Genomic DNA, 115,343 nt, shown 5'->3' on the forward strand with positions numbered 1-115,343 from the left:
TGGTAAGCGCGCGAAACCTCCTACTATTCCGGAACTCATTAACCGTCAGAAAATGGCAGTTGCAAATGCTTTTCTAAAACCTATTCTACCATTCATTAAGCTAGGCTTTTTCTTCGCTGTTGAAGGTACAACCAAACATCAACACAACGAAGCGCTCTCCTATAATAAGCTGCATGCTTTGCAGGGCGAATACCCTAATATAGAAATGGACTACAGCAAGGCGCTGGTAAGTAAAGGTTCACTACAACCTGCGATAAATCCGGCAGTTTCACTATTGCCAAATGGCATTGAATTTACCTGGGAAGTTGCAGCGGATATGGAATGGGGTATTAAAAACGACCGTACCATGCTGCTCGCCTATTTCCCGAACCAGCAGCAAGCGATTTATATATTCAGCGGAGCTCAGAGAAAAGAAGGCCGGGATTTTCTTGAACTTCCCCCTAACCTGCTCGATCAACCAATGCATGCTTATATCTCGTTTATGGCAGATGACAAAATGAGTGTAAGTGATAGTGTGTGGGTGGAACTTTAAAGGAACCAAACTCATTTAGTCATCCAAATCCTGATTGACATTCATTGTTGCGTCTGTCAAATGAGCTGGAGATTCTTTCCCCTCCCATAACCCGCCGTTCACCAGATAAAGTTCATAATAGATGATCCATTCTGTAATCCAGGGAACAGTATATTGATAAACCCTGGTGTGTTCAGTCCATTTCATATCCGGAGGATAGTGAAGGCATAAGCTGTGATCCCCATACATATGTATTTTCACACCGGGTTTAACATTCGGATATAGAATGGTGGTTTTAGGCTCTTTGCCCACGACATATTCAATTAATACCTTGTAAGCATTGCTACAGAACTCAGGCTGAATCCAGCCAACGCATTTTAATACATTTTTTTCGATTCTGCATTTTAGAAAATCGTAATGCTTTTCTATCAACTGCTTTTGTGAATTCAGGTAGAAATACTTATAGCCTTTTTTTCTGGGGATCTTTATTCTTTCTTTCATCAAAGTGAAATCTATGTGGTTCATTTTTTACGCCGAGGTTACTTGTGTTTACATTTCCCCTTCTGTCTGTATAAGCCGCATCTCCGGCAATGGCCGCAGCAGCTTTCTTCAGACCTTCTATACGTTCATTTTCGCTGGTATATCCGGTAATGTTAAGTGCAGCATTGGCAGCCCGTATCCCAAAATGTTTCCTTAGGTGATCTCCCAATACAACCGGTTTGTCTATCAAACGTTCATTTTCCAGTGAGTTTAAAAAAGCAGTATGCCAGCGAAAGAAACTCTCAGCCAGTTCCTGATCTTCCTGCCATTTGTCAGCAAAATTTTCATTCGGGTTTACTGGGTTTACAATCCATGCGATACCATTCCTATACTCAATAAAACGTGGCATCAAACGAACCATAGCAACTATAATATCATAGAATAAATTACTGCTTTGAGATTGCATAACCAATTCGTAGGCTTTTGCCGCTAGCGTTGTAATGATAATGGAGATCGGTCTGAGCTCGTCATCACCAAACATGATGTCCCGATGCCTTTTCATCAGCTGAATTCCTCTTTGTAATGGGGTTCGTACTTTATATTCCGGGATGCGATCAACACTCATTCTCAGTTCAGCAGCCAGTTTCATTCTGATCTGGTCAGCCTGAATTCGCATAATGTCGGTAAACCACAAGGCATATCCTTCAGTATTGCTACGTGGAAGTTCGTATGAATTGTCGTAATAATTATGCAGTGTATTATCTGTAATGAGGATGGCATGCTGGGCATATTTATAAGGAACCCCCAGCGCCAGCAGCCAGTTAAAATCATCCGAAATAGCAGGTACAATATCCATATGAAACCTGCTTGCCTCATGGTATTTAAGCCTCCAGCAACGTTTCTTTTCTTTCAGCATATATCTGTATGTTCCATCAGATTTAAACCTGTCTCCTATAAGCCCTTTTACAAATGCCTGTACCACTGGAAGAGAAATATCAAGCCAGCAGGTTACATCTACATCAAACTCACATTCTTCGTCTACGGGATTTACTGCGGTACCTATCCTGATAGAGCCCTGTGATCTGCAACCTGGCCTGTAAGGAGCAAGACTACCCGCTGGATCTGCGAGAAAAGCACTTACCGCTTCGTATCTTGAAATCGCATCTTTATATTGTGTTTCTGTTAGGTCGATAGAAGTGGCTAATCTTTCTAAAAGACCTCCTAACTCTTGTTTCTGACTGTATGAAAGATTAATCATGGTGTTTAATGGTTAAGGTTGGTATAAAATTGTTTAGTTTGTTGTTTTGATCATAAATGCACATGGCCATGTCTGCCTTAGGCATCCACACTCTTCCTAATTCCACAGCAGCAGATACGGGAACCGCGGGAAACACATGCAACACCTGATCATGGCCATGAATGGATTTGATGTGATCTAAGGCATGCCGCAAAGTGGTTCTGAAATTTGCGAGATGCGCCTTGCTCTTTAAAAAATCATTATCAGGTACGGGTATAGTAATATGGTATATACTGGCTCCGCCACCCATTACCTTGGCTATCCGGTCGTCTGTAATGGTTCCGCTTAATGAAATTTTTAACGCAGGTACACCACTTGTGTCTGATGGTTTGCTAAAATTAATCGGATGATCCGTTGTTATGGTTTGCCATTTCCATGTATTGGGCTCTCTATGTTTTTGATAAACATCAGCGCTGTAAATATCGCTAAGTAATGTGCCCAGTCTAATTAGAAGAGGTATGGGTGCAAGAGCAAAAATGGAAAAATGCTGTACATCATGGCTACCCTTTAAAGGCAATACATGACGGTTGAACATTTCGACCAGTTGCTTTTCCTGAAAAGTCCAATACTCTGATGTATGATCTTCAAAAACCGCATTTTTTAATCCAAGTTCAATGGCAGAGGTACCAGCCGGGTATTTATGAGGCAACATGGCTTCAGCAGCAACCCGATAAGATAAAGGCACTTCATGAGTTCCGATTTTTGCGCCAAACAGTAAAACATGGCTTTGGTGTTCACTGCCTATTTCTGTAATCAGTTCTATCCGCTGCTCATGTGCAGCTTTCATCTGCAAAAGAAACGGAGCTGTATAATAGCCTTCATTTGCTTTATCATCAATGTCACGGTGGTGTTTATCGCACATCAGCATCAAATTTGAAATGTCTTTAACAAGCTTGGGTGATAGCTCAGGATCATACCTGTTTCCACCAGGACTTACTGCATAGATATGCGCCAGATATGCAGTATTGAACTCTGCTTTCGTTAAGCGATCATAATACATTGGTTCATTGCAGCCCGTAAATTGGCATCGACCGGCAGCCTTGCCCCATAGCCGGAATTTTACCGACTCAGGAATTTTCTCTCTAGTATTCATAACAAGTTAATTATCCCGTAATTGTTATTGAGGCACAAGCTTTGTACTAAACAAATTACAGATCAAATGTAACCAATCTACCGGACATTATAGAAATAATATTTAAATTTGTCCGATAAGTTGGTCGGTTTACTTTATTTAGTATAGATTTACCAAGGAATACATATGAAACAATTCCCAGAAAGATTAAAAAACGCTCGCAAGATGAACGGACTGTCCCTGCAGGAACTATCTGATGTAATGGGCAATTCCATATCCAAGCAGGCACTAAATCGCCTGGAGGCTGGAGAACAAAGTCCGGACAGCGAAATATTATCACAACTTTGCAAAGCGCTTCACGTTACATTAGATTATTTCTTTAAGGATAATTCTGTTGTATTAGAGCATGTCGAGTTTAGGAAGCTTAAAAAATTACTTGTAAAGGAACAGGAAAAAGTAAAAAGCGCAACCATAGAATACCTGGAAAGATATCTTGAACTGGAAAACTTACTGGGAATGGAGAGAAAACTTCCATTTAAAATAAAGTCTTACCAGGTAAAGAATACCGAAGAGGCTGATATGGCTGCTAAGGAAATGAGAAAAATTCTTAAAATAGGTACTGACCCTATTTATAATATCATAGAATTACTGGAAGAAAACAACATAAAGGTCTATAGAACAGTGGCAGATCCTTCTTTTTCGGGCTTATCAACTGTAATAGGTAATGATCTGGGTGTAATTGTATATAACGATCATCAGGAAATTCCTTTGGTACGTAAACGATTTACTGTGCTACATGAGTTGGGGCACCTGTATATGAACCTGGATCAGGTGGAAGAAAAACTTGCCGAACGCTTGTGCGACTGTTTTGCAGGAGCAATGTTGCTCCCCGATGAAAAACTGTTGTCATATTTCGGTGGCAAACGTAAGTCGGTATACACCAATGAACTCATCTCTATAAAAAAGTATTACGGCATCTCGCTGACCGCAATTATGTACAGGGCAAAAGTGCTTGGTTTAGTCTCTGAGTCTTATCTGAAGTATTTTATGATCAAATACAATCAGAACCTGAAAAAGCAGGAGAAAGATAATTATAATGGAAGAGAGGAATCAAACCGTTTTATACAATTGCTAATGCGGGCAGTTGCACAAGAGGTAATCTCTTCTACTAAAGCTGCTGCGTTGAATAACCAGACATTAGGCGATTTTAGAGAACAATATTTAGACAATAGCATATAAACAGTCCAGAATGAAGATAGCCGTTACAGATGCAAATATTTTTATTGACCTTATAAAGCTTGATTTAATATCTTATCTGTTTAAGCTAAACCTGGAAATTCATACAACAAGAGAGGTCTATGACCAGTTACATGCCGGACAGCAAGAAAAACTTTCTGCATTTTTGCTGAGCGGCGACTTGTTAGTTTATAATTTTAACGTCGATGAAATTGCCGAGATATACCGTCTGGAAATGCCCAAAGGGCTGGAACCTGCTGATCGTTCAGTATATTATTACGCTGCAAAACTGAAATTGACGGTGCTTTCGGGAGACAATAAGCTGAGAAAATTCTGTACATCTAAACGTCTTGAGGTGAAGGGTATACTTTGGTTAATTCGTTCTATTGTAGAATCCGATCTTATTACCAGGGAAAATGGGAAAAGCAAAATAGAACATTTGATATCATATAATGACAGACTACCTATGGAGGAATGTACGAATATGATAAAAGAATGGGGATAGTCATAAATCCCCCCTTAAATTGTCATTACTCTACATCTTATTTCTAAAACCCATCTCTTAATTTTACATCAGAAAAAGATCTAAAAAACTGAAAGATATGGAACCAACAGTAATTACAGTAGAGAACACAGTTAATGCCCCTGTGGCAAAAGTATGGGAAGCATGGACAAACCCTGAACACATCACCAAATGGAGTTTTGCTTCTGATGACTGGCATACGCCTTATGCAGACAATGACATTCGTACCGGAGGAAAATTCAAATCTACAATGGCAGCCAAAGACGGAAGCATGAGCTTTGATTTTGAAGGCGTGTATTCCAATGTAGAAGAACACAAGCTGATTGAGTATGCAATGGCTGATGGCAGAAAAGTAAAAATCACCTTCACAGATGAGGGTGACACCACTAAAGTTGTTGAATCTTTTGATGCAGAAAATACGAACCCTATTGAAATGCAGCAGGGTGGCTGGCAGGCAATCTTAGACAACTTTAAAAAATATACCGAAACCTCACTTTAGTATAGCCATAGAAACAAAAAAGGCTTCCGGAATTCCGGAAGCCTTTTTTTATGAAACGATCTGGCAATTAAGCGTCGATCTTCGCATATTTCGCATTTCTTTCGATAAAATCTCTCCGTGGAGCAACATCATCACCCATTAGCATAGAGAAAGTATGATCGCATTCTGCTGCATTTTCTATAGTAGCCTGCATCAAAGTACGCGTAGCCGGGTTCAATGTAGTATCCCAAAGCTGCTCAGCGTTCATCTCTCCAAGACCTTTATAACGCTGAATGTGTACACTTTCTTCTTTACCGGCACCTTTCAGACGTTGTACCGCAGCATCGCGCTGTACATCATTCCAGCAATATTCAAACTCTTTACCTTTTTTTACCTGATACAATGGTGGTGCTGCGATGTAAACATAACCAGCCTCTATCAATGCTTTCATGTATCTGAAGAAGAACGTAAGGATCAATGTCGTAATGTGAGATCCATCGATATCAGCATCCGTCATGATTACAATCTTATGGTAACGCAACTTAACTAAGTTCAATGCCTTATCATCCTCAGGAGTTCCTATGCTTACACCCAATGCGGTAAACATATTTTTGATCTCATCATTCTCATAGATCTTATGCTCCATCGCTTTCTCAACGTTCAGAATTTTACCTTTCAATGGTAAGATCGCCTGGAAGTTACGGTCACGGCCCTGCTTTGCAGTTCCACCCGCGGAGTCTCCCTCCACCAGGTAAAGCTCACATTTTTCCGGATCGCTGTCTGAACAATCGGCAAGTTTGCCCGGAAGGCCTGAGCCACCCATCACACTCTTACGTTGTACCATTTCACGTGCCTTACGTGCCGCCGCACGTGCTGTAGCAGCAAGGATTACTTTATTGATGATCAGTTTGGCCTCTCTTGGATTTTCTTCAAGGTAGTTGTTCAGTGCCTCACCTACAGCGATATCTACCGCTCCCATTACCTCTGTATTACCCAGTTTGGTTTTGGTCTGGCCTTCGAACTGAGGTTCCTGTACCTTCACAGATACAACTGCAGTCAAACCTTCTCTAAAGTCATCACCGGTAATTTCAAACTTCACGTTCTTCAACAAGCCCGATTTATCAGCGTAAGCCTTAAGCGTTCTCGTCAAACCTCTTCTGAAACCTGCAATGTGAGTTCCACCCTCGTGGGTATTGATGTTATTTACGTACGAGTGTACGTTTTCTGCATAGCTGTCATTGTATTGCAATGCCAACTCCACAGGAACGCCATTCTTAATCCCTTCCACATAGATAGGTTCTTCGATCAACGAAGGACGGTTACCATCCAGGAATTGTACAAATTCTTTTAATCCACCTTGTGAATGGAATACCTCACTAAAGAAAGAACCATCTTCCAGCTCTTCACGCTCATCAGTAAGTGTAAGTTTAATGCCCTTGTTCAGGAACGAAAGCTCTCTAAGTCTGCCTGCTAGGGTGTCGTAACGATACTCCGTAGTTTGCGTAAAAATAGTTGCATCAGGCGTGAACGTTACTATCGTTCCACGCTTGTCGGTATCGCCTATAGATTTAACCTCATATAGCGGTTTACCAATATTATATTCCTGTACCCAGATCTTTCCTTCGCGGTGCACTTCCGCTTTCAGGTGTGTAGATAATGCGTTAACACAACTTACCCCCACACCATGCAAACCTCCGGAAACTTTATAGGTATCCTTATCAAATTTACCCCCGGCGTGTAAAACCGTCATTACGATTTCAAGTGCTGATTTTTGTTCTTTTGTATTGATACCGGTTGGAATACCACGACCGTTATCTTCAACCCTGATTGAGTTGTCTTTAAGTATATTTACATATATGGTATCAGCATGTCCTGCCAATGCCTCATCAATTGAGTTATCTACAACCTCGTAAACCAAGTGGTGCAAACCTTTAATTCCGGTGTCGCCTATATACATCGAAGGGCGCTTACGCACCGCTTCCAAACCTTCTAATACCTGTATATTATCTGCCGAATAATTTGACTTTGGATCTTTTTCTTCGCTCATATTTTTAAATAAAACATTTAGATTCAAATTTAACCATTTATGGCCAATTAACCGCAAATGTGGATAACTATTAAGCTTGATAAATTACATTTTTTATCTAAGTTTGCTGAAATTACCCCTCATTGGAGATAGACAATAATTATTAAAATTAAATAAGAATGAAATTAACAACAAAATTTACGGGTATTGCTTCTGCAGTAGCGATAGTGTCATTAATGGCAGCTTGCCAAAACAAGGAAACAACTACTAAAACAGGTGATAAAGCAGCGGTTACAGTAGCTGACAGCGAGAAAATTGTATACGTAAACTCTGACTCTTTACTTACTAAATATCAGTACTTTAAAGACCTGAAAGTTAAATTGGAAGCTAAAGCTAAAGCTGCCCAGCAAGATATGGCTGCTAAAGGTCAGGCTTTCCAGCGTGAAGCTGCTCAATATCAACAACAGCAAAGTACAATGGCTGCTGATCAAAGGGCTGCTACTGAAGAAAGACTGGGACGTAAGCAACAGGAATTACAAGCTTATCAGCAAAATGCAGGCGCAGCTCTTCAAAATGAGCAGGCTGCTGAAAATGAAAAACTTTATGATAAAGTAGCTGATTACCTAAAAGAATATGCAAAAAAGAAAGGCTACAAAATGGTACTTAGTTATTCAAAAGGAAACGGAACAATTCTGTTTGCTGATGAAAGCCTGGATGTAACCAGCGAAGTGATTGTTGGTCTGAACGATGCTTACAAACCAGAGAAAAAATAATCTGATAAATGATAATTAAAATGCCCCGCTTTAAACCGGGGCATTTTTTTTGTACTGAATTTATGATGAAGCAAAAACAGGTACATGAAGACTTTATGAGAATGGCTATTCAGCTGTCCGAGGCCAACGTTCTGGAAAGTCTCGGCGGACCGTTCGGAGCTGTGATCGTGAAAGACAATCAAGTCATTGCCAAAAGTGCAAATCTGGTAACCACAACCAATGACCCGACTGCTCATGCTGAGGTATCCGCCATCAGGCTTGCCTGTCAGGCATTAAATACATTCGACCTTAGCGGATGCATCATCTACACCAGCTGCGAGCCCTGCCCTATGTGCCTAAGCGCAATTTACTGGGCTAAAATACAGACCATATACTATGCCAATACTAAAGTTGATGCTGCAAATATTGGCTTTGACGACAACTTCATCTACGATGAGATCGGCAAACCGATGTCTGAACGCCAGCTTCCAATTACGCAATTACTGAGAGACGAAGCCCAGCAGGCATTTAAACTATGGGACCAATCGGCCATGCGGAATGACTACTAGTAGCAGTGTTAGCTTCGTGTAACCTCAAGAGAATAACAGCGTCTAAAAAGCATGTACAACTATACTGATCAGATAAAAATTGAACTGGAATTCTGGAAGCGGGAAATGATGAAAAAACCTTCTTTACTGAACAACATGACTGATAAAGTTCAGAAAAAGATCAATAGTTATATTCCTGATAAAGTTCACGATGCCATTACCACAGCAATAAAAGCCATGATCCGTGCGGTACTGTTCGGCTCTGAATACACCACATCTGCTTTGCCTGCTGTGGAGATGAGCATGATTCATCGTGAAGCACTGGTAAAAGACAAAATTGAAAGCTACAGTAAAACAGGGGCTGCTGAAGGTGGTATCACTGGTGCAGGAGGATTCTTGATGAGTATGGCCGACTTTCCCCTGCTCATCGGCATCAAAATGAAAATGCTTTTTGAAATCGCGGCACTTTATGGGTTCGATGTAAAAGACTTCCGCGAACGGCTCTACATTCTTTACATCTTCCAGCTCTCGTTTTCCAGTCAGCGCGGCGCCACTAAAATATACTTGCACCTGGAAGACTGGGATGAAAAATTACATATCCTGCCTGAGAACTCCGACAATTTCGACTGGAAGACTTTTCAGCAGGAATACCGCGACTACATCGACATTGCCAAGCTTGCTCAAATGTTACCAGTAGTTGGTGCGGCTGTAGGCGCTGTGGCCAATTATCAGCTACTAAAAAAACTCGGAAAAACAGCCATGATGGCATACAGAATGAGACTCCTGGAAAAGCCCTGATTACTCCTCTTCAAACAATCCCTCTATCAGATCGTCTGTCTCTCTTCTGTCTTTCTTAGTTGGCCTTCCCGCACCCCTGTCTCTTTTTAGGGCAGGCGCATGGAACATCGATTTAAAAGCATGAGTTTCCTCCACCGGAGTAATGTCTTTATATTTTGTCACTGCGATCTTAGACTCTACCCTATTGTAAAGCAATTCGACCACCTCTATTACTTTTTTCTCTATCCCTTTGGAAACCTGATAAACATCTCCTGCCTTTACGATTGCCGAAGGCTTGAGGTTTTGTCCCTTCAACTTAACACGACCTGCTTTACAGGCTTCTGTAGCCAAACTTCTGGTCTTAAATAAGCGTATTGCCCACAAGTATTTATCAATTCTTAATTTTTCCTGTTCACTCATAGCTCTTCAAAAATAGATAATATTGAAGGATTATGATAAAATTCATTTATTTTGGTCAAAAATTTAAAAAAATCATGATAGCAGAATTAAAAAAGTTGGTAGAAGCCGCTTGGGAAGATAGAACTTTATTAGAATACAGCCAGTATTGCGAGGCAATTGAAACTGTAATTATGCAGTTAGACAAGGGCGAACTGCGTGTTGCTGAGCCTGTGCTAAATTCATGGGGAATCAATGAATGGGTGAAAAAAGCAGTAATTCTTTATTTCCCAATCAGAGAAATGAAAGTTACAGAAGTAGGTCCTTTTGTGTTTCATGATAAAATGAAACTTAAAACCAATTATAAAGAATTAGGTGTAAGGGTTGTCCCTGGTGCAAGTGCACGCTATGGCGCTTACTTGTCTAAAGGAGTTATCATGATGCCTTCTTATGTAAACATAGGCGCTTATGTAGATGAAGGTACAATGGTAGACACCTGGGCAACTGTAGGGTCTTGCGCACAGATTGGCAAAAACGTTCACTTAAGTGGCGGTGTTGGTATCGGTGGTGTATTGGAACCTGTTCAGGCTGCTCCTGTGATCATCGAAGACAACTGTTTCTTAGGTTCAAGAGCTATTGTTGTAGAGGGTGTTCGCGTAGAAACTGAAGCTGTATTGGGTGCCAACGTGGTACTTACTGCATCAACTAAAATCATCGATGTGACCGGACCGACTCCTGTTGAATATAAAGGTATCGTGCCTGCACGTTCTGTAGTAATTCCAGGTAGTTATGCAAAACAATTCCCTGCCGGAGAATACCATGTACCTTGCGCACTGATCATCGGTCAGCGTAAAGAATCTACAGATAAAAAGACTTCTCTTAATAATGCTTTGAGAGAAAACAACGTAGCTGTATAAACATAATGAAGATTGGTTTTGACGGAAAAAGAGCAGCAAACAACTTTACGGGACTTGGAAATTACAGCCGCTCGTTAATTGCACAGCTTGCATCTTTCTTCCCTCAAAACCAATACTTAGTTTATACGCCGAAAATAAAAGACCGTCCTCAGGTCACCAATTTCCTAAAAGACAAACAGATCAAGGTTTGCATGCCACAAAACCCGGGTTTGCTTTGGCGGACTTCAGGAATAAAAAAACAGCTCATCAGCGACAAAGTAGATCTTTTTCATGGTCTTAGTCATGAGATCCCTTTGGGAATAGATAAGACCGGGATAGCCAGCATCGTCACCATTCACGATCTGATCTTTTTAAAATTCCCTCAGTATTTTAAAATCATAGACCGCTTCATTTATAAGCTGAAGGCTAAATATGCCTGCAGGCATGCAGACAGGATCGTCGCCATTAGCGAATGTACCAAAAGGGACATCATCAGTTTTTTCAACATCAGTCCCGACAAGATTGATGTCGTCTACCAGAGTTGTGATGATAGTTTCAAAGCTGATGCAGACGCCAAATTTAATGAAACAGTTCGTGCTAAATTTTCTCTTCCCGCAAACTACATTTTAAATGTAGGAACTATCGAAACCCGGAAAAACCTGGTCACGCTCATCAAAGCATTAAAGAATGTAGACCCGATTTACAAGTTGGTAGTTGTAGGCAGAAAAACCGGGTATATGGAACTGGTGAATCAGGAAATCGATAAACTGGAATTAAGAGAACGTGTCATATTCCTTCAGAATGTTCCATTTAACGAACTTCCTGCCATCTACCAAATGGCTAAAGTTCTTGCATACCCTTCTCTATATGAAGGATTTGGCATACCAATTATTGAGGCCATGTATAGTAAAGTACCTGTAGTTGCGGCAACAGGTTCTTGTCTGGAAGAAGCTGGCGGAAATAAGAGCCTCTATGTTTCTCCTTTGGATCATGCTGCATTGGCGTCAGCAATCAATCAAATCATCGCTAACCCCCAATTACAGCAACAAATGATAACTGAAGGTTTGACCTACGTTAAGAAATTCGACAATGAAGTGATCGCCAATGATATGATCAACGTGTACAACACGACATTATCTGCTAAAAACAATTAATGATGTTAAAACAAGAAATAGAAAAAGCATTGACTGTTCTTAAAAATGGAGGTGTCATCCTGTATCCGACAGATACCGTTTGGGGACTGGGCTGCGACGCAACCAATGAAGAAGCCGTAGCTAAAATAGCCAAAATTAAAGGCCGCGCGGAAGACAAAAGCTTCATCATTCTTCTCGACACTGACAATAAACTACAGAGCTATGTAAGCGACGTACCTGATGTCGCCTACGATCTGATAGAATACGCAGAAAACCCATTGACCATTATCTTTTCTAATGCGAAGAACCTGGCTAAAAATGTAATTAATGCAGATGGAAGCGTAGGTATCCGTATTGTAAAACACGACTTCTGCCAGCAATTGATACAACGCTTCAGGAAGCCGATCACCTCTACCTCCGCAAATATATCAGGCCAACCTACACCAGCTATTTTCGATGAAATAAGTGATGAAATCAAAGATGCAGTGGATTTGGTGGTAGACCTGGAACAAGATCTCCGTGAACGCAAAAAACCATCTACTATAATGAAATTAGCCCCCGGCGGCCAATTTTCCTTTATTAGAAGGTAAGTTTTAGTACTTTTGCAGTTCAGCAATGGAGAAACATCTACAACATCCTGTTTTCAAGGTTCTTGCCGATACTGCCGCTAAGCATGACATCGAAGCATACGTCATAGGTGGATATGTACGCGATATTTTTCTTCAAAGACCTTCAAAGGATATTGACATTGTCGTATTGGGCAATGGAATTGAATTTGCTGAACTGGTTGCCGCACAGCTCAAAGTAAAAGTTGCAGTTTTTAAGAATTTCGGTACTGCAATGCTAAAATTTCAGGATCTTGAAATCGAGTTTGTAGGCGCCAGAAAAGAATCCTACCGGTCAGATTCCAGAAAACCAATCGTAGAAAACGGCACTATCAAAGATGATCAGCTCAGGAGGGATTTTACCATCAATGCCCTGGCAATATCGTTAAACAAGGATTCCTACGGAGTACTCGTTGATCCTTTTAACGGCACTGAGGATCTGCAAAACAAATTGATGAGAACGCCATTGGATCCTGAGGTTACATTTTCAGATGATCCGCTGCGCATGATGCGGGCCATCAGATTTGCGTCACAACTTGGATTTTCTATAGACGAGCAAGCACTAGAAGCCATCAGTCAGCAAAAAGCCAGAATCAGCATTGTCTCCAAAGAGCGCATTACTGATGAACTTAATAAAATCATCCTGTCGCCTCTTCCATCGGTTGGTTTCAAATACTTGTTTGATACAGGTCTCTTACACCTTATATTCCCTCAAATGGCCAATTTATACGGTGTGGAAATCATCAACGGCAAAGGGCACAAAGATAATTTCTATCATACCCTGCAGGTGCTGGACAATATATGCGAAGCTACCAGCGATCTTTGGTTGAGGTGGGCAGCAATTCTTCATGATATCGCAAAACCTGCTACAAAGCGTTTTGAAGAAGGCCATGGCTGGACATTCCACGGTCATGAGGACAAAGGTGCGCGTATGGTTCCTCAGATTTTTGCACAGCTGAAATTACCGCTGAACGAGAAAATGAAATACGTACAAAAACTGGTACAATTGCACCTGCGTCCCATTGTGCTCGCCCAGGAAGTAGTTACGGATTCTGCAGTAAGAAGACTGTTGTTTGATGCCGGTGAAGATATTGAAAGCCTCATGATCCTCTGCAACGCTGATGTCACCACAAAAAATGAATATAAGGTAAAGAAATACCGCAATAACTTTGAACTGGTAAAACAGAAGTTAAAGGATGTGGAAGAAAGGGATAAGATCAGAAACTGGCAGCCACCCATCAGTGGAAATGACATCATGACTACCTTTGGCCTGGGTGCAGGAAAGGAAGTCGGACTGATCAAAAACGCAATCCGCGAAGCAATTCTGGAAGGCGAAATCACCAACTCTTACGAAGAAGCCATGGAGTTCATGCTTCGTAAGGCAAACGAATTAGGCCTCTCTCCTGTAAACAATTAGCAGATTTGCAGGTTACACATGAATACAAATTATAGAAAGTATATTTTATTTTTTAATTTTATAGCTAGAAAATAAGCTCAAATGGCAATTTACAGATTTAGAATAAGTTTTGAAGATTTCGATGAAGTAGTAAGGGAAATCGATATAAAATCAACCCAGACATTTGAAGATTTGCATAAAGCAGTACACCGCTCAACTGGGTATTCGGCAGAAAAATCTTCATCTTTTTTTGTGAGCACAGACAATTGGATTAAAGGTGACGAAATCGCTTATTTACCAAATCAGCGCAAAATCGACAGGGGTGTGGCTTTAATGGAGAAATCTAAATTGAGTAGCTTTATTGAAGACCCGCATCAGAAATTTTATTACATCTACAACTTCGACAGGCCCTTTGATTTCCACGTAGAGCTTATTAAAATCATCCTTGAAACAGATCCTAATATCGAATACCCATATTTGGTTAAAAGTACGGGAGAGGCCCCTAAAATCATCGACAAGAATAACTTCGGAGCGGTAGCCGTATCATCAAACCCTGTGTCTACAGAATTTGATTTTCTCAATGAGATGGACTTTGTTCCTGAAGATACAGAAGAACTGGAAGCAATGGGCGGTAGAGGAATCAATACTGAAGAAAAAGCTGACGATGCAGAAGACGAATCAGAAGAAGCTGATGAATTTTCGGATAATGACAACTACGAAGACGAAGAATATAAAGAAGAAGATTATTAATGCCTGATTATGGCATCAAATAAAACACTAATCGTGGTTGTAGGACCTACAGCCATCGGGAAAACTGCTCTAGCTATTGAAATAGCAAAGCAGTTTTCTACTGAAATCATCTCCGCAGACTCCCGCCAGTTTTTCAGGGAAATGGAGATAGGCACCGCCAAGCCCTCGCCAGAAGAACTTGCAGAAGCACCTCATCATTTCATCAATTCCCATAGTATAGAAACACTTTTTAGCACAGGTGATTTTGAATTACAGGCACTTGCCCTGATGGATGAACTGTATAAAAAACATGATCTTTTAGTGATAGTAGGTGGCTCTGGCCTATATATAAATGCGCTATGCGATGGTCTGGATGAATTGCCCCAGACAGACCTCAACATCAGAAACTCACTTAATGAATTGTTGGCACAGGAAGGTATTGAGCCCATAAAAAAACAATTGAGTGAATATGATCCCGAATACTATACAAAAGTAGATCAGGCCAATCCCCAGAGAATGATAAGGGGCCTGGAGTTTTATCTTTCAACTGGACAAAAACTCTCTTCATTTCTTACCAACAGTAAGAAAATCAGACCGTTTGACATCATTAAAATCGGATTAAATACTGACCGGAGCAAGCTATACGAACGTATCAATCTCAGGGTAGACCACATGATGGACAAGGGGTTATTGGATGAAGTAAGAGGCTTATCTCCTTTCAGAAGTTACAATGCATTAAACACCGTTGGTTATTCCGAATTATTCGCTTATCTCGACGGAGAAAGCTCTCTTCAGGAAGCTATCGATAAAATCAAGCAAAATACAAGGAGATTTGCCAAAAGGCAATTAACCTGGTTTAGAAAAGATGACAGCATCACCTGGTTTGAACCAAACCAAACTGATGCTGTCATCAATCATATCCATAAAATTATAGATTAGGCCTGGGCCGCCGGCCCACCAAAGTTCATCGGAAAACCCGGAGGCTCATCCTGGGTTTTTATACGCCCGTTGATCGCCTCATATTTTTCTATATTATCCTGCATCGCTCCAAGCAATCTTTTTGCATGTTCTGGAGTCAGGATAATCCTGGACTTCACACGCGCTTTTGGTACGCCCGGCATCACCCTGATAAAGTCCAGTACAAACTCTGTATTAGAGTGAGTGATGATCGCCAGATTTGAAAATATACCTTCTGCTACTTCCTCAGAAAGCTCAATATTTAATTGATTGTCTTGATTTTGTTCTTCCATATAACAAACTTAAAAAAACTGAACAAGCATTTATCATAGATTTAAAAAAATACCTGTCTATAAATATAATGCATAAAAAAAGTCCCCCGACGATTAAGAAGGGGGACTCTAAAAAAATTAACTAAAATTATGCTTCTACTTCTTCTTGTTTCGAAGCTAATAACTTATCGTATTCTTCCTGAGAACCAACAATGATACGCTCATATCCACGTACACCTGTACCTGAAGGGATTAAGTGTCCAACGATTACGTTTTCTTTTAATCCAAGCATATTGTCACGTTTACCAGCAATTGCTGCTTCGTTCAATACTTTCGTTGTCTCCTGGAATGAAGCCGCAGAGATAAATGATTTCGTACCTAATGAAGCACGTGTAATACCTTGCAGAATTGAACTCGCTGTTGCAGGTCTTGCATCACGAACTTCAATTTGTTTCAGATCTTTACGTTTCAATTGAGAATTCTCATCTCTTAATTTACGTAATGAAAGAATCTGACCTGGTTTTACAGCGTTTGAATCACCGGCCTCAACTACAACTTTTTTGTCATAGATCTCATCATTCTCTATCATGAAGTCCCAACGGTCTACAGAGTTGTTCTCTAAGAAACTGGTATCTCCCGGATCTTCGATATGTACTTTCTGCATCATCTGGTGTACAATAACCTCGAAATGTTTATCGTTGATTTTCACACCTTGTAAACGGTAAACCTCTTGGATACCATTTACTAAGTATTCTTGTACAGCAGCAGGGCCTTTAATTGCTAATATATCAGCAGGTGAAATAGAACCATCAGATAATGGCATACCTGCTTTTACAAAGTCATTATCCTGTACCAGGATGTGTTTAGACAATGGAACCAGGTATTTTTTAACTTCACCATCTTTAGATTCGATAGTGATCTCGCGGTTACCACGTTTCACACCACCTAAAGTTACCACACCATCAATCTCTGTTACTACAGCAGGGTTAGATGGGTTACGTGCTTCAAACAATTCGGTTACACGTGGCAAACCACCCGTAATATCCCTTGTTTTACCAGTTGCACGAGGTATCTTAACTAAGATCTGACCAGTCTGAACCATATCTCCTTCGTCGATTGCGATGTGTGCGCCAACAGGGATGTTATATCCTCTGATCAGTTCACCTTTCTTATCTACAACGCGTACTGAAGGGTTTTTGGTTTTATCACGTGTATCAATAATTACTTTCTCACGGTGACCAGTTTGCTCATCTGACTCTTCACGGAAGGTAACACCCTCAACGATTGCATCAAATTCGATCTTACCGGCAAATTCGGAGATAATAACAGCATTATATGGATCCCACGAACAAATTCTATCTCCTTTAGTGATTTTAGTACCATCCTCAACATATAAGAATGAACCGTAAGGAATGTTATTTGTCATGATCACCTTACCAGTACCTGGCTCAACGATCTTGAACTCTCCTGAACGGCCCAGTACAATTTGAGTCTCGCCTTCTTCAGTTTTAGTAGAAACAGTACGAACATTCTCAAATTCGATGATACCATCAAATTTAGCAATGATCTGAGATTCTGCTGCAATGTTTGAGGCGGTACCACCCACGTGGAATGTACGAAGTGTCAACTGTGTACCCGGCTCACCGATCGACTGTGCAGCAATTACACCGACAGCTTCTCCTTTTTGAACGCGTTTACCAGTAGCTAAGTTACGTCCGTAGCACAATGCACAAACTCCTCTTTGATTTTCGCAGGTCAATACCGAACGAATTTCTACGCCTTCTACAGGTGATTCCTCAATTGCTTTTGCAATCTCTTCTGTGATATCCTCTCCAGCACCAACAAGTTGTTTTCCATCCAATGGATTGAATACATCATGCAGTGAAATACGGCCTAAGATTCTGTCATATAATGGTTCAACGATATCCTCATTGTCTTTAAGAGCAGTAGTATACATACCTCTCAAAGTACCACAATCTTCAGAATTCACGATCATATCCTGAGCCACATCATGCAAACGACGTGTCAGGTAACCAGCATCTGCAGTTTTTAACGCCGTATCCGCCAAACCTTTACGCGCACCGTGGGTAGAGATAAAGTATTCCAATACTGACAATCCTTCTTTAAAGTTAGATAAGATCGGGTTTTCAATAATCTCACCACCTGAACCAGATTTCTGAGGCTTAGCCATCAATCCCCTCATTCCGCAAAGCTGACGAATCTGCTCTTTAGAACCACGGGCACCTGAATCAAGCATCATATACACAGAGTTGAAACCTTGGTTGTCACTCGATAACTGGTTCATCACGAATGATGTTAAACGGTTATTGATACGAGTCCAGATATCGATGATCTGATTGTAACGCTCGTTGTTGGTAATGAATCCCATGTTATAGTTATTCCTTACCTCTTCAACCTCAGCAGAAGCTTGTTGCAATAATGTATGTTTCTCAACAGGAATGTTTACATCTTGTAAATTAAATGATAAACCTCCTCTGAATGCCATTTGGAATCCTAATTCTTTGATATCATCAAGGAACTTGGAAGCACGTGCCATACCAGTGATTTTTACTACTTCACCAATGATATCTCTAAGAGATTTTTTGGTCAACAGCTCATTGATATAACCAACTTCCTCAGGAACCATCTGGTTAAATAAAACACGTCCGACAGTAGTTTCTGTCAGCCTGTTTACAATATTTCCATTCTCGTCTTTTACATTTACTTTTACTTTGATAAATGCATGAAGATCAATTTGTTTCTCATTGTAAGCAATGATTACTTCCTCAGGAGAATAGAATATAGAATCCTGTCCTTTAACTACACGGGTATCATCAGTTCTACGGCCTTTAGTAATGTAATAAAGACCCAAAACCATATCCTGTGAAGGTACAGTAATAGGAGTTCCGTTTGCAGGGTTCAAAATGTTGTGTGCAGCAAGCATCAATACTTGCGCTTCTAATATTGCGGCATGACCCAATGGTAAGTGAACCGCCATCTGGTCACCGTCAAAATCCGCGTTGAATGCCGTACAAACTAATGGGTGCAACTGGATCGCTTTACCTTCTACCAATTTAGGTTGGAAAGACTGGATACCCAATCTGTGCAACGTAGGCGCACGGTTTAGCAATACAGGGTGTCCTTTTAAAACATTTTCAAGAATATCCCAAACTAACGGGTCTTTCCTGTCTACAATTTTCTTTGCAGATTTTACTGTTTTAACAATACCCCTTTCAATCATCTTACGAATGATGAATGGTTTGAACAACTCTGCTGCCATATCTTTTGGCAAACCACACTCATGTAATTTTAGGTTTGGACCTACAACAATTACTGAACGAGCTGAATAATCCACACGTTTACCCAATAAGTTCTGACGGAAACGACCTTGTTTACCTTTCAAAATATCTGAAAGAGATTTCAAAGCACGGTTACCTTCAGTTTTTACCGCATTAACTTTACGTGAGTTATCAAATAACGAATCTACAGCTTCCTGTAACATACGTTTCTCATTACGCAAAATTACCTCCGGAGCCTTGATCTCGATCAAACGCTTCAAACGGTTGTTACGGATGATCACACGACGGTAAAGATCATTTAAGTCAGAAGTCGCGAAACGACCACCTTCCAATGGAACCAATGGACGTAATTCTGGTGGAATAACCGGAACGATCTTAATAATCATCCACTCAGGGTTATTCTCAATACGTGTTCTTGAACCACGGAAAGCCTCTACAACCTGAAGACGTTTTAAAGCCTCGTTTTTACGTTGCTGAGAAGTTTCGTTTGCAGCCTGGTGACGCAGGTTATATGATAAAGTATCTAAATCAATACGTTTCAATAAATCCTCTAAAGCCTCTGCACCCATTTTGGCTACAAATTTATTAGGGTCTTTATCGTCTAAATATTGATTCTCTTTAGGTAACTTATCTAAAATATCCAGATATTCTTCTTCAGTTAAGAAGTCCATATACTGAATACCTTCTTCAGCCATTAGTCCCGGTTGGATTACTACATAACGCTCGTAGTAAATGATCAGGTCTAAGCGCTTAGTAGGTAAACCTAATAAGTAACCGATTTTGTTAGGCAATGAACGGAAATACCAGATGTGCGCAACAGGAACCACCAAATTGATGTGTCCCATACGCTCTCTGCGTACTTTTTTCTCAGTTACCTCAACACCACAACGGTCACAAACAATACCTTTATAACGGATACGCTTGTATTTACCGCAATGACATTCGTAATCTTTTACGGGACCAAAAATACGCTCGCAAAACAAACCATCACGCTCAGGTTTGTAAGTACGGTAATTGATAGTCTCAGGTTTCAACACCTCACCACTTGAGCGCTCTAAAATAGCCTCCGGCGATGCCAAACTAATGGTGATCGAGGTGAAATTGCTTTTTAATTTATTATCCTTTTTGTAAGACATAGCTCTTTTGTTTGAAAGTTGAAAAATTTAAAAAGTTGGAGTGTCCTTCAGACAAGCTTCTAAACACTCCAACGAAATAACTTTCAACATTAGTCTAACGTAATATCTAAACCTAATCCACGTAACTCATGTACCAATACATTGAATGATTCTGGTACACCAGGTGTAGGAAGATTCTCACCTTTTACAATGGCTTCGTAAGTTTTAGCTCTACCGATAACATCATCCGACTTCACAGTCAGGATCTCCTGTAGAATATTGGCAGCACCAAATGCCTCCAATGCCCAAACCTCCATCTCACCAAAACGCTGACCACCGAACTGGGCTTTACCACCCAATGGTTGTTGTGTAATTAATGAGTATGGTCCGATTGAACGGGCGTGCATCTTATCATCAACCATGTGTCCAAGTTTCAGCATGTAAATAATACCCACTGTTGTTGGCTGGTCAAATTTCTCACCCGTTAAACCATTGTTCAAATAAGTACGGCCTGAAGCTGGTAATCCTGCTTTGGCGATCCAATCCTCAACCTCATTGTGCTTAGCACCATCAAAGATCGGAGTAGCGAATTTCACACCCAGTTCTTTACCGGCCCATGCCAATACAGTTTCGTAGATCTGTCCAAGGTTCATACGTGAAGGTACACCCAGTGGGTTCAACACGATATCAACCGGAGTTCCATCTTCTAAGAATGGCATATCTTCATCACGTACAATACGGGCAACAATACCCTTGTTACCGTGACGTCCGGCCATCTTATCACCTACTTTTAATTTACGTTTTTTCGCTACATAAACTTTAGCCATTTGTACAATACCAGATGGCAGTTCATCACCGACACTAATCGCAAATTTATCGCGTTTATACGCACCCAGCTCTTCGTTCACACGAATACCATAGTTGTGTATCAACAGCTTAATCTGATCATTTTTGTCATCATCAGTTGTCCATTTGTATGGGTTGATGTGTGCATATTCTAAATCAGCTAAACTTTTCTGAGTAAACTTCGCTCCTTTAGGGAACAACAATTCCTTATAAACGTTGTAAACACCTTGTGATGTTTTACCATTTACAATCTGGAACAATTTATCTACCAGTTCGTTTTTAAGATTTGTAGTAGCGATCTCATACCTCTTGTCCAACTTCTCTATAGCTGATTTTTCTTCGGCTTTAGTAGTTTTCTTAGCTCTTGAGAACAATTTGGTATCAATTACAACACCTTTAATAGATGGAGGAGTTTTCAATGATGCATCTTTCACATCACCTGCTTTATCTCCAAATATCGCACGTAGTAATTTCTCTTCCGGTGAAGGATCAGATTCTCCTTTAGGCGTAATTTTACCAATCAGGATATCGCCTTCCTTAACCTCAGCACCAATACGGATGATACCATTTTCATCTAAATCTTTAGTAGCTTCCTCAGAAACGTTAGGGATATCTGGTGTCAATTCCTCTTCCCCGCGTTTTGTATCACGTACTTCCAATTCAAACTCTTCAATGTGTAAAGAGGTAAAGATATCTTCTCTGACAATACGCTCGTTAATTACGATCGCATCCTCAAAGTTGTATCCCTGCCAAGGCATGAAAGCAACTTTTAAGTTTCTTCCCAGTGCCAGTTCACCATTCTCAGTAGCATATCCTTCGCAAAGCACTTGTCCTTTAACAACTTTCTGACCTTTCTTAACGATAGGTTTCAAGTTGATACAAGTATTTTGGTTGGTTTTCTTGAATTTGATTAATTTATAAGTTTTGCTATCACCTTCAAATGATACCAAACGATCTCCATCGTTTCTTACATATTTAATGGTAATCTCGTTAGCATCAACATATTCAACAACACCATCACCTTCTGCATTGATCAGTGTTCTTGAGTCACGTGCAACGCGACCTTCCAAACCTGTACCAACGATAGGAGCCTCAGGACGCAACAATGGTACGGCCTGACGTTGCATGTTCGATCCCATCAATGCCCTATTCGCATCATCATGCTCAAGGAAAGGAATCAATGAAGCTGCAATTGAAGTAATCTGATTCGGTGCCACGTCCATTAGATCCAGTTTCTCTGGCTCAATGATCGGGAAGTCACCCTCATAACGTGCTTTAACACGAGGAGTAGTGAAATTACCTTTATCATCATACTCGGCATTTGCCTGTGCAATTGTCTTACCATCTTCATCCTCAGCAGAAAGATAAATAACAGGCTCGTCTACAGACACAACACCATTATCTACTTTTTTATAAGGAGTTTCAATGAAACCTAAGTTATTGATCTTAGCATGAACACATAGAGAAGAAATCAAACCAATGTTCGGTCCCTCTGGTGTTTCAATTGTACATAAACGACCATAGTGAGTGTAGTGAACGTCACGCACCTCGAAACCGGCACGTTCACGTGAAAGACCACCTGGACCTAAAGCTGACAAACGACGTTTGTGTGTAATCTCAGCCAAAGGGTTAGTCTGGTCCATGAACTGCGACAGCTGGTTGGTACCAAAGAATGAATTAATAACCGACGATAAAGTACGGGCATTGATCAAATCAGTTGGAGTAAATACCTCGTTGTCACGAATGTTCATACGCTCACGAATGGTACGGGCCATACGCGCTAAACCAACACCAAATTGAGCGTACAATTGCTCACCTACTGTACGAACACGACGATTCGACAAGTGATCAATATCATCCACCTCTTCTTTAGAGTTGATCAGTTTGATCAGGTATTTAACAATCGCAATGATATCTGCTTTCGTTAAAACTTTTACGTGATCAGGGGTATCCATTTTCAACTTACGGTTGATACGGTATCTACCCACATCACCTAAGTCATAACGTTTATCCGAGAAGAACAAACGCTCGATGATACCTCTTGCAGTTTCTTCATCAGGTGGTTCTGCATTACGCAAAGCACGATAGATGTTTTCAACAGCCTCTTTCTCAGAGTTAGAAGTATCTTTTTGTAAAGTATTATATATAATGGTATAATCAGCCTGGCTTGCACCATCATCTTTTGATAAGATGATCGTTTTAACACCAGCGTCAATGATCATATCAATATGGTCATCTTCTAAAACAGTATCCCTGTCTAAGATTACTTCGTTACGATCTATAGAAACTACCTCACCGGTATCTTCATCAACAAAATCTTCAACCCATTTTCTTAATACCCTTGCGGCAAGCTTACGACCGATATATTTCTTCAATCCTGACTTGCTAACCTTAACCTCATCGGCTAGATCAAACAATTCAAGGATGTCTTTATCAGAATCATAACCGATAGCACGCAATAATGTGGTAACCGGGAATTTTTTCTTACGATCGATATAAGCATACATGACGTTATTTACGTCAGTTGCAAACTCAATCCAAGATCCTTTGAAAGGAATTACACGGGCAGAATAAAGCTTGGTTCCGTTAGTGTGACGGCTTTGACCGAAGAACACACCAGGAGACCTATGCAATTGAGATACAATCACACGCTCTGCACCGTTAATCACAAACGTACCCTTAGGAGTCATATATGGTATGGTTCCCAGGTATACATCTTGTATGATGGTTTCAAAATCTTCGTGTTCTGCATCGTTACAAGAAAGCTTAAGCTTTGCCTTCAACGGAACACTATAAGTTAACCCACGGTCAATACACTCAGGTATATCATAACGTGGTGGGTCAATAAAATAATCAAGGAACTCCAAAACAAAAATGTTTCTGGAATCAGTGATTGGGAAGTTTTCAGCGAACACCTTAAATAATCCCTCAGTGTGACGGTTATCCGAAGTTGTTTCTATCTGAAAGAATTCTCTGAATGATTGCAACTGCACATCTAGAAAATCTGGGTAATCTATGATATGCTTACTACGTGCAAAATTTACTCTTTGGTCGACTTTATTTGCCAATGGACTAAAGTTAATTTACTTTAAGAATAAACTATTTGTTTGGTTAGCCGTTAAACAATCTCACCAACCAAACAAGATGAAATGTTTATAAACAGGTATAGACTCCGACTATTCAGTCGGAGTCTACGGTTAAAGTTATATTAAAATTAAGCGATTACTTAATTTCAACTACAGCTCCAGCTTCTTCTAATTGTTTTTTCAAAGCTTCAGCTTCGTCTTTAGCAACACCAGCTTTTAATTCTTTAGGTGCACCGTCAACTAGATCTTTAGCTTCTTTCAAACCTAAACCAGTTAAGTCTTTTACCAATTTAACAACTGCTAATTTCTGACCACCAGCTTCTTTTAAGATTACATCAAAAGTTGATTTCTCTTCAGCCGCAGGAGCAGCATCACCAGCAGGACCTGCAACAGCAACTGCAGCAGCAGCTGGTTCAATACCATACTCGTCTTTTAAGATTTGAGCTAATTCGTTAACTTCTTTAACTGTTAAGTTTACCAATTGCTCAGCAAACGCTTTTAAATCTGCCATTTTTATAGATTTTTAAAAATTTACGTAAAATAATTTATTTAATTTGAACTTATAAGGTGTTCCTTAACCTTCTCTCTCTTGTAGAGTTTTAACAATTCCTGCAATTTTGCCACCGCTTGACTTAAGTGCCGAAATAACATTTTTAGCTGGTGATTGTAATAATCCAACGATATCTCCAATAAGCTCTTCTCTTGATTTCAAGCTCACTAAAGTATCTAACTGGTTGTCACCGATAAATACTGTTGAATCGATATAAGCTGCTTTAAGCACTGGTTTATCAGATCCTTTTCTCAAAGCTTTGATCAGCTTAGCTGGACCATTACCTACTGTTGAAAACAATAATGCTGACTGACCCTTAAGCGCAACAAAGATCTCTGATGCATCACCTTCTAATCCTTCGATCGCTTTTCTGATCAAAGTATTTTTAGCTACCTGCATTTCAATCCCGCTTTCAAAACATTTACGACGGATACTGTTTACTTTCTCAACAGATAAGCTTGATGTGTCGGCAATGTAAAAATTACCGAATTCCTGCATCTTCACTTGAAGAGCCGAAACGACTTCGTGTTTTTCTTCTCTGTTCATAATTAGATCCCCGCTACTGATTTAGTTTCGATTGCAATTCCAGGACTCATTGTAGAAGAAACATGAATGCTCTTAAAATAAGTTCCTTTTGCAGCAGATGGTTTTAGCTTAGAGATTACCTGAAGTACTTCTAATGCATTTTCATATATTTTTTCTGCTGGGAATGATACTTTTCCTACTGAAGCATGAATGATACCTGTTTTGTCAACTTTAAAATCAATTTTACCGCCTTTTACGTCAGTAACTGCTTTACCAACTTCGTTAGTAACAGTTCCTGATTTAGGGTTTGGCATAAGGTTACGTGGACCCAAAACGCGGCCCAGTTTACCTACTTTTGCCATACAAGCAGGAGTAGTGATAATAATGTCAACATCAGTCCATCCACCTTCAATCTTAGCTACATATTCGTCTAAACCTACGAAATCTGCTCCTGCAGCTTTAGCCTCTTCTTCCTTATCAGGAGTACAAAGAACTAAAACACGTACAGTTTTACCTGTACCATGTGGTAAAGTTGCGATACCACGAACCATTTGATTCGCTTTACGCGGATCTACACCTAAAGCAACATCGATATCAACCGATGCATCAAATTTAGTTGTAGTAATCTCTTTAACCAAAGCAGCCGCATCCTTTAAAGAATACGTTTTACCAGATTCTAGTTTAGCATGTGCCTTTTTTTGATTTTTTGTTAATTTAGCCACTGTTGTAAACTGTTTTTTGTTAATTAATTTGTCCAAGGTGCGTCACCGCTAACGGTGATTCCCATACTGCGTGCTGTACCGGCAACCATACTCATTGCCGATTCGATAGTGAAAGCATTTAAATCAGTCATTTTATCTTCAGCAATTGACTTAACCTGATCCCAAGTCACCGAACCAACTTTCTTACGGTTGGGCTCAGCAGAACCACTCGTTAATTTAGTAGCATCCTTTAACTGGATAGCAACCGGAGGGGTTTTGATGATAAATTCGAAAGACTTGTCAGCATAAACAGTAATTACAACTGGTAATACTTTACCGGGCTTATCTTGGGTACGAGCATTGAATTGCTTGCAAAACTCCATAATGTTCACCCCTTTAGCACCCAAAGCAGGTCCTACCGGTGGCGATGGATTTGCAGCTCCACCCTTGATCTGTAACTTAACAAGTGCACTGACTTCTTTTGCCATTTTCTGTTTTTGTTAATTTGTAATACTCAATGTTAAAATGTGGAAGCATGTAACATTTAAGATCTTTATCTACTCTTTTTCTACTTGCATATAGTTAAGCTCCAATGGAGTTTTTCTTCCGAAAATCTTAACCATAACCTTTAATTTTTTCTTCTCTTCGTTAACCTCTTCAATAACGCCGGTGAAACCATTAAATGGCCCATCCATAACTTTTACGTTCTCGCCTACATAATAAGCTACGTTCATGGTTTCGCTCTGCTGGCTCATCTCATCAACTTTACCTAAAATGCGGTTAACCTCCGCCTGACGCATAGGAACCGGGTTTCCACCCTTATCCCCTAAAAAGCCAATCACACTATTAATATTCTTAATAATGTGCTCTAATTCTCCATCTAAAATAGCTTCAATCAAAACATATCCAGGATAAAAATTGCGCTCTTTAGCAATCTTCTTCCCATCTTTCATCTGATAGTATTTCTCCATAGGGATCAATACCTGAGGAACCAGATGAGAAAATCCTAAACGGCTAATTTCAGAATCGATATACTGTTTTACTTTCTTTTCTTTACCGCTAACAGCTCTAACTACATACCATTTCAACTGATCGTTCATTTAAGCTATATTAATTAGAAAGTGATTTATAAAAAGTATCTAAAACAAAAGTAGATCCCTTATCCATTGCAAATATTACACAAGCAATAATAAGTGAAGCTACCAAAACCAGCACCGCAGAATTTTGCAATTCTCCCCATGTAGGCCAGGTAACCTTCTGGGTCATTTCTTCATACGATTCTTTAACAAATTGAACTACTTTAGCCATAATTAATTTTTTGCACGGGAACAAGGATTCGAACCCTGATCAAAGGTTTTGGAGACCTCTATTCTACCATTGAACTATTCCCGTGTGTATTGATTACTCTCTGCTAAGAGAACTACAATTAGGTGTTAGAGAACAAAGTACTTAAGCTATCAAAGCCTAAGTACTTTGCTTCTTTTATTTCAAACTGTCCGGTAACCCTTGCGGGAAACCTAAGAACTTATTTTAAAATTTCAGTTACCTGACCAGCACCTACTGTTCTACCACCTTCACGGATAGCGAAACGTAGACCTTTTTCCATTGCGATTGCGTTGATCAATTTAACAGTGATCGTAACGTTATCACCTGGCATAACCATTTCAGTTCCTTCAGCTAGTGAAATCTCACCAGTTACGTCTGTGGTACGGAAATAGAATTGAGGACGGTATTTGTTAAAGAATGGAGTGTGACGTCCACCTTCTGCTTTTGACAATACATAGATCTCAGCTTTGAAATCAGTGTGAGGGTTTACAGAACCTGGTTTGCAAATAACCATACCACGACGGATATCAGTTTTCTCAATACCACGTAACAATAGACCTACGTTATCTCCTGCTTCACCATAATCAAGGATCTTACGGAACATCTCAACACCTGTTACAGTAGATTTCAAGTTCTCAGCACCCATACCTAAGATCTCAACTGGATCTCCAGAGTTGATTACACCACGCTCAATACGACCAGTTGCCACAGTACCACGACCAGTGATCGAGAATACGTCCTCAACAGGCATCAAGAATGGAAGCTCAGTCAAACGTGGAGGAATTGGAATGTAGTTATCTACAGCATCCATTAACTCCATGATTTTTCCAACCCATTTTGGATCTCCGTTCAAACCACCAAGAGCTGAACCTTGAATAACAGGAATATCATCACCAGGGAATTCATAGAATGATAACAATTCACGAACTTCCATCTCTACTAATTCAAGCAATTCCGGATCATCAACCATATCCACTTTATTCATGAATACAACCAATGAAGGAACACCTACCTGACGAGCCAATAGAATGTGCTCACGAGTTTGTGGCATCGGACCATCTGTAGCAGCTACAACGATGATAGCTCCATCCATTTGTGCAGCACCAGTAACCATGTTTTTCACGTAATCCGCGTGACCTGGACAGTCAACGTGTGCATAGTGACGGTTAGCAGTTGAATACTCAACGTGTGCTGTGTTAATAGTGATACCTCTTTCTTTTTCCTCTGGAGCAGAGTCAATTGAATCAAATGAACGCGCCTCAGATAAACCAGCATCAGATAACACTTTAGTGATAGCTGCTGTTAAGGTTGTTTTACCGTGGTCAACGTGACCGATTGTGCCGATGTTTAAGTGCGGCTTGCTGCGGTCAAACTTTTCTTTTGCCATGTTTTTATACTTATTAGTAGGTTAACTTTTTATTTATTTATTGTTTTGATACAATTTTCAATACAAAAAACCTTGTTCTCTCTGATATACTGCAGATTTAACAAAGCATCTTATTTTTTGAGCCAAAGATGGGACTTGAACCCACGACCTCTTCCTTACCAAGGAAGTGCTCTACCGCTGAGCTACTTCGGCTTTTAATCTCAGCTTGCAATCCGGTTTAACCTTATCAGTTAAACTCTCTTTTTCAGTGCCGATTGCCCACCTTTTTCCATTTTGAGCGGAAGACGAGGTTCGAACTCGCGACCTATAGCTTGGAAGGCTATCGCTCTACCAACTGAGCTACTTCCGCTTCTTTATTGTGGGGAGAGAAGGATTCGAACCTTCGAAGTCTTGCGACAACAGAGTTACAGTCTGTCCCATTTGGCCACTCTGGTATCTCCCCAAAAAAGAGCCTCCTATCGGAATCGAACCAATGACCTACTGATTACAAGTCAGTTGCTCTACCAGCTGAGCTAAGGAGGCTTATATCGTCCGTTACCAAATAAAGTAACGAATTTTTATAATATTAATCTTTCATAGAACTTTCCGTTTTTAGTGTTGGGCTAACGCCCTCTCTGAAACGGAATGCAAATGTACACGAATTTAAATACGATGCAAAATTATTTTAAAAAAAAATTGACGGGATTCTGTCCCGTCAATCTTAATATTTGAAACTCAAAAAATAGTCCCCTAGTAATCAGACACTTCATCAGCATTCAAAAGTGCTTTGTGCTCACTAAGTTTTATTCTCGTCTTATCTTTATGTTTAGTAATTTGCTTTCTTAAGGATTCTATCGCCAAATCTGTAGCCTCTTCAAACGATTTGCATTGCTCTTTCGCAAACATTGTTCCTCCGGGTACAATCAACTTGATCTCACTAATTTTGTTGGCCTCATCATCTACATTCTCCAGCTTCAAATAAACTTCCCCGCTTATAATCTGGTCAAAAAACTGATCTAACTTATCTACTTTCTTCTGAATGAAGTCTAACAATTTTTGGTCTGCATTGAAATGGATCGACTGAACTGTAATTTTCATATTTACCTCCTCTTTTTTATGCCTTTGGATGGGCTTGTTTATATATTGTTTTTAGTCTTTCTACTGAATTATGCGTATAAACCTGGGTTGCAGCCAGACTGGCATGCCCCAAAAGCTCTTTTATCGCATTTAAATCCGCCCCCCTGTTCAACAAACTTGTAGCGTACGAATGACGCAACACATGCGGACTCTTCTTGTCCTGTGTTGAAATATATGTCAAATAACGCCCTACAATTCTGTAAATTAATTTTGGATACGCATCCGCTCCTTTATCTGTAACGAACAACACATCGCTTTTGTTATTAAAATTTTGTAATGATTTTAGCTCAATATAGTTTTTCAACTGAGCCACAAGCGGTTTGCTAACAGGAACAATTCTTTCTTTATTTCTTTTTCCCAGAATCCTGATACTTGATTCATAAAAATTAACATCACCCTCACGCATACTGAGTAACTCGGCCAACCTGATCCCTGTCCCAAACAACGTTTCTATGATCAACTTATCCCGGACCGATGAAAAACTGTCATTGAAAATCTCCTCCGAATCCAAAAGCTGGTCAAGTTTCTGATCGTCAACAAATACAGGCAACCGTTTTGGAAGTTTAGGCGCTTTAATCATCACCATTGGATTTACATGAACAACACCTGCCCTTACCTGATGTTTGTAAAAACTTCGCAATGAAGACAATTTTCGTCCTACTGTATGAGCTGAACTCCCTTTCTCCATCAATGACACCATAAAATCCCGGACATGAACATACAACACATCAGAAAGAGGCAACTCAAATGTCTGAGACATAAAATCTCTAAACTCAAGAAGGTCGGTTCTGTAAGACTGTACGGTATGCGGAGAATAGCGCTTCTCGTGTTGGAGATATGTTAAAAATTGGTCAACAGCCATAGAAACTATTTGTATTGCTCGATAAAGTGAATATACGAAACATTACTTTAACAATTTCTTTTTATTGCATAAAAAAAAGCGCCACCGATATGATCGATGGCGCTTCAAAATCTATAATGTAGACTATCAGAACTATATAGTTCCTTCTAGTTGCATATTTTGCTTATAAATTGCGTGTTTAACCTGAGTACGACGAGCTACGGATTTCTTTTCGTATGCCTGACGACTGCGTAATTCTCTTAACACACCTGTTTTTTCAAATTTCTTTTTGAAACGTTTAAGGGCTTTATCTAGTGATTCGCCGTCTTTAATATTGATAATGATCATAACGTAAAAATACCTCCTCTCGTTGTTTTTAGGACTGCAAAGATAGAGCTTTCATTTGATAATCAAAACAATAAGTTTAAATTAGTTAACAATTAATCCAAATGAAATACATGGCACACTATTTATACTTATTTTTAGGTAATTAAATAAATCATATGAGATCTAAAAAACCGCTCTATATCGTCCTGGGAATCTTAAGCGTGCTGCTTTGTGGATTTATATATTACCGTTATTTCTTTGTATTTGGTGATGGCGTCAAAGCAGGGGAACTAAACTATGTTGTAAGGAAAGGGTATGTATTCAAAACTTATGAGGGTAAGCTCATTCAGAGTGGCATCCGCTCAAAACAGACAGGGAACATACAGTCCAATGAATTTGAATTTTCTGTAGAAGATAAGGCAATAGCTGAAAAAATGATGATGAATAGTGGGAAAACATTTGAACTTCACTACAAAGAATATATAAGCACGCTCCCATGGAGAGGTTATAGTCCTTTCATCGTCGACAAAATCATATCCATAAAATAAAAGATCCGATGCCCATAACGGGTATCGGATCTATAGTTTTATATTTGGTTAGAATATTCGTTTAGTTTGCAGCTCTAATTTAATCTTTTAGAACTTCTCTTGCAATAACAATTTTTTGTATTTCAGATGTACCTTCTCCAATCGTACACAATTTACTGTCCCTATAGAACTTTTCTACCGGAAAATCTTTAGTGTAACCATAACCGCCAAAAATTTGCACGGCATCTGTTGATACCCTCACGGCCACCTCTGAAGCAAAATACTTCGCCATTGCCGATTCCTTGGTCATCGCCTTACCTCTGTTCTTTAGATCCGCAGCCTGTCTGATCAGCAATTCTGCAGCTTCAATTTCAGTTGCCATATCTGCCAGTTTAAAACTGATCCCCTGGAAACTGGCAATCGGTTGTCCAAACTGATGGCGTTCTTTAGCATAGGCCAAAGCTGCCTCATAGGCACCCTTTGCAATTCCCAGCGACAAAGCCGCAATAGAAATCCGCCCCCCATCCAATACTTTCATCGCCTGTTTGAAGCCGTCTCCCTCATTTCCCAAAAGGTTTTCCTTAGGTACTCTGCAATTGTCAAAAATCATCTCGGTGGTTTCTGAAGCCCTCATCCCAAGTTTATTCTCTTTCTTCCCCGCAGAAAAACCAGGTGTCCCACGCTCTACCACAATGGCAGAAATTCCTTTTGAATCTCCCTTATCACCTGTTCTTACCATTACCACAGCAACATCTCCTGATTTACCATGGGTAATCCAGTTCTTAGCGCCATTGATCACATATTCGTCACCATCCAAAACCGCCGTAGTCATCATCCTCAATGCATCTGATCCGGTATTTGCTTCTGTAAGACCCCATGCACCTATCCACTCTGCTGTAGCCAGCTTCGGAAGCCATTTCTGCTTTTGTGCTTCATTTGCGAAGGTCAGAATATGCCCTGTACACAATGAATTGTGCGCCGCAACAGACAGTCCTATCGAACCGCATACCTTAGCCACCTCCACAATTACATCTACATATTCCTGATAACCAAAACCAGATCCTCCATAACTTTCCGGTACCAATACCCCCATTAGCCCAAGTTCACCTAATTTTTTAAAAACAGCTACGGGAAAATGCTGGGCCTCATCCCATTCCATCACATTCGGTCTTATATTTTTTTCGGCGAAATCCTTCACCATCTTTCTGATCATTTCCTGATTTTCTGAGGTACTAAAATTGTATCCTACAGAATTATCCATTGTTTCGAACATAGTTTTATTGTTTGAATTGAGGCAATTATAAACAATAAAAACAATAGGAACCACAGTTAAAAATTCGCCTTTTAATAGAACGAAATGGTATTTAGTTCATTAACCTTATCCTCTTATTTTAGACCTGTCAAATACCTCCAAAAAGTTTTTTTATTTTTTTTAGCTTTAACGACCAAAAACTAAACAAAGACGCACTTTAATGAAAACCATTACCAGGAGTGAAATTATACAACAATTAAAAAAGGATTTAATCGGGAAAGATTCTTATCGCGGTGTCACGCTGACTTATTCATGGCTAGCCAATCAGTTTGGACATTTCTCTCTTGGTTTTATTCCAACCATTGTCGTCTACCATTTTATCAAAGAGAGACCAGGATTACAATACCCGGAACTCTGGGCCTCGTTAGGCGTATGGCTTGCCTGGATACTCTTCGAGGTTTATAATTTCCTGGGACCGCTACTGCTCAAAGTGCCTACCAAACTCAAAGCCCTCAACAAAGGTGAATATACTTTTACTCCTTCATGGCTTAACCTGGCCTTTGATACCGCCACCGACATCACTTATTTTGGAATAGGCGCCATGGCTGCAAGTCTCATTTGCAGTTATCATCCCGAAGCTTTACTCGTCCTGATTTTGCTTGTGGTACTCGTTGCCTATCCTGCATATTACTGGTATACCACAAAAATGTATTTACAAAATGCAGAATATCCGTTTCAGCTCCGGCTGAGCCAATGGGATCAAAATATAAGAGATGAACATAAAGCTGCCGTACTCAATTTCCTGGACAATAAGGAACAGGGTAAACACATGCTGATATTCGGATCAAGGGGCAGTGGAAAAACTAGCCTGTCTGTAAGTATCGCTACTGAAGCTTCTATCAGAAATAATTGTTGCAGCTACATTACAGCAGTAAAACTATTGAGCTTGTTTTTCGAAACATCCAACCCTCCGCAGCAATGGAATAAACTTTGGTCATGGCGCAACTGTAATTTACTGGTGATAGACGACATCAATCCGGGAAGACCGGTGAAAAGTGACATCATCACGACTGAACTGTTCTATGAGATCTTAAACAATGTAGACTGCGGACAGGATAACATCAGACACCTAAAGGAAAAAAACATCATTTGGGTAATGGGAAGCGACGATCCTACAAATCTGCTGGAAGAGAAATGGGAGAACCTGCTTCAACAGATTGGTGTATCCAAATCCAACATCACCACAATCGATCTCGATTAACCGAATGTTGGTGCTACGGTAGTATATTATTATCGTAAGCGAAACTTACCAGGTGTGTAAGGCTTTTTACGTTAAAGCGCTTATACAGTGGAATGATCCTCTTTTCAATTGCCGAATGGGAAACATTCAGTTCGTGTGCAATCTCTTTAAACGAATATCCTCTGGCCACGAGCGATAACGCTTCCTTTTCTTTATTAGATATGGCCAAATGATAAAACAGGATCTTATTCAGTTCTTCCTCAAACTTTTCCTTTTCAGGCCCATAAGCTGCATAGCGCATTACTTTACCGAAAATCAGGCTGCGATTGATTTGAAACCGTCCAATGATCGATTCGATCCTGCCATTGTCTGAACTAAAAACACCAACCCTTACAATCATTGGTACGTGTGCACCATTTTTATGGATCTTCTTCAGTTCGATGGTAAAGCTATAAGACTCCAGGCTCTTTGTTTTACCGTGTATGAACTGAAGCGCCTTGTCGTTTAGATCATGGGAGAATGGAGCAAATTCAGGTGCCGACATATTTACAATAGCCAGCATATTGATTTCATCATCTTTATAACCAACTACCTCCTCCCATCCATGGGCAAAGATCATCCTGTTTTCCTTAAAAGAATAGATATAAATGGCTTCATCAGGAAACTTAGGAATAGTTTGTCTGAAGTACTTAGCCTGCTCACTTTCTAGATCTGCAGGGATATTAGTGATGAAATTCCTGGAATAATCTCCAAAATTCTTCTTCTCGGTCATAAGTATAGGTCAATTTAAGCTGAGTATTTTCGCAGTTGATATCACTCAAAAACACAGGTAGCTTTGCAGCAAATTTAAATAATTAAGAATATTATTTACCATGACCAGCCGTTTTTCTATACTTGTCCTCAAACTCATTGCAATTGCATTATTTGCATTATTTATTTATCAGGCCTTTAAAATTAATGCCCTGGTAAGCTAATAGGCTGCAAGAGAAAACACCTGATCTCCGTAAGGCACCAATCGCTGTCTGCCATTCAAAAAATCAAGAGAAATAATAAAAGAGTAAGCAGCTACATTTGCACCCAGCTGCATGACCAGTTTAGAAGCCGCAACCACAGTTCCCCCCGTAGCCAGTAAATCGTCATGAATCAATACTTTTTGTCCTGCAAGTAAAGCATCTTCATGGCATTCTATAGTTGCAGTGCCATATTCAAGATCGTATGACTGGCTAATGGTTTTATAAGGTAATTTACCCGCTTTACGTATGGGTACGAAGGGAATGTTCAAAAGCTGCGCCAATGAGGGGCCAAATAAAAAGCCCCGGCTCTCAATCCCCGCCACCACATCAATCTCTACCCCGGCAAGCTGTTCTGCCAAAGCAATGGTAATTTCTTTGCATAAACCAGGATCCTTTAATATAGGGGTGATGTCCTTAAATATTATCCCCTGTTTTGGAAAATCATGTACATCCCGTACCGCCGCTTTTATTTTTGATGCTATCATAGTCCTGATTAAAAAGTAAAATAAGGAGCCAGCCTTGCTATTGTCCCGGGATCCAAAATGGCCACCTTGTTTAAGTCTGCAATATTACTATAATTTCCATGTTGTTTTCTATATTGTATCAACGCATTTATTTGTTTATACCTTATGTAGGGATGACTCTTAAAATCTTCAAATACGGCAGTATTTACATTGATCATTTTCAATTTTAAATCATCTACCGTTATTTGTGCTCTGATCTCCTCAAACTTTAAAGAATCCAGCCCAAAGACCTCCATCAACTGTTCCTTTTTATAAAATCCGCCCAATCTTTCTCTGTATTTAATAATTCTTTTGGCAAAAGCCGGACCTATACCCCTGATTTCTTCCAGCTTCAGGCTATCTGCTTCATTTATCTCAATTATTTTCAACGTTGGCTTTACTTGCTCACCTGTTCTATGTATTCTTTTTTGTGAATATGCTTTTGCACCCGAAGGTGCTATGCGGACATAAGGTAAAATAAGATCACAAACCTGATCATTAATCGTATACATTTTACGAAGGTCTTCGGGTTTTCTAAACTGTCCGCCCTTACTCAGATACTTTAAAATGGCTCCAGCCTGTCTTTCTGAAAGTCCCAATTGTTGCCATTCTTTAATCCCTATGGTATTGGGATCGAAATAAAACGGAATAATCTTTTTAAGGCCGGCAATATTTGCTGGCCTGTTTTCTCTAGAAGGCCGATTGTTCTCCGGACTTCCATCGTTTATTACCAATCGCCGGATCGCCTGCCGCATAGTTACATCGTCAGTAAGAGCAGGTGTTAAATGATTATAGATATAAGATACAAAACCAACGGCTACAATTAAAACAATAAGCACGAGCATCCCGTTAAACTCTCCCTTGCTCAAACCAAAATAAGTATTCATCCATTTCTTCATGGTCGTGAAGTTCATTCAGATTTTTCAAAATAACCAACTCAATAACCTATGCTTATCTTTTTTAACATTTACAATCTATGTTATAAAAATATAAACCTTACTTTTGAGATTGGATAATTTTTAAAAACCGACATCTAAATGAAGATCATAACCACCCAGGAGTTCGCAAAAGCTACCAAGATTGATAAACTTGGCGTACCCGGCCTTGCGGCTTTACTCATGGAGATGATGAAACTCAATGACATCAACAAAGTATTCTCTCAAAATCAGCATTTCAGTGGTTTAGAATTTGTTGATAAAATACTGGAAACCATTGGTGTAAGTATTGATTTTGATGAAGATGACCTCAAAAACATACCAAAAACAGGCGGTTTTATAGCCATAGCCAATCACCCATACGGTGGTGTTGAAGGACTTGCATTAGTGAAGCTGCTTTGTACAGTACGTCCTGAGGCCAAGGTAATGGTCAACTTTATCCTTAAAAAAATCCCAAACCTAAGTGAATTCTTCGTTGCGGTAAATCCTTTTGAAAATGTACAGCACTCTTCCAGTATCAGCGGACTCAAGTCTACATTCGACCTGCTGCAAAGTGGCATTCCTATAGGAATTTTCCCTGCAGGCGAGGTATCAACTTTCAGTCTCGATAAGCAAGAGATCACCGACAGGCTTTGGCATCCGGTGGTAGGTAAACTTGTTGCGCGCTCAAAACTCCCGGTAGTGCCTATATACTTTCATGGCAACAATGGGGTACTGTTCAATATACTCAGCTTCATCCACCCTACTTTAAGAACGGCAAAGCTTCCTTCTGAATTCCTGAATAAGCAAGGCCTCAAAATCAAAGTAAGAATAGGAAAACCTATCAATATTGAAGACATTTCTTACCGCAACAACACCAATAAGCTACTTGATTTTCTAAGGGCACGTACTTATGCACTGGGGACCGGACTGGATGAGGAAAAGAAACTGTTCAACCCAATCAACCTCTTCAAAATAAAGAAAAAACCTGAGGCCATTATAGAAGAAACTGACCGCAACAGGATCGTTGAGGAAGTAACACAACTGGAGAGCTTTAGGGTCTGGCAGGAGAAAAACTACGAAGTCTATATCACCCCGACCGCCAATATCCCAAATATTTTAAGAGAAATTGGCAGGCTAAGGGAAATTACATTCAGAGAGGTTGGTGAAGGCACCAATAAAAAAATAGACCTCGACAACTACGATATATATTACAACCACCTTTTCATCTGGGACAAAGACCTGCAGAATATCGTTGGTGCTTATAGAATAGGTAAAGGCGATGAGATCCTGAATACCATGGGTCGCCGTGGTTTTTACTTATCGGAACTGTTCAAAATCAAAGAACCTTTTTATCCGGTATTAAGAAAAGGAATTGAACTCGGCAGATCCTGGATCCGCAAGGAATATCAGCAAAAGCCATTGCCACTTTTCTTATTATGGAAAGGAATCTTAAAATATCTGCTTGATAATCCACAATACCGCTACATGTTCGGCCCGGTGAGTATCAGTAATAATTTCTCAAAGTTCTCGAAATCACTGATCGTGGATTACATCACCAAGAATCACTTTGACTATGAGCTTGCACACTATGTAAAGCCAAAAAACAAGTTCAAAGCAGATCTTTCAGCGATCGATAAAGACCTGCTCATTGAAAGCAGTGAATCTTTAAAAGATCTGGATAGCCTGATCTCTGATATAGAAAACTCGCACATCAAAATTCCGGTCTTATTAAGACAGTATATGAACCTGAATGCAAAAATCATATGCTTCAATATCGATCCTAAGTTTTCAGATTGTCTGGATGGTTTTTTAGTGGTTGATATGCAAAATATTCCGGCTGAAATGCTGGAAAAAATAGGTAAGAATTTCTAAAACAAAAGCCCCGACATCCACCGGGGCTTTTATTATCAACTAAACCTAAACGTATAAATACTAACCAAATATTTATGCGACAAAAGTAATGCGACCATGTTAAGGCGTTGTTAATTGTTGATTATTATAAAAAAAACCAGGCTGAAAGCTTAATATACACCATGTGTTAATTATGTGTATATTTAATGTTAACAAAATGTTAACCAGCCATGAACCGTTTGCTCAAAATATTCGGTATGTTCTTCCTGCTGTTGACCATGCATCAAGCTTATGGCCAGCGCAGCAGCTATAATATTAGTTTTGAGTTTTACAACGACACATTCAACCTGCAGATCGATTCCTCTGTCATTGTGGATACTGACACCACTTTATCGGAGATGTATATCAAATCCTGCTACAACAGGGTAAATCAAGGCAAGTACCTGGCGATACTGGATACCTTACTGACTTATAAAAAGAATCATCAGCTAAACGACTGGCTCTATTACCAGCTCATCAGAAAAACGGCCCAGGCCATCAGTCCCAAAAAGGAAAACTATGAACGTTATACTTTTTACAAATGGTTCTTGCTCGGAAAATCAGGATATGATGCACGGTTGACGATTTCGGACAACAGGATCATCTTCTACGTTTACAATGATGAAGACATTTCCGATATACCCTTCGCCATGTACCAGCATAAAAAGTACATGTGCCTGAACCGACATGATTATGCGTATGCTGACTTAAATAAAGTACCTCCCTACCGAATGATCAGTATCCCGGAAGGGAAAGAGGCATTTTCTTATAAGGTGACCCGCATGCCCGAATTTAAACCTGAAGACTATTATGAAAAACCAGTACAGTTTAGTTATAAGCATAAGGTCTACCACTTCAACATCAAGCTCAATTCAGAAGTCGAAAAGATTTTTGCCAATTACCCTGTAGTCGATTTTGAATCTTATTTCAACATCCCATTAAGCAAAGAAACGTATGGCTCTTTGATCCCGCTGCTCAAAAAAAATGTAAGCGGCATGAAACAGAAAAAGGGTATAGATTATCTGATGCGGTTTACAAGATATGCTTTTTTATATGAGGATGATGATGAAAACTTCGGCAAAGAAAAACGACTGTCACCGGAAGAAACACTCTTCTCCAAATACAGTGATTGCGACGACAGGGCTGCCCTATTCTTTTATCTCGTAAAAGAGATCTACGACCTTCCAATGATCGCCTTGCTTTATCCTACCCACATCACCATGGCCGTACAGTTTGATAAGCCTGTTGGCGATCCTATTGTATACAATGGCAAAACTTATTCAATTTGTGAGCCTACTCCCCAAAAGGAAAATTTAAATATAGGCCAGGCTCCTTCCAATCTTAGAAATGTTCCCTTTAAGGTGGTGTATGCCTACCAGCCAGGACTAAAATAAAAAAAGGTTGTCTCAATCAAGAGACAACCTTTTCTATCTTAAAGTATTAATAAATACTATTTGTTAGCTAACAAGTTTACACCATCAACTGTACACCATTTACCAGCAGTAAGGTTTGCACCTGTTGCAGTAGTAGTAGGCCCCCAGTTAGTTCCAGGGAAACTAGCAGCATTAACTGTAATTGTACCAACTCCTGCAATGAAAAGATTGTCAGTATTGGTTATTGTAACGTTAGTCAATTTGATTTTTCCTGCAACAACCTGATCATTATAGGTAACAGCATCTTTGATCTGGATAGCTCCACCCATAAATGCTGTAGGAGTAGTTTGGCTTTTATAACCGTCTATAACAATATTGCTATAGTCACCATTTCCCTGACTTTTAAATTGGATAGCATCTAACTGGATTTCGCCTTGCGCTTCTGTTGTAGTACCAGCAGCTCTTTTCAAAGTGATATTGGTAACTTTTGGCCAGAAGGCATTGTTTACACTTTTAGATTCAACTTCCATACCGTAGTTAGCAACTCCAGTCTGATAAGCAAACCAGTTTGTATTGTCCTGGCCTCTCCAGCCATCTTGCCAGTCAAAAGAATCGTCACTGTTTCCATAAGAGATTAAGTTTTTACCGCTTACAGTACCACCGTAAAACTCAAAACCATCATCATTACCTTTATAAGAAACAAGGTTTTCCAATGTTGTACCTGAACCTACAGAGTAGAAAGAGAAACCATTGTGCTCTTTACTGTTTGTAGTAATTACCTGACCAGCATATTCTACCCTAACGTATTTTAATGAACCACCATTATGAGTTGCATTAGAACCACCATAAGGCAAGCCTAAGCCATCTTCTGAAGTAGCAGTCTGAGGTGCAGGTGCAGAAGCAGAGTTTACGATTGGAGCATCACCATACATGATGATTCCAGCCCATGATCCGGCTACTTTTGATTTTTCAGTGAACACGATTGGCTCATCTGCAGTACCTTCAGCTATTAATTTACCTCCGTTTAAAACTATTAATCCAGTTTCACCATTCGTTTTATCTGCTGTAATAGTAGATCCTTTTTCGAATGTGATAGTAACTCCAGACTGGATTTTAACCATTCCTTTTAGTGTGTAATTTCCATATGCAAAAGTTTTATTTGCCGTAAGGTTTCCACTGATTTCACCTACAACAGGTGTCTTTACTATTGGTGCATCATCATCACTTGAGCAACCGGTGAAAATTGACGTTGCAATCGCTATTGCAAAAAATACTTTTCTCATTTTTAAAAGATTTGTTTTCATTTATTCAAATTTACTGCTGTGATATTTTCTATACGTTAATTCTATTTTACCTTTGCATCACCAATAGGTTAGCAAATTGTTAACTGCCAGAGGTCTAGAATGTATAGCCCAGGTTTAAAGAGAAGCCAACGCCTCTTTTGTAATCCTTAACCGTCAGGTCATTCTCTACGATATCAATTTTGCTTTTGTCGCCCAACTGTACCTTGTACAATGGGTTCAGGATATTTTCTACTCCAAACTTCAGATCCCATTTATCAGCAATCTTATTGGTCCAGATAAAATCCAGTTTACCAAAAGGCTTCTCATAGTAGTGATCCAATCCGTTGGTACCTACCGCATAGATACGCTCTCCATAGATATTGTAGGCAAGGGTAAATGTATTTTTCCATTTCGGACTGAAGACAGCATCGTATTTGATATCTGCGTTGATCAGCCATGGAGAAGCTCCCTGTAACTTACGTGTATTGTTGTCACCGATAGCAGCGGTTTCTGCGCTGTTTTTAATTTTATCAATAGTTGTCTCAGTAACCATTAATGAAGTATTAAAACCAAGTGAGAAATCAGACAATGATTCTGTGATTCTTTCCATGTTAAATAAGAACTCTAATTCAGCTCCGTATAAGATGGCTTTTTTAGAGTTGTTATAAGTGATTTGCAAACCGCCACTACCAGCCGTTTGCTCAAATAACCTTTCGATAGGATTTTGCAGGTATTTAGCAAAACCTGTTATCGCAAGCATTTCCTTGTTAGAAGGAAACAACTCGTATTTCACGTCCAGGTTATAGTTTTTACTGTTGATCACATTCGGGTTACCTTTTTCGATAGTTGCATCCGGATTAACAAATTCTAAAGGGAATGCCTCCATAATTACCGGTTTGGTCAAAGTCTTCGAAGCTGAAACTCTGAAATTAGATTTCTCATTCAAAGCATATTTAAAATTTGCTGATGGGAGAATGTCAAGGTTGTTCTTAGTAACCTTCTCAAAAGGCTCATCAAAAGCACCTGAGTTTCTATATCTCGTGATCCTTTGTGATTGCTCAACCCTACCTCCTAAATTCAGGTTTGCTTTGTCGTTTAGTACCAGCGCAAGATCTACATAACCCGCATTCACACCCTCCTGCATTCTTGCTTTATAAGTAGCATTAGATCCTTCTCTGTAAGTAAAATTACCATTAGATATCTCAGAAGCAAGGACTGCATCTGGGTTGTTCGTGTTAAATGTAGCATTATTTGATGCCAGGTTTTGAGAAATTAAAAACCTGAACACAGATTCCATTTTATTGAAAGATCCATTATATCCAACGGTCAGTTTATGAGCTTTAGTTAGATCATCATTTCCAAACTTCCAGTTGTATTCTGCTAATCCTGAAGCATAAAAACTACCATCAAAATCCATGTATTGTCTGGCTATACTATTACCTGTATAGGTTATTGAAGTAGTAGCATCATCTACACGTCCGCCTCTGAAAGACTTTCTGTCCGGCAATTCAAATTTTGTTTTAGAATAAGATACGCCAGCACGCACACTGTGTCTGTCATCTTTTGTAATCTTATAGTTTGCAAACAACTGCGTATTCAGGAAGTCTGTTTTCTGCAATTGGTTCAGTCTGATGAACGAATTATTAGCAGTGGCCTGACTATTAGTATATCCAAGCTGATCCTGAATCATACTTTCAGTACCCTTCAGATAAAAAGCATTAAGGCCCAGGCTCAATCTTTGTGATTTGTAATTAAGCGCACCCAATACTGAAGAGTTAGTAGAAAATCTATATTTAGTAGTATATAAATTATTATCGTAGTTACCCTGAGCAACACTGAAGAACCTGTCTACACCTTCTCTGTACTGGAAGTTATTGTCATAATTCAGGGACACCAGGTACTGCAGCGAGCGCATGTTTTCCAGGTTGATTTTCTGTGTATGCAAGATACCGAAGCTGGAATTTAATGGCGCTTTCTTTTGGTCAACGTCAAATCCGGAACCAAACCCTGAAAGTGCATCCTGACCAGACATTTGCTGAGCAGAAGGAACCTTGCCCAATACCTTAGGCAGCTCTCTGTCTTTTCCCGGGAATCCCATAAAATCTGAAAAAGAATTATCTTCCTTAGAGATCAGGAAATCCCTTAAGTTATTATTAGTAGTAAAGCTGGTACCAATGTTTACTTTGGTCATGCTTTTCTCTCCCTTTGCAGTTACGATATTAAAAGTTCCACCGGCAAAGTCACCATATAAACCAGAGTTGAAGGTCTTGTAAGTCTCCAATACACTTACGATATCAGTAGGAAAAAGATCCAGAGGAATAATTTTCTTAAACGGATTATTTGAAGGAACTGCAAGTCCGTTGATCAGCAAGTTGTTGTACCTGTCTTCGAGGCCTCTTACAAAAAGCCCTCTGCCGTCTACTTTAGTGATACCTGTGATTTTAGTCAATCCTTCTTCCACATCACTCACCCCTTTTCTGGAAAGCTCCTGTATACCTATACCTTGTTTGATCTCGGTAGCATTTTTTTGACTTAGGAGAATAGCAGTTTCCGTTTCTTTGTTAACCTGAAAAGTAACAGAAACTTCTTTCAGCTTCTGAGTGCTTGATTCTTCAAGTGAAAAATCAACAGCAGTCGTTTGATCTTGCTTTACTTCTACATTAGTCACACTTTTTACTGCGTACCCTATGTAAGATGCCTCGATTGTATACTTACCGGCCGCAACTGCTCCGATAACATATCTTCCTGCTGTATCAGTACTTATTCCTTTAGTAGTTCCCGCTATTTTAACGGACACACCGATCATTGTTTCCCCGGTGCTTTTATCTATTACTCTACCTGAAATTTTGCCTGTTTGTGCAAATACTGCTGTGCCAATAACTACAAATAAAATAGTAATTAATGCCTTCTTGAGATTTAGTTGTGATTTCAATTTTGCTGTATATTAATTTCCAGCAAAGCTATTACCACAATGTTAGGTATATGTTAGATGTAAATTACCATTACCTTACCGTAGTGTTAACTAAATGTTAATGCCTGTTTGGCTCAATATCTTAACCCTACTTTTTTGCAGATAAAGTGCAATAACCAGATTGGGCCAATTAACAGGAACTTAACATCATCTAAAAACGAAGGCTTTTTTCCCTCAATCTTATGGCCTATAAACTGACCGATCCAGGCAACAACAAATATCACCGTGAAAACCAACCACATAGCCGGGCCACCGTTATTCGCCCATTGTTCTATGGAAACAATACCAAAACTCATTATAGATATAATGATCAGCATCAGATAAGACATTACCGGCGAAAGTCTGTAGTAATAGTAAACAGCAAAGGCGATCAAAAAAGAAGCCCAGTTCAGGTAATCTGCATATTTACCCAAAAACTCAAACCTGGGAAACGGGATAGCCCAAACCAATCCAAGTAAGCTAAAAACGATCAGAGGAACACAAATCCAGTGTATCACCTCATTTGAGTGGTTCTGGTGACTTTCTGCATATTTATCAAAAAGTACATCCACCTCTTTCTTAGGCTCAGCCTGTACCGCTGTATTTTGCTTCTTCATCTCATTTGAGTTTACTATGTAAAAATAAAAAAAGCGATGGGATTATCCATCGCTTTTTGAAATTATACTCCACGTCATCTCGACGATAGGAGAGATCTCCGAACCATACTCAATCAAGAGATCTCTCCTATCGTCGAGATGACGACCGCCTTAGTTTGCACTGCAAAGCAGCCTACTTCGCAAACGCAACAGATCTTGTTTCACGGATTACCGTTACTTTAATCTGTCCCGGATAAGTCATCTCAGTTTGTATACGGTTCGAGATGTCAGCAGCCAATAACTCAGCCTGCTGATCCGTTACCCTTTCACTTTCTACAACCACCCTTAATTCTCTACCAGCCTGTATCGCAAAAGTTTTCTCTACACCTGGATAAGAAAGTGCAAGTTCCTCCAGCTCTTTCAAACGCTTGATGTAACTTTCTACAACCTCGCGACGGGCACCAGGACGTGCGCCTGATATCGCATCACAAGCCTGAATGATCGGAGATATCATTGAAGTCATCTCGATCTCGTCGTGGTGAGCTCCGATTGCATTACAGATCTCAGGATGTTCTTTATATTTTTCAGCCAATTGCATACCCAAAATTGCGTGTGGCAATTCAGGATTATCATCAGGCACCTTACCTATATCATGCAGCAATCCTGCACGCTTAGCCATCTTAGCATTTAATCCCAACTCAGCTGCCATGGTAGCACAGAAATTCGCTACCTCACGTGAGTGATGTAATAAGTTTTGTCCATAAGACGAACGGTAACGCATACGACCTACCATTCTGATCAGCTCAGGATGCAAACCATGAATTCCCAGATCAATTACAGTACGCTCACCGATCTCTACGATCTCATCTTCAATCTGCTTCTTAGTTTTGGCTACCACCTCTTCAATACGCGCAGGGTGAATCCTTCCATCAGTAACCAAACGGTGTAAAGCCAAACGGGCGATCTCTCTTCTTACAGGATCAAATCCGGATAAGATGATGGCCTCAGGGGTATCATCTACGATGATCTCAATACCCGTAGCTGCTTCCAGCGCACGGATGTTACGTCCTTCACGACCAATTACGCGGCCTTTAATCTCATCACTTTCAATATGAAATATAGAAACAGTATTTTCTATAGCTGCTTCTACAGCAGTACGCTGAATTGTCTGTATTACTACTTTCTTAGCTTCTTTAGTTGCAGTCAGTTTAGCTTCGTCCACAATATCCTTAACCTGGATCATCGCTTGTGTGCGGGCTTCTTGCTTCATGGTTTCTACAAGTTGACTTTTAGCCTCCTCAGCACTTAAACCTGCAATTGTTTCCAACTGCTTTACATGCTGGTTTTTCAAAAGTTCTACTTCCTCTTGTTTTTTTACCGCAATCTCAGTTTGCTTTTCAAGATTCTTTCTGTGGTTATCCAGCTCCTGGTCTTTACGGTTAGCATTTTCCAGTTTCTGGTTCAAAGACTGCTCTTTTTGTTTCAAAGAATTTTCTCTTTGATTGATGTTGTTGTTCTTTGCATTCACTTCCTGCTCATGCTCAGATTTCATCTGTAAGAACTTCTCTTTAGCTTCCAGCATTCTGTCCTTTTTCAGGATCTCTGCATTGCTTTCAGCATCCTTAAGTATTTTCTTTACCTTATTCTGAACTGCGGCCTCCTGCTTCTTAAGCAAGCTGCGCAGCAGATACCTGCCTATCACGACACCGATGACTAAACCGGCAAGTACATATCCTAATATTCCTAATATTTCCATTCTGTTTTATATAAAAGCTTGCATAAGCCAATTATTTTAGTGTAAAAAAAAACCGCAACTAAACCTTTGAGCCCCTCGTTTTAAAAACCTCAACTAATTATAATTAGGATTTAAGTCATTTTCAGGTGCACGAATGCAAATGAAATACACCCTCTCAATCCTATAAATATTGAAGTGTTAAGTTTTAAAAATAGTGAAACCCAAAAATCTAGCTACGGCTATTATCTTTGTTATCTTTTAACTAATCTATAAAGAACGCTCCTATTTGGAGAAAAACCCGTTTAATAAACTATCCAATTCTTCCACCTTCTCGGCTACAGCGCTATCCTGATCCTGAACCTTATTTTCTACCCTCAGTACTGCCGTTGCATAATGCAATACCGCCATAGAAAGCAAGTCCTGCTTATCCCTGACTGCATAATTTTCCTGGTAGTCCTTTATGCGCTCATTGATAATCTTGGCTGCCCGCCTTACAATTTCTTCCTCTTCCGTATTTACCTTTAAGGGATAGATACGGTCGGAAATAGTTATTTTTATCGAGATTTCTCCCATTTCTTAGCTTAGTTTCACTGTTCCAATGCTACCTATTTCTTAAGCAGCACAACGCACTTATCTATTTCACGCACAAAATCGTTAATTTTTTGCTTTATATCAAGTGTCTTTTCACTGGTACCTTCAATACTTTTCGCCAACTTCAAAACCCTTAGCTTTTCTTCCAAATCAGCATGCTTGATTTTCGATCCGTCAAGGGCAACTTTTACCGATTGATTCTCAACCTTTAGCAGTTCATTTTCTTCCTGCAAAGCATTACAAAGCTCTATTAAACGAGCTGTTTTTTGTAGTACTGAATTTAACTGATCGGCAACTGTTGACATGAAAAATATTTTTATTTTCTAATTTCTGCTTTCGCTGTCTGCGCTAAGTTATGTATAATCTTTTGCATAACGGCATCAATTTGTTTGTCCGTTAGTGTTTGCTCTTCATCCTGTAAGGTAAAGTTCAAAGCATAAGATTTTTTACCTGCAGGCAATTTATCTCCTACATACACGTCAAATACCTGTACATTCTTAACCAGCTTTTTCTCTGTTTTAAATGCAATGGTCTTCAACTCATCAAAAGTAACTGTAGTATCAACCAGCATCGAAAGGTCTCTTCTTACTGCAGGATATTTAGGCACTTCCCTGTTCACAATCTTATTCTTCCTCACAATATCCAGCAACAAGGCCCAATCAAAGTCAGCATAATAAACATCCTTGTCTATATCTGCCTTCTTTTTGTCTGCCGCAGTTGCTGCTCCAAAAGACACAATAGTCTTATCTCCTCTGAAGTATTTCAATCCATACGCAAAATTTTCATCCTTCAACTCTTCAGATTGGTAATTAGAGATACCCAAACGACCTATAACTGCATCAACTGCTGCCTTCAGGTTATAGAAACTAACCTGAGCAGGCTTGTGGTTCCATTGCTCGGACTGAACTGAACCTGAAAGCACGATCAGTAAACGCGGACGCTCTACATACTTTCCACCGATCAGATGGTAGGTCTTACCAAACTCGTAAAATTTAATATCAGCACTTTTCCTGTTCAGGTTGTAAGCTACACTCTCCAAAGCCGGCATCAGTAACTCCTGACGCATCACATTCAAATCCGAACTTAATGGGTTCAGGATCTGAACTGCTTCCTCAGGATTTTTTGAATAAGACCCTTTTGTCAATGAATTACACCAGATCTCCAGGTAGCCATTTGCAGTCAGCATATCAGCTATCACATGCTGCGTCTGCTCTCTGTCTGGTTTATTGCTGTAAGACAATGAAGCATTGATCTTACTTGGTATTTCAATATTATTATAGCCATAAATCCTCAACACCTCTTCAGTCACATCACACTCACGTGTCACATCAACTTTAAAGCTGGGCACTTTCAGTTCAAGACCTTCAGTAGTTTCACTAACTACGTCTATGCCCAGTGCCATAATGATCGCCTTGATCTCTGCATCCGGAATATTTGCTCCAATCAGCTTATTGATGTTTGCATAAGTTACTGATACCTCAAATGGGTTTACCGGTTCAGGATAAATATCTGATACCTGAGATGAGATCACGCCGCCGGCAAGTTCCTGAATCAATAGCGCAGCTCTTTTTAAAGCCACAACTGTCATATCAGGATCTGTACCGCGTTCAAATCTGAACGAGGCATCAGTCTTCAAACCATGTCTTTTAGATGTCTTACGTACCGATACGGAATTGAAATAAGCGCTTTCCAAAAAGATATTGGTAGTAGTCTCACTTACGCCTGATTGTATCCCACCAAAAACACCTGCAATACACATTGGCGCTTCCGCATTACAAATCATCAGATCCTCGGCTCCAAGCTTGCGTTCCACTCCATCAAGCGTTACAAAAGGTGTACCTTCAGCACATTTCTTCACCAACACTTTGCCGCCTTTTATTTTATCTGCATCAAAGGCATGCAATGGCGCTCCCAGATCATGCAACACATAATTGGTAATGTCTACAATATTGTTGATCGGTCTGATACCGATTACTTTTAACTTATCCTGCAACCAGTCCGGTGATGATTTTACGGTAACACCAGTAATGCTCACACTGCTATACCTCGGGCAGGCTGCTGTATCTTCCACCTTCACCTCAATAACCAGGTTTTCATTCGCTGTTTTAAAAGACGCAATGTCCGGCATTTGCAGCTCCGTACGGAAATATGCCGCCAAATCCCTTGCCACACCCAAGTGTGACGCAGCATCAGCCCTGTTAGGGGTCAATCCGATCTCAAAAAGATAATCATCTTCCAGGTTAAAATAAGCTTTGGCAGTAGTACCTACAACAGTATCCTCAGGCAATACCATGATGCCATCATGAGAAACACCTAAACCAATTTCGTCTTCAGCACAGATCATTCCCTCTGAAACTTCTCCCCTTATTTTTGATTTATTGATTTTAAAAGGCTCGCCTTCATTGGGATAAACAGTTGTGCCCACTGTAGCTACTACAACTTTTTGTCCCTGTGCCACATTTGGCGCACCGCATACAATCTGTAAAGCCTCCGCAGCACCAACATCAACAGTAGTTACCCTTAATCTGTCGGCATTTGGATGCTGTACGCAACTCAAAACATGGCCAATCACCAATCCTTCCAAACCACCCGCAACAGGCTGTACTGTTTCCAGGCTTTCTACCTCCAAACCAATATTGGTCAGGACCAAAGAAAGTTCCTGTGGTGTTTTATCCGTTTGTATGAATTGTTTAAGCCAGTTATACGATATCTTCATTTTGTTTTTTAACGCTCTTAGTAAAACGCAAAGATATTATTTAATGGCGAAAGCAGAAAGCGATTATCTTATACTAATTCCACCAAGAATCGCCGCACATGCACCGACACCAATAACGACCATGATTACAGAGGTAATAATCAGTTTTAGTCCCGGTTTTGCAGGCTCATTATTACCCATAGCAACCAACAATTTAATAAGCCCTACTAAAAAAATACCCCCAACTACAATCCAGTAGATAATTGATGCTAATACGATACCTTCCATATCAGTTGAAATTTAGTTTTTCTCTTATGGCGTCAATCTTTCCGTCCCTGTAAAAAATATTCATGGTCTCAAAAGGAATGATCTTCATTTTATCACTCACAATATGAACACATGATTTTTTTACAGCCCTGACATCAAAATCAAGCGGGTCCATAAAATTCATAATAATGATACGAAACAAATTATTATAATTCAAATGATCCGACTGCACCCTGGGCAAACAGCACATCAGTTCTCCAAAAGTATCTTCTGCACAATCTACTGAAACACCTGTACTAAACAGGTTCAGCATATGCTCCTTTAGTTTTTCATCATGTTCAAATACAATCGTATTTTTTGAATTGTTCAGCAGGTCATCCGGATTGATCAGGTGGGTCATCGGAATCACTTTATCATCCAGCTTCAGGGCATAAGCCATACAAAGCGCATCCGGATTACAAGGTACCGGGATCAGATCCTCCGGGGTAAAAACAGGATATTGCTCATAGATCTTACGTCTTACTTCAGTCAATGTAATTCGCCCCTGCTGGTCACTGTAGTTGTCATTTCTACCCGCAACCTGTGTGGGCTGAAAAGTCACACCTCGCACACAACGCTGCTTCAAAGCATAATCCAGGATATCTCCGATTTCGTGATCATTCAATCCCCTCTGAAGCGTTACCACAAGCGTAGTGCTTACATTAAATTCATTCAGGTGATCAATCGCCTTTTGCCGCACACTGGTCAGGTCTTCACCACGCAGCTGGGTCAGCACCTCAGGATTAAAACTATCAAACTGAAGATAAATCTCAAAGTCGGGCATATAGCCAGCCAGACGCTCTACAAAATCTTTGTCTTTTGCTATTCGTATCCCATTGGTATTTACCATCAGGTGTTTTATGGGCTTGCTTTTGGCAAGATCTAATATTTTAAAGAAATCGGGATGTACAGTGGGCTCTCCGCCGGAAATCTGAACCACATCAGGCTCTCCCTCATTTGCCACCACCACATCCAGCATCCTGTCAATCTCCTCAAGCGTACGGTGCCTGCCGTAATGAGGGGAAGACATGGCATAGCAGGTAGGGCAACTTAAATTACAACGGTCTGTAACCTCTATAATGGTAAGACAAGAATGCTGTTCATGATCAGTGCACAATCCGCAGTCGTACGGACAACCATAATGCACTTTGGTATTAAATTTAAGTGGCATTTCAGATTGTTTATTGAAATTCCTGATCTGCTTGTAGTATTCCACATCATCGGCAATCATTACTTTACTGTCGCCATGAGCCCTGCAATTTTTCAGCATAAATACCTTGGCATCCTGAAATACAATCTTGGCATCACATAGCTGCAAGCACTCCGGACAAAGGCTTTTGGTGTAATCGTAATAAATATAATCTCTTGTTTTCATAGAAAGCGTTTCTTTAAAATACGGTTGATGAATTTATAATAATACAGAAAAATAAACAAAGCAGACCAGTGTATGCTGCTTAAATTCAGGAATAGCGGATGGTACGGCTTAATGAATTCTATCAGGAACCTGTATAAAAAATAAAGCACCATAAACAGCTTAAAACGATCTCCATTGAGCATTTGTTTTTTCCTGATGCTATAGAAAAGCAGCAACAAGAGCAACATATAGATCATCTCATAAAGTGCTACGGGATGTCTTTTAATTCCATCGCCCAAATCCATACCCATAAAAAAACTGGTTGGCACCCCGTAAACCGGTTCATCAATACCCATTGAAAAGCAGCCGATACGCCCGATGAACAGCGCCACTATTATTGGAATTACATAAATATCCCCGGAAGCAGTATTTACCCCAATTACTTTTTTGATCAATTCGACCCCAAACAACCCACCCAGCAGTCCGCCCACTATAGTTTTACTTTGATACAGTACATCAAAGCTCAGGTTACTCAGCGCCAGGGGATCTTCCAGAACAGCAATTACCCTCGACCCGATAAGGGCACCCAGCATAGCACCCAGCATGATCCACAAACGGTTTTCATCAGAAATAGGGTCTGCAATCCCCTTCTTTAAGAAATAATAAAGCCTAACCCCGATAAAGAAAGCCAGCAATTCAAAAATGTAATGCCAATGATATAACTGGCCAAATAGCTCAAACTGTATAGGGAAATTCACCAAGATGCGTTAAGTTAGATTAATCCTTCATCACCAAAGCTATAAAACATTTTATTGGTTACAATAAGATGATCCAAAACATAAAGATCTAACATTTTGCCGGCTTCGACTAGTTTTTTAGTAATATTCAGATCCTGAGAACTAGGCTTTATATTTCCTGAAGGATGATTATGAGCCAAAATAATACTGGCCGCGCTATGTTCCAGTGCGATCTTGAAAATAATCTTGGGATCAGAAACAGTACCTGCGAGTCCGCCCTTACTAATCAGTTGTTTGCCGATAATAAAATTTGCCTGATTCAATAGCAGTATCCAGAATTCCTCATGGCTGAGGTCTTGAAAAACAGGCAGTAATACCTGGTAAGCATCTTTTGACGACGTCACTTTTACCACCTCTGGTGTTTCAGTTTCCTTTCTTCTTCTACCCAGCTCAAGTGCAGCTACTATCGAAAGGGCTTTCGCTTCACCGATTCCCTTAAACTTAGAGAAGTCTTTCACTGAGATTTTCCCCAAAGCATCAAGATCATTGCTATAGAATGCAAGTATGCGCTTGCTTAAATCAACGGCACTTTCATTTTTACTGCCCGACCCGATCAAAATTGCGATCAGTTCGGCATCGGTAAGGTGCCTTCTACCGTGCAGCAGTAATTTTTCTCTGGGTCTGTCGGCTTCAGCCCAAAGTTTTATGCCCAGTTTTTCCTGATATAATTCCATATAGCGATACAATATTTTTGAAACAAAAAAAGGGATATGCATTGCATATCCCTTTTCAATATTGTAAAGCTCAGCTTATTTTAAGCCATTAACAAATTTAGTTAATTTTGATTTGTTGTTAGCTGCTTTGTTTTTGTGAATAACGCTCTTTTTAGCCAAACGATCTAACATAGATACTACTTTAGGAAGTAATTCTAAGCCAGTTTTTTTATCTTCTGCAGCACGCAATCTTTTGATAAACGTACGAGTTGTTTTTGCCTGGTACCTGTTACGTAAACGTTTAGTTGCGTTTGCTCTAATTCTTTTTAGTGAAGATTTATGATTTGCCATTTTTTGTTATTAATATTTTTATCTTGGAGCCAAGCCCCCTTTATTCTTTCTATTTTTCGGACTGCAAATATATGACTAATGTTTTTAAATTACAAAACGTTACAGAAAATATTTTTTAGTCATTAAATTTATTTTCAATCTTATACCAACAGCTATCCGATTCCAGGGTATCATGAGACCTTCTGCCGGACTCCTTATCACCCATGTGGAACTGCCTTATACTTTCTTTCTAAAACATCACCTTAAGTGCCTGTGACAGGTATTTAGGAGGTGTGCTTATACTGCATTATTATTTGTTACGGGTTTGTAGCGGATTTGCTACGGGTTTGCAGCGGGTTTGGTACGGCTAAACCCGCTTGAAATACGTTTAAAAGCCGTACAAAATTCGCCTAAAATATGTCCTCGTATAAAACGGATCCTAAGTGCAGTCTAACCGGAGCATTTTAAAACTATATTGTAAATACTCAGGAAATAATAGCCCAAAACCCTACTTTTGATGATAAAATGAACATTCTTACCTTTGGACGGGAATAATCATTTGTAAAACTGGCCGTATTAAAATATATTTATACCGATGAAGCCATCATAGATAGTTTCGTCACAATTCAAACACCAACTTACACGGATGAAAAAACGCATTGCAATATTTGCTTCAGGATCAGGCTCCAATGCCCAAAAGCTAATGGAACATTTTAAACGCAGTGCAGAGGTGGAAATTGCCCTGGTACTGACAAACAATCCGGATGCATACGTATTGCAACGTGCAGACAATTTTGAAATTCCTTCTCATATTTTCGACAGGCACGAGTTTTATCACACGGACAATATTATTGACCTTTTAAAGAACCTGGAAGTAGACCTCATCGTCCTCGCCGGCTTTTTATGGCTCATTCCTAAAAATCTTATCGCTGAATATCCTGGCCGTATAGTCAATATACATCCGGCCATTCTGCCTAAATACGGCGGCAAAGGCATGTATGGAGATCATGTGCATAATGCTGTAATGGCTGCAGGGGAATCTGAAGGGGGTATTACGATACACTATGTAGATGAAAACTATGACGAGGGTGAGTACATCTACCAGGCAAAATATCGCATCGATAAAGATGACAACCTGGAGATGGTCAAATTCAAAGGCCAGCAGCTGGAACATCAGCATTATCCGCGTATCGTGGAGACCATCATTAAGAAGATAAAAAAATAGCAAGCTTATTATATAATAGACCGCGATTATTGAACTATTTCAATATAATCTACCATTTCTATAGATTTTATTTGTTTTGATGAAGAATGTTAATATATTTGCCCCACTATGTTAACCGTAAAGTTCAAAAAACGAATAAAAATGAAAGCAGATTTAAACAACTTCCTGTTGTACTGTTGTTGTTGAACAATCAGATTGCAATCAGTTGCCTGCGATAGCGGTAACCTGCACAAATCCAATTAACAAAATTTCATTACAACCTTAGAAAGGGCATAAAAAATCCTACTGGATTTCCTATGGACTTACTACAACAAAACATTTAAATATTAATTATGAAAAAAGCATTACTTTTTATTTTCACACTTTTGCTTTCGGCAAGCTATGTTTTTGCTCAAAGTACCATAACAGGTATCATAAAGGGTCCCAACGGCGCCCCGGTACCAAATGCAACAGTGTTGATCAGAGGCACTAAAACTTCTGTAAAAGCAGATGACAAAGGAGCATTCAGTATCGTTTCCAACCAGCAACACCCATTCTACATTCGTGTCAGCTCAGTTGGTTTTAAACCACAGGATTTTCAAGTTTTAAGCCCTCAAACTACACCTCTTGAACTGACACTGGTGGAAGATTCGGAATTGGCTGAAATTGTTGTAACGTCGAGAAGACGTGCGGAGGTGCTACAGGATGTGCCTATTGCAATTACGGTTATTGGCGGACAAGCAGCAGAAAACGCAGGTGCTTTTAACGTTAACCGTTTAAAAGAGCTGGTTCCTTCTGTACAGTTGTATGCTTCAAACGCCAGGAATACAACACTTAATATCAGGGGATTAGGCTCAACATTTGGGTTGACCAACGATGGTATTGATCCGGGAGTTGGTTTTTATGTAGATGGCGTATATCAGGCCCGTCCGGCCGCGACTTCTACCGATTTCCTTGATCTCGAGCGAATAGAGGTTCTGCGTGGCCCTCAGGGTACCTTGTTTGGTAAGAATACGACAGCAGGTGCATTTAACATCACAACGACAAAACCAACGCTTACACCAACAGCAAAAGCAGAATTCAGTGTTGGCAATTATAATTTCATCCAGGCTAAAGCTTCGGTGTCTGGAGGTATAGCAAAAAATCTTGCCTTAAAATTAGCACTATCGGGTACGCAAAGGGACGGCACAATTTATAACGTTCCTGAACAACGCAAATATAGCGGACAAAACAACCTTGGCCTTAAAAGTCAGTTGTACTACACCCCTTCAGAAAAACTGCAGGTGTTGTTAAGTGCTGATGTGAGCTTCCAGCACCCTGCCGGTTATCCACTGGTTGTCGCTGGCATTACGACAACAGAAAGAAATGCTTTCCGTCAGTATGCTAAAATTGTTTCAGACCTCGGATATCAGCAGCCTAAAATCGATCCGTTCTCAAGAGAAATCTACAGCAATACGCCATGGAAACAAAATCAATCAATTGGCGGTGTCTCAGCAAACGTAGATTACAAAATAGGTAAAGGAACACTGACCTCTACTACAGCCTGGAGATTCTGGAACTGGGATCCTACAAATGACAGGGATTTTTCTGAATTCTCTGCCCTGACAAAATCACAAGGGAACTCACGCCACGATCAGTATTCACAAGAGATCAGGTACGCAGGTACCATTAATGAAAAATTAAGCGGCGTAATCGGTGCGTTTGTGCTTCACCAAAACTTGAAAGGACTGGCCCAGACAGAAGAAGTAGGTAAAGACCAGTGGAGATTTGTGCAAACCTCTGCCACAGGTGATCAGGCACGTTATAATACTCCTGGCTTATTAGATGACTTTGGAATCACCACCAACTCTACCATTAAATCTTTAAGTGCTGCTATTTTTGCCCAGGCCGACTGGGAATTTATCGAGCACCTGCATGTTTTACCAGGTTTAAGATTTACTTACGACAAAAAAGATGTTAATTATGACCGCGTAACCTACGGAGGACTGCAGACTACCGATGCTGTTTTGCTCAAACTAAAAGCAGATGTATACAAAAACCAGCAGTTTAATACGAGTACGGATAACAACAATTTGTCAGGTAACGTTACCGTATCGTACCGACCTTCTACCAGACTCAATGTATTTGGAACTTTCTCGACAGCATATAAACCAGTGGGTGTAAACGTGGGAGGCTTACCAACCCTGGCAAATGGAGATGCTGATCTTTCGGTAGCTGTAGTAAAACCAGAATATGTTCAGCATTACGAATTAGGTGCGAAAACAAAACCGGTTAAAGGCGCTATCCTAAACATCACTGCTTTCCAGACAGACATCAAAGATTACCAAACCAACGTTCAGTCGCCTCAGCTGGGCGTAAACAGGGGGTATCTGGCCAATGCTGAAAAAGTGATTGTAAAAGGTCTTGAAATTGATGGAACCTATCAACTGCAAAGATTCCTGACTTTAAACGCAGCTGTAGCTTATCTTGATGGTAAATATGACAAATTTACGAACGCACCGCTCCCACTGGAAGAAACCGGGCATACAGAAACTGTTAATGGTGTACCTAATAACCAGGTTGCATTCAAAGATGCTTCAGGAGGCAGGTTGCCAGGTATCTCCAAATGGAATACTTCAGGTGGTTTCGAATTGAGCACAGCCGGTAAACTGTCTACGGTTGAAGGCAGATGGTTCGTTGCCAGTGATATCAGCTACCGTTCAGAGTACTCTTCTAACCCGACACCTTCAAAAGTGCTGAATGTAGAGGGCTATACATTGGTTAATGCCCGTATAGGATTCAAGGCCGACAAATTCTCTATCTTCGGCTGGAGCAGAAATATTGGCGATACGCATTACTTCGAACAATTGCAGGCTGCGGCTGGTAACTCAGGTTTATATGCAGGTGTACTTGGTGACCCAAGAACTTTTGGTGCCACACTTCGTTTTGCTTTCTAATTGAATATTTAAGTTGCTATATAAAAAAGAATCCCGGCAGCCATGTCCGGGATTCTTCAAAAAACTGCTTATCTAAAACAATAGATTTCAAAAGCGTCAGGCGTTGGCGGAAGACTTTCCCGAATGATGCTGTATGGAAAAATATACAAAAAAGGCCAACGGAGTTGCGGTAGACAGTATATTTATGGTTCAAAGTTTAAAAAACCTTCAGCCCTTAGACGATTTTGAAGTAATTCTATCCAGTCCTCCCTCTATTATAAATTGGACTTCAACCACTTTTATCCGAAATCTACAGATTAAAAAGTATCCGGAAATCCAACTTTTTTCCAGGCTTCCATTAAGGTAGCTTTACCACCTAAACTTGCGTTAACAACACCCCCCATTTGCATGATATCATTATTGATCTTGTATTTAAAATGATTTGTTTTTCCTTGCATTGCCTTATTTATGGCAGTCACTACCGTCTCGTTAAATAAACTGTCATTGACAATTTTGTAGGTCCCCTCTACAAATGTTATGGCTCCATTATTTGTAAATGCTATAGATTTAAAAGTTGAATCTTCATAAATTTTAATGTACTGGGCTGGCCCCAACATCTTCCCATCTACAGTCATCCGATTACCTATTTGCCAGATTCCTTTCAAACGGTTGTTTTTCGCTTCTCTTTTTAAAGTGAAAGCTGTAATTAAGAACGCAACAATAACGAGCGGTAAATAGATAGATAATTTCATGTTGTAATTTAATTAATAAATATTATTTATGGAAAAAGATCGCATCAGGCAATTTTGCCTGTATGCGATCTTGCAAGAACGTTTATTGATATTTTATTTTACCTTGAAAACCTGAAATTCTGCCAAATGGGTGTAAGCCTGTGGCCCCTCTGTCATTTCCAATTTCAAAAATTTCACTTTTGTAGGCGCATCCAGTTCATAGTTTTGCAAAGATTTTAAACTTGGATCCATGGTTTTGCCAGTCAACAGATCTATCCATACCGCACCATCAACACTACCCTTTAAGTTAAACTTTGTAAAACCAGTGGCATTGTTACTTCTAGGCGCCATTGATATGCTGGTTACATTCGTTTGTGTAAGCATATCGACCTGAATCCAATGTGGATAGGATGATGCTGGTGTAGAATATTGAGAATGCCAAAAAGTTGCCAGATCTCCGTCAAGTACCGCCGCAAGCGTTCCGTCACCAGCCTGAGTTGTTGATGCTGTTATACCCCAACCCGTCCTGTCAGCTATTATCTCAGGTGCTTTATACTTCACTGTAGTAATGAACATTGTTTTCAGCAATGGGTTCACGTTATAACCCGATGCATCCGAAATACTGATCGGCAACATATATACCTTAGTCGGATCTAAGTTTTTTGAGTTGTATTTCAAAGAAACCAAGTTAGATGTGATCCCTCCGCTTGGAATGATGACATCTAAACCGCTAATTGTATATGCATCAGCAGGAAGTTTTAAATATGGCGCCAGATTTTGACTGGCACGCACCACATTAACACTATCAAACGCTCTGTCATCTACTTTAAATTTCACTGCGATGTTACTTGATGGCAGACCAACCGCAGCAAAAGAAGCGCCGAAGTCATAGGAAACAACGGTATCTTTTGCAGGATAAAGCGTAATTTTTTGAGCCGTGGCCTGTCTTGAAACATAAATTACGGTATTTGCCTTAGAGTCTGTCTGCTCCAGATACCCTTCCTCCTTTTTACATGCGCTCATGAATGCAAAAATTGATAGGCTATAGGTTAGTATTTTATATATTTTCATTATTATATCATTTTAAATTAATAGCCCGGAAGCTGAACAATTTGTTTGTTTCTATCCATTTCATTTTGGCGATACGGAAGGAAATAAAACTTACGCTGCCAGTTTGCTCTCGTAGTAGCTACTACCCTTTTGTAAAAAGATAAATCAGATAAAGAAGTACCGGCATCCATATTCATACCATAGAAATCGCCACCTTGTTTCGTCCCCGGTTCATTTGGGATTTTCCATCTGCGGACATCCCAAAATCTGTGTCCCGATTCATAGCAAAGCTCAATTCTTCTCTCCAATCTAATTTGCTTACGCATCTCAACCTGACCTAAGTCCGTTGATATTTCAGGAATCCCGCCTCTTGTACGGACATCATTTAAATATTTTAATATGTCTGTGTTTCCAGGTTGTGATTCATTTAGCGCTTCTGCGTAACTTAGATACAGCTCAGCCATCCTGATCAACATTGCGGGACGCGCCGGATTACTTCCTGTACTCAGATTCGTATTTGGATGAATATTTTTCCTTGCTGTATATCCTGTTTTAGGATAATCCCTCGCATTTGCCTTCTTACCAGATGCTGCAGTAGAAAAATAGGTTACATAAGTCTGTCCTGCAGCCGGAACTACCGGTATTGTAGATCCGCTAAAAGTAACATCTACGTAAAACCTTGGCTCTCTTCCTACATACATATTATTGGTTCCGGTAGAATAGTAAGGAGTTGTAGTATTGGTAAATGTAGTTTCACTATAAGTTGGAGTCTCTTTTATCGAGCGTCCATCAGCCATTCTAAAATCATCAACTAGCTCTTGTAAAACACCAATACCATTCCATCCGTTACCTGATAAGGAATTCTTTGGTGCAGAGTGCTGGGACCATTGAGCATGAACACCAGTCGCTCTTCTGAGCCAGATACCTTCTTCTTTCCAGCCATCCCAAAACATGTCCCTGGTCGAATTGAAACCTTGCAGAAACAAGTTGGTATTAGGCTTAACAAACAATTTACGACCTTGGGCAACATTTAAATCAATTGCTCTTTTTATAGCTTCCGTTGCTGTTTTCCAGCGATTAGCATCATAAGTCTGACTAAACAATTGTTTACCGTCAAAATTCTTCCAATCTGCAAATTCAGTATTTCCATTAAACAATGGACTAGCGTGTGCAAGTAAAACTTGTGCTTCGATAGCTGCCGCTACTGGAATTGTAATCCTACCTACCTGATAATCGTCAGGGGTAGTGGAACCACCGGTAAGGTGCAGACTGGTCAAACTTGCTTCAGATGCACGCATCTCATCCAAAACAAACTTCACACACTCATCCCATGAACTTCTTGGAATCTGAAAGTTATCATTAGGAAGCCCGGAAATTAAGGGTGCTATAGCCACAGGACCAACTTCTTTCATTAATAACCAATGGTAATAGGCCCTTAGGAAACGTGCCTCACCTTTATATTCTTTAACTATGGCCTCGCCGTTCTGCTGCTCCAACAGTTCTTTACACTCATCAACTCTTTCCAGGAAAATGTTAATATTCCTGACCAATTGATAGTAAGTTTCGAACCTGGTTGGAGAATTGTCCGTCGTAACAGCCCCTGAATTTATAGTTAGCGCAGCACCTGTACCCCAGTTGGCATATTCCAGCTCATCACTGATACCGGCGTACTGATAACCATATGGTTGATCCCATATATCTTGTATACCTGCATAAAGAGAGAAAAACCAACGTTCAGTATTAGCTCTGTTTGAAAATACTTTATCGATCGTATTTATATTGTCCGGAACTGTATCGAAATATCCTTTTTTACAGCCGGTGGGCAGAAAAAGCAAAGATAAAAGCACAGCAGACATGAATGTTTTTAAAAATGTGTTCTTCATGATTAGTTAAAATTAGCACGTAAGCCTAAGTTAAATGTAGAGATGTTGGGATAAGAAGCACCACGGCCATCACCCAATTCCGGATCCCAGAACTTCCATTTTGAGAACGTCAGCAGGTTGGTTCCGTTTCCATAGATCCTTAGCTTTTTTACAGCCACCTTATTCAAAAACTTAGCATTGAATGTGTAACCTACTTCTGCACTCTTTAAACGGATATAATCTGCCCTTTTCAGCCACCATGTGCTTGAGTAGTAATTGGTAGTAACGTCTTGATTTGTCGATAAACGTGGATAAAAAGCATTTGGATTTGGATTCTCTACAGTCCAGCGATCAAGCACTTTGGTATACATATTTCCATAAGTTGCTCCCTGAGAGAATGGAGTGGTTCCGGTACCGCCATTATAGCTAAAGTCTACCTGAGCTGCACCCTGGAAGAATAATACCAGATCAAATCCTTTATAACCTCCACCAAGGTTTAACCCGTATAAAATTCTCGGAGTGCTCCCATACCCGATCGATTGCTGGTCAAAAGAAGATATGATCCCGTCACCATTTAAGTCCTTATATCTGATATCACCAGGGCGAACATCGCCTGCTTGTGTAGGGGCATTATTGATCTCGTTCTGATCTTTAAATAATCCCATGGCTACATATCCAAAACGTTGACTGATGGCATGACCAGTGCGGTTAAGCCAGGAATATTGCCATGGTGGCAGGCCATCGAAAACATTTTTATTCTCGTTGGTATTGAAAGTGCCTCTAAAAGTAACAAAACCGTCCCTGAAACTTTTATTGTAGTTTAAAGTCACATCAATACCTCTGTTTGCTGTTTTACCCACATTCACATAAGGAATATTACCGGTGGTAAATCCTGAGATATAAGGTATGGTATAGTTTTGCAACAGAATGTCATTTCTTTTTTCTTTAAATAGCTCTACAATCAATTGCAGGTCGTCTCTCAAAAAATTGATTTCTATACCAAGATTATGTCTGAAACCTGTCTCCCACTTTACATCACTGCCAATCCTGGTTTCCTGATAGCCCGTATAGGCCCTATCGGCTCCTGGAATACCAAACGTATAAGAGAATGCATCACCTAAAGTAGATAAAAATAAGAAACGTGATCCTGTATTGCTGTTACCCGTCAAACCATAGGTGTAGCGGAATTTCAGGTAAGAAACGAAGTCTTTAACAGGCTCGAAGAAGCTTTCATTTGACGCAACCCATCCGGCACCGACCGAAGGAAAGAAACCAAAACGCTTGCTGGGAACGAAGTTTTCAGATCCCGAATAACCAAAGTTGGCCTCAAAAAAGTATCTGTCGTCATAGCCATAATTTACCCTTCCCACCAGGGAACGCGATCTGAAAGGTATAGACCCAATCAGATCGGTAGCATTTCCGTTTACATAGTCTGACTGGTTGAATAGCAATAACCCCGAGACGTCATGAACACCGAATTTTCTGGAATAATTAAGGGAACTCTCGGTATAGAATCTCCTGTTGCTGTTACGGTCAGAAGAAAATCCGAGTACATCCGATCCCGTTTCCGCTATCCTCGTAACCAGTTTTCCTTCTGCATCTCTGCCAGTAGCTAAATAGGACTGCAAAGTTCTGGAGCGGCTCAAGCTACTTCCATTAATGACGTCAAACGCAAACATCGTCGAGAAAGACAATCCTTTTGTCAGGAAATCCAATTCCTGATTGACCTTGATGTTACTTCTAACAGTATTTGAATAACTATTTGAATAGCCATTGGCAACCAGATAATAATAAGGATTGAAGGGCACTCCAGGAAATTTCGGCCACTGACCATTAGAATAGATAGGAGGTACAACGTGCGGAGATTGTAAAGTAGCATAATCGAAGATTGCATTTACACCTGCAGAAGGAGTATTGTAATTGGTAATAAACCCATTGATACCCAGTTCCAGATTGGTTGTTTTTGTAACCTTAACACTAACATTACTATTAAAGTTAAACCTGTCTAATTTCAGGGTAGAATTAAAGGATTGTGCTTCATCCTGTTTAAACATCCCCTTTTCAGTATAGTATCCTGCTGATACATAATATTTTGCAGCATCTACACCCCCACTTACATTTAAATTGGCTCTGCTGGCGCTGGAAAAATCATTAAAAAGGTAATCGTACCAGTTTACATTAGGATATAGATCAGGATCTTCTCCACTTGCATGTTTAGCTATTATAGCCGGGTCATACTGGGGAGTTCTACCTCTGTTTGTCAAGCTCTCATTATATAAGTTCATGAAAGTAGGAGCATCTATAAAATTAGGTAACTCCGTAAATTTTGATCTGGAACTATTTAATTCTACGTTAATGTTCGGCTTTCCTATCTTACCTTTTTTGGTATTTATGAGAACCACGCCATTCGCACCACGAGTACCGTAAACTGCTGTTGCGGTCGCATCCTTTAATATTGTAAAACTTTCAACATCTTCAGGATCAATGTTATTAATCGGCCTGTCGGGAACACCATCAACAACCAGTAAAGGTGATTGTGGGCTACTGGCAAAAGTGGCTATACCACGGATGAAGATATTAGCTCCATCTGCACCGGGTGCTCCGCCACGCTGTGTGGAAATCACACCAGCTAATCGTCCTGCTAATGCCGTAGTTAAATCTCTAACTGGTAATTTGAGTTCTTCGGGCTTTATGGTAGACTGCGCTCCTACAACACTTATCTTCTTTTGTCTTCCGAAACCGACGATGGCAATCTCATTCAGGTTTCCGGCCTCAGGTTCCATCACGACATTGACATCGATCTTATTTCTTACGGGAACAAACTGCTTTTTATAACCGATGAAGCTAAATTCGAGTGTATCTGTAGGCTCTACCTCTATGGTAAATTTACCTTCTTTATCTGAAATAACATTTCGTTGCTTGCCTGTAATCCTGATGTTTACTCCAGGTATAGGCATAGACAATTCATCTTTTACAGTTCCGGACACTTTCAAAAATCGCTGCAAGGGTTGTTCGACCTTTATAGTTCCGGGCTTTTCACGTTCTTTTACAACAATGGATTTCCCCCTCACAGAATAGGTTAAGGGTCTGTCGTCAAGCACTTTTGAAAGTGCCGATTCCAGTGAAACGTCCTTTAAATTCACCGTTACAGGTTTTACTTTATCAATATCATTAGATATAACGATGATGTTATACCCTGTCTGCTTCCTTATTGATTTCAATACATTGTCCAGAGGTTCATTAGTGACGTTTAATGTAACCTTACTCTGTGCAAGACTGCTCGCATTGACATGCATTATTGCTGATATGATTAAAATAATCGTCAACTTCATAATTAATACCATTTTCTTGCTCATATAGCGGAGGCTATATGGACCAGAGAAATAAATTTTCATACATTTGGTTTAGTTTGGTTAAGATTACAGGCGCATTAATGCGAACTGTAATTGTATTCAGTTAATTGTTTTGCTTTTAGACAGATTTTCTAATGGATGATCCAAACTTTTGCCAGGGATGCTCGAACATTCCTGGTTTTTTTTATGCTATATATTTTGGAATCATCGCCGGGTAAAATTATTGCATAATCGTTATCCTCCTTCCTTCCATTTTAAATTTGAACTTACCTGTTTCCTCAAATAACTGGAGGACTTCAGACAAATTGGTGTTTCTGGCAATTGCGCCCATTATCTTAGTCTTGTTATTATTAGCGCCTTTATTTACAACCTCAATATCATACCAGCGCGCCAGTTTTCGCATAATGAGATTGATGTCATCATTTTCAAAAATAAAGTATCCGTTTTTCCAGGCTACCGCCTCCTCTGTATCTACATTATTGATATCGAATGTACCTAGCTGCAACACTGATTGCTGTCCGGGCTTCAATATTTTAGCAATTTCTTTATTTGCAGTTTGATATACTTTCACACTCCCTTCAATCAAAGTAGTTTTTATATTTTCCTCGTCTGTGTAGGCATTGACATTAAAATGTGTTCCTAAAACCTCAATTTCCTGATCACCTGAAATAATTCTAAAAGGTTGTTTCTTATTTTTAGCCACTTCAAAATATGCCTCTCCTATCAATTCTACCTTTCTTTCAGAACCAGAAAATCTGGCTGGATATTTCAAAACTGACGAGGAGTTTAACCAAACTTTTGTGCCATCAATGAGAACGATCTGGTACTGTCCGCCTTTAGGTGCTTCTAGTAAATTAGGTTTATCGCTGTCTGCCGCATCCTCTCCTGTTACTTTATAAATGAGTTGTCCATCAGCAGTTTTGGTGATCTGAACCCCAGACTGCATGGCAAGCGTGCCAATAGTGCTATCCGACAGCTCAATCCTTTTTCCGTTCGATAATGTAAGATAAGCTTTATTACGTCCAGGCTTTATATCTGGTTTATTCTTTAAAGCATATTGTTCCTTATCGGCAGATGTTGAGTATACAAAATAATATACTCCTACAACCGTCAATAAGAATAAAGAGGCAGCAACAAGCAGACTCTTTATCCGGATAATCCGGATTGGTTTTTCTCCTTGTCTTTTATTCTCTTCTATCTTTAAAGAAATTGCTTCACGTATTTCATCCCTGGAAGATACATACGAGGGCTCAGGAAGCATGTCTTTAGTGAGCGCGGACTGGGTGTTATACCAGTGCTCCACGAGCGCTTCCTCCTGAGGAGTGCAAAGTCCGTTCTTATATTTTTCTAGTAGTTCTTCTTGTTTGTCAAAATCGCTCATCATATTAACTGGTCTTTTGAGAGAGCAGTTATTGGTATAACGACTTGGGGACTACGAGGTAGTAGATGAAAATTAAAAAAAAAATAATAATGGCCCTAATTTCGATTTTAGGATGTGGAGCGCGTTATTGATTTGTTTCTTCACTGTTTTATCGGAGATGTTCAAATATTCTGAAATCTCTTTGTGAGTTCTGTATTGCCTGCGGCTTAGTTCAAAGACCTGTCTCATTTTACATGGGAGTGCATTGATCTCTAATTCAATCTGACGACTCAATTCTCGTTGGCTCACTGTAGCATCAGGAGGCTCGACATAACTTTCCATCTCATCTTTCAACGAGCTGAGGTATTTGTCTCTTACTTTAGAATGCTTGATGTGGTCAAGGATTTTATTTCTGGTAGCGGTATATAAAAAAGCCGCCAAAGGTGAGCGTATAACACCGCTTTCCGCCTTAATCCAAAGCATAACAAATACTTCCTGCACGACATCTTTTGCCTCCTCATCATTTTGAAGCATTTTTCTGGCATGCCGATACATGATTGCCCAATATTTGTCATATATATGCTCGTAAGCTTCCTTGTCTCCTAGTTGTAAGGAATTCAGTACAGCTTCGTCATCAATACATAACGGTTTGCTCATTTCAAATACTTAGTTTAATCGCTATGAATTACTTATATTCTTGTTCTGTGTACGGTACTAATGTATAAATTAAAAATAGATTAACAAAAATGATACAAACATTTTGATGAAGGTCTGCATTTTCGCTGATCGCTTTTTCCCTGAAATTACTAAAAACAACCATTTGCCATTAAAAGAAAAACAGGTATCTTTGCGGCTCAAAATTTTTCTCCAATGAGTCAATCCATAAAGATCAAAAACGCTTTAATTTCAGTTTATTACAAAGATGGTTTAGAACCTCTGGTTCGTTTACTTGCACAGCAAGGTGTACAGTTATTCTCTACAGGAGGTACTGAACAGTTTATTAAAGACCTGAATATACCTGTTACTGCTGTTGAAGACCTTACTGGCTACCCTTCAATTTTAGGTGGAAGGGTTAAAACTTTACACCCTAAAGTATTCGGCGGTATCTTGAACCGCAGAAACTTAACTTCTGACCAGGAGCAAATTGCTCAGTACGAGATCCCGGAAATAGACCTGGTAATCGTAGACTTATACCCTTTTGAAGAAACACTTAAAGCTGGCGGTTCTGAAGAAGAGATCATTGAGAAGATCGATATTGGCGGTATTTCTTTAATCAGAGCTGCTGCAAAAAACTTTAATGATGTAGTAATCCTTGCTTCTAAAGATGATTATTCAACTTTACAAGTGCAATTGGAAGCTCAAAATGGAGAGACGACACTTGAACAACGTAAGGCATTCGCTAAAAAAGCATTTCATACTTCATCTAACTACGATACTGCGATCTTCAATTATTTCAATACTGAAGAGCCGCTTACGGTATTTAAACATAGCATTGCGCAGGCGCAGACTTTAAGATATGGTGAAAACCCGCATCAGCAAGGTGTATTCTATGGCAATCTTGATGAAATGTTTACCAAACTGAACGGCAAAGAACTTTCATACAACAACCTGGTAGATGTAGATGCGGCTGTTGCCTTAATCGATGAGTTTACAGAGCCTACTTTTGCTATATTAAAACATACAAATGCCTGCGGACTGGCTTCAAAACCAAGCATTCTTGATGCATGGAACGTTGCCTTAGCTTGCGATCCTGTTTCTGCATTTGGCGGTGTATTGATTGCCAACCGCGAGATTGACCTGGCTACCGCTACTGAGATCAACAAATTGTTTTTTGAGGTACTGATCGCTCCTTCTTATCAGCCGGAAGCTGTAGAACTTTTCCGCGCTAAGAAGAACAGGGTAATTTTGCAGCGTAATGAAGTAGAGCTGAGCAAAAAGCAATTCAAGACTTTGTTGAACGGCGTTATTGAACAAGATAAAGACCTGATCATCGAAGGTCCAGAGCAAATGACCACGGTAACTGAAAAAGCACCTACTGCACAGGAACTGAAAGATTTGTTCTTTGCCAATAAGATCGTTAAACATACCAAATCAAACACCATAGTTTTTGTAAAGAACGACCAGCTTTTGTCGAGCGGTGTAGGTCAAACCTCAAGGGTTGACGCCTTAAAGCAGGCAATTGTGAAGGCTGATGCTTTTGGTTTCGATCTAAAAGGTTCAGTTATGGCTTCTGATGCGTTTTTCCCGTTCCCGGACTGTGTTGAAATTGCTGCTGAAGCTGGAATTACTGCTGTTTTACAGCCAGGAGGATCTATAAAAGATGCAGATTCAATCAATAAGGCAAATGAAAAGGGAATTGCTATGGTTACTACAGGAGTTAGACATTTTAAACACTAATTTATTTACTACTGAATACAATAAAAAGACGTAGTTTTACATTAGTATAGTACATAGAATTTTTTATCCTTAAATTATCACCTATAAATGGGTCTATTTAATTGGTTTACACAAGAGGTTGCGATCGACTTAGGTACTGCTAACACCTTGATCATACATAACGATAAAGTAGTAGTTGATGAACCTTCAATTGTTGCTTTTGACAGACAAACAAACAAGATTATAGCTATTGGCAGACAGGCCATGCAGATGGAAGGTAAGACACACGATAATATTCGTACGGTCAGACCTTTGAAAGATGGTGTTATCGCCGACTTTAATGCTGCTGAAGCCATGATCAAAGGTATGATCCGCATGTTAAACGGCGGTAAAGGCTGGATGTTCCCTTCTTTGAGAATGGTGATCTGTATTCCTTCGGGCATCACTGAGGTAGAGAAACGTGCAGTAAGGGATTCGGCAGAAATTGCCGGCGCCAAGGAAGTATACCTGATCCATGAACCAATGGCTGCAGCTGTAGGTATTGGGATTGACGTGGAAGAACCAATGGGGAATATGATCATTGATATAGGTGGCGGTACAACAGAAATTGCGGTAATCGCATTGTCAGGTATTGTATGCGACCAGTCCATTCGCGTAGCGGGTGACAATTTTGACTCTGATATTGTTAACTATATTCGCCGTCAGCACAACATCATGATTGGTGACCGTACTGCTGAGAAAATTAAAATCGAAGTTGGTGCTGCATTGCCTGAGCTTCAGGACCCTCCTGCTGATTTTGCAGTACAGGGAAGGGATTTAATGACAGGTGTGCCTAAGCAAATCACAGTTTCTTATACAGAGATTGCACATTGCCTTGACAAATCAATTTCTAAAATAGAAGAAGCGATTCTTAAAGCATTGGAGATCACTCCTCCGGAGCTTTCTGCGGATATTTACCAGACTGGTATTTACCTTACTGGTGGTGGTGCATTGCTTCGCGGGTTGGATAAACGTGTGGCGGCAAAAACCAAATTACCTGTTCACGTTGCAGAAGATCCCCTTCGTGCAGTTGTACGCGGTACAGGTATCGCCTTGAAAAACATAGGTGGTTTTAAATTTTTAATGCAGTAACTTTAAGTTATTTAAACGTTACGTCATCCTGAATATTCCAGGAACCCGTATGGAGAATTCTGACCTGTTCAGGATGACGTTAAGTAATCAATACTACAGAAAAAGAATATGCGCAACCTTTGGATCTTCATAAGCAGATATAACGCGTTTTTCTTTTTCATCATTTTCTTTTCCATAGGCATCTTCCTGACTATAAAGAACAACGCTTACCAGCGCAGTGTAACGGTAAACTCTACCAATAAGGTAGTGGGCGACGTTTACAACAACCTCAATGTTTTAAAGAAATACATCAACCTTGGCACTGTGAATGATAGTCTGGCTGCTGAAAATGCCAAACTGAAAACCGCCATTCTTGCCATGCAGAATATTGACACGGCTAAAGACGTGCTTGTTAAAGATACTGCCGGCGTACCACAATACACCTATTTATCCGCACGGGTAATTAAGAATTCTATTACCAATCGCAATAACTTCATCACCATCAACAAAGGTAAAGCAGACGGGCTCGCAGAAGGCATGCCGGTAATTTCGCCGGGAAGAGGTGTTGTAGGCTCTATTAAAGATGTTTCAGAACATCTGGCCACCATCCAGTCGTTGTTGCACAAAAACACTTACATCAGTGTAAGTGTGAAGAATACAAAGGCTTTCGGTTCAATGGTCTGGGGAGAAAACAATTTTGATTACAGAAAAGCGCAGATCAAAGAAATTCCCAATCATTTTAAACTGAAGCTTAGAGATACCATCATCACCTCCATATATTCTAAATATCCTTTGGGTACTTTAGTGGGTGTGGTGAGTAATCCGGGTATTTCACAGGGTGAGAATTTTAAGACTGTAGAAGTGACCCTATTTAATGATTTCAGCTCCTTACAGTATGTGTATGTGATCAAGAATAAATTTGCAAAAGAACAGGAAGAATTAGAAGCAAAATTGCCGAATGAACAGTAAATTAATATTGGTAAATATAGTACGGTGGTTTGTACTGCTTTTGTTTCAGATCCTCTTGCTGAGGAACCTGAGCTTCTACAACATGGCCACTCCTTTTGTATATGTGTTGTTCTTATTGCTGCTTCCTTTTGGTATTCCTAATCTGTTGCTTTACCTGATCGCCTTCATTACCGGGCTTACACTGGATGCGTTTTATGATACGTTGGGTGTACATACCGCCGCCTGCGTGATGCTTGCCTTTGTGAGGATCTCATTTATTGCAGTTACAGTAAACCGTGATGGCTTTGATGAGCCGGAACCCACACTTGGTAATATGGGATTTAAATGGTTCCTTTTTTATGCTGTCCTATGTGTATTCGCCCATCATATTGTACTGTTCTTTCTAGAAACATTCAGGCTTACTGAGTTTTCTTATACGCTTTTGAGGAGTCTGACGAGCAGCATCTTTACGCTTTTTGTGGTTATATTGATAGAGTTTATATTTTATAACAGAAAGGCCCGCTAATGGACAATTATAATTTGTTTAACCGAAAATATGTGATTCAAGGGTTATTCATTGCAATTGGCCTTATTTTACTCAGTACTTTATTTTACATACAGGTTTATAGTGATAAATATTTCCTCTCCGCAAAGAGTAATGTATTACGTCCTATTTACACCTTTCCAGCACGCGGGGTTATTCTGGATCGCAAAGAAAGGGTTTTAGTCCAGAATGAACCTGTTTATGACTTGATGGCTATTCCTAATGATGTTCCAGAATTCGACACTGTTGCGCTTTGTCAGATCATAGGTGTAGACACTGTACGGTTTCGAAAAAACTTCAGGAAAGCCCGAAAGCTTTCAAGGTATCAGCCCAGTATTATAGAGAAACAACTTTCGGTACAGACTTACCAGTCGTTATCTGAACAGCTTTCAAGGTTTCCAGGTTTCTTTGTACAGAGCAGAACCATGAGAGAATATCCCGATAGTATTGCGGCTCACTTTCTAGGCTACATTAAAGAAGTAACATCTGACGACATTAAGAACTCAGAAGGATATTATAGATCCGGTGATTATAATGGAAAGTCGGGAATTGAAAAATACTATGAAACCTTTCTTCGTGGAGAGAGGGGCGTTGTAAATATGCTGTATGATGCACGTAACGTCCCCAAAGGTAGTTACGCCGAGGGCAAATTTGATACGGCAGCAGTGTCCGGAGATCAATTGATTTCATCTTTAGATGCAAAACTGCAAAAGCTTGGTGAACAACTCATGAGAAATAAGGTTGGTGCCATTGTAGCTATAGAACCCGCTACAGGTGAAATACTTTCTTTTGTTAGCAGTCCTACTTACGATCCAAACTTACTAGTGGGCCGTCAATCGGGAACTAATTACATGAAAATTTTAGGAGAATCTAATTGGCCGTTTAATCCCCGCCCTATTAAAGGCTATTATTCACCGGGTTCATCATTCAAACCACTAGATGCACTAATTGGTCTGCAGGAAGGTGTTATAGATCCGAATACAACTTTCTATTGCCCGGGATACTTTATGGCAGGAAAACAGAAGATCAGATGTGAACATCAGGACTTTGATATTGCTTTGAGAAGAGGTCTTGCCAGATCATGCAATACCTATGCTTGCTACGTTTTTCAAAAGCTGATCACTCAAAAAAAATACAAGAACCAACGTATCGCTTATCAAGATTGGTATGAAAAAGTTAAAAAGTGGGGACTAGGATCGCCATTAGACGTTGATTTACCATTCGAAAGAAGTGGGACATTATATACCGCAGAACAATACAATAAGCTTTATAAAAACCGTTGGAGCTACTCTACAGTCATCTCATTGGCTATTGGTCAGGGAGAGATGGCTGCTACTCCGCTTCAAATGGCGAATATTATGGCCGTCATTGCCAATAGGGGATATTATATTAAGCCCCATTTGATCAAGTCAATTGGTAAGAATCACGTCATTAAAAAGGAGTATGTAAAGAAAAACTATGTTGATATAGATGCCAGACATTTTGAACCGGTCATCGACGGTATGCAGGACGCAGTAAATGCATCCTGGGGTACAGCCATTGCATCCAGGATTCCAAATATCATCATGTGTGGTAAAACCGGAACAGTACAAAACTCACGTGGTAAAAATCACTCTGTTTTTATTGGTTTTGCCCCAAGAGACAATCCGAAGATAGCCATTGCAGTAATAGTAGAGAATGCTGGTTATGGCGGTGCCTATGCAGCACCGATAGCTAGTTACATCACAGAGAAATATCTTAGAGACAGCATCACCGGAGGAAGGGCTGCCGAAGTGGAGTGGATGAAGAAACAAGTTGTACTTCCTCCTCCTCCTAAACCTAAAGTCAAACCCGGTGCGAAGCTCACGGATTCTACAAAAAAAGATACTACAGGTAAAGTTCCGGTTAGTCCCGCCACTCCTGTTAAGCGTGTTATTTCAGACATAAAGCCAATTAATTCAACAAAGCAAGTAACCAGTACAAAATGAACAATCAGCAAGGAAACCGTTTCTTCTTTAATGTAGATTGGATCACCATTCTGATTTACATGGCACTTTGCACCATTGGCTTTGTTAATATTTATGCTTCATTATATAATGAGACAAATACCTCCATGTTTAACTTTTCAACTGATTCAGGAAAACAGTTGATTTTTATACTCGCCGGACTCGTTCTTGGATTTTCGATATTGTTATTTGATGCTAAGTTTTTCAGTGTCTTCTCTCCCATTGTTTATGGCGTAACAATGTTTTTGCTTATTGTGGTGCTTTTTGTCGGGAAAAAAATCGGTGGAAACCAAGCCTGGATACCTCTTCCGGGTGGTTTTAGATTGCAGCCTTCAGAGTTTGCAAAATTTGGAACGGCACTCCTGCTGGCAAGATACATCAGTAATTTCAATCCCAAGTTCCGGGATTTTAAATCGATTGCCTTTGCTGCACTCATTATAGGGATACCACTGCTTTTGATCATGTTACAGCCAGATACAGGTTCTGCATTGGTATTCCTCGCTTTTATGTTTCCGATGTACAGGGAGGGCCTGTCGGGCTATTTTCTGTTGATATTTCTGGGAATGATCGTATTGTTCGTTGCCGATTTCCTGGTTCCTATGTCTGTCCTCGTTCCGGTTATACTGTCTATTGGCGGTATATTCATTTACCAGAACAGGCGAAAGCAAAAGATCATGTTCTCTGCCATTGCAGTTACAGTAATAGCGATCGCCTATTTGTTTGTTGTGAAACTGGCCTATGATAAAGTATTAAAACCTCATCAAAGGAACCGTATAGAAGTGATGCTTGGATTGAAACTGGATCCAAAGGGAGTAGCCTATAATGTAATCCAGTCCAAGATCGCCATTGGCTCCGGACAGCTTACAGGCCGTGGCTTCCTGCAAAACACGCAAGCTAAATATGGTTATGTACCCGCAAAAAGTACCGACTTTATCTTTTCTACCATCGGTGAAGAATGGGGATTTATAGGCTCATTTACAGTCATAGGATTATACCTGTTCTTATTAATTAGGCTAGTCAACCTAGCTGAGCGACAGCGATCTTCTTTCTCTCGCGTATATGGCTATTGCGTGGCCTGTATCCTATTCTTCCACGTATTCATTAATATTGGCATGGCAATAGGCATTGTGCCCGTTATCGGCATCCCACTGCCCTTTATCAGCTATGGTGGTTCCTCATTGTGGAGCTTTACAATACTGTTGTTTATATTTCTGAAGCTGGACTCTAACCGGATGGGCTTTATTTAATTAAAATGCAATTAACCTTCTGGAAAACGCTGCTTTAATAAACCATAGAACTTATCGACGGTAGCCTGCTTTGCTTCCCAATTGTTTTTTTGCGCGTAGTTGTTCTTCAAAAATGTATCAGCGGTTTTCAGGTCAGGCATTTTATTGATCAGGTCTATTGCCTCAGAATAAGCCAGGTTATAACCATTGAACAAGTCTTTGATGTAAAGCAGCTTTTCATTCAAATTGATTGCTCCTTTCAGATCAGCGATTGTTGGCTTTGCAGCATTTTCATTGTTGATACCAGATGTTGACGGGCCCCCGTTTTTAGCAGCGAGGAGATCATTTAAAGTAGGTCTTGCCGCAGCCACAGCCGGTTTTTCTTCTGGTTTGGAAAACAAGGTTTCGGCAGGTCTGGAAACCTCAGCAGGCCTTGTTTCAGAAATATATACAGGAGCAGGCTGAACAATCTTTTCTTCAACTTTATCAATTACAGGCGCTTCAACTCGGGTTTGGGGCACCTCTTTTTCTTCTATTTTATCAGCTGCAAATGCTGCAGGCTGATGAGCAGATGGCATCAAAAATGGCTCAGGAGCGATCTCTTCTTCTTCCTCTTCAACACGAGGTTCTTCTCTTAATCTCTGTTTCTGGGCAATAATTTCCTGTTCCTCATCACTAAGCGGTCGGTTAAATATCTCTACTACTGATTTTTGTTCTTCAAATTCGAATTTATCAGTTTCAGGTTCTTCGTTTAAAATGAATTCAAATGTTGGTGTCGTATTGTCCAGTTTCTGAACATCCTCCTGTTGCAGCTCTTCCTTTTCTATCTGTTCAAATGCAGGGGTCTCCACAGCAGCGATCAGTTCTTCAGTCTGTTCTGTTTCTGCTTCTGTAAATTGATCCAGGTCAGTTACCGTTTCCTCTTCAATCCTCAAAGGTTCCTGATAAACCTCGGCTGCTTGCTCCTCTACCAATATGGCTTCAATCTTCGATTCCTCATGAGCCGGCAATTCCTTTAAAGCCCTGTTGTTATTAATTTTTCTTACAATCTGAACATGGTCAGATAAAAAGTTAGCGTTTGCCAGAAAAAGCTCAAGTTCTAACTCATTAAGCTGTTGCGGATTCTGAGCTAAAAAATCGTACTGATCCTGCAGTTCGTTTAGTATCTGTCCTATCTTTTTAAAAATATCCTCTTGGTTCATCATAGTTTAATAACGGGAAAATTGACTTTTTATGTTGGTAACTTGACACTCAAAAGTACTACAAAATTCTGATATTAGCTCCCTTAAAGTACCACAGTACACATGTTATTCAGCGAACAAAATTACAGAAGAGGAGAATTTTGCGGCAGCATAGAGGTAATTTGCGGCTCTATGTTCTCAGGCAAAACGGAGGAATTATTGAGAAGATTGAAAAGGGCACAGATTGCTAAGCTGAAGGTGGAGATCTTTAAACCCAAAACAGATACCAGGTATGATGAACATGCTGTAGTATCTCATGACCTCAATTCTATTCAGTCTACTCCTGTAGAAACCTCATCATCAATTTTACTATTGAATGCTGATACTCAGGTAGTGGGTATAGATGAAGCACAGTTTTTTGATGAAGACCTGCCTGAAGTATGCAATAAGTTGGCCCAGAAAGGCATCAGAGTTATCGTAGCTGGCCTGGATATGGATTTTCAGGGTAAGCCTTTCGGTCCTATCCCTGCGTTGATGGCCATTGCAGAACTCGTAACCAAAGTAAATGCTGTTTGCGTACGCTGCGGCAGTCCTGCGATGTATTCATTCCGCACCGCTGCCAGCGAGGCCAAAGTATTACTAGGCGAAAAGGATAGCTATGAACCCCGCTGCAGACGTTGCTTTCATTTAAGTGACAGCACCATAAACCTCAACTGACACCTGGATTAAGGTGCCGGTTGTTTTAGCGTCCATTCACAAGTATCTTCCAGCCATTTTCCTTTTACCTTAGATTTTACCAGGATGGTATTCTTACCTGGCTGCAACAATACATTTTCCCATAGTATGGTATTGAGATCATTTTTCTCTTTTTTACCATATTCCTTTCCGTTCACCCAGAGTTCTGCATTTTGAACGTTGGCAAAAACCTTTACACTTGCAGCAGACTTTGTACGCTCTGTATTTCTTCGTTCTGCGATGTACAGCATTGGTTCGGGATTCCAGTTTGCTTTATAAAAATAGAAAGCATCTTTTTTAATTGACCGGTCATAAGTAACCAACCCCTTATCATTGATAGCGTCATTATCACCCTCTGTTCTGATAGACGATCCAAAATCTGCAAGTACCCAAATGAATTTACCCCAGATGAATGGTCTTTTCTTAAATTCTGCCCAATGCTTTTCATGAAATGCAGTCTGCCACTCTTCCGGATGAAACCTTCCTTTTGGAGAAGGTTTTTCCAGCCCCTCTGTGTGTTTAAAAGGACTTGCCCCGGCACCATATTCACTGACCGAAATTGGCTTATCCGGTATAGTTTGATGTACTTCATCTGCCCATGCTCCTACTTCATCAAAGTCTCCCCCATACCAGCCAAAATACTGGTTCCAGCCCATAAGGTCAGTCAGGTCTTTAAACTCATTGGCCCCCAGATTGGAAGCAAGTGTAGTGAGCCGACCTGGATCTTCCTTTTTTGCGAGGGCATTGAGTTCCCTTATAAATGGCTGCGGATCGTCATAGTTGAGTTTCAATTCATTAAACATCCCCCAGAAACAAATGGAAGGATGGTTATAATTTTGCCTGATCAATTCGATCAGCATGGTCTTAATGTTATTTTCCAGGTTTGGATTTTTCATATATCCAGCCCCTGTATAACCGCCCGGACCTACAAATGGGATCTCTGACCAAAGCACAATGCCATTTTGATCACAAAGGTCGTAAAAATGCCTGTTTTGAGGATAATGGGTTAGGCGTGCAGCGGTAGCACCTAATTCTTTAATGAGATTCATGTCATTATCGTGATCGGCATTTGTAAGTGCTGATCCCTTTCCTGACACATCTTCATGCCGTCCGACACCGTATAAATCCAGGTATTTACCATTTAAGAAGAAGCCCTTGTCAGGATCAACATGAAAATACCTAAGCCCTAAAGGCTGGGAAATCTGGTCGATCACTTTATTGTCTTTTAACAAGAGGACCTCAGCAGTGTAGAGATAAGGGTCAGATTTAGCATTCCACAAATGTGGTTTGAGAATTTTAAATGGTTGCTTTACTTCTTTGGTCCTGGTATCACTGACGGTACTAACCAACGAAGAAACGATCTTTTTATGCTGATCATAAATGGTAGTTTTCAAAGACAATCCGCTTCCAGTGTTTAGCGAGAGCTTAGTGGATACTTCTATTTCTGCTGATTGCTCTGAGACTGCCTTTTGGCTTACATATACTCCTGCAGCCCCATAGTCCAAAGGTGTGATGCAATCCTGGCCAGTGATGATCAAAGAAGCGGGACGATGAATACCCCCATAAACATTAAAATCACCGTGCAAGGGAATCACATCCAGCCTGTAGGCATTACTTACCTGAACTGTTATTGAATTACTTCCGGGCTTTACAAAATTGGTAACTTCCAGGCAAAAACCTGTGTAGCCACCGTAATGTTCTCCTACAAATTTATTGTTTACCAGTATGGTAGCTACGCTGTTTATCCCTTCAAAATAGAGGAAAAGCCGCTTACCATTCCATTCAGGTTTTACATCCAGCGTATTTTCATAAATGGCTGATGTCCTGTTATAATCTGCCACACCCTTTAATGTCTCCAGCGCATTCCAGGTATGTGGCAGATTTACTTTTTCCTTTTTAATATTCTGTTCAAAATTATACGTAAAGTAAAACTGCCAGTCGCTGTTTAAAGAAACGGATTGCCGGCCTGGATCAATCGGTGCTGCTGTTGATTTAAGACTTAAAGCCAGGCTAAAAATAATAAGGGATTTGGCAATGATACTTTTAATATGCATGGTATAAAATTGTTCTTTCTTGTATTTTTAATTATTAAAAAAGCCTATCTCAGCTATTTGAGCAAAGACTTGTCCATCCCAGCTCGATTGAGGTACTATCTTAAAGTATCTGAATGTGAGCGGTGATGAGAAGGTAAAGTTTTGTTTAGTACTTGATTTTGCAATTACGTAACTAGCCTGAGACACAAATGTAACCCCATCTGTACTGTACAGAATATCAGCATTTTTTATTGGCCTGGACGCACCATTCTGGATGGTAAATCCGTCGACAGTTTTGGAAGATCCCAGATCTATGGTAATATAATGCGGATAGGTAGCTGCCGGGGCAACTGAATACTGGCTATGCCAGCCGCTGCCGGTATTGTTGTCGATAATACTTGTTGCAGGTGCTGTAGTTTGCTGTGAGCTGTAGGCTGCTATACTCCACCCAGCTTTACTGATTTCCGTCTTTGTTCCGAATTCCAGTACAGGGAGCGCATTTACCCACTTATAATTGTATATGGTCTCTTTTACGGTGCCATTTTCAGCTACCAGTTTCACTTTCATTTCATACGGACTGGCATCTTTATATTTAAATTCCGAAATCGGCATTTCTACATAAAAACTATCCGTACCAATTACTTTAGACTCCCAGGTAGTTGCGTTATAGTCCTTGTTTGTACCTGTACCTTCACTATTTACATTAGGGTCATTGTAGTAAACAACACTATTGATCGGTGTATTGCTGGTAAATTTACCCGAAACAACAATAGCGCTTTTAACAGCAGAATAATCAGCATAAATCTTGGTGATACTTGAAGTAACGGCCCCATAATAAGTTTTTGTGTCATTATTAAAGACCTGGTTTACATTCAATATCGCACAGTCTGTAGCCGTAAGAAAGGTTGGCGATTTACCTAAAGTACCATTACCCGCCCACATCAGGGCCATTCCCAAAGTTGCATTTTCTGAAACTTTCTGACAGTTGTGAGGCAGATTTAAGCCGTGTCCGAGTTCATGTACCAAACCACCGTACCAAACACTGAACCTATTGCCATCTGCATTAGTTTTTCCGAGATTGGCTATATCCAAGCCTTCATAATCCAATGCAAAACACCATTTTCCCAAACCATAGAACGGACCCCCGCTAGGAGTTCCATCGGTTTTAAAACTATATCTTGGTATGATCACTAAAGTATGGTCACTGGTTTTTTCTGTGGGATGGGCAGTGAAATAAGCATTGATCTCAGACTGTACCGCAGCGGCACCACCAGTATAAGGATAACTGGTTTTAGGTAACGTCCCCCTGATGGTAATGATCTTTACACGACTAATGACAGAATCTTTAAAAAGGCCAAAAGTTTTGTAACCGTAGCCATTTCTGTTCATCTCATTTTTAAAGAAAGTCTGTGCCCATAACATCAGTTCACTCAAACGCTTTTCATAAGCAGGCAGGGTATCCAGGTCATTGGGCACGAAATAAATCAGGTTCAGATTTCGGGGCTGACTGCTGACATAAGCTGTATCATGGGGAGCACTTACAGAATCTGTGAGTGTCTGAAATGATTCAGCATTCATATTTGATTTCTTACATGACGAGATCGTCCATGCCATGAAGAGGCACATAATTAGAGTTTTAATTTTCATTGGATTTGGTTTAGGGATTGATTGTTTATTTTAATTATTACATTTTCATTAGCTTATTAAATTATTTGTTCATTCCATTATCCATTATTAAAAGCAGAGGATGTTTTTCGAACATCCTCATACTTTCCCACTAACTAACCAAATTTTAATCTCGTTGAGTCTTCAACGGAATTATCTTAATAGATTTGTTATTTATTAAGTTTCAAGGCCTTTAAGAGTGACCACGGATACTTCTTTGAGTCTTTATCCTTAATAGACACTTTACCTCTTATAACATTTAACAGCTTATCCTCGCCAAGGATATTGTCTTCAAAGGAATTCTCCTTCCAGCTCAGTTTACTATACTGTTTATCTGTTTTACTAAAAACCCCAAATGAAGCATTGATATACTGAATAATATTGCGTTCAAACACAACATTCTTAGGCCCTCCATATTCCACATCGACCAATTCAATCTTAACAGAATCTTTTGAATTATTATAGAATACATTATCTGAAATCCGCGTGCTATCTGTAGCCAACGCAAAATTGAAAAGGCGCTTACGGTTATTGCCATCGTTTATGCTCAGATTATTCCTGATGATGCTATTTTTAGTCATCATACTTTTTGCATTAATTGCATCTGAGATGACCAACATAAAGCCACCTTCATTATCGTGACTATAGTTATTCTGGATGATGGTATGATTGCAATTACCGTCAATATCAAATGACTGACCGTCATTAGAATGATCATCATTTTGAGTATATGCTACTTCATTAAACTGGATTGTGGTATTGTCACTGCTATGTGGCCATATGCCAACTGCATTATCTTTTGCTCGGGTACGAATATAAAACAGCTTATTGTGTTCTACCAAAGAGCCATCGAAAGCTTTTACTACAATTCCATCTCCACCTATATCCTGAATGATACAGCCTCTGATGACCAGATTTTTATTTGGAAACCAATTGTTTCTAAAACCAAAGGTACCGTTCCCTCTTATACCATTCCTATCTACCCGTTCAAGTTTACAATTCTCGATCAGGAGATTTTCGATATTGCTGGGTTTAGGCCCCTGACAATCCCAGAATATTCCATGACCTTCTTTACTTCCTTTTTTATTATCTCCATTAATATCGTGTACATATAAATCTGATATTCGGATATTAGAAATGGTCCCAATATTTTCTGACAATATACGCACACCGGTAGGTCCTGTTTTTTGTTCTTTAACTGCCGGATCAAAATTAGATATGTCAAAGAACTGAATAGTCACATGGCTTATATTTTTAATCAATACAGCATCTGTAAACTTTCCTTCAGCAGCAATTACAGGTAAAGCCCCCCTACCATAAGCACTGAAAATAATCGGGTTTTCTGCAGTTCCTGATCCTTTAGGCACCAATTGCCCCTGCCATTTACTTCCCCTTTTAAAAAACACACGGTCACCAGGTTTAAATACCTGTGAATTCACCTTGTCAAGTGTTCTCCAAGCCCGCTTCACACTTGTTCCTGGCTGGTTATCATTTCCGTTTTGCTGATCTACATAATACTTACCTGCGCCGGTAATATCTTTTGCCTCTGATGATACAGGTATTATTAAAATTGGGACCAGAAACAATAAGCTGAATAACAGCAGAGGTTTTATCATTTTTACTTTATTTATCATTATAACAATCAGGTTAATTCTATTTTAGGCGCTAAGGTAAAAAGAGCTATCCGAAAAGGTATATTCTCGGATAGCGACTTATGATTACCAATCTGGATTTTGTAGCAGCTTTGGTGCTTTTGAAATTTCGCTTTCCGGTATTGGAAATAAGTAGAAGTTATTTGAGAATTTATGAGGAATAACATCAAAGGTTTCATAAGTAAATGATGTTCCTATTTTGGTAATTTTCATTCCTCTTGATGGTTTGTTGAAATAATCAGCGGCAATTTTCCATCTGCGGGCATCCCATATGCGATGCTCTTCAAATGACAGTTCAACACGTCTTTCGTTCTGGATAATCAATCTCATTTCATCTTTGGTCATATTAGGCTTGAGGCCGTAATTTGTATTTACGCCCGGATTGATTCCTGCTCTTTTCCTGATTCGTTTTAATGCATCATAAACTCCGTTCACTGGCCCTTCAAACTCATTCAGTGCTTCAGCATAATTCAATAGAATTTCAGCGTATCTGATGAGCGGCCATACACGTTCTGTATTTCCTGATGAACTTTCCTGTAGCATCTTTCTATTGTAATATCCCGTTGTCTGGGCCTTTACGCCAACACCATCAGGACTAGATCCATAAAAAGTATTCACTACCTGATTTGTTGATGATAAAAACCACAGAGAGCCATTATAGATTACACTATTATAAAAACGGGGATCTCTGTTTACATAAGGATTTTGTTCATTGTAGTGTGCATCAGGATCTGAAATGGCAAGGCCATCAGCTGTTCCATAAGCATCCACCTGGTTTTGGGTAACATTACTTGCGTAACTGCCACTTCTGGAAGAAGGAAGGAACAAATTTTCAAAATCACGATTTAACCCCCTGTTAGCCTGGAAAAGATATTCATTATTTACCCTCATAGTAAACACTTTGTAAAAGCCATAGCCCATTCTGGTAGTATTGTCTTCATATAAGCTATATGCCTCAGAAGTAATTATATCATTGGCTGCATCCGCTGCTTTCTTCCATCTTTGATTGTCTTTTGTTGGATATCCTGTAATGCTTTTCAACGGCCCTGTCCCAGCATTTTCTCCGTTAAACAAAGGACTTGCTGCATATAGTAATACTCGTGATTTTAAGCCCATACACGCACCTTGGGTAACGCGTCCGTAATCGGTAATTACCTGTGTCTGATTGGTAGGTAGGTCTTTAGCAGCAGCATCGAGTTCAGCTACGATATAATTTACACATTCCTCATAAGTATTTCTTTCCAGGTTAAAATCGTCCGCCGGTTCAAAAACCTTATCACCAATTAGCGGAACACCAGCATAGTGTTTCAATAAAATGGAATAATACCATGCCCTTAGAAAACGTGCCTCTGCTTTTAGGCGAGTCCTTAGTCCACCACTTAACGGCGATTCGTCTACCTTAGACAAAAATTTGTTCACCCTTCTAATATTCGCCCAGGCCATGCTCCAATTGTTTAGGATCTGCACATTTTTGGCAGTGTTGGTGGTGGCTGCCGATAAAGCACCGGAAGCCATTATTACAGCGTCATTTTGCGGGCCTGTATATTGCACTGGAACCGCTTCATCTGCAACTACCGGATGGCCTCCTGCCTCCCATCTGCCGGGATTAAAGCTGTAACCCACATCGGTGTATATCCGGGTTAAAAAAGCGATTGTATTCGTACTATCTTTAAATGTCGTTTCTTCATTTAAAACATCATTTAGTTTGGCATCAAGGAAGCTATCTCCCTTTTTACAGGCAGTTCCAGCAGTTGCAATCACAAGCGCATAGAAAAATATAGATTTAATTTTCATAACTGATTTATAAAGAAAATGAAAGACCAAAATTGTAAACTCTCTGATTGGGATAGGCTGAAATTACCCCTCCTGTATTTGCTTCAGGATCGGCCTGATAAAACCTATCAACATTAGTCCAGCTTAGTAAGTTATAACCATTCGCATATACCCTGATTCCATTCATGCCAATTGGCTTCACCCATTTCGCGGGCAGCTGATATCCAATCTCCATCGTTTTAAGCCTTAGATATTTTGCATTCATTTGCCAAAAATCAGATTGGGATACGTTTGCAGCGCTTATAGTACTCACTGTTCTTGAGATAATAGGGAATTTTGCAGTTGCTGCTGTTTCAGGTGTCCATGCCTGCTGGTGAATTGCCTGGAAGTTAGAAGAAAATGCAGATATAGCTTCTGATGCAAACGCCAGACTGTAGCCTGATGAGCTTGTTAATAACGCACTAAAATTAAATCCTTTATAATTAAAACCCAAAGTTAGGCCAAGTGTTGTACTCGGAAGATTTGGTTTACCAATAGCGGCTCGGTCAAATGCATCAATTACTTTATCACCATTTAAGTCCTTATATTTTAAATCTCCCGCCCTGAATACTGTGGTAGGCTTTGCAACTGCAGGGTCCGTTAGATCTGCCTCACTATAGAAACCTTCAAAAATATATCCGAAGTTTTGTCCAACCGGTCTTCCAGTACGTTGCAGCCAAGGGTATCGCTGTTGTGCTTCATCCCTGAAGACTACTTTGTTTTCAGCGAAAGAGAATGTACCTCTAACAAAGTAATCAAAGTCATTGATCCTGTCTTTAAAAGTAATCTCCCCGTCCCAGCCTTTATTGTTAACTTTTCCCAAATTCACCGGAGGCAAACCTACACCGATAATTGCAGGCACACTTTCTCTGGTCGTTAGGATATCATAACGGTCATTATTAAAATAATCTAATGTAAGCGCTACTTTTCCTTTAAGTAAGTTCACATCCAGACCTATGTCCAGCTTCTTTTCCTTTTCCCAGGTAATGGCGTTATTCCCTAGCGTACCCTCAGTAATACCAAGTGCATTTGTAGGAGCCGGTCCAAAATTGTAGCTACTGGTTGAGCTTGAATATATCTGATCATACGCATAAGCAAAGCTACTTCCTGTAAAATCAGAACCAACAAGACCATAGGAAGCCCTAAGTTTGAATAAATCAACAAAAGGGATGGCTTGTTTAAATAGCTTTTCTTCAGCAAGGTTCCATCCTACAGAAACAGCAGGAAACCATCCATATCGATTGTTCTCAGCAAACTTGTCGGTACCATTATATCCGGCATTAAACTCAACCAGGTATTTTTGTTTATAGTCATAACCGGCCCTAAATGTTAATCCCCTGTAATTTACAGGAACAACCGGCCCATCCACATAACTGTTCTGATTAAGGAGTACCAAACCATAGGCATTATGATCTGTAAAAGAACGTCTGTAGTTTAAAGATGCTTGCACATTGGTAGTCCGTTGTGCATTTCCTGAAGAACTGTTGAGATTAAAAGGAGGTATCCTATACAAATTTGGATCCTTCGGTGTATACACACCTGTTGTCATATTATAACTGTACTGAGGAAAACTGTTTACAGTTCCTGATCTTACGAGCCCCCTGCTATTCGTTTGCGCACTTGAATAAGCGATTAGTGCTTTTGCACTTAATCCTTTAGTCAGGAAATCCAGCAATTGTGTTCCACCAAAAGTGATATTCAGGTCATTGTCGAAAGAACGGCTGTATCCCTGTGTAGCTAACCTTCCGATCACATTTGTTGTATTCAATTTTGGATTATAACCGTAGCTACCATCCGGATTGTAAATAGCGTAAGCAAATGGAGGAAGGAAATTATAGCTATAGACCTCTCTAATCAGACCAGCACCTTCAGGGCTATAAGTAACAGGATCATTGGTTTCACCAAAACGCCCCGTCATATCCAATCGGAAGCTTAGAGTCTTAGTAGCCTGAATATCTAAGTTTGACCTGAAGTTGTAACGTTTATAATAGTAATTGTTATTTACTTCACTTTTGGAGCTAAAATCTTTCATTAATCCATTTTGCCACAGATAACCCAATGAAACGAAATACTTAACACTTTCAGTACCTCCTGATATGTCCAGATTTGTTCGCGACTGTTGAGATGTAGGATTGAAAATTTCATCAAACCAGTTCACATTCGGATGTCCGTAAGGATCTGATCCATTTCTAAACAGTTCGATATCTTGTTCTGTATAAAAAGGTGTTTGTCCAGAGTTTACATATCCCTGATTGGTTAATAGGGCTGCGTTGTAAGCATCAAGAAATTTAGGTTTAAATGTCATTTCTGAAATACCCAGTTCAGATTTGAAGTTTATTCCTGGTTTACCTGCTCTACCTCTTTTTGTTGTAATCACCAAAACACCGTTTGCTCCTTTAATACCATAAATAGCTGTGGTAGACGCGTCTTTTAATATGGAGATAGTTTCAATTTCATTAGGATCAAGCTGAGCCACATCTGCATAGTTGTATTCAATATCATCTACAATAATCAAAGGACGTTGTCCACTTACATAACTGCTTACACCACGGATAAAAAAGTCGGCTCCGTCCTTACCAGGTTGTCCACTTCTTTGTTGCGAAGTAAATCCCGGTAAACGCCCTGCCAGCGTATTCTGAACACTCGCTGTTGGATTTTGTCTTACTTCCGCAGCACTAATCGAACTTACTGCACCAGTATTTGTAATTTTCTTTTGTACTCCGTATCCAACTACTACCACCTCTTCCAATCCTTTGGTATCGGTTGCGAGAGTTACTTCAATAGTACTTTTACCGGCTACATTCACTTCCTGACTGAGATAGCCGACACTTTTTATAATGATTGTCTGACTGGTTCCTCTGAGAGTCAGCTTAAATTTACCTTCAGCATCTGTAACTGTACCATTATTGGTTAAGCCTTTTTCCACTATTCCAGCTCCTGGAAGTGGCCCTCCACTATCTCTCACTACCCCTGTTACCGTCTTGGTCTGTGCCAGTGCTAATCCGGAAGACATATAGGTTAGTATATATATCAATATTAAAATTCTTCTCATAAAACATGTATATGTAATGTCTGTTAATCTGTTTTTTGCCACTCTACCAGCCTGTATTCTGAACCAGACTGCGGTTTTTAGTGATTTCGTCATAAGATATCGGATAGATGTACATCTTAGGTGCTGAAAAACTCACCTTTGCTGCTTCATATGGCTCATAAGTAAGCGTCGTTCCTGTTTTTGTAATTCGCATTCCATGAAGTGAACCGTTCAGTACAGTTTCAGCAATTTTCCATCTACGGATATCCCAGAATCTTTGTTCCTCAAAAGCCATCTCCACTCTTCTTTCATGCCTGATGACTTCTCTCATCTGATCCTTATTCAAATTCAATGGCAATGCAAAAGGCACCAGCCCGGCACGTCTGCGTATATCTTCAATAGCTTTATAAACATCAGCGTCGGGACCTGAATATTCATTTTGAGCCTCTGCAAAATTCAGAAGTATTTCCGCATACCTGAACAGCATAAAATTATGTGTCTGACTACTGAATACCGTGCTCGAGGTAAAATCTCCCATGAATTTACGCATATAGTATCCTGTACGCGTCTGCGTCACAATACCTCCTGGCTTATCTTTTCCCCCTTCAAATGTTTCAATATTTCTATTGAGCCATTTAAATCCATTGTGAAAAATAGTTAGGTAAAAACGTGGGTCACGGTTTAGGTAAGGATTATTTGCATCATAAAGCGCCGATTGCGTGTAAGACTTACCGTCCTTCATTTCAAAGGCATTTACCAGCTCCTGAGTTGGACTTGTATAACCATTTGCAGTCACCGGCCCAGCATAACCAACAGGCGTGTTATTGGTTTCAACATCATTTCCATTAGCCCTTTGAAAAGCAAGGATAACTTCTGTATTTTTCCTGGTAGTAAATAGTGTGCTAAAACTGGAGTGCAAAGAAAAAACATTTAATTTCATCACCTCTCTTGCAGCATCAGCAGCATCTTTCCATTTTGGATCGTTGGCGGCAAGAGCATTTGCATTGTATAATGGGCTAGCCATGTATAAAAGTAAACGAGACTTTAAAGCCAGCGCCGCTGCCTGTGTAGCCCTGCCCAGATCTGCATCACTTATAGGATCTTTTCTTAAAGCGCCTTTAACTTCATCACATTCATTCAATATGTACTGAGCACATTCGGCCAAGGTATTTTTTGGAATAGACAGATTATCATTGATCGTAAGAACCCTCTCTCCAAGCAAAGGGACTCCACCGTAACGTTTCACCAACTCAAAATAAAAGTATGCTCTAAGAAAACGTGCTTCTGCAATCCAATAGTTCTTTTCGGTGATCATGGATTGCTTAAAAGGCACCTTACCAACATTAGCTAAGAAGATATTCGCTCTCCTTATACCGGTATAGTTTTTTGCCCACTGATCATCAGGATTGTTAAATGAGCTGATTTGTCCATTGGTAAACCGTTCAATGGTACTTGATGTTTGTGAAGCGATGGCATCATCAGATGCCGATTCAAGCACATTTCCACCAATGCGATTAAAGCCTGTTGGTAAGTTACTATAAGTTTCAATTAGAAATCCTTTAGCAAAATCACCAACAGAATCCTTTTCATCAAAAACATACTCTTCTGTCCATTGATTTAAAGGTGTTTTTTCAATATCATTTTTCTGACATGCAGTTAAGCACCCAGCCGCCAGAATGATAGTATATATGTATCTTTTCATAAGATTAAAATTTGATGTTAATACCCATGTTCACTACTCTTTGGGCAGGATAAATGCTTCCTATTGTCTCTGGATCAACCCTGTCAAGTTCAGACTGAGTAAACAGATTTAAACCATTTGCAAATACACGTATAGAAGAAAGCCCAACTTTATTGCTTAGTCTTCCCGGCAACGTGTAGCCAACTTCAACATTTTTAAGCCTTAAGTAATTTCCATTCTGAAGCCAGAATGACGAGCTTGCCTGGTTATTAACGTTACTACCTACAGTCAATCTCGGATAAGTAGCCGTAGCAGCAGTAGCCGGTGTCCATCTGTCTAAATGATGTTCAAAAGCTTGGCCAAGTCCATTATTTTGAAATTCCCATTCTGTAGCGCCAGACAAATAAATAGTCCTGTTTCTTGCACCCTGTAAAAGGGCAGAAAAATCAAATCCTTTATAATTGACCCCAAAATTCAAACTGTAATAAACCATCGGTTTATTAGACCTTAATGAGGTGATGTCAAACTGATTGATTACATTATCGCCATTTAGGTCTTTATACTTAATGTCACCTGGTACCGGATTGTAACCAGCTATTTTTGGACTGGCATTAATTTCCGCAGCACTTTGAAAAAACCCATCTGCGATATATCCAAATGTCTGACTGCTGCTTTGTCCTGTTCTCTGCATCCAATTATATTCTCTGTAAACCTCATCCTGATAAACAATTTTGTTACTACCTGAAGAAATAATTGCAGATACAAAGTAATTCAGGTTATTTACATGATTTCTATATGTGGCCTGTAGATCCAACCCCCGATAATCAGTTATTCCGATATTTTCTAAAGGGTATGTATTCCCGATAATTGCAGAGCTCTTTCCTCTTTGCTGCATAAGATCGTAGAATCTATTTTTATAATAGTCAACCGTGATATTGAAAGTATTATTGAAAAAGTCAGCATCCAATCCAATATTCAGTTTTTTAGCCTTTTCCCATGTTGCATTAGGATTGGCCAGTGCACTTTCAGTTTTTGTATAAGCAAATGTCGCGCTGGTACCAAAGTAATATCCAACACCGTCAACATAGTATTGGTCATACACGAAATAACCTATATTGGCATTCCCTGTTTTTCCGTAAGAGGCCCGAAGCTTAAGGTTATTTATCCAGCTCACATTATCCTTAATAAAATCTTCTTTGGAAATGTTCCATGCTACACCTGCGGCGGGGAAATAACCATATCTCTGATTATCGATATACCTATTCAGTCCACTATAACTCATGGCCACCTCTAGCATGTATTTTTCATCGTAATTGTAAGAAAACGAGCCCGCCAATGTTTTATAATCGAGTGGTAAATTAGGCCCATTGATGTACATATTTTGGATGTTTCCATTAACCAGAGCATTCAAATTGTGTTTTCCGAAGCTTCTGTCATATCCCATCTGAAACTCAGTATAAAGGTTTTTAGTTTGTGCGGTATTGGTACTTGAACCTGCATTTTGGACACCGTCTACTTTAAATTTCTGATAATCATATCCCCCAGTCAGATTTGGTGTCTCTTTATATACTGCAAATGTTTTTGTTCTGTTGGTAGCATCACCAAGTCCTGTATTAAATGACAAAGTCGCTTTTACAAATAGCCCCTTTATCACATCATCAAGAGTCCTTTTGAGAGAAATATCTGCGGAAATCGTCCTGTCATAGCTCAATGTATAACCAGACCGCGTACTCAATCCCCATATGTTGTTTTGAAAGTCATTATTTCCGCCCAGAGATCCATTTCTGTTAAACAGAGGATAAGCATTGTTTGGTGTAGATGCCAAAGCACCATAAAGGTTACTCCCTCCGGGATAGTTTCCATTTTCTATCGCACCGAATAAGTTAAGATTTACAACAAGATTTTTAGTAATATCTACATCAATATTGGAGCGCAATAAGTAACGCTTATAGTTTACATTGGTATTATAAGAATTGTCATCGGAAGTTTTATACAAACCATCCTGATTCATATAATCTACTGATACAAAATACCTTGCATTATTGCCTCCGCCAGACGTATTTAAGTTGTAGCGGGTAAACGGAGAAGAGGGTTTTAGTATTTCATCATACCAGTCTACATTGGGATGACCAACCGGATCTGACCCGTCTTTATAAGCCTGCAGATCTGCTGCAGTATAAATTTCTGCCTTGCTATCATTTCTCAACGCTTCATTGAATAATGTTGCATAATTGTAGGCATCAAGAGTTTTAGGCATTCGTGTTGAAGATTGGATCCCTCTTTGCGCTGTAAAAGAAACTTTTTGTTTTCCAACTTCGCCCTGCTTAGTTTTGATAAGAATTACCCCTCCTGAAGATCTTTGTCCAAGCATCACTGTACTTAGAGCATCTTTCAGGATAGTTATTGATTCAATCTGTTCAGGATCTATTGAAGCAAAACTTCTTGGAATCCCATTGACCAAAACCTGAGGAGCAACTCCTCTGATAGATGCTCCTACAAAATCATTACCTGGTTCTCCGTTTGCCTGCAAAGTTGTAAGCCCAGGAAGCCTTCCTGTAAGTGCATTTAAATAAGATACAGTTGGAGATTGTGCCAGTTCCCTGGAATAAACATCTGCGTATGACTGTATACTGGTAGATTTTTTTCTGGGACCGTATAAAGTATTATAGGTCTTCTCTGTCTGGGTGCTCTCTGTTAGAGAGAGGTCTAAATTTTGCCCTGAAGCTTCAATTTCTCTAGTAAGATATCCATTCAATGTAACAACCACAGTTTCCCCAGTTTCCGCATAGATGGTATATTTACCATTTCTATCTGTTGTTGTACTCTCATTTTTTGATTTATTGAGAATGTTTACACCAAACAGCGGCTCTCCGTATATATCAGAAATGACACCTTTTACAGTACCGGGAATCATTTCCTCCTTTTGGATCTTTTTTGCTTTTTGATTGTTTTGAGCTAATGCTGTAATAGGTACCAAACTAAAACCTATGAATTGCAATAAAAGCAATCTGCGTCTTAATTTACCAACCATCACTTTCCTTAAGTAACGTTTCATCATAATTTGTTTGTTTTTAGGTTTATTATTGCCGGGCAGCAAAAACTTATTTGGCTTAGGGTAAAGTTGTGATGATAAAAAAACTTGGTGGGGTGAAGGATCTGTTTATATGGGGAGAAAATCCTGTTTATGCACCTAAAAAACCAAATTCACCCCCCTCAGCATATTTAATTATCTTAGAAATCGTAAATTTAGCTTCAACCAAACGCATGATTTAAATCCCATGTTATAAACCAGGTCAGGAAACAGGTGATGATAAAAAGAACCATCTTGATGCTCTCAATTGTTATGCTGCATTTATGCGTTAAAGGACAAGAACTGATCTTTAACCACCTGATGACGGAAAATGGTTTGTCCCAGAATTCAATATTTGCAATTACCCAAGATAACAGGGGATTTATGTGGTATGGCTCCAGGTTTGGACTAAACAGATACGATGGCAATCAGTTTAAACTATACAAAAGCGATGCTTCCGATTCGAATACGCTGACAGATGACTACGTAACTGCATTATATAGTGACAGTCAGGGTATATTGTGGGTCGGCACGGCTAACGGACTAAACAGATTCAATTCCCGGAAAAATACTTTCGAAAGAATTTACTTAACTCAGGAAAGCAGACCGAACAGGTATAATGGGATTAAGAACATTTATCAGGATAAAAAGGGACACTTATGGATTGCCACAAACCATGGTCTTTACCTGCTTCTGGATCGCAGGACCAATCATTTTATCTCTGCCGGCCAATTTGGGCTTCAACCCCAGATTGCCAAGGGTGAAGTACTAGCCATCTATGAGGATGATGAAGGATATTTATGGATCGGAACAAATAATGGACTTACCCGCTTCTTATTCAACAAAAGGATCTATGCCATAAAAACATTTACCAGTTCCAAAACTCCGGGAAGCATCAGCGATAATGCTGTAACAGGTATTATAGAAGATGATCAGAAAAATCTATGGATAGGCACTGAAAATGGCGGATTGAATCTTTTCAATAAGAACACAGAAACATTTGCCTCCTTTTTACACGACGAAAGAAACACCAATAGCATTGTACACAATGCAATCAGGAGGATCATCAAAAATAGTTCAGGGGAACTCTGGATCGGTACACAGGAGGGATTGAGCATCTTAAATCCGCTGACCAGGACATTTCGTACCTACCAGCACCGTAAAGCCAATCTTCAAAGCTTAAATCAAAATTCCATATACAGCATATATCAGGACATGAATGGCTCGGTATGGATAGGAACTTATTATGGAGGTGTGAATGTAACATATGCCTCTCCGACCAATTTTAAAATCTGGCAGTACAACGAAAAACTACCCGGAATAAACCATAATGTAGTGAGTTCAATTACAGAAGCAGGAAATAATAGCCTTTGGATCGGTACAGAAGGCGGTGGATTAAATTATTACAATTCGACCACCGGAAGATTTACAGCATATAAATACCGGGCCTCAGACCCTCAAAGCCTTGGATCGGATCTGGTGAAAGTAGTTTATAAAGATAAGAGCGGAAATATATGGATCGGAACCCATGGCGGCGGACTGAACCTCTTCGATCCTGCAACCGAGAAGTTTAAGCGGTTTCTAACCCACAAATCGGATTTAAATACCACCCGTTCGGAAATTGTAGCCATACTCGAAGACAGCTATGGCATGTTTTGGGTAGGGAGCCAGACCGGACTCAGGATTTTCAACAAAGAACAATCCAATCTTAGCCCTTTTAATGTTCCGGCGATACTTAAGCCCTTTGAGGACAAAAACATCAAAGTCCTCTTCGAAGATTCAAAGAAAAACATATGGATTGCAGCCACAACAGGGCTGTATGTATATTCAAGAACTTCCAGCAAAATGCTTACCTATAACCTCCCTAAAGGAAGTAATAGTGTGAGCAACAACTCTAATTACATCAATTGTATCCAGGAAGATTCTAAAGGAAATATCTGGGTAGGGCTGTACTACGGCGGGCTAACTTATTACAATCCGGTAAATAAGAAATTTGCGGGTAATTATACGACTAAAGATGGATTGTCAAACAATAACGTCCTTGGAATAATTGAAGACACCAAGCAGCAATTATGGATCAGTACATCAAACGGGCTCAACAAATTTGATCCTGTTCATAAGATATTTCAGAACTACACCACCAGTGACGGACTTGCAGGCGATGAGTTTAATTACAATTCATTCTTTGCAAATAAAAACGGAGAACTGTTTTTTGGCGGTTACAATGGGCTTACACATTTCTTCCCAAACCAGATTCAGAAAAACAACTACAAAGCCAGGATTCAATTTACAGGGCTTAGGCTATCCGGAAGTACTGTAGTAATAGATGGGCCTGACGAACTTCTGAAACGGGACATGAGTTTCACGAAAAAACTTCAATTCAGGCATGACCAAAATATCTTTAACATCGAATTTGCCTTACTTAATTTCATTAAATCAGATAAAAATAAGTATGCGTATAAGCTAGAAGGTATTAACGATCAGTGGGTAGAAACCAATATCCCTTCCGCGGCGTATACCAACCTGCCTTCAGGAACCTACAATTTACTGGTCAAGGGAGCCAATAACGACGGTGTATGGAGTACGCCAGCTAGTCTTAAAATCGAAATATTACCTCCGTTTTATAAAACATGGTGGGCATTTTGTCTCTATGCGATTATCCTGGGTATCGTACTCTTTTTTATCACCAGGTTTTTCTACTTAAGACAGCTGATCACTAAGGATGAGGAACTTCATCAGATCAAACTAAACTTCTTTACCAATGTGTCACATGAGATCAGGACCCACCTTACGCTTATTATGGCACCAATAGAGAAGCTGATAGACGGAAACCAAAATAATGCAACAATAAGTAAGCACCTGACCAATGTAAAACACAATGCAGACCGTTTACTGAGACTTGTAAGTGAACTGATGGATTTTAGGAAAGCAGAAACAAAGCATCTGAAGCTCCACATTGCAGAGCATGATCTGATTTCATTCCTAAAAGACATTTACAGTTCGTTTGAAGAGCTTTCCAACAAAAAGAAGATTAACCTTTCGATTTTATATGAAGAAGATCCAGTCCCCTTATATTTTGATAAAGAACAATTGGAGAAGGTATTTTTCAACTTGATCTCAAATGCCTTTAAATTTACACCACCCGGTGGCAGTATTACTATTCAGGTACAGAAAAAAGACAATCAGGTTTTCATTAGCATTGAGGATACCGGACGGGGAATTGCCACAGAACACCTGGATAAGTTATTTACAAATTTCTTCCAGGTAGATGACCACAATATCCAAAATACCGGATATGGGATTGGACTTGCACTGTCGAAAAACATTGTGGAATTGCATAAGGGCGACATCGGTGTAACCAGCATTCCCACAAAAGACAACAAATCTGGCCATACCAGCTTCATTGTAACCCTATTGTCGGGCTTCCAGCATTTCAAGAATACTACCTACCTGCAACCCGCGGTTACCCAAATGCATGCTGTACCTCTATCGATCACTCAAGCACCGGAAGGCAAACAATCCAAAGATAGTTCAGATGAAGCTAACAAAAAGCAAAGCATACTGATCGTAGAAGATCATTCAGAGCTGAGACAGCTTATCAAAGAGTCTCTTGAAGATAACTATAGCATTATCATTGCGAGAAATGGTCTGGAGGGCTGGGAAAAAGCAATCATAGAAATTCCGGACCTAATCATTAGTGATGTAATGATGCCAAAAATGGATGGCTTTACGCTCTGTAGCCAACTAAAAGCGGATGACCGCACCAGTCACATCCCTGTAATACTATTGACCGCTAAAAGCTCTGAAAATGACCAGATCAGCGGATTGTCGGGCGGGGCAGACAATTACCTCACAAAACCATTCAGCAATAAGATACTCCAGCTTCAGGTAAGAAACCTTCTAAACGGCCGCGAAACGATGCGTAAAAAATTCAGCAGGTCATTTGTACTGGAACCAGCTCAGGTTGTTGTTGACTCTTTAGATGAGAAGTTTCTCTCCAGGCTCATACAGATCATAGAAGAACATATGGACAATGAGCACTTTGGAGTAGATATGCTTTCGGAGAAAATAGGCATGAGCCAGTCTGTACTTTATAAGAAGATCAAAGCACTTACAGACATGTCAGTAAATGACTTTTCGAAATCCATACGTTTAAAAAGAGCGGCACAACTGCTCAAACAGAAACAGAATACAGTGTATGAGATAGGCTATATGGTTGGATTTGCTGACCGGAAGTATTTTAGCCGGGAATTTAAGAAACAGTTTGGCCTGACGCCAAGCGAGTATATCGAAAAAGTGGATTAGTTATCCAAAAGGACAGCTACCGCAACGTTTTCCTCTAAGGTATTTCTCGCAGCATTCGGATTTTTTCTTTTCCTTTTTATGCTTCTTGGAATCCTTTTTATGCTTTTTGTCTTTTTTATCTTTCTTTTTCTTAGACATAACCCCTCCTCTGATAGCAATATACTAAAAAAGGCACATATTGTTTGCATTTGCACCAATATGTACCTTCAAAAGGTACCCTGTAATCTCTTAACAGGTCTTATAGAAACTGATTATCCTTCAGTGTACTCGATACCGCCAACGTGTTTGTCGATCTGCCATCTTCCTGTTCCTTCTTCTCCTATCACGTCAAACAATTCCAGTGCACGACGAGCTTTGTATTCTTCTTCTCTTTGTTCTCTGAAGAACCAGTTTAAAAATTCAAGTGTTACATAGTCTTGCTCCTTATGGCAACGTGCAGCAATGTTCTTAATAGATTGTGTTACGCTGATTTCCTGATCTAAAGCTTCTTCAAACACTTCACGGAAAGAATTATATTCAATTTTAATATTAGTGATATCAGGAGATATTGCTGTTCCTCCCATATCTAATACGTATTTATAAAATTTAAGCTGATGCATTCTTTCTTCTTCTGCCTGCTTGAAAAAATACTCAGATGAAAAATCGTATCCGTTACGATTGCACCATGAAGCCATTGAAAGATATATTGCTGATGAATGAGCTTCTTTTTTTATTTGCTGATTGATAAGCGCCTCTACATCTGATGAGATTAAACACTTAGTCCGAATGATGTCTTTCATATTTGTATCGATTTATTGATATTATAATAACAAAATTAGTGCTATAAATCAACAACAAAGAATAATAAGGCAATATGGAAAGATTCTAATTCTAAGTTAATCAGGCAACTATCCTGTGTAACCTGTCATAGATGATGTGATTTAACTCCAGCATGACAAATGTGCCCTGCAGTAATTCCTTAAGACCTATGATCTGTAGTAAAGAAAGGACATAACAATGGTCACAGGCGCAGATGAATATGATCTCTAAATCCGGAGTTTTGGTATTGTCTAAAAGAAGGTTTTCAATATCTATCTGATAAACCGCTTTTTTTAGTTTCAATAAATTACGATAGTCAAAACGGGCAAGTTTACCTGCAAAATCAATATACCAGCAATTCTCACTGTCAGATTGATAGATAGCACCTTTTGAGGTACTAAATACTTCTTCGAAATGGATGTTTGTTAGTATAGCTGTTTCTTGCATAATTCGCATTCACTATTTGTTGATTGCAAAGATTGGCATTATTTAGAATTAATCCAAATCGTATAGAATTATTTTTTATTTGAATCTTAATTTTTCATTTTCACCAACCTGTCCAGATCCAGGATCTGAATCTGACTCCCCTTCTTTTCAATCAGCCCTTCTTCTTTAAAATCTGTCAGGGTCCTGCTTACCGTTTCTGTAGCCATTCCTGCCATGGCTGCCAGCTCATCCCTGGTTGCTTTAAACTGTACATCATCATTAGACAGTTTATTCAATTTGATCAGCACCTGTGCCAGACGTTTACGAACAGAATGATAAGCCAGTTCGAGCAACTGTTCCTCCTTTTCCCTCACATCATTGGAAAGTATTTTGATAAATTGGCGACTGACGTCAGGGTATTTATTGAGTAAATCAACAACGGCATCTTTTGGCAACAGGCATATTGCCGAGTCCTCTAGCGCCTCTGCCATTTCAGTAAAATTTTCATTCAGCAGCAGCGCATTTATACCAAAATAATCATTTGGTTTATACAAGCCAGTCATCAGTTGTCTACCGTCTTCAGCAAATTTTATGGTTTTAACAGTACCTTCTAAAAGCAGATAAAGACCTTGTGGCTGGTCACCTTCGTAATAAAGAACCTGTTTTTTCTTGATATGCCTGACTTTTCGTCCGGCAATTAAATCATTCAACTCTTTTAGGCCATTTTCATTTCCATTTGCCAATCTTTGGAGACTTTGAAGCGACTGCTTATAATAGCCTTCCACCCTTTGTTTTTTAATCAATCTGCTTTCAATAGCATTTAGCAGCTCCAGGTCATCAAAAGGTTTGGTCAGATAATCATCTGCCCCCATCTCCATTCCTTTTCTAAAATCAATACGTTCGGCTTTGGCTGTAAGGAAAATAAAGGGAATATCTGCTGTACCTGGATTTTTGCTCAAAAGATACAAAACACCATAACCATCGAGCTCAGGCATCATGATGTCACACAATATCAGATCTGGTTTGGTATGGTTTGTAATTTCAACCCCTTTCTTTCCATTATCGGCCTGCAATACTTCATAGCCGGCGAGCTCCAGTATTTCTGCTGTACTTTCGCGGATATCGGTATTGTCCTCAATAATTAAAATGGTCTCCATATAAATCTGACTAGGTGTAAAAGCGTGAATATTAGAGTTTGAAAGTTAAAAATAATATTCATCACAAATATCAAAAGTTAACAATGAATTAAAGTGACCATGATCACTTTTTATTTTGATCATGGTCAGGACAAATAAAATCACGGTCAAAGCGTCAGAGAAAACCCGTTATCATTCGGGTTCTATAAAATTCAGATCTCTGTTGTGCGTTTCGGGGACTGTCATGACACAATAAAACCCTACCACAAAACATATCAAACCGACTATAGCGGCAGCATTTAATTCAAAAACAACGGGTTTTAGGAAGGCATATAATGTTGTCATGCCGATAACTGTGCCCCTGACCATATTCGGTATGGTAGTCGCTGCTGTCGCCCGGATATTGGTCCCGAACTGTTCTGCTGCTACGGTGACGAACATTGCCCAATATCCAATGCCAAACCCAAGCCAACCACACATAACATACAGTCCGGTCGCACTCTTCACCCCTCCGTACAAGTAAATGATACTTCCTACGAGGGTAAACATCATAAATAGTGCAATCGCTTTTCGGCGCGAGGCGAGATAGTAGCTGATGATCCCACTCAAAAGATCACCTCCGGCCAGTCCAACGTAACACCACATCACCGCCAATCCAGGTTTAATGCTTTCAGTAATATTCAAGGCCTTACCAAACTCATTGCTAAAAGTAGTGAGTATGCCGATGACGTACCAGGTGGGCAGACCAATACCAATGCATTTCAGATAAAGCTTCAGCCGATCTTTATTGGTAAAGAAAGAAGCCAGATTTCCTTTTTTAAGTCCTTCGAAAGTCTGCATGGATTTGAACATACCTGATTCAAAAACTCCGATCCGGAGAATTAGCAGTAGCAAGCCTAGTCCACCTCCGGTGAAATAAGCATATCGCCAGCTAAAAAGTTCGACAGTAAAATAAGCGGCCACAGCCCCCAGGAGCCCTACCCCTGCTACAACTGAGGTACCTATAGCACGAAGTCTTTTCGGCAAGCTTTCTGAAACCAGGGTAATACCGGCTCCTAGTTCACCTGCCAGACCTATCCCCGCTATAAAACGAAATATTTTATAGATGGTAACATCCTGTACAAATCCACAGGCAAAATTCGCGATGGAATAGGTAATTATAGAGCCAAACAGAACTGAAAGGCGACCTTTTTTATCGCCCAGCACGCCCCAGAGCACGCCTCCAATCAGCAGACCGCTCATCTGCCAGTTTAGGATACTTGCTCCTTGTACCGAAACACCGGCTTCATCAAGCCCCAGTTCTGTAAGACTGGGAACACGTACTATTCCAAAAAGTAGCAGGTCGTAAATATCAACAAAATAACCAAGTGCTGCGACAATTACCGGCGCACTCAACAGATGCTGAACAGATGTTTTTTCTTTGTTCATAGCTGTAATCCTTATTGATAAGTAAACCAGACTGTAGCTTTACAATCTTTATCAGCAACAGCCCTTACCCAGTGTGCACTGAAGCCTTCCGGAAAGGCGTATTCCACAGTTTTTCCTGCAGGTATACGAATGGTTTTAAACTTATTAAAGCCCGACAGATCAAAATCGACTTCCAAGGTGATATTTACATCCACGTCTGAAGTTAGCTTAACAGATTTCCGGTCGTAGCCAGTCATTAAATAAGGTAATGACGGTGTGCTGGCTTTAACATTATTGTTTTTCCAGACTCCGCCCTCTCCCACTGGTTTACCCAATTTCCAAAGGTCATCAATTCCGCCATACCACAATCCATTTTCTCCGTTGGCAAAATAATGTCCATCCGGTTTTGCGTTCTGCTTAGTACCGCTCAATACGAGTAAGCCCCTCCAGGTACAAAAGTCAGTTATTCTCTTATTGTGCGTAGCAACCGGGCGGACAGCGATGAAACCTGATTCACGGCCCACTTCATAAAAAGTACCCTGAATATTCAGCATAAATCGCTCCGACTCGGTCTCACGCCTATCACGCGAAGCAAAGGTTTCATACGCCGCTGAAGTTTTAGGAATACGGAAAGTACCGGTTTTATCGTTGATGATTACAGATGCCTCATCTATGGTATAGATTTTCTTTAAAGCCAGTATTCTTTCCATTTGAGCCGTACTGTCTGCAGCATTAGCTACAGCCTGTAGCTTTTCATCGATTTCATTATATTGTTTTTTATCCCCAGAAATGTTCAAAACCTGAAGATTCTTATTGTGCCCGGCTGGTCTGATCAGGTTTGCATTAACAGCGCCATTATCAGTAATATCAGCTATAGCATCGAACATAGGATCTTTCTTTACATGCATTTTACCTGTAAAATGGAAGAATGCAGAAGCCGTACAATCTTTATCCGTCTTCAGACGAACCCAGTTGGCATCAAAACCTGCCGGGAATATAAAATATTCGTAACCCTTGCCCGGCACTGTAATGGTCTTATAGTCAATCCATTTGTTGTTGCCTGATTTGTCTATCTGAATGGTAAAGCTAACTGGCTGTGCAGCATCATGGGTAAGATGTAGGGTCTTTTTATCAAATCCTTTAATCAGGAAGGGGTCAGAAGCAATTCCAGCTTTAACCTGATCATTTTCCCATGGACCACCCCAGCCTGTTGCGCCACCCCAGGTTTTCAAATCGTCCCATTTTCCAAACCATAGGTTAGACTGCGAGCGCCCGGCCATCGGGTTTTCCAGAACTGTAGTTTCGTCCGTAGAAATCACGATCTGGTTGTTCCAGCTGCAAAAATCTGGAATGTAACGCAAATGGCTGTTTACCGGTACAATTCCGGCACTGTTACTTCTAGAAAATGTCTTTGGAAAATCATAGATCATGCCATGCATGTCCATTAGCATTTTACCGTTCCCTACTTCGCGGATACGAGGCCATTCTGTGTACCATCCGCCCCTGTGGTCATAGGTGTGTGCGGCTTTGGGCATTCTGTAAGTGTACCATTGTCCCTTGTCCAGTAATTTCAGCAAAACCGAACGTTTATCCCATCCAATACTCCACAATGGACTTTTATCATCCGGAGCACCATAAATACCTCCCGGACCTGTAACATCGGTAAATTGCCTGCGTTCGATGATCTTCCATGTCTTGCCGTCCCAGCTCGCCAGCACACCTTTATCTTCATCATTTTTTGGTAAGTCGCCCGCTTCAAGGTCTTCTTTTTTCAACTTAAATACTGCCTCTTCTCCGTTATTGGCAACTACGAGCTGATTTTGTGAAGTGTACGCACCTTTACCATGCCATCCGGGTACCGGTTTATGAAATAACTTTTTTACGGCGAGGGTGTGCACATTGGTCTCGTACAACATCCCTTCCATATCATAAAAATAAACCATATTGGCCGGATCCGTTAAATGACGTGCAGTCGCTGTCATGCGGCCAGGCATCACTGTAAACGGGATTACCCTCACCTTACCTTTGTCATCGATAAAATAGTTGCTGGTAATCAACTGGTTTGATTCCTTGTGTATCATCCTGTTGGCCGGAGTACCACCAATACTTTCGGGATGTATGGTAACTTTCAGATCTTTATCAATGCTATACAATTTGTCCGAACTACCCTTAGGTAAGTGCGGTGAGTAAGTCACCATCCATAGTTGTCCGGCCCATGGTGTGATTGCTCCAATACCATTTTCGCCTCCATCTCCACCGGCTTTCTTTGCGGCTCCTGGTAAGGCCCAGCTTTCATTGAAAGTGGCGAGGTGTGGATAAACGCCACTTATCTGCAAGGGCTTCTTTTGCGCGTCTGCGTTACTAAACATCAATAAAGATGTGGCGAAAGTTATCCAGGTTAATTTATTCTTCATTTTGTTGTGTGTTGGTTCGTTGATAAAAGAAAACTAATATACGTTTTGAAATCTTGAGCATTTATGTAAATTTAGCAGGAGTAAAAATAGAAGTCCACAGAAAGATTATCCAATTCTAATTCAATATTATTCACAAGACTTCTCACTTAAAACCAGATAGTTACAACAAATGAAAAATGACTCTGTACAACCCGAAAATTCAGTTTTTTTTCAGCAATTGGATGTTTGCTGCCAGAAGGTAGCAATGAAAGTTGGAAAGAAAAATATTACCGAGTGGAAAAACAGTGATTACATAGCATTGAGCGGCATGTTGTATCGTCAAACCAAGGTAAATCTTAGTGAAAATACATTAAAACGCATTTTTGGAAAACTTAAAACCTCCACGCGTTATTACCCGCAAAAAGCAACCAGAGATGCACTTGCTCAATTCATAGGATTTAGAGATTGGTACGAATTTGAGCTTATGCATCCTGTAAGTTCATTGAAGCAGGAACCTGAATCTGAACACAAAATAATTTCTGATGAGCCCGAAGCAGTTTCAGCGGCTGTATCAAACCAGAAAAAGCCAATTTTTAAACTCACTATAGCCCTGGCACTGTTTATAGGTATTGGGTTTAGCATATACTATAACTATGTTTACACTAGCATTTTTTCCGAAGTAGAGCTAGTTTGCCTAAATCCTAATGGTATAAATCCCCATTCCGCCCTATTCAGATTGGATGCCAAAAATAAACTGGGAGATAAACCGTCTGCATTTTCCATTGATTTTGGAGATGGAAGAAAAAGAAAACGTTTTGTTTCGGAAGATTTGATCAACCATTATTATGAGATGCCCGGTCGTTACTATCCGGTTTTATACTATGGCGATAATAAAATCATGGATACGACCTCCGTTTACCTCCAGACTCAGGGCTGGACGGCTACAGCTTCCGTGCCAAAGGATACAACCAGAGTCTATCCGATCGAAAAAGATGTATTTGAACAAAATAACACCTATGCTGTAACCCCAATTGAGGTTCGCAGTGCAGGTGTAGATACAAGCAGCACTTTTTTTATATACTTCGCAAATGTAAAACCTACTGAAATAAGCGGAGACAATTTTGAACTAAATGCTGATGTTAAGACTTCTCATAACAGACAAGGTGTAAGATGCTCTCAACTAGACCTTGTCATTTATGGAGAGTTTGACAGGCACTTTCTAGCCATTATTAAGCCGGAATGTGTAGCATGGAGTTCCTATGGATTTTCTGAAAACCAGAAGGATGGAGGAACCAGCGATCTCAGAGATTTAGGTCATAACCTTTCTGGGGGAGCAAACCTAAAGCTTCGTGTTGTAAATAAAAAAGCTAGCCTTTATATAGACAATAAATTGGTTTTTCATACCAGCTACAATAAACCAATAGGCAAAGTCATGGGGGTTAAGATCATATTTTCAGGAATAGGTGAGTTCAAAAATTTCCGGCTTAAGGATTTGAAAACCGGGAGAAAGCTTTAATATTCTTCCATAAATGACTGATGTTTAAATACTTACAAAACAAAAATCGCCCCTAAATTCTTTAGGGACGCTTTTTGTTTTGCGATCAGCAACTCATTTCAAGAATTCCTTTTCAAAATTCTTCAAATAAGGCTTTCCGTCGTAACTGAACTCAGGTAAAATATTAATGTTCATCCAATAAAGAGATAAAGCCGCGACATCACTAGTCGTTGTCGCAACCGATATATTTGATATAATTGGATCTGCGACTGTTCCCGGCGGATAATTGTCCGCCAAATAAACCCATGAATAAGTTCCAGTTAAGCTCATGTTATATCCCTGAGCAGCCTTATTGTAATAAGTGTTTTCTACAGCTTCATCCATTGGCCAGTAGCCAATTAAACTGCTATAGTTTGGGTGCTTAGTGACATCTTTTAAACTAATGTTGGCATTGATCGTAGGTTGATCTAAAGCAACATTAAAGATCAGTAAATTAGCACTATTAAAAGTCGAAAAAGTTGTTGTTGAGCCATCAACACCTCTACGACCAACTTTAAGTGGTTCAGCAGATGAAATGCTCAGTCTATCATGAATATTTGCAGGAGTACCTTTTACTACGCCGTCAACGTATGCAGTCATAGTTCTCGTCGTCGAATTAATCCTCTTCACAGTCATGGTCACGGTGTGCCAGGTATTGTCAGCTACAGTGCCAATACTACCGATATTAATTCTTCCAGCCGGTGCTCCGTTAAGATTTCCTCCTGCACACATGGTAATATTTCCAACCGTTGACTGGTACCACATCCAGCCGGTGAAGTTAGGTCCGGCATCATTTGATTTTGATAAAAATGCTTGATATGTGGCTATGTTGGCAAATTTCACCTGCATTTGAACAGTAAAGTCTTGATTCGCCCCCATATTATACAAGCCATTATCATCAGGTACTATGGCTTGTGTAGTTACATTGTTAAATAATACTGAATTGAATCCTGACTTTTTTAATTCAAATGGTTTGAAAGCGGGATTGTGAACAATAGTAAATCCGTTAGTAGGATTCGCATTGCTTCCTCCATGGTTGGTAGTAATTATCACTAACCAATTTTCATTTGCATAACTTTTTCTGGATTTAACAGCCTGCAAAATATTCCCGACGAACTCATCTGATTTTACAATGGCATTTTTATAGTTTGGATTGCTGGCCACGAACCCGCCATTAGCGCCAGCGGATTCAACATCCCTGAAATTCACAAAAACAGTCCCTAAAGCTGGTTGCGTGCTAATGATATTGACGGCACTGTCCTTAGCTGCTAAATCGGTTGATACTATAGGAGTGAAATCAGTGTTTTTAATATAATTCCGTAAGTTGGGCCAGGGACTTACCAAAGCCGTCTTTACCGCTTTATATTGTGTAATATAATCGAATACATTCCTAAAAGCAGGTATACTTCCATGGGGATCGCCATCTGGATCTTCATTTCTTTCGAAGTTGTCAGATTGGACTTGATGCTTACCAAAAGATGTTCCGGTAGTCATAGACACCCACCCCGCAGCGTCGGATGCCGAGGCTACTGTATTGTAAGCGTATTTGGAGGTTTTCTGAAGCTCCGCAATATTTACCGGCGCAACAGCCTGCAATTCGCTTCCGGTTAGCCCATCAATACTGATTACTAAAACTTTACGTTGCGGAACTACATTGTTCACCAACTCCGCAAATACGGGATCGGGATTGGGATATTTTTTACAAGAAGAAAATATAGAAACGGTGAGTGCGGCAAGCAGGATATAATGTGTTTTCATTTGCATAATTAAGGCTTTACAATGTTAAATTCTGAAAGAGAAGTAAATGCATTTGTGGTAGACATTGTTACTGCATTTTTTATCACAAGCTTGACAAACCTCGCATTAACGACACCTCCAGTGAAATTATAATTGAATTTTGCATTGTTGGCAGGCAAGGTAAAAGTACCTACGGAAGTGTATTGGCTATCGTCATTACCTACTAACACCTCCATGTCCTTGGCATAATTTGCACTACCCTGTTGCTGTGTAAGTGTGATACCTTTGATGTCTATTGGAAACCTCGAAGCTTTCAACACTATATTAATTGGAAAAGCGGTTGCCGCAGCCAATGCCGGAGTTTTCTGAGAAATCCAGAATGTAGATGTATTATTATCGGTCAGGTTATTTCCCGATCCTTCCGACAGATTAATATTTGAAATGGTTTGAACATATGGATAGGTGATTTTAGTATCGCCTCCAGTACGTTTAACCGGATCATATTCCCATGTTTTATTTGGCATCTCCGGATATTTAGCAGCTACCTTATCTTTAATCCCGCGACTCAAGGCAATTCCCCATGCATCAAAAAATGGCGCTAAATCCATTTGTTTATAATCGCTCCATTTTTCATAAACGAAGTTTTGTTTAGCAATGTCACTTCCGTTCAACCGCTCGGCATGTCTCGCTTCGGTATACAGGTGAGTCATCGCATCGTAGCCATAAACCTCCAAAAGCTGTACAAACGGCACTAGTCTGGAAAAAGGATTGGCAATTGCGGCGTCACTTCCATTAAAGTTTTTCGGCAATAATGTTGACGCCCAGGCCAATGTAGACGGCCACAATTTAGGAAGACCGGGATGTAATATATTGTAATCGGGAGCATTTAATCTATGTGCATATTTAAAACTAAAAAGGTTGTTGGTAGTCTCTCCGAGGGTGCTCCAGCTCCAGATACTAGGTTGCTGACAATTGTGCCCAAATTCATGCAATGTACCCCACATACCTTCACCATGAGTCAAATTCAAGACATCCAGGCTGGTAAAACTATCAAACCAATAGTAGGTATTTTGTGCCATAAAAGGAAATCCGGAATGTGCGGACCCGATGGTGATTTGTATGTCCAGCGCGCCTCTCCATGCTCCCTGAGGGCTTCTGTCCCTGGGATCCTGTGCGTCGTCTGACAAACCCATCCAGGCATTATAGTCTTGATCAAATATTTCATTCCATTTGGTAATTACCTCGGTAGGTTTGAAAGCATCAGATGATAATCTGGCCAACACCTTATCCCTCGGTACCAGGTATATTACCCGCTTAGAGCGCAATTCCAGCCAGGGCACTTTAGACGCTGCTACCTTGGCTTTAAACTGTTCATCTGTAGTTTTCCCCAGAATAAAATCCGGAGAAACGCAGGCATTGGTAATGGTAAACTCAACCGGATTGGGATACGCCCTGTTAGCTATTATGTATATAGTACCGCCATATAAATTCCTCACATAATTTACACCCGAATAAATTCTTTGACGATTATATACTATCGGGTCCCTTAAAAGCGGGGATTTTCCTGAAAGGTTATCGGTATGGCCACCTATTTGAACAGTAAGGCCTTCGATACCCAAAGGCACTTCGATTTTGATCAATTCACCCGGTGCTGCGTAATAACCTGTGCTAAATTGAGGGTCAGGCGCAACAGTAATACGTAAATTACCTGTAGTTTGATCTGTAAAATTTAAATCAAGCGTAAATTTTTCATTTTGAACCCGAGGTTCAGAAGCATCTACCAGACCAGGGAATACCTTTGCCTTGGCATACATGGTTTTATCGATCAGCTTCATATTGGTATCTATTACCCCATCAGCAACATTGCCTGAATTATCAGGGTAACCATCCGGAATATCGTACCCATACTTTTTACATCCTTCAGCGAAAAAAAGCAATGTGCAGGCAGACAGTATTAATAATATATTTTTTTTCATAATTTCCTGATTAGTTGGTTGGATAAGTTTTTGACGGCAAATAGAGTTTGCCCATAAGATTCCAGTTGTTTGGCACCACAATATTCATCCAATTATATATTGCATAAGGTATGTCTACGCCATTAGGAACAACGGTATATGCGGCATCCGATATTTCAGGTGATATGTTTTTAGAAACATCGCTAAAAGGCTTCCTTGTCGGTGTCCCCGCAAAAGTAAAATCTGAACTTTTACCGCTGGCATCCTTGATAATAGCACCGTCCAATTCATCACATGGCCAATATCCAACCAGATTATTATAGTAGATATCAGTTGGAACCCTTATGGTTTTACGCATGTATGGAATCATTTCTGCCTCTGGTATTGCGACATTGTAAATCGCAACATCCTTTATCAATACATTTATCGATTTATTTTCACTATGTGGAATGTATCCCATTGTTAAGGGGATATTTGGCGCAGAAAAATCCGCAGCTATGGAACCCTCATCACCTGGGACACCATCAGTATAAGTTTTCATCTTTCTACCATTGCTATTGTAAATACGAAGCGCAATGGTATGCCAGACACCATCCCTGATTGCAACATTTGAGCGTGCGAAAGCCCCCCCACCGTTTATACGGGCTACCCAGTTATTACCAGAACTGTATAATACCCAACCTTTATTGGTATTGCCCGACCAAGAAAGAATTTTACCGATAAAAGGAGCAAAATCGGCTTGGGCATGATCAACCCTGATTTTCAACATTAATGTAAAATCTCCACTTACGCCGAATTCACCCGTGGTGGTATTCCCTAGTTTCGCATTCACGAAAGCCGTACTGTTTCCAAAGAAATTTGGTGCTATACCCTGATATGGGAAACTATTTACATCCGGCTTCTCAACAACCTCACTCGAAAACTTAGGATTATAAAAACTAACAAAAGTGTTTCTTGAGTTATCGGAATACAGATCAGAACCTGGGGGCACGCCAGTACTTCCACCTTTACTCGATGAAACAATAACCAGCCAATTTTCTTTCGAATAGTCCTTCCTATTGCTTAAAGCAGTTAGCAATTCGCCTACATAGCCATCTAAATTATTTATTTGTGATACGTAGTTAGCGTTTGCAGGGGTGTATCCACCTGCTATGCCAGCCGCCTCCGCTCCATGAAACTGAGCAACTATTAAATCCGTGTTATTTTCTGATAAATTCTTCACAGCAGCATCTTTAACTTTAGTATCGTCATCCTGAAAAGTCCCTTTGATACTTGCATCCGCTGCCAATTGGTCATTAAATGCTGGACTGGAAGCAAAAGACGCACTGGTGTATTTCCTGATATTATCCTTTAAACGGTAAAACACAGTTGGTGAAGCATTTTGGTCGAACCCGGCAAAATCTTCAGAGGTAACTTTATGCAGTGTATAATCTACACCTGTGATCATATTAGCCCAGGCCGCAGCATTTGTGAGTGTGTTCCGTTTGTTATCACTCAATCCATCGTAAGTAAAAGTAGCATTTGCAGTGATCTTGGTAAGGTTAGCAGGTGCCAAACTTTTAACGATATTACCCCTTACCCCATCCAGAATGATATAGAGAACCTTTCTTGATCCGCTACCCAAATTTAATGTATCATTTTTAAATGAAGCAGGTAATGTGTTTTTGAAATCTTTGTTACAAGATGAAATGCCCAGGACTAATCCTAGAATAAAGAGTTTCAATTTTATAAACTTTTTCATAACTATATTAATAAGGAGTCCTTAATTTGAAATAATCAACCTCAATACATTTTTAGGCAACGTGGAGTTGAATCGGGTAATGTCGCCTACCAGGATGACCTGAGACCCGTTTCCAACCGCCGTTTCCACCATATCATAAATCCTTCCCTGAAACCCGCCTGTATTGTTGTAACCAACAGCCAACTGTCCATCTGCTTCAAGTACCATAAACCCTTGTCGTAAATAGGTACCATATCTTTTAAACCCACCCGCGACGATAATTTTTCCGTTATTCAATTGCGCTGCAAAGGTGGCAATACCACCAGTGATCTGTTGGCCATTGAAAGATGTTACATTTGAGCCATCCGCATTCAACAACGCAAGACCAGAAGCGGGCTTGCCGTTGAAGCTGGTAAAACTGCCACTTAAAGCAAATTTATTGGTGATGGTATTATATTTAATAGAATAGATATCTCCGTCAGCACCGGAGCCTGAATTGAATGACTGGTCTACAGATCCATCTAAATTTAACCGGACAATTCTATTGACAGTTACGCCATTAAAAGCAGTAAAGCTGCCTGTCAGTATTAATTTTCCGTCGGGCTGCATGGCCGCGTCTAAGATTATCCCATTAGCACCGGCCGCACTTTGTCTGGTAGACTTATTGTAATGAAAAGTAGAATCCATTGAGCCGTCTGCATTTACCCGTATCAATTGCCTCATTCGCGTTACATCGTATACTTTTTCATCATAGGTTGAGTTTGGAAGGTATATTCTTTTAAAATTTTGGAAGTCCCCTACAATATAGATTTGTTCTCCTAAAACGAAGGTTTTTCTGACAATGCCGTCTACACCTGCGTTAAACGAAGGAACGGTATCCGTATTCTTCCTTGTCTCCGTAGGTTTAGGGTTAATGATTTCTGTCGTAATCACCTCATCAAGTCTGCCGTCTGCATTTAAGCGGGCTACGTTATTTAAAACCAGCTTATTCGAACGACTATCGTTATAACCGTTAAAGCTACCTGCAATAATAAATTTACCAGCCTGAGCTCCTTCTGGAATCCTGGCCACAGAATAAATTGTTTTTGCGCCACCCAACACACCTTTGCCAAAATTGATGTCAGTAGTAAGGTATGTTCCGTTTGCATCTAGCTGTACAATACCACCTATTGGTAAAGCCGCAGTACCTTTTTGTTCGAAATTACTGAATGCCCCGGTTAACCAAAATCTGCCATTTGGCAGTTTTTCAACATCGTACACAGTTGTACCACCGCTGCCAGGAAGAGCGGCTGCGCCATTAATTATCTTAAAGGATGCGTCAACACTTACTTTTCCACCGACTTTAATTATCGGACCGAAAAATGTTTCACCCTTTGAAGTAATCCAAACGCTACCTGTGCTTGCTGTTAGAGGAACGGTAAACCGGATAGTGGTGTCAGTATAGTCCTTTACCTCGGCCTCCAATTCATTTACAAAAAGCTTGAAGTCGCCTCCTAAACTATCTAATCCCCTAACCTTGAGATCCAGAACTGCCCCCGCTGTAACAATATCCGGGGTAGTACTTTTTGAAACGAAAGCGAATGACGCTATTTTCTTTCCACCTTTATATGGATCATTCCCTATTCCTTGCTTTTTTTCACATGATGTCATTAACGTAGCATAGAGTAGCACTACACCAATTAAGGAACTAAAGTTATATCTTATTTTTGCTAACATTTCTACTATTATTTACTAATAATGAATTGATTATCTATTTATTTGGAGGTAAAATACCAGAAGCGATCACCTGATCTATAAAAACATCTGTATTGAACCCCAGGTTATGCTTGCTTTTGGTAAGCACATGTAAAACACCATTATTGGTTTGAATATCAGAGGTTGCCACAGGGTTGTTTTGCAAGGCAACCTGTGGATTAGATAAATCTGGTATATAGCCCAAAAACAGTTGTCTGTAACCGGCATATTGGACTCCCGCGGCATCATTAAATATTGTACCCACATTCATTATATATCCTCCATAAGAAGAATAATTTTGACCGGGATATGCTGTATAAGCAAGTGTATCCCTCTGCGGATAATCCTTTAATAAAAAAGACCCTGAAAATATATATTGAGACAGCGTGGCCCGCCACACCTCAGGCTTTATTTGATTCAGTTGTGAAACCGTATCTTTTCCGACTCTCTTTAAGGCAATGTTAAGCCTTTTGATGGACTTAAAAACTGATCCGCTTGGTGGAGCAAAGAAAGTTACGTTTTCCTTACCTACCACGTCATCTAATCCAGCCAGATTAATAATCACCAAAGTACTATCGAAAAACGGCTGTTTCGACTTCATGTATTGCAATGTGGAGCCGTTATACTTCGGATCATGTGTACCGGAGTCAAAGTAGTATTTTTTGCAACTGGCGAACAGGATTAAAATTGTTCCGAAGGCCAGTAATAATGTTTTATTTTGCATTTGTGTATTATTTAATTCCAAAAATTATTACCAACGAAGAAAGGATTTGCTGTACTTTCAGAAGCAGGGACGATTATCGGCCATGTCCAGGCGCCATTCGTAAAATTACCAACAGATATGACTGCTTTTGAGAATTCTGTCTCTGTAGCCCGGCCTGTGCGAACCAGATCAAAAAAGAAATGTCCTTCTCCGATCAATTCTCTGCACCTTTCATTATAAATATCCTTTTTTAAAGTTTCTCCAGTCGAGGTGATCAATGGTGCTGAAGCGGCATTTCTAATTTGATTTACATAGCCCTGAGCAAGGTCGGTTTCATTCAATTCTGCCGCCGCTTCTGCCGCTAGTAACAGTGCATCTGGCAATCTGAATATAACTGCACTATCATCACTACTAACAGAAAGAGCCGCACCTAAACCAGTAGAATATACATTAGCAAACTTCTTGAACTGGAAACTGGTATTTGCTGCATTATAGTTTTCGAACCAAAGTGACAACCTTTCATCTGGTGAACCCGTAGGAAAAAGCTTTGTGATATAATCCTTATCGTAGGACATGAAACTAGCAGTTTTTGTAACTGTTCCACGATATGGATAATAAGAGAAAAAGAACGAATAGTTAGCAAATGCCTCAAAAATTTCCCCATAGTTAAAGTCCTGCAAAACACCAAATAAATTCTCATCGCTATGACCTTTGAAAATCAATTTGGTATTTTCTTGTGTAATCGGCAGAACACGATAATTTGTATAAGTAGCCATCTCCTCGGCCAACTGCAGCACTTCTCTAAAATAATTATTCTTATTAGGCTCATCCCAGGCCGATGCCCACATATTTAAATGCATGAGCAATGCCACTGCGCTTCCTCTTGTAGGCCTCAAGCCTTTAGCACCAGCATCTGCATACGCAGTTGGCAAATCGTTTTTAACCGCAGACATATCAGCTATGCACTTTGTCAATACAGTTACCTGAGCGGTTCTGGGTAGTGGCACATTGTTGTAAGCCTGGGTGTAATAGATGGCGTCACCAAACAGCTTACAAAGAAACATGTAACTTAGATTACGTAAAAAAACAGCTTCCGCTTTAAAACGCTTTTTCTCAGTTCCCGAAAGTTCTGAATCAGGTACTTTGTCTATCTCAGCATATAGAATATTACTTGCCGAAATAATGTCGTACCACGGCTTCCAGTTCATAATAGTCTTGATCCTCGTATCATATGTTGTCGAAGCAGTAACGATAGATTTTAAATTATTATTGATGAGATTATTCACGACATTGTTCCCACTTGCATCTATAGATCCGGAGGTAAGGACATAATTGCCCCTCATTTCTAAGGCCGGAAAGAAAATGGTTTTACCTACCTTGTCTCTTAGTATCGTGTAAATACCGTTCGTATATCCCTCTACATCTTTTCTTGTCTTCCAAAAATTATTGCCGGAGAGTGCATCTACAGGAGTTACGTTTAAAAATTTTTTGCAGCCGCTAACAACAGCAATACAAATCATTAGCGCTATAATATATTTAATATTTTTCATCGTTATTTTATAAGGAAATTAAAACTCAATGTTTAACCCCAATGCAAATTGCTTGGCAAGTGGATAACCACCCGAATCATCTCTACCGAGTGCAGTAACATTTTCTGGATTGGGACCTGAATAGTGGGTAATAAAACCTAAATTGGCTGCTGTAGCATTTATACTTACCCTATTCATCCCATACCTTTGAGTAAATTTCTGGTTGAGATTGTAATACACTTTTACGGCATTTAACTTGATATATGAACCGTCTTCCTGAAATAAGGTCTGGGCTGTTCTAAACGGCTGGATAATTCCTGCTCTAACGAAATCCAGGGCATTCCCATATTTAGCATTATCTCCAGGATTAGCATATACATCATATTGTGAAATTGGAACGAGCGCGGTTAATTGCGTTGGCGTGGTAAAGCCGGCCAGTTGAGCCGCCAGGCTATTATTCAAAATATCACGCTTAAAAGTGAACGAGGTGTTTACCTCCAGGCTCCAGCTTTTCCATTGTAACAGGGTAGTGAGGCCGCCTGTAATCTGAGGTTGTGAATTACCAGCAATCACCTTATCAAACTGATTCAGTACATAGTTACCATCCAAATCAGTAAAAATAGGATCACCTGCACGGAAATAATTCAACACTGAATTGTTGCCAACCCGGTAGGGCAAGCCTGTAAGTGGATCTACAGGAACCTGATCTTTATTGCTATATACTCCCTTAGTGTTATACAGATAATTTGAGAGTGAGTTGATCCCCAGACGATAATAAATATCCTGACCCAGAGATGCATCTGCAAAGATTCTTTCCCGCAGTCCATCCGGCAATGCAGCAAGCACCTCCCTATTAATAGCAAGGGTTCCTGTGAGCGCCAGCTTAAACGGACTGCTGAGACTTAAGGGGCGTCCGGTCACCTGAAATTCCCATCCATAGTTTACATTACTAATTTCTGTGGAAGCTATAGTAGAATATGAATTGGCAGTTGATATTGCCTTTTCCTGATAAATGTTATCATTTTGCTTGTAGTAGGTATCAAAAGCCAGAGTGAACCTGTTATTAAATATACCAAGGTCAAAACCAGCATTATAGGTGGTGGCTTTAGTAGGCTCTAAACTTAGATTGGGTAATATGCTCAACACCGGAACTACGGATCCGCTATTATTGTAGTTTCCACCGCCTACATATTTGCCATATGCCTGATAGATGTTCCCATTAGGCTGGATGTTGGAACCGTAACTCAGACGGATGTCCCCATAATCCAGCCAGTCAAACGAATCCAGAAATTCTTCTCTGTCAAAATTCCACTTGGCAGAAATAGCTGGATTTTTCTTGTACCCGGCATTCGGTCCATTTGTAGATAGCCCATCTATACGATAATTTAAATCAAGAACATATTTTTGCTTGTAGTTGTACGAGAATGCAGCAGCAAATGCAATTGTTCTCAAATCAGTATAATTCAATGTACCACCGTACGATAAGCGAGAACCATCTCTAACGTTGGTCAATGGTCCTCTTAGCTGGTCATTAACACCCCTGTCGTTTAAAATAGCATCAGATTTAAAGAAAGAAGCCCTTAATTCTGAGAACGCGAACAAATTGAAGTTGTGGGCTTCTTTTATTGAATAGACATAGCTCAGCTGATTACGATTATAAACTGTAGTAGCCCTGTCATTATAAGTATAATATTGCGATTGATTGCCATTTAGGGCAGCTGGAGAAAAATTATCTTTTGTCCCCGATTGCCCATTGTAACTCAAATAAGAACCTGCCTTGAAATTTTTAAATATTTCATATTCAGCATTGACCGTAGCGGTAGTAATCAACACTTTATTGTCATTATCCGTTCTCATCGCCGCCAAAACCGTATTGACACTGGAATACAATGATGGAGAAGGCAGTAAAGATGATGTTCTGCTACTTGAGGCTACACCTGCATTCTGAAGTCCGTTTCCACTCCCGGTCTGTTGCTTTTGGATAGAATTATTCAGTTGTCCTTCCAGCTTAAACCTGCGGTTTGGATTAAAAGTCATGTTCATATTCAGGTTGTAACGAGAATAACCCGTATTTTCCTGAATACCTTTTTCATCGTAAAGACCAAGCGCTACTTTATAATTAAAGCTTAAATCCCCACCAGATACGTTTAAGTTGTGTGTCTGGTTAAATGTTGCCCTATAAAAATAGGATTGCCAATCGGTAGAGTTATTGTAATACGCATTTAAGCTATCCGATAAAAAAGGAAAATCATTAATTAGTTCTACTGCATGATTGGCAGATGTATCATACCGCAAAATCTGGTCAATTCTCATCAGACGTTCATCTTTACCTCCTATCACCGGACGTAACTGGGGCACGGCTGACATAAATGCTGAACCGTTATAGCGAACTACCGGCACTTTCGAATTACCTCGCTTTGTTGTGATTAAGATTACTCCGTAAGCACCTCTTGAACCGTATAACGAGGTGGCTGCCGCATCTTTGAGGACAGTAATTGTTTCAACATCCTCAGGAGGGATCTGAGATGCAGGAGATGTTCCTGGCCCCGCAGTCTGAAATCCGTAAGAGAAGTCTGAATTATCATCTACCGGCACCCCATCGATCACATATAAGGGTGATGTTGGCGTTAGGAAAGTAGAATTCCCCGCCCCGGTAACATTGATGTTTGAAATACCGCGAATGGTTACAGAGCCTCTGAAACCAGGAGCACCAGTGCTGTTCTGGATATTTAATCCGGCAACTTTACCTTGCAGGAGTGACATCACATCTCCGGCGGGTTGTCCCTGAATCTCCTTACTCGTAATCGTCACTGCTGATCCGGTATTCAATGTTCTGGTTTTTGTTTGGTAACCTGAAGTAACAGTTACTTCTTTTAAGGTGGTATTGTCTTCTTCCAGCGTAAGATTAATGGTTGTTCTGTTGCCAACTTTTACCGACTGCGGTTTATAACCGATAGCCCTAAAAGTTATTGTTGCATCAGCAGCTACGGTAACCTTAAATCTACCCTCTCCATCTGTGTTGGCCACAGCTTTGTTGTCGGCAATTATACTTACCCCAGGTAAGGGTTGTTTTGATTTTGAGCCTCCATCGTAGACAACTCCGCTAACTGAAATGCGTTGTTGTGCAAACAAATTATTTTGATGACCAAAAATCAATAATATCAATATTGTATAAAAATACTTCATTGGAAATACGTTTTGTTTAAGTCTATTTGGTTTCATTAGTCATTTTCG

Annotated in this window: 89 protein-coding genes and 5 tRNA genes (1 of these 94 running past the window's edge); 28 read left to right on the forward strand and 66 right to left on the reverse strand. The window is 39.9% G+C overall.

The window, feature by feature from the left end; all coding sequences use genetic code 11:
• Positions 1–532: DUF6266 family protein (locus tag R2Q78_RS20460; protein ID WP_316794421.1), on the forward strand; the 532-nt coding region annotated here is incomplete at its 5' end.
• Between the two features lie 15 nt (positions 533–547).
• On the opposite strand, the gene R2Q78_RS20465 is transcribed toward R2Q78_RS20460, so the two are convergent.
• From R2Q78_RS20465 to R2Q78_RS20475, 3 genes are read right to left on the reverse strand one after another with little or no spacing between them, the layout of a single operon-like run.
• Positions 548–1,012: a hypothetical protein gene (locus R2Q78_RS20465; RefSeq protein ID WP_316794422.1), complete on the reverse strand. Its 465-nt coding sequence runs from the start codon at positions 1,010–1,012 to the stop codon at positions 548–550.
• Positions 972–2,249: a nucleotidyltransferase gene (locus R2Q78_RS20470; protein WP_316794423.1), complete on the reverse strand. Its 1,278-nt coding sequence runs from the start codon at positions 2,247–2,249 to the stop codon at positions 972–974. Before R2Q78_RS20470 ends, R2Q78_RS20465 begins: the two co-directional genes overlap by 41 nt.
• Entirely contained in the window at positions 2,242–3,381 is a 1,140-nt protein-coding gene (locus R2Q78_RS20475; protein WP_316794424.1) for an SAVED domain-containing protein, read from the reverse strand. The genes R2Q78_RS20470 and R2Q78_RS20475 overlap by 8 nt, the downstream gene beginning before the upstream one ends.
• 165 nt (positions 3,382–3,546) lie before the next feature.
• Here R2Q78_RS20475 and R2Q78_RS20480 point away from each other — a divergent pair, with 165 nt between their 5' ends.
• The 3 genes from R2Q78_RS20480 (at position 3,547) to R2Q78_RS20490 (ending at position 5,618) form a co-directional block, all read left to right on the forward strand.
• Positions 3,547–4,599 (forward strand): XRE family transcriptional regulator, encoded by a 1,053-nt coding sequence (locus R2Q78_RS20480; RefSeq protein ID WP_316794425.1) that lies wholly within the window; start codon positions 3,547–3,549, stop codon positions 4,597–4,599.
• Positions 4,600–4,609: 10 nt separating this feature from the next.
• Complete coding sequence (locus R2Q78_RS20485; protein ID WP_316794426.1) at positions 4,610–5,101, forward strand: hypothetical protein; 492 nt, start codon at positions 4,610–4,612, stop codon at positions 5,099–5,101.
• Positions 5,102–5,198: 97 nt separating this feature from the next.
• Entirely contained in the window at positions 5,199–5,618 is a 420-nt protein-coding gene (locus R2Q78_RS20490) for an SRPBCC family protein (protein ID WP_316794427.1), read from the forward strand.
• 67 nt (positions 5,619–5,685) lie between these two features.
• Here R2Q78_RS20490 and gyrB read toward each other — a convergent pair whose 3' ends face one another.
• Complete coding sequence (gyrB, locus tag R2Q78_RS20495; protein ID WP_316794430.1) at positions 5,686–7,644, reverse strand: DNA topoisomerase (ATP-hydrolyzing) subunit B; 1,959 nt, start codon at positions 7,642–7,644, stop codon at positions 5,686–5,688.
• 158 nt (positions 7,645–7,802) lie between these two features.
• Between gyrB and R2Q78_RS20500 the strand changes: the two genes are divergently transcribed.
• The 3 genes from R2Q78_RS20500 to R2Q78_RS20510 all read left to right on the forward strand — a co-directional run bounded on the left by R2Q78_RS20500 (position 7,803) and on the right by R2Q78_RS20510 (position 9,721).
• Positions 7,803–8,396 carry an OmpH family outer membrane protein gene (locus R2Q78_RS20500; RefSeq protein WP_316794432.1) on the forward strand — a complete coding sequence of 198 codons (594 nt, stop codon included), beginning with the start codon at positions 7,803–7,805 and terminating at the stop codon, positions 8,394–8,396.
• A gap of 62 nt (positions 8,397–8,458) precedes the next feature.
• Positions 8,459–8,944: a nucleoside deaminase gene (locus R2Q78_RS20505; RefSeq protein ID WP_410478499.1), complete on the forward strand. Its 486-nt coding sequence runs from the start codon at positions 8,459–8,461 to the stop codon at positions 8,942–8,944.
• 51 nt (positions 8,945–8,995) lie between these two features.
• Positions 8,996–9,721, forward strand: coding sequence for an EcsC family protein (locus R2Q78_RS20510; RefSeq protein WP_316794435.1), 726 nt, complete (start codon positions 8,996–8,998; stop codon positions 9,719–9,721).
• On the opposite strand, the gene R2Q78_RS20515 is transcribed toward R2Q78_RS20510, so the two are convergent.
• Positions 9,722–10,120, reverse strand: coding sequence for an RNA-binding S4 domain-containing protein (locus tag R2Q78_RS20515; RefSeq protein WP_316794437.1), 399 nt, complete (start codon positions 10,118–10,120; stop codon positions 9,722–9,724).
• A gap of 74 nt (positions 10,121–10,194) precedes the next feature.
• On the opposite strand from R2Q78_RS20515, the gene R2Q78_RS20520 reads away from it, so the two are divergent.
• The 6 genes from R2Q78_RS20520 (at position 10,195) to miaA (ending at position 15,794) form a co-directional block, all read left to right on the forward strand.
• Positions 10,195–11,013, forward strand: a complete 819-nt coding sequence (locus R2Q78_RS20520) for a 2,3,4,5-tetrahydropyridine-2,6-dicarboxylate N-succinyltransferase (protein ID WP_316794438.1) — start codon at positions 10,195–10,197, stop codon at positions 11,011–11,013.
• A 5-nt stretch (positions 11,014–11,018) separates the two neighbouring features.
• A complete protein-coding gene (locus tag R2Q78_RS20525) occupies positions 11,019–12,146 on the forward strand; it encodes a glycosyltransferase family 1 protein (RefSeq protein ID WP_316794440.1) in 1,128 nt (375 codons plus the stop codon).
• A 2-nt stretch (positions 12,147–12,148) separates the two neighbouring features.
• Positions 12,149–12,715, forward strand: a complete 567-nt coding sequence (locus tag R2Q78_RS20530; protein ID WP_316794554.1) for an L-threonylcarbamoyladenylate synthase — start codon at positions 12,149–12,151, stop codon at positions 12,713–12,715.
• A 25-nt stretch (positions 12,716–12,740) separates the two neighbouring features.
• The gene (locus R2Q78_RS20535) at positions 12,741–14,147 is read left to right on the forward strand and encodes a CCA tRNA nucleotidyltransferase (RefSeq protein WP_316794441.1); all 1,407 of its coding nucleotides are present in this window, start codon (positions 12,741–12,743) and stop codon (positions 14,145–14,147) included.
• Between the two features lie 81 nt (positions 14,148–14,228).
• Positions 14,229–14,876, forward strand: coding sequence for an IS1096 element passenger TnpR family protein (locus R2Q78_RS20540; protein ID WP_316794442.1), 648 nt, complete (start codon positions 14,229–14,231; stop codon positions 14,874–14,876).
• Between the two features lie 9 nt (positions 14,877–14,885).
• Entirely contained in the window at positions 14,886–15,794 is a 909-nt protein-coding gene (gene miaA, locus R2Q78_RS20545; protein ID WP_316794443.1) for a tRNA (adenosine(37)-N6)-dimethylallyltransferase MiaA, read from the forward strand.
• Here the strand turns inward: miaA and R2Q78_RS20550 are convergent.
• The 18 genes from R2Q78_RS20550 to rpsU form a co-directional block, all read right to left on the reverse strand.
• Entirely contained in the window at positions 15,791–16,105 is a 315-nt protein-coding gene (locus R2Q78_RS20550) for a DUF3467 domain-containing protein (protein ID WP_136835330.1), read from the reverse strand. The genes miaA and R2Q78_RS20550 overlap by 4 nt on opposite strands.
• A 127-nt stretch (positions 16,106–16,232) precedes the next feature.
• Positions 16,233–20,519, reverse strand: a complete 4,287-nt coding sequence (rpoC, locus tag R2Q78_RS20555; RefSeq protein WP_316794444.1) for a DNA-directed RNA polymerase subunit beta' — start codon at positions 20,517–20,519, stop codon at positions 16,233–16,235.
• Positions 20,520–20,608: 89 nt separating this feature from the next.
• Positions 20,609–24,412, reverse strand: coding sequence for a DNA-directed RNA polymerase subunit beta (gene rpoB, locus R2Q78_RS20560; protein ID WP_136835332.1), 3,804 nt, complete (start codon positions 24,410–24,412; stop codon positions 20,609–20,611).
• A gap of 154 nt (positions 24,413–24,566) precedes the next feature.
• Positions 24,567–24,941 carry a 50S ribosomal protein L7/L12 gene (gene rplL, locus R2Q78_RS20565; RefSeq protein ID WP_008243131.1) on the reverse strand — a complete coding sequence of 125 codons (375 nt, stop codon included), beginning with the start codon at positions 24,939–24,941 and terminating at the stop codon, positions 24,567–24,569.
• A 63-nt stretch (positions 24,942–25,004) separates the two neighbouring features.
• A complete protein-coding gene (gene rplJ / locus R2Q78_RS20570) occupies positions 25,005–25,526 on the reverse strand; it encodes a 50S ribosomal protein L10 (RefSeq protein WP_316794445.1) in 522 nt (173 codons plus the stop codon).
• Positions 25,527–25,528: 2 nt separating this feature from the next.
• Positions 25,529–26,227 carry a 50S ribosomal protein L1 gene (gene rplA / locus R2Q78_RS20575; protein WP_136836028.1) on the reverse strand — a complete coding sequence of 233 codons (699 nt, stop codon included), beginning with the start codon at positions 26,225–26,227 and terminating at the stop codon, positions 25,529–25,531.
• A 23-nt stretch (positions 26,228–26,250) separates the two neighbouring features.
• Positions 26,251–26,694, reverse strand: coding sequence for a 50S ribosomal protein L11 (gene rplK, locus R2Q78_RS20580; RefSeq protein ID WP_073232496.1), 444 nt, complete (start codon positions 26,692–26,694; stop codon positions 26,251–26,253).
• Between the two features lie 69 nt (positions 26,695–26,763).
• A complete protein-coding gene (gene nusG / locus R2Q78_RS20585) occupies positions 26,764–27,306 on the reverse strand; it encodes a transcription termination/antitermination protein NusG (protein WP_316794448.1) in 543 nt (180 codons plus the stop codon).
• Between the two features lie 10 nt (positions 27,307–27,316).
• A complete protein-coding gene (gene secE / locus R2Q78_RS20590) occupies positions 27,317–27,514 on the reverse strand; it encodes a preprotein translocase subunit SecE (RefSeq protein WP_108206554.1) in 198 nt (65 codons plus the stop codon).
• A 13-nt stretch (positions 27,515–27,527) separates the two neighbouring features.
• Positions 27,528–27,598: transfer RNA gene (locus R2Q78_RS20595), tRNA-Trp, on the reverse strand.
• Positions 27,599–27,731: 133 nt separating this feature from the next.
• Positions 27,732–28,919 (reverse strand): elongation factor Tu, encoded by a 1,188-nt coding sequence (tuf, locus tag R2Q78_RS20600; RefSeq protein ID WP_136835335.1) that lies wholly within the window; start codon positions 28,917–28,919, stop codon positions 27,732–27,734.
• A gap of 120 nt (positions 28,920–29,039) precedes the next feature.
• Positions 29,040–29,111: transfer RNA gene (locus tag R2Q78_RS20605), tRNA-Thr, on the reverse strand.
• Between the two features lie 84 nt (positions 29,112–29,195).
• Positions 29,196–29,268 (reverse strand) — tRNA-Gly (locus R2Q78_RS20610).
• Positions 29,269–29,278: 10 nt separating this feature from the next.
• Positions 29,279–29,361, reverse strand: a tRNA-Tyr gene (locus R2Q78_RS20615).
• A 7-nt stretch (positions 29,362–29,368) separates the two neighbouring features.
• A tRNA-Thr gene (locus R2Q78_RS20620) sits at positions 29,369–29,441 on the reverse strand.
• Between the two features lie 207 nt (positions 29,442–29,648).
• The gene (hpf, locus tag R2Q78_RS20625; protein WP_316794449.1) at positions 29,649–29,996 is read right to left on the reverse strand and encodes a ribosome hibernation-promoting factor, HPF/YfiA family; all 348 of its coding nucleotides are present in this window, start codon (positions 29,994–29,996) and stop codon (positions 29,649–29,651) included.
• 16 nt (positions 29,997–30,012) lie between these two features.
• Positions 30,013–30,897: a tyrosine-type recombinase/integrase gene (locus R2Q78_RS20630; RefSeq protein ID WP_316794450.1), complete on the reverse strand. Its 885-nt coding sequence runs from the start codon at positions 30,895–30,897 to the stop codon at positions 30,013–30,015.
• A gap of 132 nt (positions 30,898–31,029) precedes the next feature.
• Positions 31,030–31,224 (reverse strand): 30S ribosomal protein S21, encoded by a 195-nt coding sequence (gene rpsU, locus R2Q78_RS20635; protein WP_012781007.1) that lies wholly within the window; start codon positions 31,222–31,224, stop codon positions 31,030–31,032.
• A 155-nt stretch (positions 31,225–31,379) separates the two neighbouring features.
• Here rpsU and R2Q78_RS20640 point away from each other — a divergent pair, with 155 nt between their 5' ends.
• Positions 31,380–31,751 carry a hypothetical protein gene (locus tag R2Q78_RS20640; RefSeq protein ID WP_316794452.1) on the forward strand — a complete coding sequence of 124 codons (372 nt, stop codon included), beginning with the start codon at positions 31,380–31,382 and terminating at the stop codon, positions 31,749–31,751.
• 79 nt (positions 31,752–31,830) lie between these two features.
• Here R2Q78_RS20640 and R2Q78_RS20645 read toward each other — a convergent pair whose 3' ends face one another.
• Positions 31,831–33,003 (reverse strand): acyl-CoA dehydrogenase, encoded by a 1,173-nt coding sequence (locus R2Q78_RS20645; protein ID WP_316794453.1) that lies wholly within the window; start codon positions 33,001–33,003, stop codon positions 31,831–31,833.
• 199 nt (positions 33,004–33,202) lie between these two features.
• On the opposite strand from R2Q78_RS20645, the gene R2Q78_RS20650 reads away from it, so the two are divergent.
• On the forward strand, positions 33,203–34,243 hold the full coding sequence (locus R2Q78_RS20650) for an ATP-binding protein (RefSeq protein ID WP_316794454.1): 1,041 nt from the start codon (positions 33,203–33,205) through the stop codon (positions 34,241–34,243).
• 13 nt (positions 34,244–34,256) lie between these two features.
• Here the strand turns inward: R2Q78_RS20650 and R2Q78_RS20655 are convergent, their stop codons facing one another.
• The 3 genes from R2Q78_RS20655 to R2Q78_RS20665 form a co-directional block, all read right to left on the reverse strand.
• Complete coding sequence (locus R2Q78_RS20655; protein ID WP_316794455.1) at positions 34,257–34,994, reverse strand: helix-turn-helix transcriptional regulator; 738 nt, start codon at positions 34,992–34,994, stop codon at positions 34,257–34,259.
• A gap of 198 nt (positions 34,995–35,192) precedes the next feature.
• A complete protein-coding gene (locus R2Q78_RS20660) occupies positions 35,193–35,720 on the reverse strand; it encodes an adenine phosphoribosyltransferase (protein ID WP_316794456.1) in 528 nt (175 codons plus the stop codon).
• Between the two features lie 8 nt (positions 35,721–35,728).
• Positions 35,729–36,652 carry a ComEA family DNA-binding protein gene (locus R2Q78_RS20665; protein WP_316794457.1) on the reverse strand — a complete coding sequence of 308 codons (924 nt, stop codon included), beginning with the start codon at positions 36,650–36,652 and terminating at the stop codon, positions 35,729–35,731.
• A 123-nt stretch (positions 36,653–36,775) separates the two neighbouring features.
• Here R2Q78_RS20665 and R2Q78_RS20670 point away from each other — a divergent pair, with 123 nt between their 5' ends.
• Positions 36,776–38,527 carry a lysophospholipid acyltransferase family protein gene (locus R2Q78_RS20670; protein ID WP_316794458.1) on the forward strand — a complete coding sequence of 584 codons (1,752 nt, stop codon included), beginning with the start codon at positions 36,776–36,778 and terminating at the stop codon, positions 38,525–38,527.
• A gap of 209 nt (positions 38,528–38,736) precedes the next feature.
• Positions 38,737–39,939 carry a hypothetical protein gene (locus R2Q78_RS20675; protein ID WP_316794459.1) on the forward strand — a complete coding sequence of 401 codons (1,203 nt, stop codon included), beginning with the start codon at positions 38,737–38,739 and terminating at the stop codon, positions 39,937–39,939.
• A gap of 56 nt (positions 39,940–39,995) precedes the next feature.
• Here R2Q78_RS20675 and R2Q78_RS20680 read toward each other — a convergent pair whose 3' ends face one another.
• From R2Q78_RS20680 to rpsT, 12 genes are all read right to left on the reverse strand, one after another.
• Positions 39,996–41,201: a hypothetical protein gene (locus R2Q78_RS20680; protein ID WP_316794460.1), complete on the reverse strand. Its 1,206-nt coding sequence runs from the start codon at positions 41,199–41,201 to the stop codon at positions 39,996–39,998.
• A 115-nt stretch (positions 41,202–41,316) separates the two neighbouring features.
• Entirely contained in the window at positions 41,317–44,133 is a 2,817-nt protein-coding gene (locus R2Q78_RS20685) for a TonB-dependent receptor (RefSeq protein WP_316794462.1), read from the reverse strand.
• 113 nt (positions 44,134–44,246) lie between these two features.
• Positions 44,247–44,768, reverse strand: a complete 522-nt coding sequence (locus R2Q78_RS20690; RefSeq protein ID WP_316794463.1) for a DUF962 domain-containing protein — start codon at positions 44,766–44,768, stop codon at positions 44,247–44,249.
• A 172-nt stretch (positions 44,769–44,940) separates the two neighbouring features.
• Positions 44,941–46,503: a ribonuclease Y gene (gene rny / locus R2Q78_RS20695; RefSeq protein WP_316794464.1), complete on the reverse strand. Its 1,563-nt coding sequence runs from the start codon at positions 46,501–46,503 to the stop codon at positions 44,941–44,943.
• A gap of 261 nt (positions 46,504–46,764) precedes the next feature.
• On the reverse strand, positions 46,765–47,055 hold the full coding sequence (locus R2Q78_RS20700) for a cell division protein ZapA (protein ID WP_136835349.1): 291 nt from the start codon (positions 47,053–47,055) through the stop codon (positions 46,765–46,767).
• Between the two features lie 32 nt (positions 47,056–47,087).
• A complete protein-coding gene (locus R2Q78_RS20705) occupies positions 47,088–47,378 on the reverse strand; it encodes a hypothetical protein (RefSeq protein ID WP_316794465.1) in 291 nt (96 codons plus the stop codon).
• Positions 47,379–47,389: 11 nt separating this feature from the next.
• On the reverse strand, positions 47,390–49,789 hold the full coding sequence (gene pheT, locus R2Q78_RS20710; protein ID WP_316794466.1) for a phenylalanine--tRNA ligase subunit beta: 2,400 nt from the start codon (positions 49,787–49,789) through the stop codon (positions 47,390–47,392).
• Positions 49,790–49,852: 63 nt separating this feature from the next.
• The gene (locus R2Q78_RS20715) at positions 49,853–50,056 is read right to left on the reverse strand and encodes a hypothetical protein (protein WP_316794467.1); all 204 of its coding nucleotides are present in this window, start codon (positions 50,054–50,056) and stop codon (positions 49,853–49,855) included.
• Position 50,057: 1 nt separating this feature from the next.
• Positions 50,058–51,449 carry a radical SAM protein gene (locus tag R2Q78_RS20720; RefSeq protein WP_316794468.1) on the reverse strand — a complete coding sequence of 464 codons (1,392 nt, stop codon included), beginning with the start codon at positions 51,447–51,449 and terminating at the stop codon, positions 50,058–50,060.
• Complete coding sequence (locus tag R2Q78_RS20725) at positions 51,446–52,186, reverse strand: prolipoprotein diacylglyceryl transferase (RefSeq protein ID WP_316794469.1); 741 nt, start codon at positions 52,184–52,186, stop codon at positions 51,446–51,448. The genes R2Q78_RS20720 and R2Q78_RS20725 overlap by 4 nt, the downstream gene beginning before the upstream one ends.
• Positions 52,187–52,200: 14 nt before the next feature.
• Positions 52,201–52,899, reverse strand: a complete 699-nt coding sequence (radC, locus tag R2Q78_RS20730) for a RadC family protein (RefSeq protein WP_316794471.1) — start codon at positions 52,897–52,899, stop codon at positions 52,201–52,203.
• Between the two features lie 75 nt (positions 52,900–52,974).
• Entirely contained in the window at positions 52,975–53,229 is a 255-nt protein-coding gene (rpsT, locus tag R2Q78_RS20735; RefSeq protein ID WP_316794472.1) for a 30S ribosomal protein S20, read from the reverse strand.
• 625 nt (positions 53,230–53,854) lie between these two features.
• Here rpsT and purN point away from each other — a divergent pair.
• Together purN and R2Q78_RS20745 are read left to right on the forward strand one after the other, a co-directional pair.
• The gene (gene purN, locus R2Q78_RS20740) at positions 53,855–54,433 is read left to right on the forward strand and encodes a phosphoribosylglycinamide formyltransferase (protein ID WP_316794473.1); all 579 of its coding nucleotides are present in this window, start codon (positions 53,855–53,857) and stop codon (positions 54,431–54,433) included.
• A gap of 332 nt (positions 54,434–54,765) precedes the next feature.
• Positions 54,766–57,348 carry a TonB-dependent receptor gene (locus R2Q78_RS20745; RefSeq protein WP_316794474.1) on the forward strand — a complete coding sequence of 861 codons (2,583 nt, stop codon included), beginning with the start codon at positions 54,766–54,768 and terminating at the stop codon, positions 57,346–57,348.
• A 296-nt stretch (positions 57,349–57,644) separates the two neighbouring features.
• On the opposite strand, the gene R2Q78_RS20750 is transcribed toward R2Q78_RS20745, so the two are convergent.
• The 6 genes from R2Q78_RS20750 to R2Q78_RS20775 all read right to left on the reverse strand — a co-directional run bounded on the left by R2Q78_RS20750 (position 57,645) and on the right by R2Q78_RS20775 (position 66,340).
• Complete coding sequence (locus R2Q78_RS20750) at positions 57,645–58,079, reverse strand: DUF4488 domain-containing protein (RefSeq protein WP_316794475.1); 435 nt, start codon at positions 58,077–58,079, stop codon at positions 57,645–57,647.
• A 93-nt stretch (positions 58,080–58,172) separates the two neighbouring features.
• Positions 58,173–59,129, reverse strand: a complete 957-nt coding sequence (locus R2Q78_RS20755; RefSeq protein ID WP_316794476.1) for a discoidin domain-containing protein — start codon at positions 59,127–59,129, stop codon at positions 58,173–58,175.
• 17 nt (positions 59,130–59,146) lie between these two features.
• Positions 59,147–60,991 carry a RagB/SusD family nutrient uptake outer membrane protein gene (locus R2Q78_RS20760; RefSeq protein WP_316794477.1) on the reverse strand — a complete coding sequence of 615 codons (1,845 nt, stop codon included), beginning with the start codon at positions 60,989–60,991 and terminating at the stop codon, positions 59,147–59,149.
• 2 nt (positions 60,992–60,993) lie between these two features.
• Positions 60,994–64,365 carry a TonB-dependent receptor gene (locus R2Q78_RS20765; protein ID WP_316794479.1) on the reverse strand — a complete coding sequence of 1,124 codons (3,372 nt, stop codon included), beginning with the start codon at positions 64,363–64,365 and terminating at the stop codon, positions 60,994–60,996.
• A gap of 178 nt (positions 64,366–64,543) precedes the next feature.
• Entirely contained in the window at positions 64,544–65,707 is a 1,164-nt protein-coding gene (locus R2Q78_RS20770) for a FecR family protein (RefSeq protein WP_316794480.1), read from the reverse strand.
• Between the two features lie 69 nt (positions 65,708–65,776).
• Entirely contained in the window at positions 65,777–66,340 is a 564-nt protein-coding gene (locus R2Q78_RS20775) for an RNA polymerase sigma-70 factor (RefSeq protein WP_316794481.1), read from the reverse strand.
• Between the two features lie 213 nt (positions 66,341–66,553).
• Here R2Q78_RS20775 and purH point away from each other — a divergent pair, with 213 nt between their 5' ends.
• From purH to rodA, 6 genes are all read left to right on the forward strand, one after another.
• Positions 66,554–68,080: a bifunctional phosphoribosylaminoimidazolecarboxamide formyltransferase/IMP cyclohydrolase gene (gene purH, locus R2Q78_RS20780; RefSeq protein WP_316794482.1), complete on the forward strand. Its 1,527-nt coding sequence runs from the start codon at positions 66,554–66,556 to the stop codon at positions 68,078–68,080.
• 87 nt (positions 68,081–68,167) lie between these two features.
• Complete coding sequence (locus R2Q78_RS20785) at positions 68,168–69,190, forward strand: rod shape-determining protein (protein WP_048907325.1); 1,023 nt, start codon at positions 68,168–68,170, stop codon at positions 69,188–69,190.
• 108 nt (positions 69,191–69,298) lie between these two features.
• Entirely contained in the window at positions 69,299–70,138 is an 840-nt protein-coding gene (mreC, locus tag R2Q78_RS20790) for a rod shape-determining protein MreC (RefSeq protein ID WP_316794485.1), read from the forward strand.
• Positions 70,128–70,643 (forward strand): rod shape-determining protein MreD, encoded by a 516-nt coding sequence (gene mreD, locus R2Q78_RS20795; protein WP_316794486.1) that lies wholly within the window; start codon positions 70,128–70,130, stop codon positions 70,641–70,643. Before mreC ends, mreD begins: the two co-directional genes overlap by 11 nt.
• Positions 70,643–72,628 (forward strand): penicillin-binding protein 2, encoded by a 1,986-nt coding sequence (mrdA, locus tag R2Q78_RS20800; RefSeq protein ID WP_316794487.1) that lies wholly within the window; start codon positions 70,643–70,645, stop codon positions 72,626–72,628. Before mreD ends, mrdA begins: the two co-directional genes overlap by 1 nt.
• A complete protein-coding gene (rodA, locus tag R2Q78_RS20805; RefSeq protein WP_316794488.1) occupies positions 72,625–73,893 on the forward strand; it encodes a rod shape-determining protein RodA in 1,269 nt (422 codons plus the stop codon). Before mrdA ends, rodA begins: the two co-directional genes overlap by 4 nt.
• A gap of 11 nt (positions 73,894–73,904) precedes the next feature.
• Here rodA and R2Q78_RS20810 read toward each other — a convergent pair whose 3' ends face one another.
• Complete coding sequence (locus tag R2Q78_RS20810; RefSeq protein WP_316794490.1) at positions 73,905–75,077, reverse strand: hypothetical protein; 1,173 nt, start codon at positions 75,075–75,077, stop codon at positions 73,905–73,907.
• A 99-nt stretch (positions 75,078–75,176) separates the two neighbouring features.
• Here R2Q78_RS20810 and R2Q78_RS20815 point away from each other — a divergent pair, with 99 nt between their 5' ends.
• Entirely contained in the window at positions 75,177–75,770 is a 594-nt protein-coding gene (locus tag R2Q78_RS20815; RefSeq protein WP_316794492.1) for a thymidine kinase, read from the forward strand.
• 8 nt (positions 75,771–75,778) lie between these two features.
• Here R2Q78_RS20815 and R2Q78_RS20820 read toward each other — a convergent pair whose 3' ends face one another.
• The 7 genes from R2Q78_RS20820 to R2Q78_RS20850 form a co-directional block, all read right to left on the reverse strand.
• Complete coding sequence (locus tag R2Q78_RS20820) at positions 75,779–77,842, reverse strand: glycoside hydrolase family 2 protein (protein WP_316794493.1); 2,064 nt, start codon at positions 77,840–77,842, stop codon at positions 75,779–75,781.
• 27 nt (positions 77,843–77,869) lie between these two features.
• A complete protein-coding gene (locus R2Q78_RS20825) occupies positions 77,870–79,468 on the reverse strand; it encodes a discoidin domain-containing protein (protein WP_316794495.1) in 1,599 nt (532 codons plus the stop codon).
• Positions 79,469–79,656: 188 nt separating this feature from the next.
• Positions 79,657–81,102, reverse strand: a complete 1,446-nt coding sequence (locus R2Q78_RS20830; RefSeq protein ID WP_316794496.1) for a hypothetical protein — start codon at positions 81,100–81,102, stop codon at positions 79,657–79,659.
• A gap of 102 nt (positions 81,103–81,204) precedes the next feature.
• Positions 81,205–82,932, reverse strand: coding sequence for a RagB/SusD family nutrient uptake outer membrane protein (locus R2Q78_RS20835; protein WP_316794497.1), 1,728 nt, complete (start codon positions 82,930–82,932; stop codon positions 81,205–81,207).
• A 7-nt stretch (positions 82,933–82,939) separates the two neighbouring features.
• Complete coding sequence (locus R2Q78_RS20840) at positions 82,940–86,002, reverse strand: TonB-dependent receptor (protein WP_316794498.1); 3,063 nt, start codon at positions 86,000–86,002, stop codon at positions 82,940–82,942.
• A gap of 43 nt (positions 86,003–86,045) precedes the next feature.
• Positions 86,046–87,683 carry a RagB/SusD family nutrient uptake outer membrane protein gene (locus tag R2Q78_RS20845; RefSeq protein ID WP_316794499.1) on the reverse strand — a complete coding sequence of 546 codons (1,638 nt, stop codon included), beginning with the start codon at positions 87,681–87,683 and terminating at the stop codon, positions 86,046–86,048.
• A gap of 4 nt (positions 87,684–87,687) precedes the next feature.
• Positions 87,688–90,720, reverse strand: a complete 3,033-nt coding sequence (locus R2Q78_RS20850) for a TonB-dependent receptor (protein ID WP_316794500.1) — start codon at positions 90,718–90,720, stop codon at positions 87,688–87,690.
• 270 nt (positions 90,721–90,990) lie between these two features.
• Between R2Q78_RS20850 and R2Q78_RS20855 the strand changes: the two genes are divergently transcribed.
• Complete coding sequence (locus R2Q78_RS20855; protein ID WP_316794501.1) at positions 90,991–95,037, forward strand: two-component regulator propeller domain-containing protein; 4,047 nt, start codon at positions 90,991–90,993, stop codon at positions 95,035–95,037.
• Between the two features lie 251 nt (positions 95,038–95,288).
• Here R2Q78_RS20855 and R2Q78_RS20860 read toward each other — a convergent pair whose 3' ends face one another.
• From R2Q78_RS20860 to R2Q78_RS20880, 5 genes are all read right to left on the reverse strand, one after another.
• Positions 95,289–95,816, reverse strand: coding sequence for a ferritin (locus R2Q78_RS20860; protein WP_316794502.1), 528 nt, complete (start codon positions 95,814–95,816; stop codon positions 95,289–95,291).
• A 100-nt stretch (positions 95,817–95,916) separates the two neighbouring features.
• The gene (locus tag R2Q78_RS20865) at positions 95,917–96,291 is read right to left on the reverse strand and encodes a hypothetical protein (protein WP_316794503.1); all 375 of its coding nucleotides are present in this window, start codon (positions 96,289–96,291) and stop codon (positions 95,917–95,919) included.
• Between the two features lie 77 nt (positions 96,292–96,368).
• A complete protein-coding gene (locus R2Q78_RS20870; RefSeq protein WP_316794505.1) occupies positions 96,369–97,418 on the reverse strand; it encodes a response regulator in 1,050 nt (349 codons plus the stop codon).
• Positions 97,419–97,589: 171 nt separating this feature from the next.
• On the reverse strand, positions 97,590–98,825 hold the full coding sequence (locus R2Q78_RS20875) for an MFS transporter (protein ID WP_316794506.1): 1,236 nt from the start codon (positions 98,823–98,825) through the stop codon (positions 97,590–97,592).
• An 11-nt stretch (positions 98,826–98,836) separates the two neighbouring features.
• Complete coding sequence (locus tag R2Q78_RS20880; RefSeq protein ID WP_316794507.1) at positions 98,837–101,218, reverse strand: hypothetical protein; 2,382 nt, start codon at positions 101,216–101,218, stop codon at positions 98,837–98,839.
• A 169-nt stretch (positions 101,219–101,387) separates the two neighbouring features.
• On the opposite strand from R2Q78_RS20880, the gene R2Q78_RS20885 reads away from it, so the two are divergent.
• A complete protein-coding gene (locus R2Q78_RS20885) occupies positions 101,388–102,713 on the forward strand; it encodes a hypothetical protein (RefSeq protein ID WP_316794508.1) in 1,326 nt (441 codons plus the stop codon).
• 93 nt (positions 102,714–102,806) lie between these two features.
• On the opposite strand, the gene R2Q78_RS20890 is transcribed toward R2Q78_RS20885, so the two are convergent.
• The 8 genes in view from R2Q78_RS20890 to R2Q78_RS20925 are tightly spaced (at most 35 nt apart) and all read right to left on the reverse strand, a layout consistent with a single transcriptional unit that may run on beyond the window.
• Positions 102,807–104,489 carry an alkaline phosphatase family protein gene (locus tag R2Q78_RS20890; protein ID WP_316794509.1) on the reverse strand — a complete coding sequence of 561 codons (1,683 nt, stop codon included), beginning with the start codon at positions 104,487–104,489 and terminating at the stop codon, positions 102,807–102,809.
• 8 nt (positions 104,490–104,497) lie between these two features.
• Complete coding sequence (locus R2Q78_RS20895) at positions 104,498–106,444, reverse strand: M60 family metallopeptidase (protein WP_316794511.1); 1,947 nt, start codon at positions 106,442–106,444, stop codon at positions 104,498–104,500.
• A gap of 10 nt (positions 106,445–106,454) precedes the next feature.
• Positions 106,455–108,164 carry a LamG-like jellyroll fold domain-containing protein gene (locus tag R2Q78_RS20900; protein WP_316794513.1) on the reverse strand — a complete coding sequence of 570 codons (1,710 nt, stop codon included), beginning with the start codon at positions 108,162–108,164 and terminating at the stop codon, positions 106,455–106,457.
• 21 nt (positions 108,165–108,185) lie between these two features.
• Positions 108,186–109,859 (reverse strand): DUF5008 domain-containing protein, encoded by a 1,674-nt coding sequence (locus R2Q78_RS20905; protein ID WP_316794514.1) that lies wholly within the window; start codon positions 109,857–109,859, stop codon positions 108,186–108,188.
• 34 nt (positions 109,860–109,893) lie between these two features.
• The gene (locus tag R2Q78_RS20910; RefSeq protein WP_316794516.1) at positions 109,894–110,601 is read right to left on the reverse strand and encodes a fasciclin domain-containing protein; all 708 of its coding nucleotides are present in this window, start codon (positions 110,599–110,601) and stop codon (positions 109,894–109,896) included.
• Between the two features lie 11 nt (positions 110,602–110,612).
• Complete coding sequence (locus tag R2Q78_RS20915) at positions 110,613–112,130, reverse strand: RagB/SusD family nutrient uptake outer membrane protein (RefSeq protein ID WP_316794517.1); 1,518 nt, start codon at positions 112,128–112,130, stop codon at positions 110,613–110,615.
• An 18-nt stretch (positions 112,131–112,148) separates the two neighbouring features.
• A complete protein-coding gene (locus R2Q78_RS20920; protein WP_316794518.1) occupies positions 112,149–115,295 on the reverse strand; it encodes a SusC/RagA family TonB-linked outer membrane protein in 3,147 nt (1,048 codons plus the stop codon).
• Positions 115,296–115,330: 35 nt separating this feature from the next.
• On the reverse strand, positions 115,331–115,343 hold the final stretch of the coding sequence (locus R2Q78_RS20925) for a DUF5007 domain-containing protein (protein ID WP_316794519.1). It continues 1,010 nt past the right edge of the window; 13 of the gene's 1,023 nt are visible here — the last part of the coding sequence; its start codon lies beyond the right edge, outside the window; the stop codon is at positions 115,331–115,333.

Origin of the sequence: Pedobacter frigoris, assembly GCF_032678645.1 — a bacterium.
Classification (GTDB): Bacteria; Bacteroidota; Bacteroidia; order Sphingobacteriales; family Sphingobacteriaceae; genus Pedobacter; species Pedobacter frigoris_A.

Bases quoted from the DNA above. Each gene is read 5' to 3' on its own strand.
- R2Q78_RS20465 (WP_316794422.1), bottom strand. From the start codon at position 1,012: ATGAAAGAAAGAATAAAGATCCCCAGAAAAAAAGGCTATAAGTATTTC.
- R2Q78_RS20470 (WP_316794423.1), bottom strand. From the start codon at position 2,249: ATGATTAATCTTTCATACAGTCAGAAACAAGAGTTAGGAGGTCTTTTA.
- R2Q78_RS20475 (WP_316794424.1), bottom strand. From the start codon at position 3,381: ATGAATACTAGAGAGAAAATTCCTGAGTCGGTAAAATTCCGGCTATGG.
- R2Q78_RS20480 (WP_316794425.1), top strand. From the start codon at position 3,547: ATGAAACAATTCCCAGAAAGATTAAAAAACGCTCGCAAGATGAACGGA.
- R2Q78_RS20485 (WP_316794426.1), top strand. From the start codon at position 4,610: ATGAAGATAGCCGTTACAGATGCAAATATTTTTATTGACCTTATAAAG.
- R2Q78_RS20490 (WP_316794427.1), top strand. From the start codon at position 5,199: ATGGAACCAACAGTAATTACAGTAGAGAACACAGTTAATGCCCCTGTG.
- gyrB (WP_316794430.1), bottom strand. From the start codon at position 7,644: ATGAGCGAAGAAAAAGATCCAAAGTCAAATTATTCGGCAGATAATATA.
- R2Q78_RS20500 (WP_316794432.1), top strand. From the start codon at position 7,803: ATGAAATTAACAACAAAATTTACGGGTATTGCTTCTGCAGTAGCGATA.
- R2Q78_RS20505 (WP_410478499.1), top strand. From the start codon at position 8,459: ATGATGAAGCAAAAACAGGTACATGAAGACTTTATGAGAATGGCTATT.
- R2Q78_RS20510 (WP_316794435.1), top strand. From the start codon at position 8,996: ATGTACAACTATACTGATCAGATAAAAATTGAACTGGAATTCTGGAAG.
- R2Q78_RS20515 (WP_316794437.1), bottom strand. From the start codon at position 10,120: ATGAGTGAACAGGAAAAATTAAGAATTGATAAATACTTGTGGGCAATA.
- R2Q78_RS20520 (WP_316794438.1), top strand. From the start codon at position 10,195: ATGATAGCAGAATTAAAAAAGTTGGTAGAAGCCGCTTGGGAAGATAGA.
- R2Q78_RS20525 (WP_316794440.1), top strand. From the start codon at position 11,019: ATGAAGATTGGTTTTGACGGAAAAAGAGCAGCAAACAACTTTACGGGA.
- R2Q78_RS20530 (WP_316794554.1), top strand. From the start codon at position 12,149: ATGTTAAAACAAGAAATAGAAAAAGCATTGACTGTTCTTAAAAATGGA.
- R2Q78_RS20535 (WP_316794441.1), top strand. From the start codon at position 12,741: ATGGAGAAACATCTACAACATCCTGTTTTCAAGGTTCTTGCCGATACT.
- R2Q78_RS20540 (WP_316794442.1), top strand. From the start codon at position 14,229: ATGGCAATTTACAGATTTAGAATAAGTTTTGAAGATTTCGATGAAGTA.
- miaA (WP_316794443.1), top strand. From the start codon at position 14,886: ATGGCATCAAATAAAACACTAATCGTGGTTGTAGGACCTACAGCCATC.
- R2Q78_RS20550 (WP_136835330.1), bottom strand. From the start codon at position 16,105: ATGGAAGAACAAAATCAAGACAATCAATTAAATATTGAGCTTTCTGAG.
- rpoC (WP_316794444.1), bottom strand. From the start codon at position 20,519: ATGTCTTACAAAAAGGATAATAAATTAAAAAGCAATTTCACCTCGATC.
- rplL (WP_008243131.1), bottom strand. From the start codon at position 24,941: ATGGCAGATTTAAAAGCGTTTGCTGAGCAATTGGTAAACTTAACAGTT.
- rplJ (WP_316794445.1), bottom strand. From the start codon at position 25,526: ATGAACAGAGAAGAAAAACACGAAGTCGTTTCGGCTCTTCAAGTGAAG.
- rplK (WP_073232496.1), bottom strand. From the start codon at position 26,694: ATGGCAAAAGAAGTCAGTGCACTTGTTAAGTTACAGATCAAGGGTGGA.
- nusG (WP_316794448.1), bottom strand. From the start codon at position 27,306: ATGAACGATCAGTTGAAATGGTATGTAGTTAGAGCTGTTAGCGGTAAA.
- secE (WP_108206554.1), bottom strand. From the start codon at position 27,514: ATGGCTAAAGTAGTTCAATTTGTTAAAGAATCGTATGAAGAAATGACC.
- tuf (WP_136835335.1), bottom strand. From the start codon at position 28,919: ATGGCAAAAGAAAAGTTTGACCGCAGCAAGCCGCACTTAAACATCGGC.
- hpf (WP_316794449.1), bottom strand. From the start codon at position 29,996: ATGAAAATTACAGTTCAGTCGATCCATTTCAATGCAGACCAAAAATTG.
- R2Q78_RS20630 (WP_316794450.1), bottom strand. From the start codon at position 30,897: ATGGCTGTTGACCAATTTTTAACATATCTCCAACACGAGAAGCGCTAT.
- rpsU (WP_012781007.1), bottom strand. From the start codon at position 31,224: ATGATCATTATCAATATTAAAGACGGCGAATCACTAGATAAAGCCCTT.
- R2Q78_RS20640 (WP_316794452.1), top strand. From the start codon at position 31,380: ATGAGATCTAAAAAACCGCTCTATATCGTCCTGGGAATCTTAAGCGTG.
- R2Q78_RS20645 (WP_316794453.1), bottom strand. From the start codon at position 33,003: ATGTTCGAAACAATGGATAATTCTGTAGGATACAATTTTAGTACCTCA.
- R2Q78_RS20650 (WP_316794454.1), top strand. From the start codon at position 33,203: ATGAAAACCATTACCAGGAGTGAAATTATACAACAATTAAAAAAGGAT.
- R2Q78_RS20655 (WP_316794455.1), bottom strand. From the start codon at position 34,994: ATGACCGAGAAGAAGAATTTTGGAGATTATTCCAGGAATTTCATCACT.
- R2Q78_RS20660 (WP_316794456.1), bottom strand. From the start codon at position 35,720: ATGATAGCATCAAAAATAAAAGCGGCGGTACGGGATGTACATGATTTT.
- R2Q78_RS20665 (WP_316794457.1), bottom strand. From the start codon at position 36,652: ATGAACTTCACGACCATGAAGAAATGGATGAATACTTATTTTGGTTTG.
- R2Q78_RS20670 (WP_316794458.1), top strand. From the start codon at position 36,776: ATGAAGATCATAACCACCCAGGAGTTCGCAAAAGCTACCAAGATTGAT.
- R2Q78_RS20675 (WP_316794459.1), top strand. From the start codon at position 38,737: ATGAACCGTTTGCTCAAAATATTCGGTATGTTCTTCCTGCTGTTGACC.
- R2Q78_RS20680 (WP_316794460.1), bottom strand. From the start codon at position 41,201: ATGAGAAAAGTATTTTTTGCAATAGCGATTGCAACGTCAATTTTCACC.
- R2Q78_RS20690 (WP_316794463.1), bottom strand. From the start codon at position 44,768: ATGAAGAAGCAAAATACAGCGGTACAGGCTGAGCCTAAGAAAGAGGTG.
- rny (WP_316794464.1), bottom strand. From the start codon at position 46,503: ATGGAAATATTAGGAATATTAGGATATGTACTTGCCGGTTTAGTCATC.
- R2Q78_RS20700 (WP_136835349.1), bottom strand. From the start codon at position 47,055: ATGGGAGAAATCTCGATAAAAATAACTATTTCCGACCGTATCTATCCC.
- R2Q78_RS20705 (WP_316794465.1), bottom strand. From the start codon at position 47,378: ATGTCAACAGTTGCCGATCAGTTAAATTCAGTACTACAAAAAACAGCT.
- pheT (WP_316794466.1), bottom strand. From the start codon at position 49,789: ATGAAGATATCGTATAACTGGCTTAAACAATTCATACAAACGGATAAA.
- R2Q78_RS20715 (WP_316794467.1), bottom strand. From the start codon at position 50,056: ATGGAAGGTATCGTATTAGCATCAATTATCTACTGGATTGTAGTTGGG.
- R2Q78_RS20720 (WP_316794468.1), bottom strand. From the start codon at position 51,449: ATGAAAACAAGAGATTATATTTATTACGATTACACCAAAAGCCTTTGT.
- radC (WP_316794471.1), bottom strand. From the start codon at position 52,899: ATGGAATTATATCAGGAAAAACTGGGCATAAAACTTTGGGCTGAAGCC.
- rpsT (WP_316794472.1), bottom strand. From the start codon at position 53,229: ATGGCAAATCATAAATCTTCACTAAAAAGAATTAGAGCAAACGCAACT.
- purN (WP_316794473.1), top strand. From the start codon at position 53,855: ATGAAAAAACGCATTGCAATATTTGCTTCAGGATCAGGCTCCAATGCC.
- R2Q78_RS20745 (WP_316794474.1), top strand. From the start codon at position 54,766: ATGAAAAAAGCATTACTTTTTATTTTCACACTTTTGCTTTCGGCAAGC.
- R2Q78_RS20750 (WP_316794475.1), bottom strand. From the start codon at position 58,079: ATGAAATTATCTATCTATTTACCGCTCGTTATTGTTGCGTTCTTAATT.
- R2Q78_RS20755 (WP_316794476.1), bottom strand. From the start codon at position 59,129: ATGAAAATATATAAAATACTAACCTATAGCCTATCAATTTTTGCATTC.
- R2Q78_RS20760 (WP_316794477.1), bottom strand. From the start codon at position 60,991: ATGAAGAACACATTTTTAAAAACATTCATGTCTGCTGTGCTTTTATCT.
- R2Q78_RS20765 (WP_316794479.1), bottom strand. From the start codon at position 64,365: ATGAAAATTTATTTCTCTGGTCCATATAGCCTCCGCTATATGAGCAAG.
- R2Q78_RS20770 (WP_316794480.1), bottom strand. From the start codon at position 65,707: ATGATGAGCGATTTTGACAAACAAGAAGAACTACTAGAAAAATATAAG.
- R2Q78_RS20775 (WP_316794481.1), bottom strand. From the start codon at position 66,340: ATGAGCAAACCGTTATGTATTGATGACGAAGCTGTACTGAATTCCTTA.
- purH (WP_316794482.1), top strand. From the start codon at position 66,554: ATGAGTCAATCCATAAAGATCAAAAACGCTTTAATTTCAGTTTATTAC.
- R2Q78_RS20785 (WP_048907325.1), top strand. From the start codon at position 68,168: ATGGGTCTATTTAATTGGTTTACACAAGAGGTTGCGATCGACTTAGGT.
- mreC (WP_316794485.1), top strand. From the start codon at position 69,299: ATGCGCAACCTTTGGATCTTCATAAGCAGATATAACGCGTTTTTCTTT.
- mreD (WP_316794486.1), top strand. From the start codon at position 70,128: ATGAACAGTAAATTAATATTGGTAAATATAGTACGGTGGTTTGTACTG.
- mrdA (WP_316794487.1), top strand. From the start codon at position 70,643: ATGGACAATTATAATTTGTTTAACCGAAAATATGTGATTCAAGGGTTA.
- rodA (WP_316794488.1), top strand. From the start codon at position 72,625: ATGAACAATCAGCAAGGAAACCGTTTCTTCTTTAATGTAGATTGGATC.
- R2Q78_RS20810 (WP_316794490.1), bottom strand. From the start codon at position 75,077: ATGATGAACCAAGAGGATATTTTTAAAAAGATAGGACAGATACTAAAC.
- R2Q78_RS20815 (WP_316794492.1), top strand. From the start codon at position 75,177: ATGTTATTCAGCGAACAAAATTACAGAAGAGGAGAATTTTGCGGCAGC.
- R2Q78_RS20820 (WP_316794493.1), bottom strand. From the start codon at position 77,842: ATGCATATTAAAAGTATCATTGCCAAATCCCTTATTATTTTTAGCCTG.
- R2Q78_RS20825 (WP_316794495.1), bottom strand. From the start codon at position 79,468: ATGAAAATTAAAACTCTAATTATGTGCCTCTTCATGGCATGGACGATC.
- R2Q78_RS20830 (WP_316794496.1), bottom strand. From the start codon at position 81,102: ATGATAAAACCTCTGCTGTTATTCAGCTTATTGTTTCTGGTCCCAATT.
- R2Q78_RS20835 (WP_316794497.1), bottom strand. From the start codon at position 82,932: ATGAAAATTAAATCTATATTTTTCTATGCGCTTGTGATTGCAACTGCT.
- R2Q78_RS20840 (WP_316794498.1), bottom strand. From the start codon at position 86,002: ATGAGAAGAATTTTAATATTGATATATATACTAACCTATATGTCTTCC.
- R2Q78_RS20845 (WP_316794499.1), bottom strand. From the start codon at position 87,683: ATGAAAAGATACATATATACTATCATTCTGGCGGCTGGGTGCTTAACT.
- R2Q78_RS20850 (WP_316794500.1), bottom strand. From the start codon at position 90,720: ATGATGAAACGTTACTTAAGGAAAGTGATGGTTGGTAAATTAAGACGC.
- R2Q78_RS20855 (WP_316794501.1), top strand. From the start codon at position 90,991: ATGCTCTCAATTGTTATGCTGCATTTATGCGTTAAAGGACAAGAACTG.
- R2Q78_RS20860 (WP_316794502.1), bottom strand. From the start codon at position 95,816: ATGAAAGACATCATTCGGACTAAGTGTTTAATCTCATCAGATGTAGAG.
- R2Q78_RS20865 (WP_316794503.1), bottom strand. From the start codon at position 96,291: ATGCGAATTATGCAAGAAACAGCTATACTAACAAACATCCATTTCGAA.
- R2Q78_RS20870 (WP_316794505.1), bottom strand. From the start codon at position 97,418: ATGGAGACCATTTTAATTATTGAGGACAATACCGATATCCGCGAAAGT.
- R2Q78_RS20875 (WP_316794506.1), bottom strand. From the start codon at position 98,825: ATGAACAAAGAAAAAACATCTGTTCAGCATCTGTTGAGTGCGCCGGTA.
- R2Q78_RS20880 (WP_316794507.1), bottom strand. From the start codon at position 101,218: ATGAAGAATAAATTAACCTGGATAACTTTCGCCACATCTTTATTGATG.
- R2Q78_RS20885 (WP_316794508.1), top strand. From the start codon at position 101,388: ATGAAAAATGACTCTGTACAACCCGAAAATTCAGTTTTTTTTCAGCAA.
- R2Q78_RS20890 (WP_316794509.1), bottom strand. From the start codon at position 104,489: ATGAAAACACATTATATCCTGCTTGCCGCACTCACCGTTTCTATATTT.
- R2Q78_RS20895 (WP_316794511.1), bottom strand. From the start codon at position 106,444: ATGAAAAAAAATATATTATTAATACTGTCTGCCTGCACATTGCTTTTT.
- R2Q78_RS20900 (WP_316794513.1), bottom strand. From the start codon at position 108,164: ATGAAAAAGTTTATAAAATTGAAACTCTTTATTCTAGGATTAGTCCTG.
- R2Q78_RS20905 (WP_316794514.1), bottom strand. From the start codon at position 109,859: ATGTTAGCAAAAATAAGATATAACTTTAGTTCCTTAATTGGTGTAGTG.
- R2Q78_RS20910 (WP_316794516.1), bottom strand. From the start codon at position 110,601: ATGCAAAATAAAACATTATTACTGGCCTTCGGAACAATTTTAATCCTG.
- R2Q78_RS20915 (WP_316794517.1), bottom strand. From the start codon at position 112,130: ATGAAAAATATTAAATATATTATAGCGCTAATGATTTGTATTGCTGTT.
- R2Q78_RS20920 (WP_316794518.1), bottom strand. From the start codon at position 115,295: ATGAAGTATTTTTATACAATATTGATATTATTGATTTTTGGTCATCAA.